The organism is Streptomyces sp. NPDC003393, assembly GCF_053589015.1.
The window spans coordinates 55,806-148,611 of sequence record NZ_JBSFRB010000017.1; the positions used below are offsets into that span (position 1 = coordinate 55,806).

90 protein-coding genes and 17 pseudogenes (1 of these 107 running past the window's edge) are annotated in these 92,806 nt (G+C 68.8%); 52 read left to right on the plus strand and 55 right to left on the minus strand.

All coding sequences use genetic code 11. The annotated features are described in order from the left end of the window. Nucleotides 1-896, plus strand: partial view of a helix-turn-helix domain-containing protein gene (locus ACWDUZ_RS18495; protein ID WP_451632859.1) — the 3' portion only. 109 nt of this gene lie to the left of the window's left edge; 896 of the gene's 1,005 nt are visible here — the last part of the coding sequence; its start codon lies off the left edge, out of view; its stop codon occupies nt 894-896. 52 nt (nt 897-948) lie between these two features. Here the strand turns inward: ACWDUZ_RS18495 and ACWDUZ_RS18500 are convergent, their stop codons facing one another. Beyond that, nucleotides 949-1,578: a TetR/AcrR family transcriptional regulator gene (locus ACWDUZ_RS18500; protein WP_451632860.1), complete on the minus strand. Its 630-nt coding sequence runs from the start codon at nt 1,576-1,578 to the stop codon at nt 949-951. A gap of 72 nt (nt 1,579-1,650) precedes the next feature. On the opposite strand from ACWDUZ_RS18500, the gene ACWDUZ_RS18505 reads away from it, so the two are divergent. Further along, nucleotides 1,651-2,346 (plus strand): alpha/beta fold hydrolase, encoded by a 696-nt coding sequence (locus ACWDUZ_RS18505; RefSeq protein ID WP_451632861.1) that lies wholly within the window; start codon nt 1,651-1,653, stop codon nt 2,344-2,346. 166 nt (nt 2,347-2,512) lie between these two features. Here the strand turns inward: ACWDUZ_RS18505 and ACWDUZ_RS18510 are convergent, their stop codons facing one another. Continuing rightward, on the minus strand, nt 2,513-2,761 hold the full coding sequence (locus ACWDUZ_RS18510; RefSeq protein ID WP_451632862.1) for a hypothetical protein: 249 nt from the start codon (nt 2,759-2,761) through the stop codon (nt 2,513-2,515). Nucleotides 2,762-3,455: 694 nt separating this feature from the next. Beyond that, on the minus strand, nt 3,456-4,313 hold the full coding sequence (locus tag ACWDUZ_RS18515) for a DUF1963 domain-containing protein (RefSeq protein WP_451632863.1): 858 nt from the start codon (nt 4,311-4,313) through the stop codon (nt 3,456-3,458). Nucleotides 4,314-4,753: 440 nt separating this feature from the next. Here ACWDUZ_RS18515 and ACWDUZ_RS18520 point away from each other — a divergent pair, with 440 nt between their 5' ends. Next, on the plus strand, nt 4,754-6,187 hold the full coding sequence (locus ACWDUZ_RS18520; protein ID WP_451632942.1) for an ATP-binding protein: 1,434 nt from the start codon (nt 4,754-4,756) through the stop codon (nt 6,185-6,187). An 11-nt stretch (nt 6,188-6,198) separates the two neighbouring features. On the opposite strand, the gene ACWDUZ_RS18525 is transcribed toward ACWDUZ_RS18520, so the two are convergent. From ACWDUZ_RS18525 to ACWDUZ_RS18550, 6 genes and pseudogenes are all read right to left on the minus strand, one after another. Beyond that, complete coding sequence (locus ACWDUZ_RS18525) at nt 6,199-6,447, minus strand: hypothetical protein (protein ID WP_451632864.1); 249 nt, start codon at nt 6,445-6,447, stop codon at nt 6,199-6,201. 138 nt (nt 6,448-6,585) lie between these two features. Beyond that, on the minus strand, nt 6,586-7,503 hold the full coding sequence (locus tag ACWDUZ_RS18530) for a helix-turn-helix transcriptional regulator (RefSeq protein ID WP_451632865.1): 918 nt from the start codon (nt 7,501-7,503) through the stop codon (nt 6,586-6,588). Then, nucleotides 7,500-8,615, minus strand: coding sequence for an ABC transporter permease (locus tag ACWDUZ_RS18535; protein WP_451632866.1), 1,116 nt, complete (start codon nt 8,613-8,615; stop codon nt 7,500-7,502). Before ACWDUZ_RS18535 ends, ACWDUZ_RS18530 begins: the two co-directional genes overlap by 4 nt. A gap of 311 nt (nt 8,616-8,926) precedes the next feature. Further along, a complete protein-coding gene (locus ACWDUZ_RS18540; RefSeq protein WP_451632867.1) occupies nt 8,927-9,367 on the minus strand; it encodes a VOC family protein in 441 nt (146 codons plus the stop codon). A gap of 363 nt (nt 9,368-9,730) precedes the next feature. Next, nucleotides 9,731-9,874: pseudogene (locus ACWDUZ_RS18545) on the minus strand (NF041680 family putative transposase); the annotation flags it as partial. 619 nt (nt 9,875-10,493) lie between these two features. Continuing rightward, nucleotides 10,494-11,036, minus strand: a complete 543-nt coding sequence (locus ACWDUZ_RS18550) for an ATP-binding protein (protein ID WP_451632868.1) — start codon at nt 11,034-11,036, stop codon at nt 10,494-10,496. A 233-nt stretch (nt 11,037-11,269) separates the two neighbouring features. On the opposite strand from ACWDUZ_RS18550, the pseudogene ACWDUZ_RS18555 reads away from it, so the two are divergent. Both ACWDUZ_RS18555 and ACWDUZ_RS18560 read left to right on the plus strand, forming a co-directional pair. Continuing rightward, a pseudogene (locus tag ACWDUZ_RS18555) lies at nt 11,270-11,464 on the plus strand (hypothetical protein); the annotation flags it as partial. A gap of 21 nt (nt 11,465-11,485) precedes the next feature. Further along, a pseudogene (locus tag ACWDUZ_RS18560) lies at nt 11,486-11,713 on the plus strand (zinc ribbon domain-containing protein); the annotation flags it as partial. 268 nt (nt 11,714-11,981) lie between these two features. Here the strand turns inward: ACWDUZ_RS18560 and ACWDUZ_RS18565 are convergent. From ACWDUZ_RS18565 to ACWDUZ_RS18575, 3 genes are all read right to left on the minus strand, one after another. After that, nucleotides 11,982-12,731 (minus strand): SDR family oxidoreductase, encoded by a 750-nt coding sequence (locus tag ACWDUZ_RS18565; protein ID WP_451632869.1) that lies wholly within the window; start codon nt 12,729-12,731, stop codon nt 11,982-11,984. Nucleotides 12,732-12,945: 214 nt separating this feature from the next. Next, nucleotides 12,946-13,827, minus strand: coding sequence for a helix-turn-helix transcriptional regulator (locus ACWDUZ_RS18570; protein ID WP_451632870.1), 882 nt, complete (start codon nt 13,825-13,827; stop codon nt 12,946-12,948). A gap of 114 nt (nt 13,828-13,941) precedes the next feature. Then, on the minus strand, nt 13,942-14,070 hold the full coding sequence (locus ACWDUZ_RS18575) for a hypothetical protein (protein WP_451632871.1): 129 nt from the start codon (nt 14,068-14,070) through the stop codon (nt 13,942-13,944). A gap of 333 nt (nt 14,071-14,403) precedes the next feature. Between ACWDUZ_RS18575 and ACWDUZ_RS18580 the strand changes: the two genes are divergently transcribed. Next, nucleotides 14,404-14,835, plus strand: a complete 432-nt coding sequence (locus ACWDUZ_RS18580; protein WP_451632872.1) for an SDR family NAD(P)-dependent oxidoreductase — start codon at nt 14,404-14,406, stop codon at nt 14,833-14,835. 11 nt (nt 14,836-14,846) lie between these two features. Here the strand turns inward: ACWDUZ_RS18580 and ACWDUZ_RS18585 are convergent. The 3 genes and pseudogenes from ACWDUZ_RS18585 to ACWDUZ_RS18595 all read right to left on the minus strand — a co-directional run. Then, nucleotides 14,847-15,145 (minus strand): annotated as a pseudogene (locus ACWDUZ_RS18585) (IS200/IS605 family accessory protein TnpB-related protein); the annotation flags it as partial. A gap of 597 nt (nt 15,146-15,742) precedes the next feature. Further along, entirely contained in the window at nt 15,743-16,483 is a 741-nt protein-coding gene (locus tag ACWDUZ_RS18590; protein WP_451632873.1) for an SDR family NAD(P)-dependent oxidoreductase, read from the minus strand. Nucleotides 16,484-17,048: 565 nt separating this feature from the next. Further along, the gene (locus ACWDUZ_RS18595) at nt 17,049-17,957 is read right to left on the minus strand and encodes an alpha/beta hydrolase family protein (protein ID WP_451632874.1); all 909 of its coding nucleotides are present in this window, start codon (nt 17,955-17,957) and stop codon (nt 17,049-17,051) included. Nucleotides 17,958-18,060: 103 nt separating this feature from the next. Here ACWDUZ_RS18595 and ACWDUZ_RS18600 point away from each other — a divergent pair, with 103 nt between their 5' ends. Beyond that, a complete protein-coding gene (locus ACWDUZ_RS18600; RefSeq protein ID WP_451632875.1) occupies nt 18,061-18,630 on the plus strand; it encodes a TetR/AcrR family transcriptional regulator in 570 nt (189 codons plus the stop codon). 177 nt (nt 18,631-18,807) lie between these two features. On the opposite strand, the gene ACWDUZ_RS18605 is transcribed toward ACWDUZ_RS18600, so the two are convergent. Continuing rightward, nucleotides 18,808-19,089, minus strand: coding sequence for a hypothetical protein (locus ACWDUZ_RS18605; protein WP_451632876.1), 282 nt, complete (start codon nt 19,087-19,089; stop codon nt 18,808-18,810). On the opposite strand from ACWDUZ_RS18605, the pseudogene ACWDUZ_RS18610 reads away from it, so the two are divergent. Beyond that, nucleotides 19,057-19,352, plus strand: a pseudogene (locus ACWDUZ_RS18610) (transposase); the annotation flags it as partial. The gene ACWDUZ_RS18605 and the pseudogene ACWDUZ_RS18610 sit on opposite strands and share 33 nt — an antisense overlap. 16 nt (nt 19,353-19,368) lie before the next feature. On the opposite strand, the gene ACWDUZ_RS18615 reads toward ACWDUZ_RS18610, so the two are convergent. From ACWDUZ_RS18615 to ACWDUZ_RS18630, 4 genes are all read right to left on the minus strand, one after another. After that, a complete protein-coding gene (locus ACWDUZ_RS18615) occupies nt 19,369-19,782 on the minus strand; it encodes a YrdB family protein (RefSeq protein ID WP_451632943.1) in 414 nt (137 codons plus the stop codon). Nucleotides 19,783-20,205: 423 nt separating this feature from the next. Beyond that, nucleotides 20,206-20,730, minus strand: a complete 525-nt coding sequence (locus ACWDUZ_RS18620) for an AAA family ATPase (RefSeq protein WP_451632877.1) — start codon at nt 20,728-20,730, stop codon at nt 20,206-20,208. A gap of 109 nt (nt 20,731-20,839) precedes the next feature. Next, a complete protein-coding gene (locus ACWDUZ_RS18625) occupies nt 20,840-21,409 on the minus strand; it encodes a carbonic anhydrase (RefSeq protein ID WP_451632878.1) in 570 nt (189 codons plus the stop codon). Between the two features lie 694 nt (nt 21,410-22,103). Continuing rightward, nucleotides 22,104-22,430 (minus strand): hypothetical protein, encoded by a 327-nt coding sequence (locus tag ACWDUZ_RS18630; RefSeq protein ID WP_451632879.1) that lies wholly within the window; start codon nt 22,428-22,430, stop codon nt 22,104-22,106. Nucleotides 22,431-22,581: 151 nt separating this feature from the next. Between ACWDUZ_RS18630 and ACWDUZ_RS18635 the strand changes: the two genes are divergently transcribed. Beyond that, nucleotides 22,582-22,929, plus strand: a complete 348-nt coding sequence (locus tag ACWDUZ_RS18635; protein WP_451632880.1) for an ArsR/SmtB family transcription factor — start codon at nt 22,582-22,584, stop codon at nt 22,927-22,929. A gap of 272 nt (nt 22,930-23,201) precedes the next feature. On the opposite strand, the gene ACWDUZ_RS18640 is transcribed toward ACWDUZ_RS18635, so the two are convergent. Then, on the minus strand, nt 23,202-23,624 hold the full coding sequence (locus ACWDUZ_RS18640; protein WP_451632881.1) for a hypothetical protein: 423 nt from the start codon (nt 23,622-23,624) through the stop codon (nt 23,202-23,204). Between the two features lie 953 nt (nt 23,625-24,577). Between ACWDUZ_RS18640 and ACWDUZ_RS18645 the strand changes: the two genes are divergently transcribed. The 6 genes and pseudogenes from ACWDUZ_RS18645 to ACWDUZ_RS18670 form a co-directional block, all read left to right on the plus strand. After that, a complete protein-coding gene (locus tag ACWDUZ_RS18645; protein ID WP_451632882.1) occupies nt 24,578-25,699 on the plus strand; it encodes an epoxide hydrolase family protein in 1,122 nt (373 codons plus the stop codon). 332 nt (nt 25,700-26,031) lie between these two features. After that, a complete protein-coding gene (locus tag ACWDUZ_RS18650) occupies nt 26,032-26,784 on the plus strand; it encodes an SDR family NAD(P)-dependent oxidoreductase (RefSeq protein WP_451632883.1) in 753 nt (250 codons plus the stop codon). Nucleotides 26,785-27,296: 512 nt separating this feature from the next. Then, nucleotides 27,297-27,809 (plus strand): hypothetical protein, encoded by a 513-nt coding sequence (locus ACWDUZ_RS18655; protein ID WP_451632884.1) that lies wholly within the window; start codon nt 27,297-27,299, stop codon nt 27,807-27,809. A 167-nt stretch (nt 27,810-27,976) separates the two neighbouring features. Beyond that, nucleotides 27,977-28,234 (plus strand): annotated as a pseudogene (locus ACWDUZ_RS18660) (alpha/beta fold hydrolase); the annotation flags it as partial. A gap of 39 nt (nt 28,235-28,273) precedes the next feature. Further along, nucleotides 28,274-28,699: a universal stress protein gene (locus ACWDUZ_RS18665; RefSeq protein ID WP_451632885.1), complete on the plus strand. Its 426-nt coding sequence runs from the start codon at nt 28,274-28,276 to the stop codon at nt 28,697-28,699. A 473-nt stretch (nt 28,700-29,172) separates the two neighbouring features. Continuing rightward, nucleotides 29,173-29,649, plus strand: a pseudogene (locus ACWDUZ_RS18670) (integrase core domain-containing protein); the annotation flags it as partial. A 375-nt stretch (nt 29,650-30,024) separates the two neighbouring features. On the opposite strand, the pseudogene ACWDUZ_RS18675 reads toward ACWDUZ_RS18670, so the two are convergent. Beyond that, nucleotides 30,025-30,226, minus strand: a pseudogene (locus tag ACWDUZ_RS18675) (MFS transporter); the annotation flags it as partial. Nucleotides 30,227-30,230: 4 nt separating this feature from the next. Further along, on the minus strand, nt 30,231-30,911 hold the full coding sequence (locus tag ACWDUZ_RS18680) for an SDR family oxidoreductase (RefSeq protein WP_451632886.1): 681 nt from the start codon (nt 30,909-30,911) through the stop codon (nt 30,231-30,233). Between the two features lie 56 nt (nt 30,912-30,967). Here ACWDUZ_RS18680 and ACWDUZ_RS18685 point away from each other — a divergent pair, with 56 nt between their 5' ends. Next, nucleotides 30,968-31,384, plus strand: a complete 417-nt coding sequence (locus ACWDUZ_RS18685; RefSeq protein ID WP_451632887.1) for a winged helix-turn-helix transcriptional regulator — start codon at nt 30,968-30,970, stop codon at nt 31,382-31,384. Nucleotides 31,385-31,776: 392 nt separating this feature from the next. On the opposite strand, the gene ACWDUZ_RS18690 is transcribed toward ACWDUZ_RS18685, so the two are convergent. Beyond that, a complete protein-coding gene (locus ACWDUZ_RS18690) occupies nt 31,777-32,334 on the minus strand; it encodes a helix-turn-helix domain-containing protein (RefSeq protein ID WP_451632888.1) in 558 nt (185 codons plus the stop codon). Between the two features lie 206 nt (nt 32,335-32,540). Between ACWDUZ_RS18690 and ACWDUZ_RS18695 the strand changes: the two genes are divergently transcribed. Continuing rightward, complete coding sequence (locus tag ACWDUZ_RS18695) at nt 32,541-32,876, plus strand: hypothetical protein (RefSeq protein WP_451632889.1); 336 nt, start codon at nt 32,541-32,543, stop codon at nt 32,874-32,876. 123 nt (nt 32,877-32,999) lie between these two features. On the opposite strand, the gene ACWDUZ_RS18700 is transcribed toward ACWDUZ_RS18695, so the two are convergent. Next, nucleotides 33,000-33,320 (minus strand): hypothetical protein, encoded by a 321-nt coding sequence (locus tag ACWDUZ_RS18700; protein ID WP_451632948.1) that lies wholly within the window; start codon nt 33,318-33,320, stop codon nt 33,000-33,002. Between ACWDUZ_RS18700 and ACWDUZ_RS18705 the strand changes: the two genes are divergently transcribed. Both ACWDUZ_RS18705 and ACWDUZ_RS18710 read left to right on the plus strand, forming a co-directional pair. After that, nucleotides 33,226-33,462 carry a DUF2071 domain-containing protein gene (locus ACWDUZ_RS18705; RefSeq protein WP_451632944.1) on the plus strand — a complete coding sequence of 79 codons (237 nt, stop codon included), beginning with the start codon at nt 33,226-33,228 and terminating at the stop codon, nt 33,460-33,462. The two genes, ACWDUZ_RS18700 and ACWDUZ_RS18705, sit on opposite strands and share 95 nt — an antisense overlap. 42 nt (nt 33,463-33,504) lie before the next feature. Next, nucleotides 33,505-34,182, plus strand: a complete 678-nt coding sequence (locus tag ACWDUZ_RS18710; protein WP_451632890.1) for a hypothetical protein — start codon at nt 33,505-33,507, stop codon at nt 34,180-34,182. Here ACWDUZ_RS18710 and ACWDUZ_RS18715 read toward each other — a convergent pair. The 3 genes and pseudogenes from ACWDUZ_RS18715 to ACWDUZ_RS18725 all read right to left on the minus strand — a co-directional run. Continuing rightward, nucleotides 34,158-34,450: pseudogene (locus tag ACWDUZ_RS18715) on the minus strand (transposase); the annotation flags it as partial. The gene ACWDUZ_RS18710 and the pseudogene ACWDUZ_RS18715 sit on opposite strands and share 25 nt — an antisense overlap. A gap of 255 nt (nt 34,451-34,705) precedes the next feature. Further along, a complete protein-coding gene (locus ACWDUZ_RS18720) occupies nt 34,706-35,719 on the minus strand; it encodes an N-acetylglucosamine kinase (protein ID WP_451632891.1) in 1,014 nt (337 codons plus the stop codon). A 113-nt stretch (nt 35,720-35,832) separates the two neighbouring features. Next, nucleotides 35,833-36,717 (minus strand): MurR/RpiR family transcriptional regulator, encoded by an 885-nt coding sequence (locus tag ACWDUZ_RS18725; protein WP_451632892.1) that lies wholly within the window; start codon nt 36,715-36,717, stop codon nt 35,833-35,835. A 163-nt stretch (nt 36,718-36,880) separates the two neighbouring features. On the opposite strand from ACWDUZ_RS18725, the gene ACWDUZ_RS18730 reads away from it, so the two are divergent. From ACWDUZ_RS18730 to ACWDUZ_RS18740, 3 genes and pseudogenes are all read left to right on the plus strand, one after another. Continuing rightward, nucleotides 36,881-37,630 carry a sugar isomerase domain-containing protein gene (locus tag ACWDUZ_RS18730; RefSeq protein ID WP_451632893.1) on the plus strand — a complete coding sequence of 250 codons (750 nt, stop codon included), beginning with the start codon at nt 36,881-36,883 and terminating at the stop codon, nt 37,628-37,630. Between the two features lie 73 nt (nt 37,631-37,703). Next, a complete protein-coding gene (locus tag ACWDUZ_RS18735) occupies nt 37,704-39,737 on the plus strand; it encodes a family 20 glycosylhydrolase (RefSeq protein WP_451632894.1) in 2,034 nt (677 codons plus the stop codon). Between the two features lie 20 nt (nt 39,738-39,757). Beyond that, nucleotides 39,758-39,883, plus strand: a pseudogene (locus ACWDUZ_RS18740) (site-specific integrase); the annotation flags it as partial. A gap of 19 nt (nt 39,884-39,902) precedes the next feature. Here ACWDUZ_RS18740 and ACWDUZ_RS18745 read toward each other — a convergent pair. From ACWDUZ_RS18745 to ACWDUZ_RS18765, 5 genes are all read right to left on the minus strand, one after another. Continuing rightward, entirely contained in the window at nt 39,903-40,907 is a 1,005-nt protein-coding gene (locus ACWDUZ_RS18745) for an aldo/keto reductase family protein (protein WP_451632895.1), read from the minus strand. Between the two features lie 151 nt (nt 40,908-41,058). Beyond that, nucleotides 41,059-42,987, minus strand: a complete 1,929-nt coding sequence (locus ACWDUZ_RS18750) for an amylo-alpha-1,6-glucosidase (RefSeq protein WP_451632896.1) — start codon at nt 42,985-42,987, stop codon at nt 41,059-41,061. Next, nucleotides 42,984-44,339 carry an MGH1-like glycoside hydrolase domain-containing protein gene (locus tag ACWDUZ_RS18755; protein WP_451632897.1) on the minus strand — a complete coding sequence of 452 codons (1,356 nt, stop codon included), beginning with the start codon at nt 44,337-44,339 and terminating at the stop codon, nt 42,984-42,986. Before ACWDUZ_RS18755 ends, ACWDUZ_RS18750 begins: the two co-directional genes overlap by 4 nt. Then, a complete protein-coding gene (locus ACWDUZ_RS18760; RefSeq protein WP_451632898.1) occupies nt 44,336-45,136 on the minus strand; it encodes a sugar phosphate isomerase/epimerase family protein in 801 nt (266 codons plus the stop codon). Before ACWDUZ_RS18760 ends, ACWDUZ_RS18755 begins: the two co-directional genes overlap by 4 nt. 11 nt (nt 45,137-45,147) lie before the next feature. Continuing rightward, on the minus strand, nt 45,148-46,194 hold the full coding sequence (locus ACWDUZ_RS18765; RefSeq protein WP_451632899.1) for a zinc-dependent alcohol dehydrogenase: 1,047 nt from the start codon (nt 46,192-46,194) through the stop codon (nt 45,148-45,150). Nucleotides 46,195-46,321: 127 nt separating this feature from the next. Between ACWDUZ_RS18765 and ACWDUZ_RS18770 the strand changes: the two genes are divergently transcribed. The 6 genes from ACWDUZ_RS18770 (at nt 46,322) to ACWDUZ_RS18795 (ending at nt 52,225) form a co-directional block, all read left to right on the plus strand. Continuing rightward, nucleotides 46,322-47,725 (plus strand): ABC transporter substrate-binding protein, encoded by a 1,404-nt coding sequence (locus ACWDUZ_RS18770; RefSeq protein ID WP_451632900.1) that lies wholly within the window; start codon nt 46,322-46,324, stop codon nt 47,723-47,725. A gap of 31 nt (nt 47,726-47,756) precedes the next feature. After that, entirely contained in the window at nt 47,757-48,776 is a 1,020-nt protein-coding gene (locus ACWDUZ_RS18775; protein WP_451632901.1) for a carbohydrate ABC transporter permease, read from the plus strand. Beyond that, nucleotides 48,773-49,657: a carbohydrate ABC transporter permease gene (locus ACWDUZ_RS18780; RefSeq protein ID WP_451632902.1), complete on the plus strand. Its 885-nt coding sequence runs from the start codon at nt 48,773-48,775 to the stop codon at nt 49,655-49,657. The genes ACWDUZ_RS18775 and ACWDUZ_RS18780 overlap by 4 nt, the downstream gene beginning before the upstream one ends. A gap of 18 nt (nt 49,658-49,675) precedes the next feature. Next, on the plus strand, nt 49,676-50,875 hold the full coding sequence (locus ACWDUZ_RS18785; protein WP_451632945.1) for an ROK family protein: 1,200 nt from the start codon (nt 49,676-49,678) through the stop codon (nt 50,873-50,875). An 81-nt stretch (nt 50,876-50,956) separates the two neighbouring features. Next, nucleotides 50,957-51,799 carry a Gfo/Idh/MocA family protein gene (locus tag ACWDUZ_RS18790; protein WP_451632903.1) on the plus strand — a complete coding sequence of 281 codons (843 nt, stop codon included), beginning with the start codon at nt 50,957-50,959 and terminating at the stop codon, nt 51,797-51,799. A gap of 126 nt (nt 51,800-51,925) precedes the next feature. Then, the gene (locus tag ACWDUZ_RS18795; RefSeq protein ID WP_451632904.1) at nt 51,926-52,225 is read left to right on the plus strand and encodes a transposase; all 300 of its coding nucleotides are present in this window, start codon (nt 51,926-51,928) and stop codon (nt 52,223-52,225) included. Nucleotides 52,226-52,534: 309 nt separating this feature from the next. Here ACWDUZ_RS18795 and ACWDUZ_RS18800 read toward each other — a convergent pair whose 3' ends face one another. Both ACWDUZ_RS18800 and ACWDUZ_RS18805 read right to left on the minus strand, forming a co-directional pair. Then, nucleotides 52,535-52,672, minus strand: a complete 138-nt coding sequence (locus ACWDUZ_RS18800) for a hypothetical protein (protein WP_451632905.1) — start codon at nt 52,670-52,672, stop codon at nt 52,535-52,537. Nucleotides 52,673-52,751: 79 nt separating this feature from the next. Further along, nucleotides 52,752-53,978: a serine/threonine-protein kinase gene (locus ACWDUZ_RS18805; protein ID WP_451632906.1), complete on the minus strand. Its 1,227-nt coding sequence runs from the start codon at nt 53,976-53,978 to the stop codon at nt 52,752-52,754. Nucleotides 53,979-54,752: 774 nt separating this feature from the next. On the opposite strand from ACWDUZ_RS18805, the gene ACWDUZ_RS18810 reads away from it, so the two are divergent. Further along, complete coding sequence (locus ACWDUZ_RS18810) at nt 54,753-55,106, plus strand: hypothetical protein (RefSeq protein WP_451632907.1); 354 nt, start codon at nt 54,753-54,755, stop codon at nt 55,104-55,106. Between the two features lie 514 nt (nt 55,107-55,620). Here ACWDUZ_RS18810 and ACWDUZ_RS18815 read toward each other — a convergent pair. The 5 genes from ACWDUZ_RS18815 to ACWDUZ_RS18835 form a co-directional block, all read right to left on the minus strand. Continuing rightward, on the minus strand, nt 55,621-56,271 hold the full coding sequence (locus ACWDUZ_RS18815; protein ID WP_451632908.1) for a nitroreductase family protein: 651 nt from the start codon (nt 56,269-56,271) through the stop codon (nt 55,621-55,623). A gap of 137 nt (nt 56,272-56,408) precedes the next feature. After that, entirely contained in the window at nt 56,409-56,942 is a 534-nt protein-coding gene (locus ACWDUZ_RS18820; protein ID WP_451632909.1) for a carboxymuconolactone decarboxylase family protein, read from the minus strand. Between the two features lie 371 nt (nt 56,943-57,313). After that, nucleotides 57,314-57,625 (minus strand): YaaC family protein, encoded by a 312-nt coding sequence (locus tag ACWDUZ_RS18825; RefSeq protein WP_451632910.1) that lies wholly within the window; start codon nt 57,623-57,625, stop codon nt 57,314-57,316. Between the two features lie 342 nt (nt 57,626-57,967). Next, nucleotides 57,968-58,138, minus strand: coding sequence for a hydrophobic protein (locus tag ACWDUZ_RS18830; RefSeq protein WP_306191676.1), 171 nt, complete (start codon nt 58,136-58,138; stop codon nt 57,968-57,970). A gap of 210 nt (nt 58,139-58,348) precedes the next feature. After that, nucleotides 58,349-58,981, minus strand: a complete 633-nt coding sequence (locus ACWDUZ_RS18835) for a hypothetical protein (protein WP_451632911.1) — start codon at nt 58,979-58,981, stop codon at nt 58,349-58,351. Between the two features lie 475 nt (nt 58,982-59,456). On the opposite strand from ACWDUZ_RS18835, the gene ACWDUZ_RS18840 reads away from it, so the two are divergent. From ACWDUZ_RS18840 to ACWDUZ_RS18875, 8 genes and pseudogenes are all read left to right on the plus strand, one after another. Continuing rightward, entirely contained in the window at nt 59,457-60,356 is a 900-nt protein-coding gene (locus tag ACWDUZ_RS18840) for an SDR family oxidoreductase (protein WP_451632912.1), read from the plus strand. A 72-nt stretch (nt 60,357-60,428) separates the two neighbouring features. After that, on the plus strand, nt 60,429-60,761 hold the full coding sequence (locus ACWDUZ_RS18845) for a nuclear transport factor 2 family protein (protein WP_451632913.1): 333 nt from the start codon (nt 60,429-60,431) through the stop codon (nt 60,759-60,761). A gap of 110 nt (nt 60,762-60,871) precedes the next feature. Continuing rightward, a pseudogene (locus tag ACWDUZ_RS18850) lies at nt 60,872-61,582 on the plus strand (Tn3 family transposase); the annotation flags it as partial. Nucleotides 61,583-62,164: 582 nt separating this feature from the next. Then, nucleotides 62,165-62,387, plus strand: a pseudogene (locus tag ACWDUZ_RS18855) (Tn3 family transposase); the annotation flags it as partial. A 231-nt stretch (nt 62,388-62,618) separates the two neighbouring features. Next, nucleotides 62,619-62,900 carry a phage integrase N-terminal SAM-like domain-containing protein gene (locus ACWDUZ_RS18860; RefSeq protein WP_451632914.1) on the plus strand — a complete coding sequence of 94 codons (282 nt, stop codon included), beginning with the start codon at nt 62,619-62,621 and terminating at the stop codon, nt 62,898-62,900. Continuing rightward, entirely contained in the window at nt 62,887-63,444 is a 558-nt protein-coding gene (locus ACWDUZ_RS18865; RefSeq protein WP_451632915.1) for a hypothetical protein, read from the plus strand. The genes ACWDUZ_RS18860 and ACWDUZ_RS18865 overlap by 14 nt, the downstream gene beginning before the upstream one ends. Next, the gene (locus ACWDUZ_RS18870) at nt 63,392-63,661 is read left to right on the plus strand and encodes a tyrosine-type recombinase/integrase (RefSeq protein WP_451632916.1); all 270 of its coding nucleotides are present in this window, start codon (nt 63,392-63,394) and stop codon (nt 63,659-63,661) included. The genes ACWDUZ_RS18865 and ACWDUZ_RS18870 overlap by 53 nt, the downstream gene beginning before the upstream one ends. Continuing rightward, nucleotides 63,658-63,981: a helix-turn-helix domain-containing protein gene (locus ACWDUZ_RS18875; RefSeq protein ID WP_451632917.1), complete on the plus strand. Its 324-nt coding sequence runs from the start codon at nt 63,658-63,660 to the stop codon at nt 63,979-63,981. The genes ACWDUZ_RS18870 and ACWDUZ_RS18875 overlap by 4 nt, the downstream gene beginning before the upstream one ends. A 1,514-nt stretch (nt 63,982-65,495) precedes the next feature. On the opposite strand, the gene ACWDUZ_RS18880 is transcribed toward ACWDUZ_RS18875, so the two are convergent. From ACWDUZ_RS18880 to ACWDUZ_RS18900, 5 genes and pseudogenes are all read right to left on the minus strand, one after another. Next, complete coding sequence (locus ACWDUZ_RS18880) at nt 65,496-65,894, minus strand: hypothetical protein (protein WP_451632918.1); 399 nt, start codon at nt 65,892-65,894, stop codon at nt 65,496-65,498. A 385-nt stretch (nt 65,895-66,279) separates the two neighbouring features. Continuing rightward, nucleotides 66,280-66,897 carry a DUF6000 family protein gene (locus ACWDUZ_RS18885; protein WP_451632919.1) on the minus strand — a complete coding sequence of 206 codons (618 nt, stop codon included), beginning with the start codon at nt 66,895-66,897 and terminating at the stop codon, nt 66,280-66,282. A gap of 117 nt (nt 66,898-67,014) precedes the next feature. Beyond that, nucleotides 67,015-67,677 carry a hypothetical protein gene (locus tag ACWDUZ_RS18890; protein ID WP_451632920.1) on the minus strand — a complete coding sequence of 221 codons (663 nt, stop codon included), beginning with the start codon at nt 67,675-67,677 and terminating at the stop codon, nt 67,015-67,017. Beyond that, on the minus strand, nt 67,677-68,141 hold the full coding sequence (locus tag ACWDUZ_RS18895) for a DUF2199 domain-containing protein (RefSeq protein ID WP_361740168.1): 465 nt from the start codon (nt 68,139-68,141) through the stop codon (nt 67,677-67,679). The genes ACWDUZ_RS18890 and ACWDUZ_RS18895 overlap by 1 nt, the downstream gene beginning before the upstream one ends. A gap of 247 nt (nt 68,142-68,388) precedes the next feature. Then, nucleotides 68,389-68,565: pseudogene (locus ACWDUZ_RS18900) on the minus strand (Tn3 family transposase); the annotation flags it as partial. Between the two features lie 330 nt (nt 68,566-68,895). Here ACWDUZ_RS18900 and ACWDUZ_RS18905 point away from each other — a divergent pair. After that, on the plus strand, nt 68,896-70,101 hold the full coding sequence (locus ACWDUZ_RS18905) for an NAD(P)/FAD-dependent oxidoreductase (RefSeq protein ID WP_451632921.1): 1,206 nt from the start codon (nt 68,896-68,898) through the stop codon (nt 70,099-70,101). Beyond that, the gene (locus ACWDUZ_RS18910; protein WP_451632922.1) at nt 70,098-71,018 is read left to right on the plus strand and encodes an RNA polymerase sigma-70 factor; all 921 of its coding nucleotides are present in this window, start codon (nt 70,098-70,100) and stop codon (nt 71,016-71,018) included. Before ACWDUZ_RS18905 ends, ACWDUZ_RS18910 begins: the two co-directional genes overlap by 4 nt. Before the next feature lie 6 nt (nt 71,019-71,024). Here ACWDUZ_RS18910 and ACWDUZ_RS18915 read toward each other — a convergent pair. Then, nucleotides 71,025-71,689, minus strand: a pseudogene (locus ACWDUZ_RS18915) (site-specific integrase); the annotation flags it as partial. A 201-nt stretch (nt 71,690-71,890) separates the two neighbouring features. Here ACWDUZ_RS18915 and ACWDUZ_RS18920 point away from each other — a divergent pair. Next, a pseudogene (locus tag ACWDUZ_RS18920) lies at nt 71,891-72,258 on the plus strand (amino acid permease); the annotation flags it as partial. Here the strand turns inward: ACWDUZ_RS18920 and ACWDUZ_RS18925 are convergent. Beyond that, nucleotides 72,155-72,469 carry a PadR family transcriptional regulator gene (locus tag ACWDUZ_RS18925; protein ID WP_451632923.1) on the minus strand — a complete coding sequence of 105 codons (315 nt, stop codon included), beginning with the start codon at nt 72,467-72,469 and terminating at the stop codon, nt 72,155-72,157. The pseudogene ACWDUZ_RS18920 and the gene ACWDUZ_RS18925 sit on opposite strands and share 104 nt — an antisense overlap. 469 nt (nt 72,470-72,938) lie before the next feature. Between ACWDUZ_RS18925 and ACWDUZ_RS18930 the strand changes: the two genes are divergently transcribed. Both ACWDUZ_RS18930 and ACWDUZ_RS18935 read left to right on the plus strand, forming a co-directional pair. After that, nucleotides 72,939-74,417 carry a multicopper oxidase family protein gene (locus ACWDUZ_RS18930; protein ID WP_451632924.1) on the plus strand — a complete coding sequence of 493 codons (1,479 nt, stop codon included), beginning with the start codon at nt 72,939-72,941 and terminating at the stop codon, nt 74,415-74,417. A 112-nt stretch (nt 74,418-74,529) separates the two neighbouring features. Further along, on the plus strand, nt 74,530-75,378 hold the full coding sequence (locus ACWDUZ_RS18935; RefSeq protein WP_451632925.1) for a tryptophan 2,3-dioxygenase: 849 nt from the start codon (nt 74,530-74,532) through the stop codon (nt 75,376-75,378). A 971-nt stretch (nt 75,379-76,349) separates the two neighbouring features. Here ACWDUZ_RS18935 and ACWDUZ_RS18940 read toward each other — a convergent pair. Both ACWDUZ_RS18940 and ACWDUZ_RS18945 read right to left on the minus strand, forming a co-directional pair. Next, complete coding sequence (locus tag ACWDUZ_RS18940) at nt 76,350-76,685, minus strand: hypothetical protein (protein ID WP_451632926.1); 336 nt, start codon at nt 76,683-76,685, stop codon at nt 76,350-76,352. A gap of 955 nt (nt 76,686-77,640) precedes the next feature. Continuing rightward, a complete protein-coding gene (locus tag ACWDUZ_RS18945; RefSeq protein ID WP_451632946.1) occupies nt 77,641-78,135 on the minus strand; it encodes an SDR family NAD(P)-dependent oxidoreductase in 495 nt (164 codons plus the stop codon). 480 nt (nt 78,136-78,615) lie between these two features. Between ACWDUZ_RS18945 and ACWDUZ_RS18950 the strand changes: the two genes are divergently transcribed. Then, nucleotides 78,616-78,960: a MerR family transcriptional regulator gene (locus tag ACWDUZ_RS18950; RefSeq protein ID WP_451632927.1), complete on the plus strand. Its 345-nt coding sequence runs from the start codon at nt 78,616-78,618 to the stop codon at nt 78,958-78,960. 190 nt (nt 78,961-79,150) lie between these two features. Here ACWDUZ_RS18950 and ACWDUZ_RS18955 read toward each other — a convergent pair. The 3 genes and pseudogenes from ACWDUZ_RS18955 to ACWDUZ_RS18965 form a co-directional block, all read right to left on the minus strand. After that, a pseudogene (locus tag ACWDUZ_RS18955) lies at nt 79,151-79,282 on the minus strand (transposase); the annotation flags it as partial. Nucleotides 79,283-79,366: 84 nt separating this feature from the next. Further along, nucleotides 79,367-79,531, minus strand: a pseudogene (locus tag ACWDUZ_RS18960) (peptidase inhibitor family I36 protein); the annotation flags it as partial. 402 nt (nt 79,532-79,933) lie between these two features. Further along, nucleotides 79,934-80,914 carry a ScbA/BarX family gamma-butyrolactone biosynthesis protein gene (locus ACWDUZ_RS18965; RefSeq protein WP_451632928.1) on the minus strand — a complete coding sequence of 327 codons (981 nt, stop codon included), beginning with the start codon at nt 80,912-80,914 and terminating at the stop codon, nt 79,934-79,936. A gap of 363 nt (nt 80,915-81,277) precedes the next feature. On the opposite strand from ACWDUZ_RS18965, the gene ACWDUZ_RS18970 reads away from it, so the two are divergent. After that, nucleotides 81,278-82,522: a cytochrome P450 family protein gene (locus ACWDUZ_RS18970; RefSeq protein WP_451632929.1), complete on the plus strand. Its 1,245-nt coding sequence runs from the start codon at nt 81,278-81,280 to the stop codon at nt 82,520-82,522. A 216-nt stretch (nt 82,523-82,738) separates the two neighbouring features. Here the strand turns inward: ACWDUZ_RS18970 and ACWDUZ_RS18975 are convergent, their stop codons facing one another. After that, on the minus strand, nt 82,739-83,569 hold the full coding sequence (locus ACWDUZ_RS18975) for an NAD(P)H-binding protein (RefSeq protein WP_451632947.1): 831 nt from the start codon (nt 83,567-83,569) through the stop codon (nt 82,739-82,741). 399 nt (nt 83,570-83,968) lie between these two features. On the opposite strand from ACWDUZ_RS18975, the gene ACWDUZ_RS18980 reads away from it, so the two are divergent. The 4 genes from ACWDUZ_RS18980 to ACWDUZ_RS18995 all read left to right on the plus strand — a co-directional run bounded on the left by ACWDUZ_RS18980 (nt 83,969) and on the right by ACWDUZ_RS18995 (nt 87,327). Then, nucleotides 83,969-84,646, plus strand: a complete 678-nt coding sequence (locus tag ACWDUZ_RS18980; RefSeq protein ID WP_451632930.1) for a ScbR family autoregulator-binding transcription factor — start codon at nt 83,969-83,971, stop codon at nt 84,644-84,646. A 368-nt stretch (nt 84,647-85,014) separates the two neighbouring features. Continuing rightward, entirely contained in the window at nt 85,015-85,650 is a 636-nt protein-coding gene (locus ACWDUZ_RS18985) for a ScbR family autoregulator-binding transcription factor (protein WP_451632931.1), read from the plus strand. Between the two features lie 205 nt (nt 85,651-85,855). After that, entirely contained in the window at nt 85,856-85,987 is a 132-nt protein-coding gene (locus ACWDUZ_RS18990) for a hypothetical protein (protein WP_451632932.1), read from the plus strand. 497 nt (nt 85,988-86,484) lie between these two features. Next, nucleotides 86,485-87,327 carry a zinc ribbon domain-containing protein gene (locus ACWDUZ_RS18995; protein ID WP_451632933.1) on the plus strand — a complete coding sequence of 281 codons (843 nt, stop codon included), beginning with the start codon at nt 86,485-86,487 and terminating at the stop codon, nt 87,325-87,327. A 98-nt stretch (nt 87,328-87,425) separates the two neighbouring features. On the opposite strand, the gene ACWDUZ_RS19000 is transcribed toward ACWDUZ_RS18995, so the two are convergent. Together ACWDUZ_RS19000 and ACWDUZ_RS19005 are read right to left on the minus strand one after the other, a co-directional pair. Next, entirely contained in the window at nt 87,426-87,836 is a 411-nt protein-coding gene (locus tag ACWDUZ_RS19000) for a metal-sulfur cluster assembly factor (protein WP_451632934.1), read from the minus strand. Next, nucleotides 87,833-88,930 (minus strand): amidohydrolase family protein, encoded by a 1,098-nt coding sequence (locus ACWDUZ_RS19005; protein WP_451632935.1) that lies wholly within the window; start codon nt 88,928-88,930, stop codon nt 87,833-87,835. The genes ACWDUZ_RS19000 and ACWDUZ_RS19005 overlap by 4 nt, the downstream gene beginning before the upstream one ends. A 298-nt stretch (nt 88,931-89,228) precedes the next feature. On the opposite strand from ACWDUZ_RS19005, the gene ACWDUZ_RS19010 reads away from it, so the two are divergent. The 4 genes from ACWDUZ_RS19010 to ACWDUZ_RS19025 all read left to right on the plus strand — a co-directional run bounded on the left by ACWDUZ_RS19010 (nt 89,229) and on the right by ACWDUZ_RS19025 (nt 92,680). Beyond that, entirely contained in the window at nt 89,229-89,864 is a 636-nt protein-coding gene (locus tag ACWDUZ_RS19010; RefSeq protein ID WP_451632936.1) for a TetR/AcrR family transcriptional regulator, read from the plus strand. A gap of 2 nt (nt 89,865-89,866) precedes the next feature. Continuing rightward, on the plus strand, nt 89,867-90,490 hold the full coding sequence (locus ACWDUZ_RS19015; RefSeq protein ID WP_451632937.1) for an SRPBCC family protein: 624 nt from the start codon (nt 89,867-89,869) through the stop codon (nt 90,488-90,490). Between the two features lie 443 nt (nt 90,491-90,933). After that, nucleotides 90,934-91,353, plus strand: coding sequence for a DUF4260 family protein (locus ACWDUZ_RS19020; protein WP_451632938.1), 420 nt, complete (start codon nt 90,934-90,936; stop codon nt 91,351-91,353). Nucleotides 91,354-91,441: 88 nt separating this feature from the next. Beyond that, nucleotides 91,442-92,680 (plus strand): cytochrome P450, encoded by a 1,239-nt coding sequence (locus ACWDUZ_RS19025; RefSeq protein WP_451632939.1) that lies wholly within the window; start codon nt 91,442-91,444, stop codon nt 92,678-92,680. Nucleotides 92,681-92,806 lie beyond the last annotated feature (126 nt).

A 92,806-nucleotide genomic window follows, 5' to 3' on the forward strand; every position in this document is an offset into this window, starting at 1 on the left:
ACCTCGACATCTGCGGACCGGACACCGTGCAATTCGGCCGGTTCCGACTGCAGCCCGACCACGGACTCGACCGGCTCCAAAACGCCGACACCGTGATCGTCCCCGGCTGGGCCGACATCGACGAGGACCCGCCCGCCGACCTCGTGGACGCGGTACGCACAGCCCACGAGGCGGGAGCCCGCGTCGCCTCCCTGTGCACGGGCGCCTTCGTGCTGGCCGCGTCAGGCCTGCTGGACGGCAAGCGCGCGACCACGCACTGGGCACACACCGACGCCCTGGCCGCCCGCTACCCCGAGGTGGAGGTCGACCCGGACGTGCTCTACGTGGACAACGGCAGCGTGCTCACGTCCGCGGGCAAGGCCGCCGCGCTGGACCTGTGCCTGCACCTCATCCGCCTCGATCACGGCTCGTCCGTCGCCAACGCCGCCGCCCGCCGACTGGTCGTGCCACCGCACCGCGCCGGCGGCCAGGCCCAGTTCGTCACCACACCCGTGCCCGCCCGGGACGACCACCCGCTCACCGCCCTGTTCCCGTGGGCCATGGAGCGCCTCGACCAGCCACTGACGGTGGAGGACCTCGCACGCCGGGCGCGGATGAGCTCGCGCAACCTGAGCCGCCACTTCCGCGCGGCCACCGGCACCACCCCGCTGCAGTGGCTGCTCACCCAACGGATCCGCCGCGCCCAGGAACTCCTCGAGAAAACCGACGACAGCGTCGACACCATCGCGGAGGCCACCGGCATGGGCACCGCCACGACACTGCGCCGCCACTTCAACCGCACGGTCGGCGTGCCCCCGGACACCTACCGACGCACCTTCCGCTCAGGGACACGCCAAGTAGATCCAGTGTCGTGTCCACCATTCAGGGGAGGCTCCGGGGGCTTGCCACGGGCTTGATCCACAGGTCGTGTCTATTGCTTGCCGTCTGGCCGCGGCTGTACGAGAGGGCCTACGTGCGCGATGTCGTGTCGGTGCTGGCCGTGCTGCTGCTGGCGCTCCTGGGAGCGGTATGCGGTTGGGCGGTGGCGCTGGACAGGTGCTCGAATGCGTCGAGGAAGTCGCGGAAGGCCCGGTCGGTGCGGGTGGTGTCGCCGGTGGCGTCGAGGTCCATGAGGAGACCGCGGATGACGGCGAGAACGAGCGTTGCGAGATCCGGCCGGCCGATGCTGCGCAGGCCGTCCTCGAGCGGGCCGAGCCAGTCGGTCGTCGCGGTGCGCCGGAAGTCGGGCCACAACTGCTGCCCCGCGTTCTCGCGCAGCCGGCCGAACATCCGCAGGTACGGCTGCCCGTCCGGGCCGGTGATGGAGGTCCAGGCGCGATACAGGGTGGCCGTGTACGGCTCGTCGGGTCGTACCCGCAGGAGGTCGCCGAATGTGTCGAGCTGACGTTGCCGGGCGCGCCCGAGGACGGCCCGCAGCAGGGCGTCGCGGGTGCCGAAGTGATAGATCAGCATCCGGGCTGAGGTGCCGGTGGCGGTGGCCAGCGGCTTGAGCCGGTCGGGGAGGCCGTGCGCGAGGGCGTGATCAGCACACGCATCGAGAAGCCTCTCCTTGATGTGCGGTTCTGGCCGTCTGCCCATGGCCCTACTTTTTCACGTAACAGTTATTACGTCTACCGTTGACCGAAAGGCAAGGCAGACGTGGAGGTAGCGATGAGGGTCGTGTTCGTGCACGGGGCGTGCGTGCGGGACGGGTCGTGGTGGTGGCACCGCACCGCCGAGCTGCTGCAGGAGCAAGGGGTGACGAGCGTGGCCCCGGGCCTGCCGAGTTGCGGCGAAGCGGGCCAGCCCGGTGGCGTCGGCGGTCCGGGGCTGTCCGAGGATGTTGCCGCGGTACGGAAGGTGCTGCAGGCCGGCGACGAGCCGACCGTCGTGGTCGCCCACAGCTACGGCGGCATTGTCACCGCGGAAGCCGCTGCGGGAATCGGGTCGGTACGCCACCTGCTGCTGGTCTCCAGCTACCTGCCCGAGGTCGGGCAGAGCCTGTCGGAGTTCGGGGACGGCGGCCCCGCCCCGTTCCTCGACGTCGACCCCGACGCCGGCACCTTCGGGGTCCGCCACGAGCTGCTCGTGGACACGTTCCTGCAGGACTGCGACCCCGAGGTCCAAGCGCAGGCGGCGGACCACCTCGCCCGGCAGAGCGTGCACGTGACCGGGCAGCCGGTCGGGGCGGCCGCATGGCAGCAGGTGCCCTCGACGTACCTCGTCTGCACCCAGGACCGGGGCACCCCGCCGCGGCTACAGCGCGAATTCGCCCGCCGTGCCGGCAGCATCGTCGAACTCGACGCCGGCCACCACCCGTTCCTCTCCCAGCCCGCCGCGGTCCGGGACCTGCTGCTGAGCCTGTGACGGCAGCCGCGGACGAGCCGGGCCGGCGATCCGTGGACCAGGCCGTGCGCCAGCAGTTGGGCCACGACGTCCGTCGTTGCTTCTTCGATCTGCTCAGTGAGAGGCCAGTTCTCCCTCGGCACTCACGACGGTCTTGGTGACGTGCAGGTTCCGCCCACGGCCGGTTTCAGGTCGGGCCGCTGACAGGCCCGGCGCCGCATTCCTCGTCGGTCGGCGCGGGGCGGATGATCTCCGGCCCGGCCGGTGCGCCGGTTGCCTCGGCTTCGGCACGGGCTCGGTACAGCGAGGCGATGGAAGGCTCGGCGTCCAAACAGCCCAGTTGGCTGATGAGCGCGACGACAAGAGGTGCCGCCTGGTGGTTGCGGCGGCTGTCACCGGCCCAGGACCACTTCCCGGTGGAAGCACCCGAAGGCAACGGCGAGGCTCCTGGTCGCCGTGACAACCGAGACGGGAGTTCTGCCTCAAAGCGCGGCGAAGGACTCAAGCATGTCCAGGCCGTCGTTGCTCCGGCCCGACGACGATGGGGTGACAGGGGTGGGCGACGGTGCGACAGCTCCTAGCCTAGGAGCCGTCCTCGGTTGCGTGCCACGCGGCCTTCTCCACGCCGGCCTCGACCTCGTTCCGCGGCCGGCCTTCATCCTTCGCGTACTGGGTGATCGCGGCCTGGATGTCGCGGGCGAGGTCACGCCAGACACGCCACGCGGTCTCGTACGTGGCGGTCTGCTGCTCGCTCCACGGCTCGCGGGCGGGCGGCCCGTACTGGTCGCGTAGCTGCTCGACCTGGGCCTGTGATGCGTCTGCCGCCCTTTATACGTGGCAGCTCTGGCACCTCAGCTGACCGTACGTGCATTCCCTCCGTTGCGACCGCTGCGGCGGGGCCAAGGCTTCCTTGGCCCAAGGCGGCCGTCAGTCTTGCTGCCCGCGGTCCGCAAGGCACCTCCCAGGGATCGCAGGATAGAAATCTCGGTGCTTCAGCCTGATCTTGCGAGGAACCCCGCCCCTTCATCAGGGGTGGGGGAATTGCATCCTGAGCCGGGCGGCGCGGAGGGCCACCACATCGCTCGGTGAAGCGTCCACGACGGCGCCGCCCGTGCTGACCGGCTCCGGTGTCAGGGATTCCAGGTCATGGTGGCGAACGCCCGGTCGAAACGCCGTGCGGCCAGATCCTCCCTTGAGATCGCCCAGTAGAAGAGTGCCATCTCCAGGCCTTGAATCCCATGCCACCACTGGGCGAGGAGCACCCAGTCCTCGGGACGTGTTTCCGCCCCGGTCTTCGGTCGTCGGCTCGCGTCCTCTTCTATGGACGCGAGCTGTCCGGCCATCATGGCAGGGTCCAACTCGCCGAGCTCGTCCACGGCGTATCCGCCGATCTGGAGACCCGGATGAGTGACGTCTCCTTGTGGCACTTCCATCCACGCCTCGATCAGTTCCCCGGCATAGGGGTGCTCTGGGAAATCCTTGACCTCGCGAGGCGGTCCCGGGTCGATGATCGACAGGTGCTCTGGCAGGGAGACAGCGGGCTTCACACGACGCAGATCGTCCTGCGGGAACTTCAGACGGGTGACGAAGTCGTCCGGTTCCAAGATGAGATCCATCTGGCGTTCCTCGACGGGCGTACCGGCAGGGACGTACCTCACCTCGCCCATGTTCAGGGTGGGAGGGGTAGTCGTCCAGTCCACCCGGGGGTATGCGAACAGCAGGAGTTGGCCGTCCGGCGGCAGGGGGAGGTCAGTCGCGTCCGCGGGCAGGGCCGCGAGGTCGATGGAGGCGGCCAGGGGACACCAGGGGTCAGGGGCGTCGGCGGGAAGCGTCACGGGTCCGCCGAGCCGGCCCACCACCGGCCCGTCCCCCGTGCAATCGAGATTCACGCAGGGGCGGGCGGTGCCGACCCACCGTTCCACATCCGCCGACGGAATGCCGCTGGCGAGTGCCTGTTCACGGAAGCGGTTCAGTGTGTCCGGGATCATGCGAGCACTATAGGGACACGGGCTGACACGCCTCGGGCTCGTGGACAAGGCGATGCCGGACGGTACCCCGTGATGTCGGCATTGTCATGGCCGGGTCTGTGGTCCTGGCGGGCGCCGCCCGCTTCGCCCCGCCGATCGCGCACGGAGAAGCGCGACGCCGCTGACGCCGTGCCCGCACACTGGCCACAGCGAGGAGGAACCCATGCCGGCCGATGCATCCGTGATCTCGGTCAGTGACGCCGAACTCCGTCTGGACGCCTTCGGGAGCCGGCCTGCGCCCGGCAGGGCATGAGCCCCATGGGCGCCGGATCGAACTGAGCCCGGGTGGGGGAGGGCGTCGCATGGTCGCCGGTCTGCTGCCGGTCGAAAAGAGGCACCCTAAGTAAGATTCAATCTACGTAAGATTGAATCTACGTTTCTTGGTTGAGGGTAGGCCGGCGATGGAGTTCAAGGGCAGAGCGGCCGACCTGAGGCTGCTCGCGCGGCAACTGAAGGCGGTGGCCGAGGGTACGGGCGCCACGCGGGGGCGGGCTGTGCTCATGACAGGTCGGCGGCGGGTGGGGAAGTCACGGCTGGTGCAGGAGTTCTGCGACCGCTCCGGGCTCCCGTACGTGGTGTTCCAGGCAACGCGGGGCCGGAACCCGATAGCCGAACGGACGGACTTCGCGGCCGCCGTCGGCCAGTCACCGCTGGCCGGTGCGGAACTGGTGGCGGGGCTGCAGGCGGCGGACTGGAACCAGGCGCTGCGGCAGCTGGCGGTGGCGCTGCCGGACGATGCCCCGAGCATCGCGGTGATCGACGAGGTGCCGTGGTTGGTGGAGCAGGACGGGGAATTCGAGGGGGCACTGCAGACCGTCTGGGACCGGTACCTGTCCGGCAAGCCGGTGCTGCTGCTATTGGTGGGCAGCGACATGTCGGTGATGGAAGCGCTGCAGTCGCACGGGCGACCGTTCTTCGGACGGGCGGCCAAGATGACCGTACAGCCGCTGCACCTGGCCGACGTGCAGGAGATGACCCGGCTGAGCGCGGCGGAAGCGGTGGATGCGCTGATGATCACCGGCGGGTTCCCGGAGATCGTCCAGTCGTGGAGGCCGGGCATGACACGTGGGGACTTCCTGCGGGAGGCGGTGGCCAATCCGCTCTCCCCGCTGCTGGTGGCCGGTGAACTCACGCTTCTGGGGGAGTTCCCCGAGGCGTCGCACTCGCGGGCGGTACTGGAAGCGGTGGGCAGCGGCGAGCGCACCTTCTCGACGATCGCGGCGCAGGCCGGCGGCGCAGGGGCGCTGCCCTCGGGGACGCTGTCCCCTCTTTTGAACACACTCCAGGCCAAGCGGGTGATCGCCACCGACCTGCCGCTGTCCGTGAAGCCTGACAGCAAGAACAAGCGCTACCGCATCGCCGATCCCTACCTGCGGTTCTGGCTCGCCTTCGTGCAGCGGGGAATTCCACTGATCGAACGCGGCCGGGGAGACCTGGCGCTGGAGCGCATCGAGCGCTCCTGGACCACTTGGCGAGGGCGGGCCGTGGAACCGCTGATCCGTGCTTCGCTGGAGCGGCTGCTGCCCGATGACCGCTGGCCTGCCACCGAAGCGGTGGGCGGCTGGTGGAACCGGCAGAACAACCCCGAGGTCGACCTGGTGGGCGCCGGCCGTGAGCCCGTGGCCGGCACAGTGCACTTCCTGGGCTCGATCAAATGGCTGGAAGACCGCCCGTTCGGACGGCACGAATACGACGTCCTGGCACGGGACATGCTCGCCGTGCCCGGGGTCGGCCCGGATACCCCGCTGGTCGCGGTCTCCCGCAGCGGCGTCACCAGCAGTCTGCCACTGGCCGCACACTGGGGCCCGGAGGACCTGGTCGAGGCCTGGAGGTAGGGAACGCCGGCTCAGCGGCCCGTGGGTGCCTCGTGACCGACGGGCCCGCCGTTCACAACAGCCAAGGCGGGCCCGCAGCGCAGAGGCACGGAGGCGTCGGTGCCGACGAGGACATCGACGCCGGTGTCGTGCAGCGCCTTCACGGTGTCCAGGACGTCGGAGAGCTTGCCCTGGGGGTAGCGGCCGAAGCTGGAGCGCAGAGTGGTCATCCAGCCGGCGTCCAGACGGGAGGAGACGCGGGGGTCATCGGCCCAGGACAACGCCCGCACCGTGGGCTCTCTCTACCCCCGCCGGCGAGAACACCGCGACCTGCACGTCCTTCTCAGTGGCCTGACACCGGCCGAGGAACCGGCCTCATCACGGCCGCCGACAGGAGAGGAGCGGTGGGTTGAGCGGCGCTATGAGCTTTCCGTCCTTGGCCGGCTCGGAGTCCGCCCACCGGCGTGTGGCGAGTTGTGCGTGGTGTCCGGTGCACCAGCGATCGAAGCGAGTTTCAGCTTGGTCTCGTCCGCGCTGGCGGGCGCCGCAGTCATGATCACGATCTTGAGGTCGGAGTCACCGTCGGTCAGCACATCACAGTCCACGGTGACCTGTCCCACCGAAGGGTGCTCGATGGTTTTGTGGTCCTCCCGGTGTGCGGCCACCGCACCGGTCGCCCACAGGTCGGCGAACCGCTGGTTGCCCGCGCGCAGGTCGCGCACCAGCTCTGCCAGACGGGTGTCCCGGGGAAAACGGCCGGTGGCGTGGCGAAGGTCGGCCACGACGGCGGCGTCCACGGCGTCCTTGTCCATTTCGGTCACGGGCCACAGTGCGAGGTGGGCCGGACCTCTCTCAAGCGGAAATCTGTCGCGGGCGAAGTTGCGCAGTCGCGGGGGAGACGAGGAGGGGTCGCCCAGGAGCGCCGCCCAGCTGCGGTTCCACCAGATCAGCTGCCAGTCCGCCGCGAACACGGCGACCGCGACGTCCTTGAGCCGGGCGAGCACTCGTTGAACACCGGGCGGGATGTGATCGGAGATCTCGCCGTCCTCCGGCGGGGCGAGTTGGGCCAGCTGGTACATGTGGTCCCGCTCGGCGTTCGACAACTGCAAGGCACGTGCCAGAGACGCCACCACGCTCGCCGAGGGCGTCTTGGCCCGTCCCTGCTCAAGGCGTACGACATAGTCGACCGAGACACCGGCGAGTTCGGCGAGTTCTTCGCGCCGAAGCCCCATCGCGCGGCGTGCCCGGCCCACCGGCAGTGCCGCGGCCGACGGAGGCAGCCGGTCCCGCCACATGCGGATCATCTCGCCGAGTCCGGTCCCGGGGATGTTTGTCATGCCGTCCATCTTCCTGCTTGCTCGGTCGTCACGGCGAGATCTACAGGGGGTGCGGCGGCTGTGGACGGGCCGTCGTGGCGGCGCGCAGCGGCCCGGTCGAGGGCCCACAGGACTGCGGCGCTCCCGAGGGCCCACAGGGTCAGCAGGACGATACCGCGTAGGTAGCCGTCGCCGCCGAAGTAGGACACCCCCTGCAGTGCGCGCACACCGAGGCCGACGGGAAGGATCTCCGAGAGCGGACGCAGCCAGTCCGGAAGGTAGGCCGGTGGGAGGGTGCCGCCGCTGGTGGCGTTGCCGAGGATGAGAAGGATCAATGAGGCGAGGAGAGTTCCGGCCGGGCCGGCCACGCGCATGATCAGCAGTGTGGCCGATCCGACGGCCATCGCCATCAGGATCGTGACCGCCATGATGGCGGCCAGGTTCCCCGGCAGAGCATTGAAGCCGGTTCCGCCGGCTGTGAGTGCGACCGTGATACCGCCGGCGGTGGAGAAGGCGGTTAGGCTCAGCAGGCGTCGGCGCAGGGGCAGCCGGGGCGCCATCTGGGAGGAGACGAGACCGAACAGATAACCTGCCAGCACGAGACCGAATCCGGAGTAGAAGATCGACAGGCCCCGGGTGTCACCGCTGGACGTGGGGGCCACATCCTGGCTCTCCAGCGTTGCCTGCGAGGACTGCGCGACGGTTCCGAAGATGCCCTGAAGTGTGTTTGTGACGGCAGGGCCGTTCGCTCCCGCGTACAGCAGCCGGGTACTCGCTCCGTCACCGGAGACGACATACGCGCCGTACACCTGGCGATGCTCGACGGCGTCCTGTGCAGCGTCGACCGATGCGTAGGGGGTGAACGCGACCTTTCCCGGTGAGTTCGTCACAAGCTTCTGCTCGACGGCCTCGACCTGTGAGGTGGAGCCGACGATCCCGACGGGCAGACCGTGCGGCTCGGGGGTGTGGAAGGCGGCGAGGAATATGGTCACGAACAGTGTGCCGATCACGAGCCCGACCATCGTCGGGACGAGGACCGCCTTCCGGGTGTTGGAGCCGCGTGTGGTGGGGGTGCCGTCCCCCACGCTGTGATGCGTGGCCCGCTCCGGCCGAATGCTACGGGGGGCTGTCAAGGTTCGGCCCTTCCTTCCCATGTGTGGTGAGTGGTCCTGGTGGTCGGCCGGGACGAGCGATCGGTGCGGGCCGATGCCCGCCCCGGGCGGCCTCACTGGTGTGCGATCGGGCCGGTGGGCCTTCGTCGATCACGGCGTTCCGACGTCATGGTTTCGCCCAGATGCCTGCCGAACCTGGGACGCGGGCCCAGGACTTGGTGCGAAGGACACGACGGTGCCGCGCAGTCCGGCGGCTTCGCGGCCGTCGGCCGCACGCACCGCGAGGCTCCTGTCCGAGGAACGTCGCGATGATGAAAGCCGGGCGGTTCCTGTCACTCGCCAGAGGGTGAGGCTCCGGGCCCACTGATCTCGATGATGGTGCCGACGTTGTCGGTGACGAACGCGATGCGCCGGCCGATCGCGGGGACGTCCATGGGGCCGCCGATCAACGGCACGTCACGGTCGCGCAGTTGAGACACCATCGCGTCGAGGTCGTCGACGGCGATGCAGAAATGGTGCAGGCGCTCCGGGTCCAGGCTCGCGAGCACGTTGTCGGGCGGCGTCGGATTGCGGTTCGCCGCGCCGGCGAGCAGCTCGATCTTGACGTCCCCGTTGACGATGAAGACGAACACCGTCCCATGGGACTCAAACCTGCGCTCGACAGTAAAGCCGAGCTTGTTCGAGTACCACTCGATCGTGGCGTCGAGATCCTCGGGAGTGACGCTGATCCCGACATGGTCGTGAGAGAGAGGACTGTTCATGGGAGTGAGCATGACTTCTGGCCCACCCTGTAACCAGGGAGGATTGAACGGTAGGAACAGCTGTACCACCATGGTGACGGTGGCCGGTGCGCGGCGGCGACTCTCGGCGTACGGGCTGAAGCCGCTCCGGCAAGATTCTCACAGGCGTAGATACGACATCCTCGTCCTCAAACGGCCTCGACAGACCTGGACTTGAGGTCCGCGGCGTTGTGCAACAGACCACGCAGCGCCAACTCGAAGAAGCTCAATGCGTCGGCGCTGTAACGGACTACGACGGGCACCATGCATCCGGCTCTCGAGCCGGCCCAATGGCATCCAGTTCGACGGCGGGGTGGTCGGAGTTGCCGTGTGCGTGTTCACCCGGGACGGCCGGCTGGCTGCCGGTGTGCCGGCCAGACGCAGGTGGGAGGCCACGAGCAGCCAGGTCCAGCGATCGGCGGCCTCGGGTGTGCGGATCGTCGGGGTGGCCCGGCCGAGCGCCTGCTTGGAAGGGCGGGAGGTGTGCTCGATGCCGACCCTCGATGACCTGGAGGGAGCCGTCGAGGGCCAGGCGGTGACGGTGGTCATGCCGTCTCCGGGCGTCGGGCGCGGAGACTGTCGTGGCGTTGGTCTGGTGTCAGCGGGATTGCGAGAGGCCGGCCACGACCGTCGCAGGCGGCGCGTTCGTCAATGGGCTGCGGTAGGTCTTCTCTCATCGGTCACTCGCCAGCCGGGACGCCATCGACAGGCGTCCCGGCTGCTCGACGCATGTCCGCACTACCACCACTGATCAGGTCAGCGATCCACGACACCGTCACCCCCGCCACCTCGCGCTCGGCGTTGTCGGCGGGCCGGCCGGGTCACCGGAAGGGGGTATGAGGGTGCCGTTCAGCATCCAGGGCGGCAGAGAATCACTGCCAGGTTGGATTGTTGCCATCTGCGCACATCGCCTTTCGTCACTTCTGCCCCAGCGGCACCTCGAGAGCGGAGCGTCCGACAAGACGCGCGGCCTCGTCGCCATAGTTCCGGGTGGCCTGCCGGTGTGTCGTCCCGCCACCTGATCCCGTACACCACACGACCAGCGACTCCGGCTGCAGTGCGCCGCCTGGGACGACGCGCCGCGGTCGGTACCGAATGCGGGAGACCGGCGTGCCGATCTTCAGACGCCTGGCCGCCCGGTTGTGATCTGGCAGTGGTGCCGTGTGGCAGAACGCGGCACTCGGCACTGTGGTGCAGTGCGGCATTGTGCTTGTGTTGCTCGATGGTCGGCTGGTTGTGCGGTCCGGTGCGGGGGTCGGGTGTCGATGTGGTGGCCGGCCGTGGAGTCGAAGCGTGCCCAGACGATCTTGCCGCGGGGCCGTTCGTTCGTCACGCCCCACTGGTCGGAGAGTTCGTCGACGATCAGCAGGCCTCGGCCGGAGGTGTCCTCGTCGGTGGGGTGCTGGACGGTGATCTGGCCATGGTGGGTGTCGTGGACCTCCAGGCGGATGCCGTGGGAGTCGGCGTGCAGTCGTACCGTGAAGCCGTCGGGGGAGACGGCGGTGTGATCGACCGCGTTGCAGGCGAGTTCGGACAGGCACAGCACCAGGTCGTCCAGGCGTTCGGTCCGGTCCCATGCCAGGAGGGTGGCCGCGAGGAAGTGCCGGGCTGCGCGCACGGATGTGGTGTCGGCGGTGAAGTGCTTGTCTGTGGATCGGTGCATGACGGGCCTCGCTTGTCGAGCGGTGGCACGGTACCGGCGTCTGTGAGGGATCTGGATCGCTGACCGATCCGTGGCCTTGTGACCAGCCTCATGTGGGGCAGGGCTGTCAGCCAGGACCTGACGCACCCAGGGACCGTCAGTCCCACCCTGGCGGGCCCGGCCCGCCAGGGTGGCTGGTGATCCTTCCCGGCACCGGCACCGCCAGTGCTCGAGGCTGTGCGAGTCCTCCGACGCAACGCCGCCTGGCGAAGAAGACCAAGGGCTCGGCGAACCGGGACAAGGCCCGGCGCAAGGTCGCCAGGATCCACGCCCGGATCGCCTTCCCCCGCCGCTACCTGCCCGAGGGAAGCATGGACCAGCTCTACCCCGCCGAGCGCCCCGAAAGCGCCCCCGCGCTACCCAACACCACCAACACGACCACTGATTGATCAGCTACACCACGAGCAGGGACACGGCTGTGCTCCGCCTGCGGCGCCTTGCAGGAGAAGATGCCGCTGCACGTCCGCACCTGGACGTGCGACTGCGGAACGACCCACGACCGGGATGTGAACGCAGCGAAGAACCTGCTGGCCGCCGGACGGGCGGTGTCGGCCTGCGGAGCTGGTGTAAGACCTCAACGGAGTTCTCCGGGCGGGCAGTCGACGATGAAACAGGAAGTCTCACGGCGCGAGCCGTAAGAATCTCCCCCCCTTCAGGGGGGAGAGCGTCAACACTTGTCTCCAACGTTCAGTAAGGGAGTGGAAACGCACTGGCGGCACACGTGGGGGCCGGCACGCCCTTCCCCCACTGCCTCCAGGGCGTGGGGGACCCCCAGCGGCGTTGTCGTCGGTTGCCGACGCTCCGCGTCGACTCCCTCCTCCGCCTTGCATCCGGACGCACCAGCCCCGCTCACCAGGGTCGATCAGCCACCGTACGTTCCCTGCGACTTGATCCGCCGGACAGGCATCAGCGCTGTCCGGTCGGGCGAATGACGAGTTCGTTGACGTCCACGGACTCCGGCTGTCCGATCGCGTAGGAGATGGCGCCGGCGATGGTGTCCGCCGGGATCGAGTTCGCTCGGTACGTCCGCATCGCCTCCCGAGCGCCCAGATCGCTGATGGAATCGGCGAGCTCGGACTCCACCACACCGGGGGACACGGTCGTGACGCGGATGCTCGGGTCGACTTCCTGGCGCAGGCCCTCGGTGATGGCCCAGGCGGCGTACTTCGTGGCGCAATAGACCGCAGCTGTCGGCGATACCTGGTGGGCGCCGATCGAGGCGACGGTGACGAAGTGACCGCCTCCCTGCCGCTCGAAGTGCGGCAGCGCGGCGGCGATCCCGTACAACAGGCCGCGCACGTTGACGTCGATCATCCGGTCCCATTCTTCGGTCAGCAGCGCATCGAGCCGGGACAACGGCATCACACCGGCGTTGTTGACGATCACGTCGATCCGGCCATGGCGTTCCGCGGCGGCATCTACGAAGGCGGCGACGTCTGCGCGGTCGGTCACATCGACAACACGCACGTCCGCCGTACCCCCGCCGGTCTCGATCTCGCGCGCGACCTCGGCGAGGCGGTCCCCGCGGCGGGCGCCCAGGACGACCTGGTGGCCTTCGCGAGCGAGCTGGAGTGCGGTGGCCCGGCCGATACCGCTGCTCGCGCCGGTGATCACGACGATCTTGGAGGAGGTGGTCTCAGGGTGAGGCGTGGTCACGGTGTTGCTCCTGGGTGGTGGAAAGTCTGCGCCGAGCGTGTGCCCGTGCCTGACTTCGGAGGCGGCACCGAGGGCGCCGCGGCAGGCCGATGGGGGCGACGGCAGTCGCAGTCAGTGCGGTAGGGGGCGCTTGCGGGGCGGCGGCATGGTCGCGCCGGCGCCTGACGTGAACGGAGACACGAATTCAACGAGTGCCGGTCAGACAGCGTTCGGGCTACACAGGCCCCCGCGTCGCAGTTGAGCGCTCTTGGACCGTTTCGGCGACGGCACGGTCGGCGGTGAAGCTGCCGAGCAGGCTCAGGGCCTCTTCGGACGGACTGCCCGGGTCGGCCTGATAGACGACGAGCTGCTGTCCGGGAGCGCTGTTCACAGTGAACGACTCGTAGTGCAGCGTCAGTTCTCCGACCACAGGGTGGCGAAGGCGTTTGGTCTCCTGCGTCTTCTGTCGGATGTCGTGGCGGGCCCACAGACGGCGGAAGGACTCACTTTTGAAGGACAGTTCGTCGACCGTCTCGATGAGGTGGGGATCGTCGTAGTCGGTCCCGACGGCAGCGCGCAGGCCTCCGACGGTGTTCGCCGCCACGCGGTCCCAGTTCGGGTAGAACTCAGGTGCGTCCAAGTCGAGGAACACCAGCCGCAACAGGTCATCGCGGTAGGTGTGGCCGTCGAACAGTGCCCTGCCGAGGGCGTTGGCCGCGAGCACCCGCAGACAGCGGTCCAGCACCACGGCAGGTGTCTGCGGCCAGGCAGCCATCATGTTCAGCAGTCGTGAGCTGACGTGCTCGTCATGAGGGGCCCGGTGCCGCTTCCCAGGGCGCGGGAGTGCGAGTCGGCGGAGGTGCTCTGCCGCGCCCTCCTCCAACTCCAGTGCCCGGGCCAGCGCGTCGACCACCTGGAGCGACGGGTGACGCTCGCGCCCTTGTTCCAGCCGTCCGTAGTAGTCGGTGCTCACGCCGGCGAGCCGTGCGACCTCCTCCCGGCGTAGGCCCGTCACACGGCGCCGGCCGTCGGTCGGCATGCCGATTTCCTCGGGCCGGAGCAGCTCGCGGCGGGCCCGCAGGAACTGCCCGAGCCGGTTCCCCGCGTCGGTGTTCATGCGTACGAGGCTATGCAGGAACCGCGCCCGATACGAGCCCCGAGGGTGGGTGGGACACTCCTACCCTGGATGCGAAGCCCTCTGCCCGCGTCGGCACGCGGCCCTCGGTGACCGTCATGGGGCGGCGGACGGCCTCTCGGCGGCAGACACTGCCTTGATCGCCCACTCGATGTGCGCCGGGGTCAGCGACGACTGCGCGGACTTCATCAGCGCGACGCGGCCCGCGATGTGCGCGGTGGTCATGCGGGGCCCTTGCATGGCTTGCCGCCGTCGGCCCGCAGGCGGGGCGCCCGAGGAAGAGTTCCGCGATGCCGGACACCGGACGCTTGCGTCGCGGGGACGAGTTCTGTCGGCGCCTGGACTGATCGCGATGCGGTCCGGCTTCCGTACGCGGCTGCGCCACGGCCTGCCCCGCCCAGGCAGCCGCCGCTGCACGGGCGAACGCGACCGCAGCGCGCGGCGGCGCCCACCAACTGGCCAAGGCGCCGGCCGTGCGGGCGGACGTACCGCCAAGGTGGTCTTCGCAGCGCCATCCGGTCGTCTCAGGCGAGGCCGCGCAGTGCTTCCTCGAGCGCGGTGCCGGCCAGAACATCGCGGTTCGGGGCGACGACGAACGCGGGCAGGTCGGTCCGGCGATCCCCCGTACTCGAGACCGGGCCACCGGACGTCGCGAACGCACTGGCCCTGAACGTCGTCGCCGCCGTCGCCGCCGTCCGCGCGGTCGTGCCGGACATGCGCCGTCGGCGACGCGGCACCCTGTTGTTCACCACCGGCGGCGCCGCCGTCGAACCCCACCGCGACCGTGCGGTCTCGGCCATCGCCTACGCCGCCGAGTCGGCCTACGTGCGTATGCTCCACGACACACTCGCCGACGACGACGTGCATGCCGCCCAGGTCACGGTCGTCGGCCCCATCGGGCCCGGCGCCAGGCACGAACCTGACGACGTGGCCCAGGAACTGTGGCAGCTGCATACCGAACGGGCCCAGCCACTGCTCATCCTTCGCTGACACCGTTCCTCATCAGTGAGCAGGAGTGGGTCTTGGACCCAAACCTGGTCAGCTGGCGCATCCCGAACGGTTATGGATGCGCTGGTCACCCGTGTTCGCGCCGCGTCCGTCGACACGGATCGTGTCCGTGGTCCGGGGATGCGGGGGCGGGTTTCCTCGCGCCCGCGGGTGCCGTGTCCGGCCTGGGCGGTCCGATGCCCCACACGATCGCTCTGGTCGTGTGTGTGTGGGCCGTCCGTCGCCGGATGCGGTACCCGAGAGCGCGTCGCCCGATCGCGACGCCGGCGGCGTCGTGGCGGGTGGTCATCTTCCTCTGGAACCTCATGTCCCAGTCCCCAGGTGTCCACGATCAAGGGGAAGCTTCACACGTCCAGCGCGCCCAATGGCGACTACACGTGGTAGATCAGCGCCCAGCCGATCAACGGCATAGGTCCTACACTGACCGCCTCCGGCACGTTCAAGGTCGTCCGAAAGCCCGCCCCGCACGACTACAACGACAAAGGCGCCCCGGACGTCCTCGCACGGATTGCCCCTGAGCAGGCTTGCCGTTCATTTCGTAGATGTGCAAAGCGAAGGGCACGATTCAGCGCTGAGTCCTTGCCAACTTGATGCGTATGTTGGCAAGGACCCAGCATCTGCTTCACCGATGTGACTGATTCTGGCCGTGCGACCGGCGGAACGCAGCTTGTGCCCTGAGCCACTCTCGGACGAAGGCCGCCGTGGGTCGAGCGGCGTCGACATCCTTGCCGACCGGACTGTCATCCGGCCGGACGAATACAGCCTTCACCGCCCCCGACCACCTGATACCCCCTTCGGCGCGGTCTCCGCGAGACTGGTAGCGCAGCAGCCTCATCGGCGGATGTCCCCCTGACACCGGTCTCACCTCGACAACAGCACGCCAACAAGCTCAGACGGCGGTTCGGCCCCCATCGACAGGAAGAATCGCACCGTGCACCCAGGAGGCGGTCGCGAGGTAGGCCACGGCCTGTGCGATCTCCTCAGGGGTTCCGGGTCGGCCGGCGGGCGCCTGTGCTGCGGCAGCATCGAGTGCGTCGCCCAGGATGGCGGTGCCCTCGGTCCGCGTCGGTCCTGGGCTGACGGCGTTGACGCGCACGCCGCGGGGCCCGTACTCGGCTGCCCAGGACTTGGTGAGCAGGACCAGGGCGGCCTTGGACGACCCGTACAGGGCCAGATGGGGGACGCCGAACTCGGCAAGCGGGGTGGTCACGTTGATGATTGCGCCGTCTCCTCGCTCGGCCATGCGTGGTGCCAGCTCGGCGACCAGGAAGAAGGGCACCTTGACATTCACGGCATAGACGCTGTCGAAGTCAGCCTCCGTCGCCGCATCGGTGGGGCCGAAGGGAAAGATGCCAGCGTTGTTCACCAAGATATCGACGTGGCCCTCGCCCAGCTCGAGCGAAGCGCGGGCGAGGCGCCGAGCTGAGCTCTCGTCACTGAGGTCTTCGGCCACGAAGGTGCCCGCTCCGCCCGCTTCAGTGATCTCGTTCACGGCCTTTTCACCGCGGGTGGTGTCGCGGCCGCTGAGGACAACCGTGGCGCCCAGGGCAGCGAGATGGAGGGCGGCGGCACGGCCGATGCCACTGTTGCCGCCGGTGACGAGCGCGGTCTTCCCTGAGAGTGATGGCATGAAAATCTCCTGCTGGTCTGTGATGAGAAGCCGGGGATCAGAAGCCTGAGGCCCCCGGTGGTGGAGGACTTCCTCATGCGACTTACGGCCTGATATGTACGTTTGTTGGTCTGTTGAGCCCCAACGATGCGGAGCGGCGGTCGTCCGGGCGGTCTGAATCTGCGCACCGTCTTCGGATCGCGCTGTACGGACCGGGCGCTCCGCTCTTGGCGGCACCGTCGACCCGGCCGCTGAAGGTGGGTGCCGGGCTGGCTGGTATGCGGTCCGGCGGCGCTCGGACACGACGGTCTCACCGAGCCCGAGGGGAGCGCGCTCCTGGGGAAGCTTCGCTCCCCGCCTCGCGAACTCTCGTACGGCGACACGCACCTCGACAGTGGTGGTGATCGCCATACTGGCTTGATGCCGGTACTCGGGAGCGCTACCTGATGGGAGGAACTCCGGCTCATCACCGGGATCGCCGGCGCCTGGGGAGCGGTTCTGAGCACCGCCGCTCCCTCACTGGTCGGACGGGGTGTTCTTCTGCTCGACCGTTCGGCGCCAGGCATCCCCGACTGCCGGATTGGGCCTACTTGCTGGTGATGCTCCACGTAAGGTCGCCGTTGTCGGCGGTGCTGCCGAGGGTGGTCCACTCGGCGTCGTCGAGGCCGAGGACCGCGCGGAGGTAGGCCGAGATGGTGTCGGCGACGAGGACGACGCGGGCGGAGTCCTCGTCGGTGGTCTCGGCGACACATTCGCCGGCGATGCCGCCCATGGAGTGCTCGGCCTCGTCGATGATGAGCAGGCTCTTGGGGGCCGGGCTGAGGAGGTAGGCGTCGGTGAACCACTCCGGCCCCCGGGTGGAGAGCTGCGACTGGTCCTTGCCGCCCGCGATGACCAGGGCCGGGGTTGCCATGGTGGAGAAGTCCGGCTTCATGAACGGGAGGTTCTCGGCGGCGAACGGGGTGAGGCTGTCGCCGGTTCCGGTCGCGGCGATCAGCGCGCCTGCCGACACCGCGGAGTGGGAGAAGTCCTCGCCGGGAACGCCGTCGGCGTCGAGTACGCGAGCACCGAGGACGGCGCCCGCGGTCTGGGCGCCCCAGGAGTGGCCGACCACGGCGATGCGTTCACGGTCGACGCGGCTCTCCAGGCCGGCCTGGACCAGGATGTCGCCAAGGTTGTCGAGAACCGCGTGGAGATCGGCTATCCGCACGCGCCAGATGGTGGCGAAGCGCGGGTCTTCCCAGCCGATGGCGTTGCGGCGGGAGTCCAGGTGGGTGGGCTGCACCACGACGAATCCGGCGGCGGCCCAACGGTCGACGAGGGGCTCGTAGCCGTCCAGGGACCACGCGTTGCCGTGGGAGAAGACGATCACAGGCAGGTTCGGGCCCGACCGGGGGGCGGTCACCTTCACCTGCAGGTCGATACCGCGGTCGGGTGCGGGAACGGGGATGGGCTTGACCGAGACGATCTGATGGCCGAGAGGGCGGGAAGACATGGGAGACCTGTGCTTTCTCTACGGAACGGCTCTGCCATACTTTGACGGAGCGCCGTTCCGCCACTTTAGCGGAACATTGTTCCGCGAACAAAGGGAGCCATCCGTGCCGGAGTCGGTCGGGGTACGCCAAGCACAGGCGCAGCGCACCCGCAGCGGCGTACTGGAGGCCGCTGCGGCGGTCTTCGTCGAGCAGGGCGTCCAGGCGCCCGTCCGTGACATCGCCGCACGCGCCGGCGTCGGTGTCGGTACGGTCTACCGGAACTTCCCGACCCGCGCGGACCTCGTCACCGCCGTCTACCGGCACCAGATCGACGCCTGTGCCGCTCTCGCGCCCCGACTCCTTGAGGAGTCCGCCTCACCGTTCACCGCGCTGACCCAGTGGACGGACGCGTTCGTGGACTTCCTCGTGACCAAGCACGGCCTCGGCGCAGCACTGGGCTCCGGGCATCAGGGGCTGGAGAACCTCCACACCCTCATGCTCGACACCCTGGTCCCGGCCTGTGCGATGCTGCTGGACGCCTCTGCCGCCGCCGCCGAACTTCGTCCCGATGTCACCGCCTACACGCTCATGCGCGCCATCGGAAACCTCTGCATCACCGGCCCCGACTACGATCAAGCCGACGCCAAGCGTATGGTCGCCGTCCTCCTTGCCGGATGTCGCAACACGGCATGACAACAGGCCCGGTGCCCGTGCTGCCTGCACCCGCCACGCCGGTCTCTGTCCACTGCGCCTAGGAGGCATGAGCGAGCACGAGCAGCAGCAGCCGGCACCGACCCGCGGCAAGGTCCTGGAAGCCCTCACGCGGGCGGAGCGGAAGGTCTCCCGGCCCGCGCCGAAATCCGCGAAAGCTCAAGGGAGATTCCTCCTCACGCGGGCGAAGGGGTCGACCAAGGCCCTGGCGGAGCGCCGGGCCTGGACCAGGTCCAGGGTCCGCTGATAGGACAGCAGGCCGGCGACGGCCTGGGTGGTGCCGCCCGTGCGATCGCAGCAGCCGAAGCACGGGCTCAGAACCCGCCAGTCCTTCAGGTGGGCGATGCCGTGCTGCGAGGGTCTGCACCGCGGGGCCGCCAGCCAGGAGATTGACCAGCCCCACTGGCGGTCGTGCTGGTGTGGGACCGGCTGAACCGTCACGTCTCCCACGCCATGTGTGAGCTGATCGCCGAGCGTGCATGGCTGACAGTGTTCCTGCTGCCCGCCTACTCGTCCGACCTCAACCCGGTCGAGTGGGTGTGGGCATACGTCAAGGGCAGCCTGGCCGACTTCGCCGTCGTCACCCTCGGCCGGTTGGGAACGTTCGTTTGCAACCGGCTCCAGCGCCTCCAGCACCGGTCGACACCCTCGACGGCTTGACAGCACAAACCGGCCTGACCCTCGACGAACCAGCGTCACCCTGACGAGCCGAAGTCGGTGTCAGTGGCGCGTCGGCCCGACCGGCGCCACGCTCGGCGGGGTGGCACGGAAGATCTCGCTCACCGCCGTGTTGACGACCGTCACAACCGCGACGGCACTTGCCGCGACGGGATGGCCCACGCCGTACAGAGCGGCGGCACCACCGCCGAGCACCAGCGCCTTCACCACCAGGACCAGAGCAAGCCGCGGCCGCAGCCGAGCCCGGGGCGCGGCGAACAACGCCCAGAGCACGATGGCCACCAGGGGCGTTCCCACGCCGAGCAGGATTTTGAGCGCATCCTGATGCCCCGCACCAAATCCCCACCAGCTCAAAAAGCACAGCGCTGCGAGCTCGAGCAAGAACGCCAGAACTTCGTTGGCGCCATACCAGGGCCGTGCACCGAGCCCGGCCACACCGCCCGTGTCCCCCGTCATCGAATCCTCCCGCTGCTCCGGCACGCCCAGCATGGCACGGCGGCGATCATGGTGTCGACGGTCAGTCGATCCGGCTCGGGCACTGAGCTTGTGACGCAGTCGGAGCCGGCGGTAGCTGTGATCATGGCGCGAGTGTTCTTCGCAGAACGTCGAGGTGTTGGCCCCTCATCCACATGGTGTCGAGGTGGAGTTGGTCGATCGGGCCGCAGCCGGAGTCACGATGCAGGCGCGGGTCCGCTCGGCGGATGCGGACTGTCCGCACTGCGGCGGTGCGTCAGGCCTTGAGTACGCCCGATACCTGCGACGGCTCGCGGGCACCGCGATCGATGGCTGGCTGGCTGGCGCAGTTCCGGCAGCGCCCGCCGGTCCCGTTCACGCGGACGCGGCCCGCCGCCAGTGCTGGTACCAAGGCCGGCCGGACGATCACGCGAGTGACGGCCACCGATCCATAGCCCACTCCAGCCAGCCCGGCCATCCAGGAGGCGGACCTTCAACCCCATGGCCCTCGAGTTCCGCGACATCGGGCTCCTCGAACAGCGTCCTCCAGCGCGCGAGGTCCGTCTCGCTCATCGCGAAGGTCTGATCAGGGGTGGTCGACTGGCGATGGGCGATTCGAGCACGTTGGGTCTCGTGGTCCACCGGCACATACACAAGCTGACAGGACGCGCCTGCAGACATCACCAACCAGCGGATCGCGGATCTCTCGTCACGAGACCAGCATCCGAAGTCCAGGACCACGTTGGTTCCCAACCTGAGCGCCTCCAGACCAAGCCAGAGCAGCCGTCCTTCCAGCACATCGCGCTTCCCCTCCGGCTGCGGATCACCGAACAGCGGGAGCATCCACTCATCCGGCGTCAGCCGCAGAGCGCCGTGCTCCTCGGCCAGCTGCCGAGCTCTCGTGGTCTTTCCGGCCCCAGGCAGACCAACCGTCAGGAACAACGTCGTCACACCCAGATCTTGTCACGAAGGCCAAGTGGGGATGACTGCTCTTGGTGCCGAGACCGCCAGGCCCCGACGCGGCCGAGCAGCGCGATCCCGCCCGTCTCGTCTGACCGGTTCAAGAGGGTGCGCCGACCAGGACGTCCACCTTGCCAGTGTCGAGGGAGTAGTAGGCGCCGACCACGGCAAGGGCGCCCTTTCCCACGAGTGGAGCGAGGTCCTGGTTGTCACGTAGATCGGTCGCGGTCAACGTGACCTGGGCGCGGGCCATGGTCTCGACCGGGTCGGCGCCGCCTTCCTTTACGGCCTGCTCGTATGCCGGCTGCAGAGCCTTGACAATCGCTTGCAGGCTGCCAGGCAGTGGTTTGCCGTCACGAAGGGACCTGTACGCCGCCTCGACGGCGCCGCAGCGCTGATGCCCGAGGACCACGATGAGCGGGGTGCCGCTCGTCATGGGCCCGTACTCGACAGAACCAGTGACCACGGGCTCGACCGCCTCCCCGCCCGTGCGCATCACGTAGAGGTCACCCAGCCCCGTATCGAAGAGGAGTTCAGGCGGCACTCGGGAGTCGATGCACGCGAGGACCGCCCCGAAAGGCTCCTGCTCCTGGGCCAGGAGCTGACGCCGGTTCGGATCCCGGTCGGGGTGTTGAAGATCTCCGCTCACCCAGCGCTCGTTGCCTTCCATCAGTCTCGTGAATGCCGCGCCGGGAGTGGTCGGCCGCGCCTTCGACGGAGCACTGGTCGCCGACGTGGCAGCGCTCGTCGATGAGCACCCCGTAAGTGCGACCGTGGCACCCGCGAGCGCGCCGGCAAGCAGAGCTCTACGATCCGGACGTCCTGCCTTGTCCATCGGTCGTTCCCCTCGGTGCCGCTCAGACACGTCCGTGCGTCTTGACCACGGCCATTGTTCAGCGCGGTGCGCGTGACCTGACGGCAGCCGCAAGCGGACGCGGGCTCCTTTGCCACCAATGGCCCACGGAACGGGTTCGTGCGGCGGCTTGAGCGTCTGATGCCGAGACCCACCCTGCCCGGCCGGACTGCCGACGGCCGGGTGCTGTCAGTGGCGTGCCGGGCTCGTACAAGCCCTACCTGGACGTACGGGGTATCGAGAAGGTGCGCCTTGCCGCTCTTGACGGTGCGGTGGGGCATCCGGAGCTGACGAGCGCCGTCGAGGACAGAGGTCCTGTTCGACGCTGCGAAGCCGGAAGACCTCTTTCGCGGCCAGTGGGGTCTCGACGTCCACCATGAGGGCTGCACCAACGCCTGGAAGCTGTGGGAGGAGATCGTTTTCTTGGGCTTTCGCGGCAGCTCGCAGTGCACCACGGCCGGGGCACTTGGTGTTCCCGCACCGGAATCGCCGGACCCGACGAGATGGGTCCTCAGCCGAACCCGAGACGCTGACCGAGATCGAACAGCTCCGGCTCGAGGCCGTCCTTGCCGACTGCCCCGGACTCGATGCCCTGACCGGTCACGTCCGGTCCTTCGCTCACATGCTCACCGAACGCCAGGGTGAACGACTCCCGCAGCGGCTCGACGCCGTCCGCCAGGACGACCTGCCCAGCCTTCACACTCTCGCGGCCGGCATCGACCGAGACCGCGACGCCGTCACCACCGGCCTGGCACTGCCTAGGACGAGCGGGGTCGAAGGGGGCGGCATCGCCTGCGTGCCGGGCGGTGCCGCCGGCGACGTCGGGGGAGCGTGGCATGCAACTGTGCAGAACGTGGCGGGAGGGGAACGTGGAACTCCAGGAGCCCGGCCGAGGCCGTGGTCGTACGATGCGCGGGTCACCGGCGGCGTCATCGTGCCCGCGGGACCGAATGTTCGGTTTCTGTCGAACGGGCGGTAGCATGGTCACCATGCCGGACCATTCGTCACCAGTCGACAGTGAGGTGGCCCTGCCGCGTCTGCTGGGAGCGCTGAGCGATCCGACGCGGCTGGGGATCGTGCGCGTGCTGTCCGATGGCGCCGAGCGGGGGTGGGGCCAGTTGTGCGCCCCCGTCGCCAAGTCCACTCTCAGCCATCACCTGAAGGTGTTGCGTGAAGCGGGTGTCACGCGGACCCGTCAGGAGGGCACCCGGTGCTATGTGACGCTGCGGCGGGAGTTCCTCGACGCCCGTTTCCCGGGCCTTCTGCCGGCGCTGCTGTCCGCGGCGGTCGCCGACGGCGTCGGGGAACATGTCACCGAGCGCGGCGAGCAGGTGTGACCGCGTCGCCGCGCTCGGTGACATATTCCCCGACGCATCCGGGATGCCCCGGTCACGGGCCGCGGTGCCGGCTGCCGCAGGGCGGAGCGTGACACCGGGGCCGCATGGTCGGGTCCGTCCTGGCGGTGCGTGCGGCCCCGGAACGGGGCTGACGGCAGCGCCGCCACTCGTGCACCCGCTCCGGCAGACGGTTGGTCCGGAACCGGTTGGCGAGAGGCGGAACCCCATCGGCCGGTGTTCGAAGCCGAGTCCGAGCCCTCTCGTCGATTGGTTTACGCGGACTGCCGGGGCGGCAGGAAGGCGCCGGCGGCTTCCGGCCTGGGCCACGGAGTGACGGTCTCTCCGGTGACGAGCCAGCCCCGGGTGCCGCCGCGGCGCAGTCGCAGTTCGTAGAGGAAGGGGGCCGCCGTGTCGCTCATGCGGCGGTAGAGGAGCGCCGTCGCTTGGTCGCCCTGGTCCTCGACATGGAGGATCCGGTACTCCGTAGACAAGGGTGCTTCGCCCTTGCTGCCCCGTGCGGCGAACTCCGCGAAGACCTCCTTGCGCGGTGCGGCGACGATCGATCCGTCCTTGCCGGGGAAGAGGATGGCCATGTCGGGGGCGTACAGCTCCTCCATGGCCTGCATCCGGTAGTTGCTCCCGTCGTGCACGACACGGGAGATGAATTCGTGGACGTCGGTGTTGACCTTGGTCATGACATTCTCTTTCTCTTTCTGCGCTGCGTCGGTGCTCGGCGGCTGCTGTCGGTAACCGCCCGAGGCGGTCATCCGTTGGTGGGGCCCTGTGGGAGCCGAGCCATTGCGCCGAGAAACCTGCGGTAAGTCACTGAGGAGCCGCGGACCGTAGCCGTACGCAGGGCTGTCGTGAGTTCTGGCGAACATGGCGACGACAGCATCGTTCGATGTATGCCGAACAAGCTAGCACGACTTGTTGCCGGAGGCCATGGAGGGGTGATCGGGTCGGGTTCAGGGGCGAGCCTGTCGGGTGATGCGGCCTTGCGGATCGATGTCAGGGGCATGGAAGAGCCGGGGGAATGGAGATCACGCGGCGGGTCGGCATGTGGGCCATGACACCTCCGTGCCGCGTTCCGGTCCTCGCGGACCCGGTGTTACGTTGAACGTGTTCGATGTTCGGCGAACATCGAAAGAGGTTGATCGGACCACCATCGAGGCGGGAGCTGCCGGCCGTGGAAGTACGGCCGGGACCGCGGACGCGGCGATGGCTGACGGCCTTCCCGCTCCATCGCGCACAACAGCGTTGTACCGCCCCGGCGCTGCTGTGTTCACCGGCGGTTGCGGATGTCGTTGAGTATCGAGGTCGCCCTCTCGACCGTCCGCCGAATCCCGCCTGTTCCCGTCTGTGGGGCGGCGCCTGCATGTCTCTGCATGCCGCGCCCCGCAAGTTCCCTCGACCGAGACCGTCCACGGAGTCCGCCGGCGGTCATCGCGCAGCACCTGAATGCCGATCGGAGTAGACGTACATGACGAGCGAAGCGCCTGTTCTCAACCGCCGCCGGTTGCTGCGGGCCATGGGTGCCCTCGCGGCAGGATCAGCAGTGTCATCCATGACGGCAGGGGTTGCCGAGGCATTCACCGGATCAGGCCCGGAGCAGACGCGGCCGCACCTGCCGTCGACCGGCGTCGTCCCCATGAGACTGCATGTCCCGGAGCGGATGCTGCAGGATCTGCGGCGGCGGTTGGACCTGACGAGATGGCCGACGCAGGAACTGGTCGACGACTGGTCGCAGGGGGCTCCGCTGTGGCGGGTACGACGCCTCGTGGAGCACTGGAAGCGCCACTACGACTGGCGCAGGGTCGAAACGCTGCTCAACGGATTCGGTCAGTACCGGACCGTTGTCGACGGTGTCAGCATCCATCTGCTCCATTCGAGATCGCCCCATCCGGACGCGATGCCCATCATGCTGACACACGGCTGGCCCGGCTCGGTGCTGGAGTTCCGCAAGGTCATAAGACGCCTGACGCACCCGACGGAGTACGGTGCGTCGGCACGGGACGCCTTCCATGTGGTCGCTCCCTCCCTGCCCGGATTCGGGTTCTCCGACCAGCCGGACGAACGGGGCTGGGGCCGTGTCAGGACAGCACAGGCCTGGGCCAGGATCATGCCGCGCCTCGGTTATGACCACTACCTCTCCCAGGGCGGGGACTGGGGCGCTGCGGTCAACGTCCAACTCGGCGTCCTGCGCCCCAAAGGGCTCCTGGGGATACACCTGAATTTCCCTCAGATCGTTCCTCCCGACCTTGACCTCTCTCGGCTGACGCCGGAGGAGCAGACCGCCGTCGACCAGTTGAACGCGCAGCAGAAGAACGAGATCGGTTATCAGATCGAGATGATGACCAGGCCTCAGACGATCTCCTATTCCCTCGCTGACTCCCCTGTGGGCCAGGCAGCGTGGATCTACGAGAAGTTCGGCGTGTGGACCGACAGTGACAAGAACCCGGAGTCCGTCCTCACCATGGACGAGATGCTGGACGACATCACCCTCTACTGGCTGACGAACTCGGCGGAATCGTCCGCGCGCTTCTACTGGGAGAACTCCGACGTCACCATGAACGCCGTGAAGATCGACATTCCGATGGGCGTCACCCTGTTTCCCAAAGAGTTCTACACCCCTCCCCGATCCTGGGCGGAAGAGGCGTTCTCCCAACTCGTGTACTGGAACAAGGCGAGCAGGGGCGGGCACTTCGCGGCGTTCGAACAACCGGAGATCTTCGCGGAAGAGGTTCGCAGATTCGGCAGGCTGTTCCGCTGACCGCCGCCCGGATCCTACGGCGATCAAAGGCGAAAGCGAGCGCGCCCTGCCTGTTCCTGGCCGCGATGGACTTCTCCCGGTCGCCGCGCCCGAGCGGCCTGCCGCCGGACCCGGAATCCGGGCGCCGGCCGTCCCGGCCTTCCTGCCGGTGCCGGGACGGGGTGAATCGGCGGATGCGTGGGGTGCGGCGGGGGATTGGCGGGGGCGTCCGAGCCCGGCCCTGCCGTTGCGGTGCCGGGCTGGGAGGCGTGCCGCATCGGGTTCCGCATGCGGTACTCCCGCACCTCTGTTATGTTCGTAGTTCATCGAATATCGAACGTTATGAGTGAGCCATGAACGACCATTTCAAGGACCGCGTCGTGATCGTGACGGGCGCCGGTTCGGGCATCGGAGCGGCGTCCGCCGTGAAGTTCGCGGAGGCCGGAGCGCATGTTCTGGCCGTGGGGCGGCGGGAGGGACCGCTGAAGGAGACCGCCGGCCGGCACCCGCGGATCGCGGCGTTCGTGGCGGACGTCTGCGCGCCGGACGGCCCCGAGAGCATCATCGGGCAGGCGCTCGACGGCTGGGGCCGGGTGGATGTGCTGGTCAACAACGCCGGTGTGTTCGCCTCCATGGACCTTCAGCAGTCGACCCGTGCGGGTATCGACCGCATCTGGGCGACCAATGTCACCGCCCCGAGTCTCCTGTCGGCCGCCGCCCTGCCTCACTTGCGGGCACATCGTGGCGCGATCATCAATCTGAGCAGCACCTTCGGCCACCGACCCCTGGCCCATGCCTCTCACTACGGGGCCTCGAAGGCGGCGATCGAGCACCTCACCCGCAGCTGGGCCCTGGAGCTGGCCTCCGACGGAGTACGGGTCAACGCGATCGCTCCCGGCCCCACCGAGAGCGAGGCGCTTGCCAGCGGGGGACTGACCCCGGAGCAGGTTGCCGAGGTCAAGGCCGCGGAGGCGGCCCGCATCCCCATGGGGCGCCGCGGCGAACCCGAGGAACTGGCCGAGTGGATCGTGCGCATGGCCGACCCGCGCAGCGCATGGATGACCGGGCAGGTACTCACCGTCGACGGCGGCCTCGAACTCACCTGAAAGACCGAGCGTTGCTCGCGGGGAAGACAGAGCGCCGGTGGCGGGGGCAGCCGTGTCGAGCCGCTCTTGCGGGTCCACCGGTCAGATCTGCCGCCGGGGCCAAGCGGTCGGCCGCGCTCGGCGGCCGACCACGCCCGTCGTCGGTGGGATCTCGTCGTGCAGGCGCGGGATCCGGGTGACGTCGGTGCGGGGTTTCCCGGTCGGCGACATCGCGCGTGGGTTCGCTCGCAGTTTCTTCAGCTCACTGTATGCGGCTTTCCACACGCCGGCCTCGTTCCAGGAGGCACGGCGCCGCCTCCGCGATGCTCACGATTCACCGGACGCGCTCGACGTGTCCCGTTGTGTGCATGCTCGGGCGGACGGGCCCTTCGGGGAAGCCGACAGCCACAAGCGGCATGGGCAATAGGGTCCGTCTTCACCGTGGATACCGGGTAGCACACACACCGTCTCCCATCCCTGCCGCGAACGGCTCGGCGGAGCCGCGTCAGTGTGGATGGCGATAAGGTCCGGGCATGTCAGACGCGATAGCGACCGCGATCACCGCGGCGGCGGGCCTCGGGGGAGCGCTTCTTGGCGCGGTACTGCCACAACGCTTCAACGCCCGGGAGCGCGCCGCCGAGGCCGAAATCGCCGACCGGAGAAGGTCCTTCGAGGAGCGGCGAGAGGCATACACGGCCATGAACCGTGCCTCCGAGCAATTCCACACGCTCCTCAAGGACGCCCTGCACCGCATCCGTGACGGCGTCTATGCCGAGGAGGACCGCGCCCGTCTTGAGGATTCCCGCAGGGAGTACCGCGACCGCTATGCGGCAGCCCAAATGATCGTCCCCTTGCGGATCATGGAGGCCTCGCGAGAACTCAACAAGGTGCTCGCCGAGGTCGACGCGGCGGCCAAGCGCATTGACCGCGGCCTCGCGCGTGACGGCGAGAGTGCTGAGCACCTACTCGTCGAGGTGAAGCAGGCGGAGCCCCGGCTGGTAGCGATGCGGACACTGATGAGGCAGGACCTGGGGATCCGGGACTAACGAGCTGGTGCACGGTAGGTGATGAGGCGTCGGGTACTCGATCGTCGATCTGGTCGTGTAGTGGGGAACGCGTCGCGTGCAGTGATCATCAGACGACGCCGCAGCCCCTCGCCCTGCATGACCGCACCCCACCTGCTGCGTGAAACCTCCCGTTTCCCGTCATGCCGGGCGGGGCCTGTGCCGCCGCGGCGGCGCCGCTGACCCGGTTCACGGACTTCCGCGAGGACATCCCCGAGATCGACGTACCGGCGCTGATCCTGCACGGCGCCGCCGACGAAACATCCTGCCGATCGACTCCACCGGCGGCTCTTCCGCAAGGCTCCCGTCCGCCGACTACGTCGAGACCGAAGGCGCCCCCCCACGGTCTGCTGTGGACCCACGCAGAGGAGGTCAACAAGGCCCTGCTTGACTTCCTTGCGAAGTAGCGCTTTCGCACCCCCGACTGAGAGAAGGTACGAAACCTGATGTTCCAGAGCATTCTCGTCGCCGTCGATCCGAGCCCCGCTCGCGACTCGGCGGTCCGCATGGCCGGTGAGCTGGCCGGCCTGACGAACGCCCGCGTCCATGTCCTGCACGTCGTCGCGTCCCAGGTCGCGTGGGACACCGTCGTACGTCTGGAGGACGACACCGAAGGCCAGGAGATACTCGACGAGTCTCTGGCCGTTCTGCGGGACATGGGCGTCAAGGCCGACGGCTCCCTCGTCCGCGGCATGACCAACGACGTCCCCGCCCTCATAGCCGCGGCCGCCGAGACCAACGCGGCCGACCTGCTGGTGCTCAGCCCGCATCACCGCGGGACGATCCCGGCCCTGTTCAACCCCCGGGTCAGTGACGCGGTCGCCCACACCAGCAAGATCGCCGTCCTGCTCGCCCCGGACAAGGCGGCCTAGAGCAGGCCAGGAGGACCGCATGCCCCGGCCCGGCACCGCGCACCGCGGCGCCGGGCCGGGCGGCATCCGGGACCGGAGCCACCGCTGCCGGGCGTCCTCCAGGTAGTGCGGTACGGCGGCGACGCGCCGGTCGAGTCGCGGCCACCGACCAGCGGCGCACCGAGATCGCCGCTCCCCGTCTGGTGGGTACGGCACCCGGTCAGGTCCGCGCGATGATGCGCCAGGAGGCGGCGGTGATCAGCGGGGCGGCACTCGGGGCGGACCTGGCGCCGTCGGCCGTTCCGCCGGCACTGCCGGGGCAGGGCTTCCTCGGCCGCCCCCGGTCGGCTGCCATCGGTATACCGAGAGGCTGTCCGAGATCGGGGCCTGGACCTCGGTCGGCTCGGTCGCGGACAGCTATGACGATGCGATGGCCGAGGCCCTGAACGTACCTTCAAGGCCGAACTGATCGAGATGAAGGGCCCGCTTGGAGGGACGTCGACCAGGTCGAGCGGGCGATCTTCCAGTGGGTCACCTGGTACAATGAAGAACGCCTCCGCTCCGCCCTCGGCTACGTACCGCCCCGCCGAGTACGAACGCGACTCCTGGCGGCGCCAAAAGCAAACCCCGCAGTCCGCCTGAAACGAGATCGCCGGACTCTGCGAAACTCGGGGGCAGCTCACGTCCGCGGCCGTGAGCCACCCTGCGCGCCGCCACCAGCCCGCTCACTCTCAACGAGGCAGAAAACCAGGCTCACCGCCCTCTCATGCCGCGCCGTGCTACTCCTGACGTGCGGCATCAGTCGCCTGAAGAATGGCTGCGAGCATCTCATCGCGGTGCGGCGGGTTGTTTCGCGACCACACCGGACTCCTCCAGCTGGCGGCAATACCGAAGTTGCGGTGTTTGCCGTCCTGTGTGGTGACACGGATCGACGAAGACCGGATGGCGGTCGCAGATGCGATGGCCGGTAGCGGCACGGTTCGCGCCTTGTTCAACCATCCCATGGCCAAGTCGATCAGTTCGCCACTGCCTGTCGGCCCGGCCACGTCGGCGAGTCGGGAGAGCAATTGGCCAAGGAGGCGGGTGTCCAACGGGCCGTGGTAGAGCCGCCGGTTGGTAAGTACGAGTATCCCGCCGATCAGAGCAAGTTCCGTACCGGGTACGAGAACGGCCCCTGTCTTCACGCACAGCACTTCTTCGCCGTTCTCCGGCGGCAACTTCACCCACAGCCCCATGGCTCCCCCCGTCATCGCTGCTGTCCCCGCGGCGATGCCGTCAAGATAGCCTTCACAGGCCACTGTGCGAAACATGCCCAGGCTGGCCGGATGCCGCCCTGCCACACGTTCAATGACGGCAAAGACGATGCCAGCCGTCATGCCGAGGCCGGTGACCGGCGCAGACAGCCTTTAGTACCGTCACCCCGTAGAGCAGAAGAACAGGTTTCAGCAGGCCGGTGCCGAGCGAGTCCACGGCCACGGCCACGGCATAGCGTGGGTCACCGGAGGCACGGACGAGCACGCGGGGTTGAACTCTGGTGGTGGTTGCCATGGGATCAGCGGTGCCGGGAGCCGCCGTCGACATGGACCGTCTCGCCCGTCACCCATCCCGTGCCCAGGAGCCACAGGGCGGCGTCGGTCACGTCCTCGAGCGTCCCGACCCTGCCTGCGAGGGAGGCCGCGGCGGCACTGTCGTACAAGGCACGGCGACGCTCGTTCGGAAGTCGGTCCCAGGTACCAGAGTCGGTGATACCGGGCGCGATGGCGTTGACGCGCAACGGTGCGAGTTCGACGGCCAGGTGGGTGACCAGCGCGGCCAGCGCAGCATTTGCAACACCTTTGACGACGGTGCCGGGCTTGGGTCGCCAGCCCACAATGCCGGAGAAGAACAGGAACGAGCCGTCGGCAGGCATCTGTGGGGCGAAGTGCTTGGCCAGCAGCAGCGGACCGACGACCTTGGCGGAGAACGCGGCCTGGATCTTGTCATGCTCAAGGTCGGGCACCGGCACGTCATGGTGAGCCGACGCGGTGGAGATCACGTGGTCGAAGGCGCCGAGCGATTCTGCGGCCCGTGCGATGGTGGTCTCGTCGGTGACGTCGATCTGGACCTCGGGGCCGGATCGTGTGCCGACGACGACGTCGGCGCCAGCTTGTCCGGCGCGCCGGACGATCTCAGCGCCGATACCACGGGCACCGCCGACGACCAGGATCCTCTTGCCTGTCAGGTTCTCGCTCATGAGCGTGACAGTATACATTCGCTACCGGTATCTTCAACGCTACTGGGAGGACCACCATGGGCAAGGCGTACAACGTCATGGCGGCGACGTGCCCGAGTCGCACCGTGCTGCACCGCATCGGGGCGCGTTGGACGGTGTTCGCCGTCAATGCTCTGGAAGACGGACCGATGCGGTTCACCGAGCTGAAAGCACACATTCGCGGAATCACCCCCAAGGCCCTCACCGAGACACTGCGCGCCATGGAAGCTGACGGTCTGCTCGCCCGTACCGACCTGGGGGGCAATCCGCCGCACGTCGAATACGCACTGACCGATCTCGGCCGTTCCCTGCTGGTCCCGTTGCGTGCCGTACGGCAGTGGGCCGAGACGCACGTTCCGGACATCCTCGCTGCTCGCGAACGAGCCGGCGTCGAAGAGGCCTCAGGCGGACGACGCCTCCCTAAGACGCCATCTCATCTGGCGAGTCGGCCGTAGCAGATGAGAGTGAGACCTTTCCAACCTGCTTCTGCAGTCGGGCAGTTGGGCTGACAATGTGGTGAAGCCCCCGGTAGATGGGTTTTCGACCAAGAGAACCGTGTCCACCAGAGGCTTCACGTGCTTGTCCACCCGTCTGGGCTGGACGTGTCTACTGGCGGGCCCTGGCCCGCCGCCTCGGCCGCCGCGAGTCTCCTCGTACCAGTCCGGGGCGTTCTTCTTGAACTTGCGGTGTGGCGGTGTCACCACCCGGCCGCCTGTCCGGGCGCCCAGTCCTGGTAGCCGGCATCGGCGAGGATCTCGGCTGTCCGCCCGTCGGCCAGGAGCCCGCCCAGTCCCGACTGGCGGGCATGGGTGATGTCCGCGCAGCTTGCGGGACGTGCTGGGCTGCATCACAGCATGCGACCTTCGCCGCCCGTGACCACCATGGTTTGACGGCGTTCTGCTGGTTCTTGCCGGATGAACTGGTCGCGGTCCTTGCGTCCGGCGGCGGGCCGCCGAACCCGGATCTCGGTGCCGTCGACGATGCCGGTCCTCCCGCTCGAGCCGAGATATTCGACGACCTCGGCCAGCGAGCGCAGCCAGACATCAGGGCTGACGGTGCAGCCGCGCTCGGCGAGCAGGGGCCGCACTGCGTTGATGGCCTGGATGATGGTGGAGCGGTTCACGCCGAACCAGCAGGCCGGCACGTCATGGGTGACCCCGTGACGAAGATGGACGAGCGTGGCCAGGAGCCGGTCGGCGAACACCAGACGGTGCTTCGCACCGGCGCCCACGGACCGCTTGCGCGGTCGCGCGGCAAGTCTCGCCTGGTGACGCTCCTGCCACAACGGGCCGATCTCACTGACCAGTTCAGCAATCACTTCTGCTGTCAGGTCCGTGATCCGCCGGTTGCTGATGATCAGCGCACGCGTTGAGTTCCCCACCGCTTCTACCTGAAGAGTCGACACGTGAAACTTCAATGATTTCTACGTCGCTCCCAGGTGTTCCGGCGTCACCGTGTCGCTCCGGCCGAGGCGGCTGCTCGGCACTCCTCGACCCCCGTCCTGGGGGCACCTCACCCTGAGGTCGTCCCCATATCGGACGTATCTGATTTTTTCTGCCTTCTTAGGGTCGATTCAGGCGGTTCTCATGATCGCGGGGCACTCTCTTTTCTGTGACCGAGAGCTTTCACGGAGGCGAGGATGTCGGCGACGCCACTCGACCCATCGAGCGTCAGCGGTGCGGGCTCGGCGTGAGGCTCCGCTTCGGCTTCCAGAGCCGGGCGGGCGCCCTGCCGGGCGAGATGCGTAAGGAGTACGACATGAGCAACCAGGTTCTGCACGTCGGCCCCGCCGGAGTCCTCCTGGTCCCGGAGGCGTACGAGAACGACGCACCGGCGAGGCGAGTCCCGGAGGTGTCGGTTCCGCACCTGATGGGCTTGCGCACCAGTGCGGCGCGCCCCCACCGCCGCAAGGTGCCGCTGTGCCGTCTCGCCCCGGCGCTGGGCTGAGCCGGGACTGCCGCCCCGGCCGCGGACGCTCTGGGTCCGGTGTGGATTGCGGACCTCTACGACCGGAGTCCAGGGGAGCCGGTCGCCGTCGACGGCGACGGAGACCTGCTCCTACTCGGGCTACTAGGTCTGCAGCCGCTCGGCGTACAGGTTCTTGACCATGTGGGGGGGCGCGGCGCCGGACAGCACCCGCAGCGGCGACTGTTCGACGTCGGCGCCCTTCAGCAGCGCCGCGGAGGCGGCCGTCGGGTCGCCCCCTTCGAGACGTGGTAGAGGCTCAGGGACGGGAAGGCGAGAACGCCGCCGCCCCGGCGACCGGATCGAGCGGTCGACGGAGCGGGACGCGTGGCTGACCTCGCGTCGGCGGGCCTGCACCCGCCGGCTCGACGTGCTCTGGGAGACGCCGGTGGAGCATGAACCGTGGCCGCTGGCCGCTGCCACCATGGAGGTGCTGGAGGAGACGCTGATTGCCTCCGCCGGGCTGCCTGCTCCTTCTGGAGGGCCTGTGGTGCACTTCTCGGAAGGAGTCAGGGATGTGCGGCTGGGAGCCTCGCGACTCTGTGCGCCCACGGCCGCTTCTGCCTGAGCCGGAGCCGCAGCGCGGGACCGTCGTAGGGGGACTTTGGTGGTGAGCCGGGTTTGCAGGTCGGCCGCACGGGGCCCGCTGCTGCGCTTCGAGGGCTGGATCGCGGGCCTGGGCACGTGCTCCGGAACGCGTGTCGTGCTCGGCCACTGGCAGCAGTCGCCGTTCGGCCCGTTCAGCGACGTGATGCTGGAGCGGGCCGAGGGTGAGCGGCTGCTGCTGGCCCCCACACGGGAGACCGCGGAGTTCATCGGCGGAACGTACGTCTTCGACACCGTTCGGGTCGTCCCCGTGCGGGTCGGGGTCATGGACGGTACCTGGACGGTCACCGCGGGCCCGCTCGAACTGCGGTTCGTCACGGGCAGACGCGGGCTCCTGGGCCTTTTGCTGCGGGTCGTGCCCGGCGCGCTCGCCCGCCGTCCGGCGTGGAGTGCGCTCATGGACTGGCCGGCCCGCATGCTGCTGCCCGGCGTGCGAACCCGGGGAAGCGCCGGTGCGGGCCGCCGCGAATGGTACGGCGCACGGGATCTGCAGCCGATCCGCGCGGTCTCGGCGTTCTTCGCCGGCGCCGACCTCGGTTCCGCGGCCCCCGTCGAACCGCCCGTCCGCTTCGGCTTCGGGTCGGTGCCCAGGAAACCCTCGCTCACCCGGGTCACGACGACGGTGGCGCTCGGACCGGAGGGAGGGATCGCAGAAGGATCGAGGAGCCGGGGCGGAATGTGACTGCCGGTCCTGAGCTCGGGGACGGCCGGCTCGACGGTGCCGGCCCGGGTGTGCCACTCGCGTGGGCGACAGCCCTTGCGATGGTTGACCTTCTCTCCTCTCTGACCTCGCTGATCTGCCCGTATCCGGCATTGCAGAGGGCGCCGGGCTTCGCGGAGATGAGCGCGTCGGCGAACGTCCTGACCATCGCGCGCAGCAGATCGGGACTCGCCGAGGCGAGGTTCTCTTCGGTGGGGGCGTGCAGGGGCTCACTGTCTGGAGCGGTCAATCGTGCTGATCTCCTTCGAGCTTCGACACCTCGAGGATCAGCCGGTGGCCGTTCCTGCGCTCCGGGCACTCAGAGGCCCGGCCCGGCACGCGGATACGGTGGGCGCCTGTACAGCACTTCTCAGGACGCGACCCGAGGCGCTGGGGACACTCGGGTGGGACCGTGAATCGTTCGGTGCCACGCCCGATCACGGATGTGGCCGAGCACTGGAGTGCGCGGCTGCCCGGCGGGGACGGGAAGGGGCGTCCGTGCCGGTCACCCCGTCCGTACGAGTGCCTTCCGGGCCAGGGCCACCGCTCCCGCGAGGCCGTCCGGCACGGGCACCGGGTGCAGACCTCGAGGGGCGAGCCGGCGTTTCAAGGGGCCGAGCAGCACTCCGCCGGGACCGAGCAGGCCCCCGGTGGTCACGAGGATGTCCTCGGGGCCGGGTGAGAGCGAGTCCAGCGTCGCGACCAGCCGCTTTGCCGCGCCCGACAGCAGTCGCTGCGCTACCCGGTCGTCGTTCTCGGCCGCCCGCGCCACCAGCGGTGCGAGGGAGGCCAGTTCGAGGACGGGCCGCTCGTGAACCGCCAGCACGAGCCGGTCGCGCACCTCCTGTGCGGCGGCCGGCGTCGCGGGCGGCTTCGCGGCGGTCTCGCCGAGGTAGTGCGCGCGGACGGCCGCGGTCAGGAGGGTCGGCCTGCCGCGCCCGTCGAGGGCGGCGAGCGCGCTTCGTACCGCTCTGCGCCCGAGCCAGAACCCGCTGCCGCTGTCGCCGAGCAGCCAGCCGTTGCCGTCGGCGGTGGCGAGGGTGATCCCGCCGGCGAGCCGGGCCGCCACGGCGCCGGTGCCCCCGATCAGGATCAGACCGTCGCTGGGGGTGCCGGGCGCACCGGCGAAAGCGATCTCGGCGTCGCTGGAGACGGTGGTGATGTCGGGCCGGATTCCCAGGTCCGTGAGGGCCGTGCGCAGCGCCGAGGTCGCGTTCGCGGCACCCGCGTCGCCGGGCAGCGCGGAACACCCTGCGAGCCCGGCGGCCACCGTCCGTACGGCGGGCCGCAGCGGGGGCGGCGCCGCGGCGGCGACCGCCTCGCGGAGGTGCGCGGTCAGGACGTCGATCGGAACGGAGAGGGCGTTGCCCGGTCCCGACACGCCGGTGTGCAGGGGCGGCCCGCCGTCCGCGGCCGCCCATGCCACCGCGGCGCGCGTGCGGGTGCCGCCCGCGTCGATGCCGATGGCGACGGGCCGCGCCGCCGTGTCCGCCGCCCGCTCGTCCCCGCTTGTCGGCACGACGTTTCCCTCCCCGGGTACTCGCCGGATGACGTCCGCACAGGAGCGCGCCTCGCCCGTCCTGGCCGATGTTCCCCGATCTTCTGCCCCCGCGCGGTGCTGTTCTGGCGGTGCTATTCGTGTTTGTAGGGGCGGACGGCCTCGCTCGTGGCGGCCATCGCCTCCGTGCTCTGGTCGTAGGTGCGCTGAGCTATGGCGATGTAGAGCAGGTCGAGGACCGCCATCTGCGCATGCCTGCTCAGCACGGTGTGGTGGCCGGGACCGTCGTCCGGCACGGTCGTCGCGAGCACGAGGTCCACGCGGCGTGCCAGCGGTGAGTCGAGGTCCCCGACGACGGCGACGGTCGTGGCGCCGCGCGATGCGGCCTCCGCCGCCAGGTCCGTCACCTCCCGCGTGCGGCCGCTGTGGGACAGCGCGAGGAGCACGTCGTCCGGCCCGAGGAGCGCGGCCCCGGTGAGTGCCACCTGCGTGTCGCTCCACGACCAGGCAGGAACTCCGATCCGGTAGACGCGCTGCTGGAACTCGGCTCCCATGCTCCCGCTGCCGCCCGCCCCGCAGATCTCCACCCGGCGGGCCCGCGCGATCGCGGAGGCCGCCTGCTCCACGGCGTCCAGGTCGATGGCGGCCAGGGTCGCGCCCACCGCGTGCCGCACCCCGGCGGAGATCGCGGAGGCGACCAGGCTGATGTCGTCCTTCTCCGAGATGTCCCGGCCGATGTTGGCCTGCCAGGTCTCCTGCTCGGACCGGCCGGTGTCGGACGCGAGCGCGAGCCGAAGCGCCGAGTAGCCGGGCAGCGCGAGCGTGCGGCAGAAGCGGGTGATGCTCCCGGTGGACACCCCGCACGCGTCCGCCAGGTCGAGGATGGTCATCCGTGCGGCAGCCGCCGGGTCGTCGAGGATCAACGCGGCCGTCGTGCGCTGCGCTTCAGGCAAGTCCGGGAGCAGTTCGCGGATCCGGCCGACGATGCCGCCGTCGACGGCCCCAGCGGTGGTGTGCATGGCTCTGCCTCTCCCAACCTCACCTCGACAGTGAAGAATTATTCTTCGCCCTGTCTAACGGGGCACCCAATTATGGCTCCGCTCCATTGACTTGTCCCTCCCTTTGCGCGCAAAGTCATGCGGCGAAGAACAAAACTTCTTCATCTGATCCCAAGGAGCGGGTGTGCCAGACAGTCAAGAGTTCCTTGCCGCGGCCAAGGACGTCGTCGACCAAGTGGTCACCACACACACGGACGCCGTGCTCGCGGCGGCCGGTCTGATCGCGACCGCGCTCAACGGCGACGGTGTGGTGCAGGCGTTCGGAACCGGGCATTCGGAGTCGCTGGCCACCGAGGTCGCCGGCCGCGCCGGCGGCCTCGTCCCCACCAACAAGATCGCGATCAGGGACCTCGTACTGTACGGCGGCGCGCCCGCAGACACGCTCAGCGACCCCCTGCTGGAGCGGGACCCCGTGATCGCGCACCGACTGTACGAGCTCGCCGCCCCGCACGCCGAAGACGTGTTCGTGATCGCCTCCAACTCCGGCATCAACGGCTGCATCGTCGAGATGGCCCAACTGGTCAAGGAACACGGCCACGCCCTGATCGCCGTCACCAGCCTCGAGCACACCTCCCGCGCCACCCCGCGCCATCCCTCGGGCAAGCGCCTCAGCGACTTCGCGGACGTCGTCCTAGACAACGGCGCGCCCTTCGGCGACGCGCTGCTGCCGCTGCCCTCCGGCGGCTCCGTGTGCGCCGTCTCCACGATCACCGCGGCCTACCTGGCCCAGATGGTCAACGCCGAGGTGGTGCGGCTGCTGATCGAGGCGGGAGTCACCCCACCGGTGTACCTCTCGGCCAACGTGCCCGGCGGCGACGAGCACAACAAGATCCTCGAAGACCGCTACGCGGGCCGGATCCGCCGCGGCGCCTGACCACGAGACGGGCACCGCCCGCCGAGACAGTTCTGTCAAGTCCGCTCATTCCGCCTGTCATGGGAGCGTGCACATGAACAGCCGAGACGTCACAGGCCGACCGCGCCCGCCGGCGCGCAGACCACGGCTGAACCGCCTCGCACGGCCCGTCACCGCGGTCCTCGCGAGCGGTGGCCTGCTCGCCCTCGCCCTCGCCCTCGCGGGCGGCGCCGCCGCACAACCCATGGCCCCGACCTCCCCCGCCACCGCGGCGGCGCCCCCCGCGCTGATCCCCTCCCTGCACAACTGGACACCGGGCGGGGGAACCCTGCGCCTCGACGCGCGGACGAGGATCGACACCGACGCCGCAGGCGAGCCCACCGCGCGGCAATTGGCCGACGAACTGCGCGACACCCTCGGCCGCCCGGTCCCCGTCGTCCACGGCGCGCCCCGACCCGGCGACATCGTGCTGCGCACCGACGGCACGCGCGGCGACCTCGGCTCCGAGGGCTACACCCTCCGGATCGGCGACCAGGTGCGCATCACCGGCCGCACCGGCGCCGGCGTCTTCTACGGCACGCGCACCCTGCTGCAGATGCTCGCCGAGAACCCGGCCCTGCCCGAGGGCGCGACGACCGACGTGCCGTCCTCGGGCGAGCGCGCTGTCGGTGTGTGCGCCTGCTACACGTACAACACCGATGCCTGGCTGACGCGCCTGATCAAGGACATGGCGTACCTCAAGCTCAACACGCTCCACCTCGAACTCAAGGTGAAGAGCAGCGAGTTCCCCGAGATCAACACGTTCTCGTACTACACGCCGCAGGAGGTGCGGCGTATCGTCGCCACCGCGGCCCGCTACCACATCACGGTCGTCCCGGAGATCAACTCGCCCGGGCACATGGACCCCTACCTCACGCCGTACCCGGACCTCCAGCTCAAGGACACGAGCGGGAAGCCGGACCCGTCGCGGCTCGACATCACCGACCCCGACGCGTTCACCTTCTTCACACACCTCGTGGACACGGACCTGAAACTGTTCCCCGGGCCGTACTTCCACATGGGCGCGGACGAGTACATGATCCGCTCGGCCTACTCGAACTACCCGCAGTTGCAGGCGTACGCGCGCAGCAAGTTCGGCCCCGGCGCGACCCCGCAGGACGCCTACGTCGACTTCGTGAACCGCGTCGACGCCTACGTCCGGTCCAAGGGCCGCACCCTGCGCATCTGGAACGACGGCCTGACCGGTGAGAACACCATCCCGCTCGACAAGGACATCGTCGTCGAGCACTGGCTGCCGGAGAACGAGACCTCGCAGCAACTCCTTGACGCCGGCTACCGGGTGATGAACGCCACCGACGCCATGTACTACGTGCGCGGCAGCTACAAGCCGGACGCGAAGAAGCTGTACGACACCGACTGGTCGCCCGTCGACTTCGCCGACGGCACCGTCACCGGCCACCTGGAGAACCTCAGCGGAGCCGAGTACAACATCTGGCCCGACAACTACGGCAAGGAGACCGAGAACCAGACGCAGCAGGGCGTGTTCCCCTCACTGAGGGTCTTCGCGCAGGCCGTCTGGGGAGGCCCCAGGCCCGCCCCGGACTATGCGTCCTTCAGCGGGCTCGCCGACACGCTCGGACACGCCCCCGGTTACGGCCCCGCATGGGTGCAGCCTCTGAAGGCCGGAACGTACCGGCTGCGCGCCAATGGCGGCGCGCTGGGGGAGGGCCCCTCACCGGCCGGACCCGGCACGCCCCTCATGGCCAAGGACGAAACGGCGGCCACCACGTGGGAGCTGCGGCCCACCGACGACGGCTACTACCAACTCGTCGCCCAGGACAGCGGACTGTGCGCCGACGTCTCGCGCGGCACCGCCAACAACATGAAGGTGGTCGAGCAGGCGGGCGCGGCGGCGACCGGGGAGACCTGCACCACCGCCACTTCCCAGAAGTGGCAGCTCGAACCCGTTCCCGGCGGCTACCGCGTGGTGGACGCCATCACCCAGCAGACCCTGGTCGCCGGCACGGACGGCTCCGTCGTCCAACAGCCGCGCGACGTGGCACGGCACGACGTATGGAGCATCACCCCGATCACCCAGGCCCCCGCGCACTCCGCAAGTGACTCGTGATCAACCGCAGGAGACTGCTACTCCTCGGCCTCCGGTGGGAGGACCTCGACCTCAACACAGGCACCACCTCCATCCGCCACTCGCTCCAGCGCACCCGCACCGGTGGCCTCACGCATCTGCCCACCAAGACCCGGGCGCGGACACGTCCTCCAGCGCGTTGTCGGCTCAGGGGCGGCGGTCCGGCACATTGTCGTGGACCCGCTTGGGATCGGTGACCGCAACGGGCTCCAGAATCTCCTCGATGCGGGCCATGAGGGCGCGCTCCAGTACGACACCTGAGGCCTTGGCGTTTTCCTCGACCTGTGCCGGCCGCGATGCGCCGATGATGGCCGCCGAGACGTTGGTGTTCTGCAGCACCCACGCGACGGCCAGTTGCGCGAGGGACAGTCCGGCCTCGGCGGCCAGCGGCTTGAGGTGCTGAACGGCCTCCAGCACCTCGTTGCGCATCCACCGCGCGATCATGTCGGCTCCGCCCTTGTCATCGGTGGCTCGCGAGCCCTGCGGAGGCCGGCGACCGGGTTCGTACTTGCCGGTCAACACACCCTGCGCGATCGGCGAATAGACCACCTGGCCCATGCCCAGCTCCTCGCACGTGGGCACGACCTCGCCCTCGATGATCCGCCACAGCGCGTTGTACTGCGGCTGGTTGGACACCAGAGGGATGCGCAGTTCCCGTGCCAGGGCGTGAGCGCGCCGGATCTGCTCAGCTGGCCACTCGGAGACGCCGATGTAGTGGGCCTTGCCGGAGTGGACGATGTCGGCGAATGCCTCCATCGTCTCCTCCAGCGGCGTGGCCACGTCGTAGCGGTGTGCCTGGTATAGGTCCACGTAGTCGGTCTGCAGGCGTCGCAGCGATCCCTCGATCGACTCCATGAGGTGCTTGCGGGACAGGCCCCGATCGTTGCGGCCCGGTCCGGTCGGCCAGTACACCTTGGTGAGGATCTCCAGGCCCTCGCGGCGCTCGCCCTTCAGCGCGTCGCCCAGGACCGATTCGGCGCGTGTTGCTGCGTAGGCGTCGGCTGTGTCGAAGGTGGTGATGCCCACCTCCAGTGCCGCTCGCACGCACGCGGTGGCCGCTTCCGCTTCCACTTGCGAGCCGTGGGTCAGCCAGTTGCCGTAGGCGATCTCGCTGATGACCAGGCCACTGCGGCCGAGGTGACGGTACTCCATGCAAGCAGTCCTTTCGTGATTGTCCGGCACCGTCGGCACGGTCCGGTGCGATATCCCTCAGTGACAGCACGTGCCTGCTACGGCTGAATCTGCCCGGCCCACGGCCGGTGCCCCGTGAGCGCGTGGCCCTCACAGCCAGGAGGGCCGACGCTCAGGTGCGTGGCTCGTTTTGAACCTGTGCTCGGGCCGTGCGCAAGGCCAGTGGTGCTGCGGCTGCCCACGCCTGGGGTGAACAGGAATGGGGATAGGGAGTAGGTCCTGTGCCGGCGGAGCGGTCGTAGCCGGCGATGACCTCGGGCAGGCGGTAACCGTGGTGGGCTGCTGCCGCGATGAGGCCGTCGGTGACGATGTCGACCTCGTGGGCGAGCCCGTAGCGGGCCAGGCCCAAGGCGATGATGGCGTTGTCGTGCGGCCAGGCACTGCCGCGGTGGTAGGAAAGAGGATGGTACGGCTTCTGTCCGGCGGCCAGGGTACGGATCGCCCAGCCGGAGAAGAAGTCGGGTTCCAGCAGGCGCCGGCCGACCCGGCGGGCGGCCTCCGTGTCGAGGATTCCGGACCACAGCAGGTGGCCGGCGTCCGAGGCCAGGGCGTCGACCTGGCGTCCGTCGCCGTCCAGGGCGAGGGCAGGGAAGTCGGCTTCTGGCATCCAAAAGTCCGCTGTGAAGCGGCTGCGCAGTCGGGCAGCGGCGTCACGCAGCTGGTGCGCGTACGGCTCGTCCTGCCAGACCTTGCGGGCCAGTTCCGCTGTGCGCCGGAGCGCGTCGTAGGCATAGCCCTGGGCCTCTGAGACTGCGATGGGACCTTTTGCCTGTGTGCCGTCGGTGAAGCAGATGGCTCCTTCGGAGTCCTTCCAGTTCTGGTTGACCAGCCCGCCGGGGTCCGGGGTGTAGACCAGGTAGCCGTGTGTTTCCAAGCCGCCGTCGGTCAGTATCCAGTCCACGGCCTTGCGGGCGTGCCGCTCCAGGCGAAGGGCGAGGGAGTGGTCGTCGGTTGTTTCGTAGTGGGCGTGGAGCAGGATGAGGAAGAGGGGTGTGGCGTCGACGGCGCCGTAGTACCGGCCGTAGGGGACCTGCCGGAAGTGGGCGAGTTCGCCGTGGCGGGTCTCGTGGACGATGCGCCCGGGCTGTTCGCCGCTGAAGGGGTCGTAACGCTGTCCCTGGGTGGCGGCGAGGGCGCTCAGTGTGGCGGCGGCCGTGTCCGGTCGGTAGGGCAGGAGGAAGTAGGAGGTGAGCAGGGAGTCGCGTCCGAACAGGGTGAGGAACCATGGGATGCCGGCGGCGGGGACGTGTACCGCGTCACCGTCGACTCCGGTGACCGGGATGGTCAGCAGGTCCACGTCGGCGAGGCCTCGCTCGCAGGAGCGACTCAGGTCGTCCGTCGGCGTCGATGCCGGCCGATGGGGGTGCGGCACGGCAGGCGCGTCGAGCGGAAGGCCGTGCGGCTGGGCACGGACGGTCAGGTTCAGTTCGGTCTCGCCGTGCCCTTCGAGCCGAAGGTGCCAGCTGAGGGTCCGCGCGGTGGACCGTTCCGCACCCTGGGCGGTGGTGACGGTGTCCGGGACGGGATGGCAGGTGAGGGCGGTTCGGGCGTGCCAGTCGGCTCGGTGGTAGTCGAAGTGCATGCCGTCGGGAGTGGTGTGCGCTGTGTACCGGCTGCCGGGCTTGGCGTAGTGGCGGTCGTCGGCACGCAGTTCGAACAGGTCGGCGAAGTCCACGTCGACGGTGAGGTCGACGCGGGCGGTCACCGGGTCGGGAAGGTTGCTGACCAGGCGCAGATGGTCGGTGAGCGTTCCGGCGGTGACGATCTGCCGGCGGAAGACGGCGTAGGCGGGGGGGTTGTCCCGCGTGCCCTGGGGGGTGAGGACGCAGGTCGCCGCGTCGTCCGTCGTCGCTTCGGCGGGCACCAGGGCAATGGGGCTGGTGCCGTCGACGGTGAGCTGCCAGCGGCTGAGATGACGCGTGTCCCGCAGGAACAGTCCGTCGGGGTTGGTGCCGTGGCTGCCGCTGATGCCCGCGTCGGTGTCGAGGCGGACGAAGGTGGCGTCGCGCACCAGCTGGACGCGGTTGTCGGCCGCGGTCACGGCATGGGCTCCTTCGGGTCGGCGCACAGTAGGTCGAGCGCGAGGGCAGCGGTCCAGGAGAAGTGCCGGGCGCCTCGGCCGGCCCCGGTGGTGGGGTCGACGTATTCGGCGAACTGGGACCGTGCCGCTTCCGCGATGTAGCTTTGCCTGAGGTGTTCGGCGTCCGTCTCGAGACGGTGGGTGCGCAGTCCGCGGTGGATCAGCCAGGCCGTGTTGAACCAGGCCGGGCCGCGCCAGTAGCGCTGGGAGTCGAAGGCATGACCGGTCAGGTCGTAGCTGGGAACCAGTCCGGTGGCCGCTGCCTTGAAGTGCGGGCCGTCGAGGGACTCCTGCAGTCGCCGCACGATGTCGTACGGCAGGTCCGGCACGATGAGGGGGATGAGTCCGCTGACGCTGCGCTCGCCGACCAGGCGGTGGGTGTTCAGGTCGAGAACGCCGAAGACGCCGGCGTCGTCGTCCCACAGTCGTGCCACCAGTTGCCGGGTGAGTTCGTCGGCGCGTCTCAGGTGCGCGGCGCCGTCCAGGCCCAGCTCGTGCGCCATGGCGGCCAGGGCCCGCTCGCTGACGATGAGCAGGGCGTTGAAGCAGGGGTCTTCCATGGCGAAGCCGTGCCGCAGCGCACGGTCGTCGTAGTCGGCCTCGCGGTAGTCCGTCGCGAGCCGGACGTAGCGGCCGTAGTCCAGGTCGGTGGGCCGGTCGGAGGGGTGGCCGTGGTTGAGGTCGGCGCGCTGGAAGGCCTCGGGCGCGTCGGGCACGATGCGTTGCAGGGCCTGGTCCCAGCAGGGGCTGTTGTCCATGCCCGGCTCCCAGGGGTGGATGACGGCCGCCAGTCCTTGGCCGCCGAGGTGGCGGCGGGTGAGGAGGTAGTCGTGCCAGGCGGCGAGCCGTGGGTGGGCACGGGCGAGGAAGCCTCGGCGCCAGGATTCCTGAGGGTCTGCCTGATGCACGAGCCAGGCGGCCAGGGCGTGTACGGGGGGTTGGACGATGCCCGAGGTCTCGGGTGCCGTGGGCGCGCCCGCCGCTCGGCCGGCGCGGGAGGACTGCCAGAAGTCGGGGCTGGGGAAGTAGGCGTCGTGGGGGACCGCGGGGTTGAACACGATGTGCGGTATGCGTCCGTCGGCCCACTGTCCGGCCAGCAGGGACTCGAGTTCCTGCTGAGCCCGGCGCACGGAGAGGTGGCGCAGCCCGATGGCGATGAAGGCGGAGTCCCAGCTCCATTGATGGGGGTAGAGGGTGCGGGAGGGGACGGTGGAGGTACCGCTCCAGTTGTCGATGAGGACCCGCGCCGCACCGCGCCGCAGTGTCAGGGCTGTGGTCGCGGTGGGCGCGGGCCGATCCAGGAGGGAGCTCACGCGCCGGACCTCTGCAGGAAGGCGGGAATGGAGCGGACGGCTTCGACGGGATCGCCGGTGAGCCGGCATTCCGCGGCGAGGTATCCGTCGTAGCCGATCGTGTGCAGTGCGCCGAGCCAGGCAGGCCAGTCGAGGTGTCCGGCCCCGGGCTGGAAGCGGTTCGAGTCGGAGACCTGGGCATGGCCGATGACGTCGGCGTGAGCGAGGATCGCGGCGGCGGGGTCGCTCTCCTCGATGTTCATGTGGTAACTGTCGATACCGATCTTGATCGAGTCGAGTCCGGTCTGCCGGATGAGCTCGGCAGCCTGCCCCAGCCGGTTGACCATGTGGTCCTCGTACCGGTTGAGCGGCTCCAGGAAGAGAGTGACGCCCTCTGTGCGTGCGTGCTCGCCCAGTTCCACCAGGCCGGTGAGCAGAACCTCGCGGTCCTCCTCCTCGGTGCGGGGCGGTTCGAAGGGCGGAAGGCGGCGCGAGAACATGCCGTAGGAGGCCGGGGTCTGCGCGCCCAGGCCGCCGATCTCGGCGATGACGGTGAGCTGCGACTTCATCTGGGCGATGGCATCGCGGCGCAGGTCCGCGTCGAAGGCGCCGAAGAAGTGCAGCATGTCGACGCAGACTGTCGGCATGACCACACCGTCCTTGCCGGCCTGCTTCAACTCGTCGAGGCGGGAGGCGAAGTGGAAGTCGCCCTTGCCGCGCAGCTCGATCGCGTCGTAGCCGGCCTGCTGGGCGAAGTCCCACTTGGCCTGCAGGGTGTCTCCGGGCAGGAGTTGCTCCTGGACGGCGGTCTTGAGCATGAGGGGACCTTTCAGAATTCCAGGACGACCTGCAGCGCCTCTGCGGGGCGCTCGTCGAGCAGGACGTAGGCGTCGGCGGCGTCGGCGGCCGGGATGACATGGCTGACCAGGGCGGTGACGTCGACCTGCCCTTCCGCGACCAGCCGCAGGAACGTCTGCTGGAGGCGTTCGACGCTCCAGCGGCCCGACAGCTGCTGCGGGACGCCACCGATCTGGGAGCAGATGAGCTGCACGCGGTTGTGGTGAAACTCGTCTCCCAGGCGCAAGCCGATGCCGTCACCCTGGTAGAAGCCGGAAGCCACCACGCGGCCGCCGACGGCGACCGAGCGCAGGGCCTCGTGCAGGGCCGGGTAGGCACCGCTGATCTCGATGGCGAGGTCGGCACCGAGTCCCGCAGTGGATTCGCGGATACGTTCGGCCACCGCGTCCGTACGGGCGTTGAGTGTGTGATGTGCGCCGTACCGCTTGGCGGTCTCCAGACGGCCGTCCAGCGCGTCGACGGCCGTCACACGAGCGCCGTTGAGCTGCGCGAGCCGAGTGGTGAGCAGTCCGATGACCCCCTGGCCGAATACGGCGACGTCCTCACCGAGGTGGATGTCGCCGGCCAGGACGGCGTTGTAGGCGATGGCGCCGACCCGGGCGAAGGCGCCGGCCAGGGGCTCGAGCCCGGCCGGCAGCGTGTGGCCGACCATGCGCTCGGCCGGAACGATGCCCTCGCTGCGGTGTCCCCAGATGCCCCACACCAGGTCGCCGGGGTGTGGCAGCCCCGGGGTGTCGGCCACCTCGGGGGACACCTCGACCACCTCGCCGACCTCGGAGTAGCCCCAGCCCGCCACGGGGTACTGGATGCCGGCTGTGCCGTCCCGGAAGAGCCGGGCGTCAGGGTCCCAGGTGCGCGTCAGGTAGGGGTTGGTTCCCCGGTAGGCGGTGAGTTCCGTGCCCGCCGAGATGCCCGAGTAGCGGGTGCGCACTCTCAGGTGGCCTGGCGGCAGTTCGGCTCGGACGTGCTCGGCGAGTTCCACCTGGCGGGGGCCGGTGAATTGAACGACGCGTTCCACGGGTGACTCCGGAAGAGGGCAGGCGGGTGTGTTGTGTCGACAATAGCCTCAACTTATGTCTTGTCAACAATCAAAAGTGATGGTGAGATGCGTTCCCAGTAGTCGTAAGCCGGAACAAGGACACGCAATGCGCATCATGACCCGGCGGTCGAGGATGACCGCGGTCGGCGTCACAGCAGCCCTGGGACTCGGGCTGCTCACGGGCTGTTCCAGCAGCACCGGACCCGGCAAACCGGACCGCGAGATAACAGTCTGGTCACAGGAGAACCTCCCTGATCGCATCGCGGCGACACAGAAGGCGATCGACGGATTCGAGAAGAAGACCGGCATCAAGGTCCATCTCGTCGGAGTCGACGAGGGGCAGATGCCCCAACTGATCATGTCGGCCGCGGCAGCCGGAAAGCTCCCCGACGTCATCGGCGCGGCACCGATGGGCCAGGTCTGGCAGATGTACACCAACGGTCTGCTCGACACGGACGTCCCGAAGAAGATCGTCGACGAGCTCGGGCGCGGCACCTTCAACGCCAACGCGCTCGACCTGACCTCCGACGGGAAGACCACTCTGGGTGTGCCCTCCGACGCCTGGCTCCAGTTGCTGGTCTACCGCAAGGACCAGTTCGACCGGAAGCAGCTGGCGGCCCCCGACACCTACGCGCGGGCCCTGACCGCCGCCAAGGCGCTCACCGCCAAGGGCCACGACGGCATCTCGGTGGCCACCGACCCCGGCGACGCCTTCACCTCGCAGAGCTTCGAGAGCCTGGCCCTGGCCAACGACTGTCAGCTCGTGGACGACCACCACGACGTCGCCCTCGCATCCCCGCAGTGCGAGACGGCGTTCAAGACCTACGACCAGCTCGCCCGCGCCTACGGCGCACCGGGCATTCAGACCGTGGACACCACTCGGGCGAACTACTTCGCCGGCCAGTCCTCCATGATCGTCTGGTCGTCGTTCCTGCTGGACGAGCTCGCCGGTCTGCGCAAGGACGCCCTGCCCAGCTGCCCCGAGTGCAAGAAGGACCCGCAGTACCTCTCCCGCAACAGCGGCATCGTCACCGCACTGCAGGGCCCTGACAGCACCAAGTCGGCCCAGTTCGGCGAGATCACCTCATGGGTCACCACGAAGACGGCCGAGACGGCGGCCTCCCGCCAGTTCATCGAGTACATGATGGGCCCTGGCTACGAGCCCTGGTTCGGCATGGCACCCGAAGGCAAGATCCCCGTGCGTCACGGCACGACCGCCCGGCCCGACCTCTACCTCGATGCCTGGCGTCACAGCGACATCGGTGTCGACACCCGCAAACCGTTCGACCAGGTGTACCCGGCGAGCCTGCTCAACCAACTCGCCGACGGCGTGAGCAACATGCGGCGCTGGGGCATCACCCAGGGCGAAGGAGCCCTCGTCGGCGCCACCAACGGCGAACTCCCCGTGCCGAAGGCCATCGGCGCCATGACCAGCGGGCAGATCTCTCCCTCCCGGGCCGCACACGAAGCCGCCGACGACGTCGCCGCCCTCAAGAAGTCCCTGCAGTAGCCGCCCGCATGCACGTCACAAAGGTCTCCTCATGACAACAGCACCCGTTGGCGCACCACAGCGCCAGGACACCAACCCCCGGTCGGCAGACCGGCCCGCCCAGCGCCGGCGGCGCCCGCTGACCGCCAGCCGCCGAGCCAACCGCGCCGGCCTCGCCTTCGTCACTCCCACCTTCGTCGTGGTCCTCGTGGTGGTGATCCTGCCCATCCTGTGGACCGTCCTCCTGGCGTTCCAGCACGCCAAGCTGGTCGACATCCAGGGGATGGGCGTCTTCGGGAACTGGTCCCTGGCCAACTTCACCCAGGTCTTCGACTCCGCCGGATTCTGGTCCAGCCTGGCCACCACTTTGATGTACACCGCGGGCGGTACCTTCGGATCCGTCGCCCTCGGACTCGTCGCCGCCCTCGCCCTGCGCAAGCCCTTCCGCGGACGCGGACTGCTGCGCGCGGCAATGCTGCTGCCTTACGTCGCCCCCGTCGTCGCCGTGACCTTCGTCTGGGAAGTCGCCCTGAGCCCCCAGTACGGCGTGGTCAACAACTGGGGCCGCCGCCTGTTCGGATGGGACAACCCCATCGCCTTCCTCTCCACCCGTCAGTACGAAGTCCACCTGCTCGGTGCCCACTTCGACATACCCCTGGCCCTGCTGACCGTCATCGCCTTCGAGTGCTGGCGCTACTTCCCCTTCGCGTTCCTGTTCATCCTCGCCCGGTTGCAGGCGGTCCCACACGGCCTGGAGGAGGCCGCCATGGTCGATGGCGCCACCATCACCCAGCGCTTCCGGCACATCCTGCTGCCCCAGCTGATGCCCGTCATCGCCCTGCTGTGCGTCCTGCGGTTCATCCTGACCTTCAACAAGTTCGACGACGTCTACCTGCTGACCGGGGGAGGCGCGGGAACCGACACCGCCGCCGTCCGGGTCTACGACTTCCTCACCGCCCGCTACGACGTGGGAGCCGCGGCGGCCCAGGCCCTCGTCCTGGCAGCGTCCCTGATGATCCTGCTGGGCCTGTACTTCAAGTTCTTCGGCAACAAGGTCCAGGAGGAATCGTGATCCGCAAGGCTGCCCTGACCAGGGCCCAGTTCGAGGACAGACTCTTCGGCCTCCTGCGCTGGTTCGTCATCGCGTTCCTCGCCCTGATCACCGTACTGCCCTTCTACTACATGCTGCTGCTGTCGGTGAAACCCATCGACGCGCTGCTGCTCGACCCGGGATCGCTGTGGGTCTCGGCCAAGGACTTCACCCTGGCCACCTACCGCGACGTGCTCAAGCCCACCGACGACGGCGGCCAGGGCTTCCTGAAGTTCCTGCTCAACTCCGCGCTGGTCTCGCTCGGCACGGTCGCCCTCACCCTGCTGGCCGCCGTGCCCGGCGCCTACGCCGTCAGCCGGCTGAAGTTCTTCGGCCACCGCCAGGTCAGTGCGCTCTTCCTGGCCGTCTACCTGTTCCCGTCGACCCTGCTGGCCGTTCCGTTGTTCGTCATCTTCGCCAAGATGGGGCTGTCCTCCAGCCTGGTCGGCCTCGCCATCGTCTACGTCGCCCAGACCGTGCCGGTGGCGATCTACATGCTGAAGAACTACCTCGTCACCATCCCCCGATCCATCGAGGAAGCGGCAGCGATCGACGGAGCCACCCGATTGCAGACCGTCCGCAAGGTGATCCTGCCCCTTGCCCTGCCCTCCCTCATGGCGACCGGCCTGTACGTCTTCATGATCGCCTGGAACGAGTTCCTCTTCGCGCTGCTCTTCCTGGCGGCCGACCCCGGAAAGTGGACCGTGTCCCTGGGCCTGGCCCAGCTCTCCAACGGCGTCGAGGTGCCCAAGACCGTCCTCATGGCCGGATCGGTCGTACTCACAATTCCCGTGATACTTCTGTTCTTCGCCGCCGAGCGCATGCTGACAGAGGGCCTGACCAGCGGTGCCGACAAGAGCTGAGCCATGGGGGACGTCATGATGACACCGAGTCAGGTCAGCGCGGGCGGACTGTTGCAACTGATCCGCACCGGTCGCGCCAACACCCGCGCCGACCTGCAACGCGTCACCGGGTTGTCACGCTCCACCGTCGGACAGCGGCTGGACCTGCTGAACCGCGCCGGCTGGCTTCGCCACACCGCCGGCGCATCCACCGGCGGCCGTCCGTCCGACAGGATCGTCTTCGATCCCACGCACGCCTCGGTGATCGCTGTCGACGTCGAGACCAGGCACGCCCGTGCGGCCGTACTCGATCTGGCCGGCACCATCCTCGCCGAAAACACCGCCCCGCTGAACATCAGCGACGGTCCAGACGACGTGCTTAACCAGTTGGCCTGCTGGTTTCCCGAGCTGATCGCCGCCGCCGGCGTGGACACCACCGATGTCTGCGGCATCGGACTGTCCGTGCCCGGCCCCGTCGACTGGGAGACAGGACAGGTCATCGAACCACCCATCATGCCCGGCTGGGACCGCTACCCCGTACGGGAACGCCTGCAAGAGGCCTACGCTCAGCAGGTTGGATCGAGCATGGGGGAGGGGCCCGTCCCTGTGTTCGTCGACAACGACGCCAACCTCATGGCACTGGCCGAGCAGCAGGCCAACCACCGCGACTGCTCAGCCTTCGTCCTCGTCAAGGTCTCCACCGGCATCGGCGCAGGCGTCGTCGTCGACGGCAGCATCTACCGCGGCATCGACGGCGGCGCCGGCGACATCGGCCACATCCGCCTGCACGACCAGCCCGACGCGCTGTGCATGTGCGGCTTCCACGGCTGCCTGGCCGCCGTCGCCAGCGGCCGGGCCCTCGCACGGGAACTGACCGCTCTCGGCCTGGACAGCGCCTCCGGGTCCGACGTCAAACGCCTGCTTGCCGAAGGCCACCCCGACGCAATCCGCCTGGCCAGGGAGGCCGGGCGCCGCGTCGGCGAAGTCCTCGTGACCGTCGTCACCCTGCTCAACCCGGGCGTCCTGATGCTCGCAGGAGACCTTTCCGGAGTTCCGTTCATGACCGGAGTGCGTGAACTGCTCTACCAGCGAGCCATTCCGCGTGCGACCGCGAATCTCCAGGTCGTCACCTCACGGCTCGGTGACCATGCGGGTGTTGTCGGAGCCGCCTCCATGGTCGTGGAGTCGCTCTACTCACCCGACCGCGCCGACGCCCGCCTCAACCGCCTGGCACCCTGACGCCGGGGCGCCACACACCACAGGAACACCGTGACCAGACACCCCGCCCCCTGGAGACACCGACCGGTCGAGGTTGGCCTCGTGGGCGCCGGCCCCTGGGCCCGCGCCATGCACGCCCGCATCCTTGCCGCAGGACCCGAGACACGGCTGGCCGCAGTCTGGGCCCGCCGGACAGAAGCCGCCCAGCAAATCGCCGCCCCCTACGCGGCCCACGCCGCCGCCGACTTCGACGAGCTCCTCGACCACTGCGAAGCCGTGGCCTTCGCCGTCCCACCCGCCGTCCAGGGCGAGCTGGCACCCCTGGCGGCCAAGCGAGGCAAAGCACTGCTGTTGGAGAAGCCTCTCGGCCCAGACCTGCCCACGGCCCAGCGCGTGGCGGACGCCATCGCTGAAACCGGCGTGATCTCGCAGCTCGTCCTCACCAAGCGCTACCACCCCACCACCCGCGCCTTCCTCGACACAGCGCGCACCCTCGACATCGCCGGTGCCCGCTCCTGCTATCTCCACGGCGCCTTCCTCGGCGGAGACTTCGCCACCGGCTGGCGTCTGGAGCACGGCGCGCTCCTCGACCTGGGACCCCACCTCCTCGACCTCCTGGACACCGCGATCGGCCCCATCACGACCATCCGCAGCACGGGAGATCCCCGCCGTTGGATCGAGCTCACCTGCGAACACGCCAACGGCGCCGTCAGCCAGGCCTCCCTGTCCGGTGCCGTCAACCTACCCAATGCCGTGACCCGCATCGAACTCTTCGGTCCGGGCCCCACCGTGACCTACGACACCGCCGAAATCGACCACGAGGAGGCCTGGCCCATCCTCCGCCAGGAATTCGCCACGGCCGTACGCACGCACACACCAACCGCACTCGACGCTCAGCGCGGTCTGTACTTGCAATCCCTCATTGAGGGGGCCACGCAGCAGTGAGGTGACGTGGCGAAGGGTTCCGTCCACGCCTGGGGCATCGCCGTCGCCCTGGACCCCACCGCAGTCATTCCCGCTGACGAGGTCGGCTTTCTCCGGAGGCGGATCGACCTAGGGTGCGTTTCAGAAGTGTCAAGATCCACTTCATGGGGGAGGCACGATCTGACGAACACGCAGTGGGCGAAGCTGGAGCCGCTGCTCCCGGTCGGGAAGAAGCCTGGACGGCCTCCGGTGCACACCAAGCGGCAGTTGATGGACGGCATCCGCCGGTGCACTCGCGCCGGTGCTCCCTGGCGGGACGTGCCCGAGCGGTACGGTCGTCGGGAGACGGTCTACGGCCTGTTCTGGTGTTGGCAGCGGGACGGCACTTGGCACCGCATCTTCGGGCAGTTGCAGGCCCGGGCCGATGCTGAAGGGCTGATCACCTAGGACGTCTCGGTGGACTCCACCATCGCCCGCGCGCACCAGCATGCGGCGGGTGCCCGCATACGTCACAGCGCTCGCCCACCAAGGTTGCTGCCCGGGCGCGTCGTTGGAGGCGTCGGGGCCGTTGCCGTCGCGGCGACGGATGACGGAGCGATATGGCCAAGGGCGGTCCCGGTGATCTCCGCCGGGACCGCCCTCTTGGTAGCCGCTCGCCTTGGGCCGGAGGCAGCTGCGCGGCATGCAGTGGGGTATCCGGTACGTCTGGTGACGGTCGTCATTGACGCCCGGGCTCTTCGGGCCGCGGGTAGGTGCTCAGGGTGTGTTCAGGTCGAAGTCCTGTGTGGTGGTGTTGGTAGCGCCGGGGCTCTTGACGTTGTTGTTGATGCTGATGTTGTTGTACGTCGGGAGGATGCCGCTGAGGTTGATGGGCAGGAACCCTATTACCCTCAAGACATCACCGCAGTTCTCACAGGCGAACATGGGTTCCTCTGTCTGCGCTCACGGCTGTGCGGGGCATCTCCTCAGCGGCTCAGTCGTCGGAGTGCCGGTGCCGTCCTTTTTCTCCTTTCCCGTCGTCGTGCTTGCCTGACCGCTCGCCGCCCTTGTCGTCACCGTGCTCCGGCCTGGATGACGTCCTGGCGGTCGGAGGGACAGGCGATGGCGTTACGGCCGGGGTCCGACCGGTGGGTGTTGGTGCTGTGCGGGTGGGTGGGGGAGAGACCGGAGACGTAGGCGCGTCGGCGCCTGAATTCAGCGAGGCGCCGAGGGCCGTGGCCCCGGCGAACAGCGCGAGGCCAACGCCGGCGAGAACTGTCTTGGAGACCAGTTTGCGGCGGCCACTGGGGCGAGAGTGCGTGCCGGCGCGGGATTCACCGGCGTGCAGCGCCGAAGGCGATGGTATGGCCGGGGCGGGCATGAGGGCGGTGCCGTCCGGCTCGGCCGGCCGCGACGTTCCGCTCTGCGCGGCCAGCCAGGCGGCTGCCTGGTCGGCGGTGGGCCGGTGGGCCGGGTCCTTCGCGAGCATGCGCAGCACGTAGCCGGAGAGCGGCTGCGGGATATCGGGGCGCAGGCGGTCGGGCGGTACCGGTGGGGCACTGACGTGCTGCTGGACCACGGCCAGCGACGTGGCTCCGCTGAACGGAGGCCGCCCGGTGAGCAGTTCGTACAGGACGCAGCCGAGGGAGTAGACGTCGGACGCGGGCTGCGCGGGACGGCCCAGCGCGCGTTCCGGAGCGAGGTAGTCGGCAGTGCCGATGATCTTGCCCGTGGCAGTCAGGCCGCTGGCGGCCTCCTCGGCGAAGCGTGCGATACCGAAATCGGTGATCTTCACCGTCCGGTCAATGGTCAGCATCACATTGGCGGGTTTGACGTCCCGGTGCACCACCCCTTGCTGGTGTGCCGCATGGAGGCCGGCGGCCGCCTGTGCCGTGATGGCTGCCGCCTCGGCCGGGCGCAGTGCGCCGCGCAGGGAGCGTTCCTGAGCCAGGTTCCAGCCGTCGACGAGTTCCATGACCAGGTGGAGCTGGTCATGCTGCGCGCCCAAGTCGTACATGCCGACCACATTGGGGTGGTTGACCCGGGCCGCGATCTGCGCTTCCAGACGGAATCGCTCGGCGTCTTCCGCCTCTGCGGCATGCAGCAGTTTGACGGCCACGGACCGCCCGAGGAGTTGGTCGCAGGCTCGCCACACCTCGCCCATCGCGCCGCGTCCCAGCACCTCCTGCAACTCATAGCGGTCCGCCAGCAGACTCTGCACAGCCACCCCGATCATCTCGTTGCTCGTGGTTCCCCCAGGCCCCGTGGCTCGGTTGGCGGGCGTTCGGGTTCCGGTTGCCAGGCCGACGCACACTCCCTCTCGGACCGGGGGCCGGGGTGCGCATGGGGCAGGCAGACGACGCGGGACTCACCTGCCTGCCCCCATTGCGCGACTACCCGCTCGGAATTGGGGGCGAGCGGATGCCATGAGGCCCCTGGGTCCCTGGGCCCACTCCTACAGCGCATCGGAGTGCCGGGCCGTCACACCCCTGGGGCCCAGCCCCACACAGCCCCCGAGCTGGATGAGCGGGGCAGACCCGGCACGGGGGGAACCGGACCTGCCCCAGCACATCGGCGCCCGCGAACCCTCCCCCCGGAGGATGGGCGCCATGACCCCGCCCGGGGTCACTTCCAACAGCGCGCCACGGGTCAGGAGTGTCACGGGGAAACGGGAATGGTTGCGAGATCGACAACTGCATGGAGGAATGCCCTTGACTTCTTCAGAACCTGGTCACGAATTAGGCGAACGCCGGCGACCGGGGCTGCGGCGGCACCCTAATCCCACTCCTCCATTCGGTCCGGAAAACTGCCCAGGCATACGCACATGCAGGTAAGTGCCCACCTAGGCAGCCATATGTAGGGCATCCCAGATGTCGGTGTAACGCTGCAGTGCATGCGGAACGCAGAACTAGGAGAACCGGGGTATCGGCCGACTGAAACTGGGTGCCCTGGCGCGAGCGCACAGACCCGCCACTACGTCAGATCGGAAATCCCTGTGAGAAACATCGACCCGGTCCCCGGGTACCAGGCATACAATGAGCCGCCGGCCCCGGACCGCCCTCTGCACCGCCAGGCCACCACACGGCGTACGGCCGTCACCATCTGCACGATCGCCGACATTGCGGCCGGCCTGCTGGGCCTGTGGATCCTGCTGCGCCTGCTCGACGCGAACCGCGGGAACGTGTTCGTCGAATTCATGCAGAGCGCAGCGGGCTGGCTGTCCTGGTGGTCACAGGACATTTTCACGATGGACACCGAGTGGCTACGCGTTGTCCTCAACTACGGCCTCCCGGCCGCCATCTATTTGCTGATCGGCCACGGGATCGCTGCTCGGCTCAATCGAGCCTGACAGCGGACCGGCCTCTTTATCGATCGCCATGAAAGTAGGCCGACCATGACACACAGCTCAACGGAGAGCCACCCGCCGATCTATGAGGACCTGATACGCGAGCGAGGCGACGTCGTCACCGAAGCTCAACGCGCCGCAGAACACACGCACCGCCAGGCAGCGCAATTGCTGCCTGGACTGGACGTGGGGCAGCAGGCCCGTCATTGGGACGGCAACAGTGGAGCCGCTGCGGCAGGTCAGCCGGACTGGCATGGGTCGCCGCCGTTGCGGTGAGCCTCGGCGTGGACTTTCCACACCTCCCAGTCGCCGGTGAACTGGTGCGTGTGCCTGAACCCGGGAGCTCTGCGGCGCGCGCGGCCGCGCGGTTCTGAACTGTCCTGTCCGCGTGCATCGTGGTCTCCTCGAGGTCGGCAGAGGTCGACTGCCCCGTGTCCCTCGAGGAGAGGTGCGGGCGCAGGACAGTCGAGTCGGGCAGAACCGAGCAGGCGCGCCGATCGCGCACCCGCTCAGTTCTTCACAGGTGGGTGAAGATCTTCTCGGCGTCGAAGCGCGAGACCGGCTGGCGAGAGACGCGCGCCTCGTCCGGGTACCCGAGCGCCATGATCAGCGTCGTGGTGAAGTCGGTGTCGGTGAGGCCGAACGCTTCGTCGATCGCCGCGCGGTCGAACCCTTCCATCGGGGTGGCGTCGACTCCGAGGGAAGCTGCGGCCATCATGGTCGCGCCGACCACGAGGTAGGTGTTCTTCTCCAGCCAGTGGAGCACGTCGCCGCCGTAGTTCTCCGACTGGATCTTCACGAAGCCGGACGCTCCAGCCTCCCATCCCGCCTGGGTCTGCGGGTCCGCGAAGCGACCGTCCGCGCGCTCCTTCGCGAAGATCTCCTGCAAGTGCTCGTCGGGAATCGTCTTGCGGGTCGTGAACACGATCGCGTGCGACGCGTTGCGCACCTTCTCCTGGTTGTCCTCGAAGCGGCCGACGAGAGCGTCCGCGAGCTTGTCCTTGCCGGCCTGCGTCTCCAGCACATGGAAGTGGTTCGGCTGGATGTTGATCGTCGTCGGCGAGGTGCGCAGGTAGCGCAGCAGGAGCTGGAAGGTCTCCTCCGGGATCTTCTTGTTCGGGTCGAAGTAGCGGGTGAGGTGCTTGGTGATCAGATTGTTGAGATCCATGCCTGGTTTTCGTTTCGTTGTCGCAGAGATCGGGTCGGGAGGTGGTTTCCGGGCGGGGGAGTCACGTCAGTGCGTGGTGGACGTCGCTCTCATGGGGGCGGCCTCCGTGCCGGTCGACGCGGTTTCGACGTCGCTGGTTATGCGCCCGCACCGGGGATGTCGACGACGGTGTCGTTGACGTTGTTGAGGTAGTTCGTGAGCAGCGTGACGACCACGACGGTGACGATCGCCTGGATCTCGGGGTCCGTGTAACCGGCCTCGCGGACCGCGGCGATGTCCTCGTCGCCCACCTGACCGCGGGTCTCGATCACCTGCTGGGAGAAGCGGGCGACGGCGGCACGCCTGGGATCCGTGGAGCCGCCGGTGCGGGCCAGCTCGATCTCCTCGGTGGACATGCCTGCGAGGTTCGCGGAGATGTATCCGTGCAGCGCCGAGCAGTAGTCGCAGTCGTTGGAGTGGGACGTGGCCAGCGCGATCGTGTGGCGGGTCTTCGCGTCGAGGAGCTTCGCGATGCTGCCCTGCAGGCCCATCACGATCTCGAGGACGGTCGGGTTGGCGGCGAGCGTGGTGAACATGCCCGGAGCGAAGCCGAACTGCTTGGCGATGGCGTCGAGCGTGCCCTGCGTCTTGGCGTCGATGTCGGTGAGCTCGGGCGTGCTGAGACGAGACATGGTGGTGGTCCTCCGGGTCGGCATCAGTTTGGGCTGCTTGGCCCAATGCAGTGAACACGACGCAGAGTGGGCTGTCAAGCCCAATCCAACTCCGCTGGGTCGCTGAGCCCAATCTGTGGCAGCGGCCGGTGGGTGTGCGTGACCCGCAGCGGGGGCTGATCCACGACCTGCGCGGCTACAACCGCAACGACCAGACCCGCTCCCTGAAGAACAACCGCAACGACTGCGGATGACGCCACCCTCACGCGTACACGACGAGCAGGGGGTGGGTGACGGCAGATCCGCCATCACCCACCCCGCTCTGCGCACAGTCGCCTGGACTCCCCGCCTCGGGGGCGCCGGCACGCCGCCCGCCGACACAGCGAGCGGCGTCAGGTGCTCACCTCGGTGATGGTGTCCGCGATCAGCACGGGCAGGTGGTTGATGGCGCGTTCCAGGAGCCGTTCGATCGGGACGGCGTGCTGGCTAGCGTCGATGCTGATGAGCTTGACCCAGGTCGAGGGCTCGTAGCGGGCGAGCACGGACAGGGTGTACAGGACGGCCCACCAGGCCATCAGCGGGTGCAGTTCCCGCTTCATGAGGGGGAGGGCGGGCAGGAAGTACCGGCCTCCGGCGTAGCCGCGTGGGATCGCCGCCGCCCGGCAGTTCCACAGCCGCGAGGGGCACCTCGTGGTGCCGCGCAAGCACGTTGAGGACGTCGACGGCGATTCGGTGGGCCTGGACCAATTCGTCAACAACGCCGGCCGACGCCCGCCGCACTCAGCCCGCAACGACACAACGACCTCGACGTCTTGGGCATGCGCCGGTAGCGGCTGGGGTCACTGGGTGGGGCCGGGGGCGGGACGTGACCGGAGGTTGCGCGGGTTCCTGGCGCGCGTGGTCCTTCCCACCCCCGACTGCGGCGCGCCTACCCCGGATGCCGTTGGGGACGCGTTCGTCCGGTGTGTTTCCTCGCAGGCTCCTGGATGTGCCTGTGGGCCCAGCCGTGTGCACGGCCGGGCCCACAGGGTGGGTGTGGTGTCAGGTCACCATCGGTACCAGCGGCCGCGGCCGCCGCCGGCGTTCGTGGACCGCACCAAAAATCCGAGCAACCAGATCACCAGCACGACGAGGGCCACCCACCAGAGAATCTTGAGGGCGAAACCGGCGCCGAAAAGGATGAGCGCGAGAAGCAGTACCAGCAAAAGGGGAACCATGGATATCAACCTCCTGGCCCGCCGTGTGCCCTCCATCCTAGTGTTTATTCCTCGCATGTCCCTTTGTTTACGAGGGGTCGACCGGGGCACGAGCCGGTTACCGCAACGGCGTTGAGGAGGCTGCTGTCGGTCGACTCCGTGCGCATGATGACCACCGACCATACGAATCGCGATCGTGTTGCAGCGTGACGTACTGATCGTTCCGCCCGGTCAGCCGTTGAGCGCGGCGGAAGGCGCGTCCCCGTTCTGAGCCTGTCGGGCCCGCTTGGCGAGCGCCGTGGCCAGGTCCCGGACATTGTCCTCGTTGACGCCGTCCTTGTCCTTGTCCGTGGAATACGCCAGCGTCCACAGCAGCGTCGTGCCGACCCGGGTCTGGGTCACGGTGCCGGGCTCGCCGTCGTAGCCGACGGAACCGAACCGAGCGTCGCGGTCGTCGCCGATCGAGCCGAGGCTGAACGTCTTGGCCCGCTGTCCCACCCGCTTGCCGTAATAGCCGTCCCAGAGCACGTCGTACGCCTCCTGCGCGGCCTGCTCCCTGTCATAGGCGATGATCAGAAAGGTGACGGTGGCGGCGTTGTCGTCACGCTGGAAGGTCGAGGCGCCAAAGAAGCGGGAGCTTTCGCAGCCCGCGTTGCCCTTGATGGGACAGGCCTGCGAACGGTAGAGCTTGTCCATCGGAACGGTCGTGGGCCGAGCGGTCTCCTTCCAGCCCGGCATGGCCTCGCCATCCGGCAACGTCTCTCGTACTTGTTCCTTCGTGAGCGCCACCGCTTTGCCGTTCCAGCTGAAGCTCTCCGCGCCACCTCCACAGCCGGCCAGCAGCAGTGCCGCCGCGGTCGCCACGCACCACCGGAAGTTCCTCATGGCCATGCCACCACCCCTCAAGCCGTGATCTTACGCGGCCCTTCTTCGTGCAGAAGGCGTCCCCCGCGAACCGAGACCTTGAGCCACCGTCGCCAGTGACCGGTCGGCCGATACCGGTAGAAAGCCACATGATCAACCAAAAGGCGGTGCGGCCGTGTTCCAGGTGTAGGACGAGGGTGGCCGGGAGCGCGCATGCTGGCACCTATTGCCAAGGCGGGAGGGGTGCAGGGTCGCCCGGCGCCCCCCAGGGGTCGTGTCGCGCGTTGGGAAAAATCTCGCCCAAGATATGGACGTAGCGTTCATTACCTGCTTATGTGTACGCGTCGTTCATTTACTGGGTCGTGGGGAGAGCAGCCATGAGTACGCCCATCACCAACCGTGCCGCGGCCTCGCCTGACCCCCGCCGCTCCCGCACCCATCCCGTCTTGCTGACCAACTGAAAGGAACCACGTCCATGTCCACCACCGGCAACGTCGTCGTCATCACCGGCGCCTCCAGCGGTTTCGGGGCCCTGACCGCCCGCGCGCTGGCCGACGCCGGCCACACGGTCTACGCCGGCATGCGCCGGACCACCGGCCGTAACGCGCCCCAGGTCCAGGCCGCCGCCGACTACGCCCGCGAGCACAAGGTCGACCTGCGTTCCATCGAGCTCGACGTGAATTCCCAGGACTCGGTCGACACCGCCATCGCACGGATCGAGGCAGAGCACGGCCACATCGACGTGCTGATCCACAACGCCGGGCACATGGTGACCGGACCGGCCGAGGCGTTCACCCCCGACCAGCTCGCCGAGCTGTACAACGTGAACGTGCTGTCCACCCAGCGCGTCAACCGCGCCGCGCTGCCGGGCATGCGCAGGCGTGGACAAGGACTGGTGGTCTGGGTGTCCAGCACCAGCGTCAAAGGCGGCACCCCGCCCTACCTCGCCCCCTACTTCGCTGCCAAGGCCGGCATGGACTCCCTGGCGGTGTCCTACGCCGGCGAACTCGCCCGCTGGGGCGTGGAGACCTCGATCGTCGTTCCCGGCTCGTTCACCAGCGGCACCAACCACTTCGCGCACTCCGGCCGTCCCGACGACACCGCCGTCGAGGCCGAGTACGAGACCAGGTACGCCGGCCTGATGGACCAGGTGGCGGCCAAGCTCGCCGCCCTCGCCCCCCAGGACACGTCCGCGTCGCTGGTCTCCCAGGAGATCGCCCGCATCGTCGCCCTGCCCGCCGGGCAGCGCCCCTACCGCGTGCACATCGACCCCGCCGACGACGGATCCGAGGAGGTCTCCGAGGTCGCCGACCGCATCCGCCGTGAATTCCTCACCCGCATCGACCTCGCCGACCTGCTCACCGTCCAGCGCTGAACCCCGGGCCCGGGACGGGGGATCAACGCCAGCCCTCCCGCCCGTGCCCCCTACACCACCGAGGCCATCACCATGACCACCATCGAAACCCCGGCAGCCATCCAGACGTTCATCGAGGCGACCAACCGCGGCGACGCCGACGCCTTCGCCGCCGCGTTCACCCACGACGCCGACCTCGACGACTGGGGCCGCGTCTACCACGGCCGCGACGGTGTGCGCGCCTGGGACCGCACCGACAACATCGGCGTCCAGGCACACTTCGAGCTGGAGGCGATCGAGCCCGGCCTGTCCCCTGACACCTACGTCGCGACCCTGACCGTGACCGGCAACGGCCACAATGGCACCGGCCCCATGACCTTTCGCCTGCGCGACGGGCTGATCGCGAGCCTGCGGATCGCCCCCTGACACCGGCCGCGACGGAAGACTGACATGACCCCCGGCAACCGAGGACGTTGACTCTGCGACGGGCGAGGGCGTTCACGGCCTGCGTGTGGCGTTTGCCCTCGGCGCGCTTCCTGACCGCGTTGAAGTCGCTGCCGGACCTGATGGTACGTAAGAAGCTCGGCCCGGCCGAGATCGACACCGGCCTGCTGGCCGGGCCGTGGCGGCGGCTGGTGCTGTCCGCGCCGCACCTGGAGCCGGGCACGGTGGACTGGAAGGCGTACGCGTTCTGCGTGCTGGAGCAGCTGCACCGGCTGCTGCGTCGGCGGGAGGTGTTTGCGAAGAACTCCTCCAAGTGGGGCGACCCGCGGGCAAAGCTCCTCGCGGGCGAGGCGGGGGAGCAGACCAAGCCCACCGTGCTCGCCTCTCTCAACCTGCCTGCCAAGGCCGGGAAGCACCTGGCTGCGCGGGCCGCGTTGCTGGACGGCACCTACCCGCGAGGTGGCCGGGCGGGTGCCGGCGAACTCCCAGATCGTGTTCGATGACGACGGGCGGCTGCACTTCGCCGTCCTGGAGCCGGAGCCCGAATCCGCCTCCCTGTGTCAACTGCGGGAGGCGGTGGAGGCGATGCTGCCCCGGGTCGAACCTGCCGGAGGCGCTGCTGGAGGTGTTCTCGTGGACCGGCGCCGACCAGGCGTTCACCTCGGTCACCGCGGCGAGGCCCGGTTGAAAGACCTGCACGTGATGATCGCCGCGCTCTGGTCGCGCACAGCTGCAACGTCGGCTACACCCCGGTCGTCGGCGCCGCGGACGCGCTGAAGCACGGTCGCCTCTCCCACGTCGACTAGTTGGCGGTGTGCGGGCCCGTCTTGCCCGTGAACGGGAAGAGCGGATAGCCCTCCACGCATTGACCCTCGGGTGGGTGATAAGGCCAGCCTATCCCAAACCGGTACAGGAGGGTCAGCATGATGGCCACTCCGAGCAGGGCGAGCCACCTGGTGGCCTGCCCGCCGGGAAGAGGCCACCTTCGCAGTGCGAGTTGGGTCAGAAGCAGCAACAGGGCCACGCAAAGCCACACGACGGGCGTCATCATCTGCAGCCCTATGTTGTTGCTGAAGTTGTTCCCGAGCGGGCAGTCCGCCCACGATCGAACAGTCCACACTGTGCCGCCATACACGCCGACGGCAGAAAGAGCGGGAGCCAGCAAATACCAGCCACAACCCGGCGCAGAGGTGATCGCCCCGTCCTGCCCCCGCAAAACGTGCATCCCATCGCCTCCACTGAACGACTGCGGCGCCGACTACCAAGCAAGCTGACCGGCCGACTCCCAACACGGCGACCGAGCTACTTCACTCACGCTGACCAAAGAAACGATCAGTCGGTTCCCGCTTGAGCCACCGTTTCATGATCGCCCGGACAAGTCCTAGACGTACCTGCGGCTGGCCACCTACCGGGCTGCGAACGCCACGCTATCGACTACCAGGCGTCCATCCCGCTCGCGCAAGTCTGGGGTGGCGGTCTGGTCGCCGTCCGTGGGACGGCATGCGGTTCGTCGTCCCCGTCCCCAGCGTGTACGCCCGCCCGAACCCCAAGTACTTCGGGCGCCGGGGCGGCGCCACCCGGCTCAACATGATCCAGGCTGCCGTATTGCATCCAATGCAACATACGGTTCGCACCGTCAAGGCCGGTTATGGCAGGTGGCGAAGAGGCTAGCTTCAGTTCGTCGATGCCGCTGACGCTCTGGCCAGGCCCGCGTAACCAACCCAACGTTGTTGCGTTAAATGCAACGTGAGTCGAGTCGTTGATTTGCCAGGGGCCGCGCACTTGGTCCTCGCCGACGGGGTCGTGCACTTGGACCCCGAGCCCGCCGTCTTCGACGCAATGTTGGATGGATGGGCTCGCCAGCAGCGCACGCGGTTCCTCGACTGGGAGTCGACCATTCGCCCCAGGGTCTCCCTGGTCAAGCGGCTCGCTCGGTTCACGAACCAGTACCCCTGGCAGTGGGAGCCCGCGGAACTGGAGGCCTTCTTCGACTACCTTCGAACTCGGCGTCCAGGAAAGCCGCTCGCTGTGTCGACGGCTCGGAACTACCAGAACGATCTTCGACTGTTTCTCGACTACGTCACCGATGCCCCGCTACGGCTGGCCGGTGACATGCAGTGAGCGCTTCGATCGGGCTCCGGTTCAGTTGCTGCACGAGTGGAACACCGTCACTCACAGCAGTGAGTACGAGGGTGCCGCCGAACGGCGCCCACTCACCTACGACGAGGTGCAGGCGCTCTTCGACGCTGCTGACGGCCGTGTGGAGGCCATTCGCAAGCTGCGGCGCAAGGGTTCCCTCGCCGCCCTGCGTGACGCCATGGTCCTCAAGGCTGTCTACGCGTACGGGCTACGACGGCAGGAAGCATGCGGCTTGGACATCAGCGACCTGCGCCGGAACCCGAAGGTCGCCTCTTACCGCAACTTCGGAGCGGTCTTCGTGCGCTACGGCAAGGCCTCGAAGGGAGGCCCTCCCAAGCGCCGAAGTGTCCTTACCGTGCCGGAGATGGACTGGATCGTCGAAGTCCTCGACCAGTACCTCACCGAGGTCAGACCCGGTTTCAACCCGGGCAAGCACCCGGCGTTCTGGGTCACCGAGCGGCGGGGCCGTATGTATGTCTCTGCGGCGACTGAACGCTGCCTTCGAGTCGGCACGCCAAGAAGCTGACCTGCCAGCGGAGCTGGATCTTCACTCGCTACGGCACAGCTACGTGACTCATCTCATCGAGTTCGGTTATCCGGAGAGGTTCGTCCAAGACCAGGTCGGCCACGCGTACGCCAGCACCACGGCCATCTACAGCCACGTCTCGGACGAGTACCGCAACCGACTCCTGCTGCGTTCGCTGCAGGCCCGGCACGGCGATCTATGGGGGCTGGAAGCATGATCCGGAAGATGGGTATCGCCTGGCACTTGCGGATCCGGATGGCGGAGAAGGGCATGTTCCAGACCACGGACCTGGTCACGCACTTGGCCGAACGTGGCGTGCACCTGTCGCGCGAGCAGGTCTTCCGCCTGGTCACCCAGACGCCGCAGAGACTGTCCACGGACGCACTTGCAGCCTTGTGCGACATCCTGGACTGCCAGCCCAACGACCTGATCGAGGTGCAGGTCGTCAACGCCGAATTGCGCAAGGCCGGCGGAGATACTGCTGGACCCCCGCCGGCGGCCCGACGTACCACGATCCGTCGACCGGACCTGACGTGAACGTGCATCGCAAGGCCGAGGCAGCCCGAGAAGCCGTCCTCGACCACGTCATATCGGTCCTGGAGCACCCCTCCGCTGAGCAGGTGGCTCAAGCCGTGGACCGTAGCTCGATCCGCGGCCGCGCCTGGATCACCCTCGCTGAGCACTTCGAGCGGCACCCTGATGCTCTGCAGCACCCGGGCACTCACATGCCCCCGTCGGCGGTGCGTCTCGCCTACGCTCTCGCTCAAGCCGGCCTGCGCCCCGTCACGCTGCCGGCATGCGCAGGATGCGGACGGGTCACCCCCTACCTCGACCGGTGGACAGAAGCCGGACGCAGTTGCACCACCTGTGTCGCCCGGACGTATCCGCCGGAGCCATGCTGCCGCTGCCACCGCCGCATGAGAATCTCCGCCCGGGGCCCTGACGGCCCCCTGTGCGGGACCTGTTACGGCAAGGCCAAAGCGACGGAATGCGGAGGATGCGGGCACGTACGGCGCCCCTCGGCCCGCCTGCCCGACGGCAGCGTACGTTGCCAGAGCTGTGCACCCCGTCCACAGCACCAGTGCTCCGTCTGCGGTGAACAAGCTCCCGCCCAGGCCATCACTGAGTCGGGTCCCGTCTGCCGAAAGTGCTACCGGCCGCCCGTCCGTCGGTGCGGCACATGCGGAGAGCTCAGCCGCATTGTTCGGCGCGGCTCCGCTACCCGAGCGGAGAAGTGCCAGAGCTGTTACCGGCCGCCCGCCGAGCCGTGTTCCAACTGCGGCAAGGTCGCTCCCTGCGCACGCCGTCTCAACGGAAGGCCCCTGTGCCAGTCCTGCCATCAGCGTCCTGAAAGGCCCTGCGCACGGTGCTCCAAGATGGCACGGGTACAAGCGGAGTGGCCTATGGGGCCCGTATGCAAAGCCTGCTACGGCAGCGTCCGGCGAAAGCCAGCAGCGTGTCCGCTTTGTCAGCAGCGACGCCCACTGGTCGCGCGAGATGCCGACGGAACGGACGTGTGCGGCCCCTGCGTCGGATCGGACCTCACCTACCCATGTGCGGGGTGCGGTTCCAGCAGCGACGGCATCTACCGCGTCCGGTTGTGCTCACGGTGTTTCCTCAAGGCCCAACTGGCCGAACGACTCGGAGGCGATGAGGACGTGCTGCCCTCTCCTCTGGCAGCCACATACCTAGCCCTGACCGGCGCCGGACGGCCACACAGCGTGATCTATTGGCTGTCCCGCGACGGGGTCAGCGATCTACTTGACCAGCTCAAGAGCACTGGCACGAAGCCGACCCACCAACGGTTCGACGAGCTGGCGAGTACACCGGCGACTCGATACGTCCGCGACCTGCTCGTCGCGGCTGCAGTCCTGCCTCCGCGCGACGAGTACCTCGAAGCCCTTCCTCGATCGGCGGATGACCTGCTGGCGCATGCGCCCGACCATCATCGGCGGATCGTCACCCCCTTCGCCCATTGGGACCTCCTGCATCGAGTCCGCCGCGCTAACCGCGGCAGAGCCACTCGAATCTCTACGCAGAACAGAACGAGGTCAACACTGAGGCGAGTACTCGAACTGCTGACCTGGCTCGATGACGAGGGAACAAGCCTTGATCAGCTCACTCAGCTCGAACTCGACCGGTGGCTCGACGAAGGCAGCATCACGAGAAGGGACGTCAGACCCTTCATCACCTGGGCCGAGCGCCGCGGCCTCGCCTCGAACCTGCACGTGCCGCCCCCACGCATTGCCGCACCCAAGACGTTCATCAAAGAGGAAGAACGGGTTCAGCAACTGCGCCGCTGCCTCTCGGCAGAGGATCTCCCTGGCATCGTCCGCACCGTCGGGGCCCTGGTACTGCTCTTCGGATTTCCCTACACGCGGCTCCTCGGCCTCACCACCCACGACGTGATCATCGGCGGCGACGTTGTGGAACTCGGTATCGATGGGCACAGCCTGCGTTTGCCGCCCAGAGTCGATCAACTGCTGCTCGAGCAGCGGAAAGTAAGCGCGGAGCGCTGGACTATCAACCAGACAGCCAGCACAACACCGTGGCCAGGAACCCGCGCGACCCATCCGGTCCGAATACCTCGGCCTACTGCTACGACGTCACGGCTTCGAAGGCCTCGCCAGCCGCAACAGCGCCCGTCTTGCCCTGGCCTCCGGCCTGCCGGCATCCGTCCTCGCGGACCTCACGGGCACGAGCATCAGCAACGCCACACGGTGGACCGGATACGCCAGACGCGACTGGCTCGACTACATCGCGTCCCGCACGCAGATCTGACTGCTCCCCGGTCGACGGCCATGGATCAGAGAGACCATCACGAGATGGGGGCGGTCATAGCACCTCTGCGCATTCGTCGACGAATGCGCAGAGCCGACGAATGAGGCTCAAGAAGAAGGGGGTGGGGTCCGAGTCGCCCTTCATGTGAGGTGCATCCTGGAGCCACTGCTGCCACAGGCCCCCCGGTTCTCGGAAGCGGTCGGCTTGGCCACCTCCAATGTTCAGGTCGATGAACTGGAGAGCGCCCATGACGACGGTCTGGTCGTACGCGAGGTCAGGGCGGCAGAGGTAGCGATCCAGGTAGGCGGCGAGCAAATCAGCGTCGCGCGCCGTTCCGAAACTGGCCAGGGCCACGCAGTAGGCCAGCCCAACGCAGCAGACCTCGCTGGCCAGCAGGAGTGCCCCGAGGTGCTCACGGAACTCGGTCCGGCGGGAGACGGCTACGAGCCAAGCCGCAGTTCTTCGTTCCCGCCAGCCGCCCTCAAGAAGCTTGGCGACCTCATCTGCGGTGATGAGTCCCGCGTCCTCACGAAGGTCTCGCATAAATCGGTAGCACTCAGGACTTTGCATGCGCAGCAAGCCGCCGCCGAGCTTCAGGTAGCGTCGCTCGGGCGTGACGTAACGACGAACCAATGCCAGCAACTCAGCATCGTCGTGAGGATGGCGTATCACACTGGCGATCTTGCCGTGCCGCCTCGGAACAGAGCCAGTCCTCCCTTGCCCCGATGTGAGTGAGTACGGTAGTTGGCACCTGTGCTGAAGTATGCGCTCAGCCCCAAGGCCCGTAGGTCAGCCGCCGTAGAGGCCCCACTCGTCGAGGCCCCCGTAGATGTGCGCTTCGAGGCATTGCGGGGCATCAAGGCCCATGGCCTCACCCCGGTACACGGCGATGAGGGAGTCCTTGCCTCGCCACCACGAGTCGGTCACACCCTGTACTTCGGGGACCGGCTCGAATGCGCCGAGATCCAGTGTGTCGACGGCCTTGCGCTTAACCCTTGTGACGGTCGTGGCCCAGCGGCGGGCATGAGCGGCGAGCGCCAGGGATTCCACCCATCCGTCAGTGCTGGCATGCAGGGGCGTCCACTGGTAGGCGTCGATGCCGAATGTACCGTCGGGGCCGATCATGAAGCTGTAGGCCATGGACACCCGGCAGTCCCCTGCCGGGAACGACCAGCCTTCCGCGGGCACTTCCTCGGGGCAGTCGGCGTCCAGGATGCGCGGACCGCCCTCGTAGAACGGGGCCGGCGGCAGGGCAAGGCCGCCCCAGCGGTCCTGGAAGGCAGCGGCCCGCTCGATCTCCGCAGCGGGGATCCCGTGCTTGATCCACGCGTCGCGGTGACGACGGATGTCCTGCCGGCGAACACGTATGCCCTCCGTCTCGATGAACCGCTGGGCCCTGCGGCTCAGGCCGGCAGGCGCGACCGGGACGGACGATACGGGCTGGTCAGCCATTACCGCTGCTCGCCGTCCCCGGAGTGGAGCACGGCCGACGCGATCTCCCGTACGCGCTCCGGGCTGATTCCTGTGCGCTGCTCGATGGCGAGGGGGTGGTCGGTGGGCTCCAGTTCGACGAAGGGGCGCTCGCCGACCGGACGGGTATGGACGCGCGTCTTCAGGTTGAGCGTCGTCGCCGGGTATACCGGAAGATCGGTGGTGAGCCAGCCGAAGTACGGCTTCTCAGCCTCGCGGCCGGGCCTGTCCCACAGATCCGAGGCTCGGGAGAAGCTCTCTCGGCTGAGCGAGACCCAGACGCCCCAGGAGAACACCTCGGCACTGCCGATGACCGGTATCTCGATCAGGCCCTTCACGAAGTAGTGCTGCCCGCGAACCACGCACTGGTCCGCAGAGAGCAAGCAGTCCTCGGCGTCGGCGAAGGCCGGCTGCCACACGGCGGGGGCCTCTGCCGTGTAGTTCATCGGCAGCTCAGGGTGGTGGGCCCCGCAGCACGCGCAGGTGAACCCCAAATCACTGGTCATGGGCCCGGAGCCTAGCGACGGACTCCAGCCGGACCCGAAGGGGGCTTACTCGGCCACCGCCCTGCGCGGCCAACTACCACGCTCAGTCACAGCTGGCTCCCCCGACGACAGGCGATGGCACGTGGCTTCCTTGGCGCCGGAATACAGCAGCTACGGAACAAGTGCACTCCGCCAACAAACGACCAGGCAGCGGGCCTGGGCGGGAAGGCAGTGGCCTGGACCCCGCGCGACTCCCCGGCATGTTGATGTGGTGTCGCACGAACGGGGAGAGGCGGACGACGTCCTCGTCGCTGACGTCGAAGCCGTCCGCGCGTAGATGGTTCACGGCGGCGTCCAAGTAGCGGGTGTTGAAGAGTACGAGGCTGGGCCGCTACTCCTTCCAACTGCCCGACTTGACCGGTGGACTGCGTCCCCTGCGTGACAAGGACGTTGCCGACGACACATGAGTGACGTCCCGAACCTGTCCTGACCGTCGTCTGCTTGACCGGAGACTTCCTGCTTGCGGGCCCTTGCCCCGAGGGGGACTGGCAGTCGTCACGCCCGCCAGGTCATGACGGCTTCGCGGACCCCTTCGCCCACCTTCCGGCGGGCCCCGATTCAGCCTGTGTCATGCATCACATCCGGCCCATGTCACATCCAGGCCGCCTGCTCCCATCTGGTGGGCGTCAGCAAGCGAGCCGAGGAGGACGGAACGATGAGCGCACGGCAGGAGACCGGGACGGCGAGCATGCACCGCGTGGTGATCCTGGGGGCGGGATATGCGGGCATGGCCGCGGCCGTCCAGCTCGCGGCCAGGGCGCGGCGAAGCGGGGGAGTGCGGGTGACCGTGGTGAACGCGCAGGAGCGGTTCACCGAGCGCATGCGGCTGCACATGACGGCGACCGGGCAGCAGCTCGCCGAGCTGAGCATCCCTCAGCTGCTGGAGGGCACGGGCGCGCAGTTCGTGCGCGGCTGGGTGACGGCGGTGGACCCGGACGCGAAGACCGTGCGGATCGACGATGACCGGGTGCTGCCCTACGACACGCTGGTGTACGGGCTGGGCGGCGTCGCCGACACCTCGGCGGTGCCGGGGGCCGAGGACCACGCCTACACCCTGAGCAGCGGCCAGGACGCCGAGCTGCTGGCCGACCGGCTGGCGCGGCTCGGCAGCGGCACGGTGGTGGTCGCGGGCAGCGGGCTGACCGGCATCGAGGCGGCTGCGGAGATCGCGGAGCGGCACCCGCAGTTGCGCGTCGTGCTGCTGGGCAGGCAGGAGCCCGGTGCGACCATGGCCCCGAAGGCCAAGGCGTATGTGCACGCCGCGCTCCACCGGCTGGGCGTCCAGGTGCGCGCCGGCGTCGAGGTCGTGAAGGTGCTGCCCGACGCGGTCGAGCTGGCGGGCGGGGAGAGCATTGCGGCCGACGCGGTCCTGTGGACGAGCGGCACGCGGACCTCGCCGCTGGCGGCCGCCGCCGGGCTGGCCGTCGACGGGCACGGACGTATCGTCACCGACGCCGCGCTGCGGTCGGTGTCCCACCCCGAGGTGTACGCGATCGGCGATGCGGCCGCGATCCGCCAGGGCTACGGCGTCATGCACGGCACCTGCCAGGGCGGCATGCCGACCGGGGTGCACGCCGCGCTGACGATCGACCGGGTGCTCAGAGGCAGGCACCCCAAGCCGTTCCGCTTCGGTTACTACCACACGCCGGTGAGCCTGGGACGCGGTGACGCCGTGGTGCAGTTCACACGGCCTGATGACAGCCCGCGCCGGATCTGCCTGACCGGCCGCATGGCCGTCCGGTACAAGGAGACGGTGACCGCCTCGCCCTGGCCGACCTACGGCCGTATGAAGAAGATGCCCGCCTCGGGAGCGTTCTGGCCCCGCGGGGGCCGCTTCACCCGGCTCCGGGAGGCCAAGTGACCGACCTGTCCGCCCACCCCGGCCAGCAGGTCTTCCACGAGCACCGGCGGCTGCTGTTCTTCGTGGCCTACCGCCTGCTGGGCAGCGCGGCCGACGCCGAGGACGCGGTCCAGGACGCCTGGATCAAATGGTCCGCCTCCGACCGCTCGCAGGTGGCCGACCCCAAGGCGTACCTGACGCGCATCGTCTCGAACCTGGCGCTGGAACGGTTGCGCTCCACCCGGCACAGGCGGGAGACCTATGTGGGGCCGTGGCTGCCGGAGCCCATCCTCACCGGCAGGGATGCCTCCGAGGTCGTCACGGACGCCGAGTCGGTCTCGATGGCCATGCTGGTGGTGCTGGAGACGCTCAGCCCGCTGGAGCGCGCGGTGTTCGTGCTGAAGGAGGTCTTCGACTTCAGCCACGCCGAGATCGCCGAGGCGGTGGAGCGTTCCGAAGCCGCGGTGCGGCAGGCCTCGCACCGAGCCCGCGAGCACGTGCGGGCCCGGCGGCCGCGCTTCGCCGCCGACCGGTCGCGGCAGCGCGAGGCCACCGAGCGGTTCTTCACCGCCGCGACCGGCGGGGACGTCAACGCCCTGATGGACCTGCTCTCCCCGGACGTCACCCTGTGGACCGACGGCGGCGGCAAGGTCCGCCAGGCCCTGCGCCCGGTTGTGGGCGCGGCCACGGTGGCCGCCTGGTTCGCGGCCATCGGCACCGTCACCTACCAGGGCGTCGAGCCTGCCGACATGAAAGCCGAACTCGTCGAGATCAACGGTGGGCCGGGCATCGTGTTCAGCGGGCCGGGACGCGTGATCGCCACCGTCACCTTCGACTTCGACGCCGACGGTTGTATCACCGCCATCCACAACGTGGCCAACCCGGACAAACTCCAGGCCGTCGCCGACGGCACCGCTTACGACCTCGGAACGCAGTGAGCGTCGTCACCGCATGCTGCCGCCGGGCGCGAGCAGGCTGGTGAGCTCGGCGATTGCCTCGGGGGGCGGCTTGAAGCGGCGGCGGACGTTCTCCGGCTTCTGTGCCGGGACCTCGCCATGAGCATCAGCGGCGAGGCGCCCTGCTCGCCGAGGCGGGTCAGGGCGGAGTGGCGGTACTCGTGCAGATCCCAGCCGGTACCGGGCCCGCGCACCGCGGTGTGCTCGTCCAGCAGGGCGCGGGCCTGACCGTAGGACAGGCGGGCGAACCCGGTATCCGGGCAGACGTCTCGCGCGGAGACCACCTTGCCCGGCTCCGGGCGGCGGTGGGTGACGAGCACGTAGACCGTCTCCAGCACGAAGTCCTCCCGGGTCTGCCCGCGGCGCCGGGTCTTGGCGCGGGCGCCCTTCGCCTTCACCGGTGCACGGCGACCGGCCAAGTCCAGGTCCTCGATGTTCAGCCCGAGGATCTCCTCCGCCCGGGCGGTTGTCTCGTAGAGCATCCGGTAGAAGGTTTTCTCCCGCAGGTGGACCTCGCGGCGGGCGATCAGCCGGTCGATCGCCATCTTCGATCGTGCCGGGGTCTCCGAGTCCGGCACGGCCAGCCGCTTCGACCAGGCCGGCACGGCGGGCGCGTCGTGGCCGCGCTTGCGGCACCAGCTTGAAAGAGCCAGCGATCTTGAACATGGGGGAGCGCCGCCCGGCCTGTGCCGCCCGGGCGGTGCTCACTGCGCTGTCAGCCCCCGGGGGGTCCCTGCACGGATACCTGAAGAGCCTGCAGCAGTAGCCGACCCGCCAACCGCCGCCACCGCGACGGCCGGGCCGGTCGGCCCCGGAGGACAGCCGACGCCGCCTCGGAGCGGAGGCCAACCGCAGCCCGCGACCGGCACCTGCCGCATGCCCTGTCCGCCGTGCACCCCCGCTTCAAGGTGCCCCACCGCGCGGGGCTCGTTGTCGGCCTGGTCGTCGCGGTGCTGGCGGCGACGGTGGACGTGCGCGGCGCGATCGGCTTCTCGTCCTTCGCGGTGCTGGTCTACTACGCGTCGCCAATGCCTCGGCCTGGACGCTGATGCCGTCGGAGAACCGGCCACCCCGCATCGTCCCTGCCGTCGGCCTGGCCGGCTGCCTGCTGCTGGCCTTCACCCTGCCCGTGACGTCCGTGGCGTGGGGTGCGGCAGTGCTGGTGCTGGGGGCTGCGGCGTACGGAGTGCGGTATGCGGTGAACGCACGCCGCACCTCGTAGGGCCTATGGAGCGTCTTTGCCCAGGGACTTCACGGGCCAGTTCGGCCAGTGCCTTGGGGCCGGCCTCTGTGGCCGTGTAGACGCGCCGGACACGGCCGTCGACGACTTGCTGTTCGGAGACCAGGAGCCCGTCGGCCTCCAGCCGGTGCAGCGTCGGATACAGCGTTCCAGGACTGATGTCGTAGCCGTGGTACGCCAGTTCCTCCGCCATCCACGCGCCGTGGATCTCCCCTTCGGCGGCATGGTGAGGATGTGCAACCGCACTGCGCCGCGCTGGAATTCACGCACCGTCCACCTCCACGCCGCCCCACTCGATAGCGACGAAACCGATATCGGCCTTCGAGTCCACGCGCCGCAGAAAGGCGGGGGAGTGGTCGGCCGACCGCTCCCGTCGACCGATGGACGGGCCAGGTCGCACCCACGCAAGTGAGAGCGAGCGGCCAAGATGCGGCACGGCAGACTCGCGCACGAACCATCCTGCCGAGCCTGCGTACAGGTGAAGTGCTCGCCCCTACAACGCTCGAACGAACGTGCAACATGACGCCCTCGCGCAGGCGCGGCATCCGGCGTCGGGGCGAGCTAGATTGTCCTACCGCAGTCGATCAGTAGCACACAGTGACCGAGCGGGCCTCCCGTGTCTGCGGAGGTCGCCCCTGAGAATCAGGGAAGGGAGCAGAACTGTGCCGATCTCTCGTCGCGATGCCCTCAAGCTGGGTGGCGGGTCCCTGATGGTCGGCGGTGGGGCCAGCTTGGTCGCCGCTTGCAGCCCGACGGCGGCGTCCGACACGTCGGCTTCCGTCAAGGCGGACTACACGGTGCGGATCGCGACCGGGCGCGTCGAGCTCGCGCCGGGCACGGTCGTGACGACCACGACGTACAACGGTCAGTTCCCCGGTCCGCTGTTGCGGTTCACCGAGGGCCGCCCGGTCGTGGTCGACGTTCACAACGACACCGGCACGCCCGAGCTGCTGCATTGGCACGGGCAGCGGGTTCCCGCCTCAGTGGACGGGGCGTCGGAGGAGGGCACGCCGTTCATTCCCGCGCATGGGATGCGGCGCCTGGCGTTCACGCCGGGACCGGCCGGTTTCCGCTTCTTCCACACGCATGTGGCAGCCTTCGGCGATCTGAACCGTGGCACGTACACCGGTCAGGCAGGGCCGGTCTACATCGAGCCGAAGACCAACCTCGGGGCCTACGACCAGGAGGTCTTCCTGACGCTGAAGGAGTTTGAGCCCTCCCTCAGTCACGGCGGGGACATGGCCCAGGACTTCCTGGCCGGGACCGAGGTGCCGGAGTTGAGGCAGCGGGGTGAGAAGGCGATGGCCGATTCGTTGGCCCGGGGCATGCCGCACGGCAACGAGGTCGGCTACCGCGTTTTCAGCATCAACGGCCGCAAACTCGGCCACGGGCAGCCGGTCAAGGTCAAGGTCGGGCAGCGCGTGCTGTTCCACGTCCTCAACGCCAGTGCCACCGAGATCCGCAGCCTGGCCCTGCCCGGCCATACCTTCAAAGTGGTCGCCCTCGACGGCAACCCCGTACCCCGCCCGGCCGACGTGCCGGTGCTGTGGATCGGCACCGCCGAACGCGTCTCGGCCCTGGTGGAGATGAACCACCCGGGCGTGTGGATCCTGGGAGATCTGGCCGACGACGACCGCAACGCCGGCATGGGCGCCGTGGTGGAATATGCCGGCCGCAGCGGCAGCCCTCAATGGGCTGCACCGCCAAAATCCAAGTGGGACTACCGCACCTTCGCCCATCCCGGCACCGCCACTCAGCGGCCCGACCACACGTTCGACCTGCTGGTGGAGAAACGCAACGCCGCCGACAAGGGCTTCAACATCTGGACCCTCAACGGCGTGCCCTTCTCCATGGACACCAACAAACCGGTCCTCGATGTCGAACGCGGCAAGCGGTACCGGATGCGGTTCCGCAACGCCACCGACGACATCCACCCCCTCCACCTGCACCGCCACACCTTCGAGGTCACCCACATCGCCGGCACCCCCACCCACGGCCTGCACAAGGACGTCGTCATGCTCGGCGGCTACCAGCGCCTCGACTTCGACTTCACCGCCGACCAGCCAGGACTGTCCCTGTTCCACTGCCACCAGCAGCTCCACATGGACTATGGATTCATGATCCTGCTGCGCTGCCGCTGAAACCGTGCCGCCCGCCGCTGAGACCGGATGATCGTGCTCGGGGTTCCTGCCTAGGTCTGCGATGCCCCGAACCGTCTGGAGCAGCGCCATCAACCCCCGGGAGAGAGTCCTCATGGCCAACAAATCCTGGCGCGATCTGCGTCCACCGTCTGCTACATCGGGCGACGACGACGGCACCACCGGATACATCGAGTACTTCCAGGTACGGCAGTTGCACACGCTTCAACGGCCGGCAACGGAATCCGCCTACGACATGGGCTTTGTGGTGAGCTCACAGGTGATGGAGCTCTACTTCGGGCTGCTGTGTCATGAGCTCGCCCGAGCGCGACGCGAAGTCCATGACGACGACGTCTGCGCCGCCTCCCTCACCCTGCGCCGGAGCGTCAGCCATCTGCGTGCTCTGGAGGGCACCTGGGAAAGCTACGCGGACATGACGCCCGCGGACTGGAACCCCATCAAGGCTCGGCTGGGAAAGGGCGAGTCCTCCTCGGTCCACTCGTACATGTACCGGCACATGGCGTTCCTGCTGGGCCTGAAGTCCTCCAAGATGCTGGAGCCGCACCGGTCCACCCCGCTGATCCACAAGGGGCTTCAAGAGGCGCTCAGCGCGCCCAGTCTGTACGACGAGGTTCTGGCGCTGTTGGGGCGCAGAGGGCTGCCGTTGCCCGAGGAGGTCGTTCACCGCGACTTTGCCGAACCGTACGTCCCTCGGCCAGAGGTCGAGGCAGCATGGGTGCGGGTCTACCGCGAGAAATCATTCGCAGCGCTACAGGCGCTGGGCGAATTGCTGACCCAGGTCAGCGAGCACTTCACCCGGTGGCTGCAAAGACACCTCACCGTGACGGTACGCACTTTCGGCGCCAAGCCGGGCTACTACGGTACGGACGCCGTCGCATGGCTGCGCCGCGGCCTCGACCAGCCCGTCTTTCCCGAATTGTGGAGCTCGCGTACCTCCATGTGATCACCGATGTACCGAAGCGCCCTTCATGGCATCCGACCGACCTGATGCAACCGATCGTGCCCGGTGTCGGAGCGGGGCGCCTGAAAGACGACGCCCTGGCCCAGCTGTCCGATCTGAAGACCGGCTCTCGAACGAGCAGCACGTGCTGGAGGGTGCACGAGAAGGGCGCCGGTGGGGGCCGGGTGCGGCGTGGCCAGGGCCTCGTCGCCAAACTGGGCCAGTTGAACAGGGACGCACGACGGCGCGCCGCAACACGGAGCCCGCAACGGCGAGCCGGCCTCAGCGCCCTCGACAGCCCTCAACCGCGGTGTCAGTGGTGAACATGTTCGGTGCCTTGCTGATCACCAAGCTGCCGGACCGTAGGCCGATACGGCTTCAGCTCACATTGACGTGCTCCCTGGCCTGAAGTCCAGGGATCCGGCCTGGATCGTCTGACCCTTCCGGGGGCTTCCTGCTTCACCACGCTGTGCGGGGGTTCACCACGGTGACCTTGGTTCCAGGGGCGACCCGAAGTTTCGCCGGGCTGATGGCGAAGCCCCTGATCACGATCCGCGCCGACGCGGGCCCCCCGCCGGTGTTTGTAGGCGAAGGGTTGGCGGTGCCGTCACGCGTTCACGCCGACCAGAGTGAGCAGGACGAGGGCGCAGGCTCCCCCGAAGGCAAGCAGGGCGCGGCCCACACGCGGAGATATCAGTGCCATACCGGACAGACCTTTCCGGGCCGGTGATCAGGGCGGGCGGACGTCGGCCGTGCCACTCAGGGTCGCCCTCCTGGACGCCGCTCGCTCTGCCCATACGGCCGGCCGCCTCGCCCGCTCACCCGAAGGGGGCGCAAAGCGTCATCTTCCCGGAAACCGGCGGCGCGCACTGCCGACGGACACCCACGATCAAAGCCGCTGGGCAGGACCCGCCACGACTGGCTGTCGATGGGCCGCGCGGATCAGCGCCCGCAGTCGGGCCAGCGGCTCCGACTCAGCCCAGCGCCGGGGTGAGGCGGCTCAGCGGCACCTTGCGGCGGTGGGGGCGCGCCGCGCTGGTGCGTAGGCCCATCAGGTGCGGAACCGACACCTCTGGGACCCGCCTCGCCGGCGCGTCGTTCTCGTACGCCTCCGGGACCAGGAAGGCTCCGGCGGGGCCGACGTGCAGAGCCTGGTTGCTCATGTCGTACTCCTTACGCATCTCGCCCGGTAGGGCGGCCGCCCGGCTCTGGAAGCCGAAGCGGAGCCTCACGCCGAGCCCACACCGCCGACGCTCGATGGGTTGAGTGGTGTCGCCGACGTCCTCGCCGCTGTGAAAGCTCTCGGTCACGGAAGAGAGAATGACCCGTGATCATGAAAATCGTCTGAATCGACCCTAAGAAGACCGATAAGACCATGTATGGGTGATATGGAAATGCTCAGTGTGAAGTCATCGCCGGGCTCGGACAACGCCCCGGTCCGAGCGGCACGGCAGCGTCGGCACGCCCCACGTTTCGACTGTCCCGCTGATCAGGGTCGGATCGGCCAGTCACTGCAGCGGGACCCGACCACGACGAGGAGGAACCCGTCGTACTGCGGGTGCTGCACCCGCGCGCACGGGCCGGTGCCGGCCAGTCCGTCGTGCTGGGCGGCCTCGTGCTTGACCTATCAGGCGGCCGCAATCAGCCAGAACCCTGCGCGACGGCAACGTAGCAGGCCAGGCGGAACGGGCAGATGCGGATCGCCCGACCGGCCGGTCGTGTCGTTCCACAGGTGGGCGCCGACAGTCGGCCTCCAGGGCAGGGCGGTAGCCGGTAGCGAGTAGCTGGGTGAGACGGGCGACCTCGGCGGCCAGCAGGGCGCAGGACTGGTTGCGGTCGCGTAACCGTTCAGGTCGCGCGGGAAATGTTCGTCTGCGGCGAGCACGTGGGCCCGGGCACGCCGACGCATCGGTGAAAGGCTGCTGCGGTGGCTGTCTCCCCGCGGCGGCGGGGGAGGACCCGGTTCGCTGGGCCGCGCTCGGCGTGCACGTCATCCTGTACGGCGGGCTGTTGGCCGGCGGGTTCGCGGCCGGTGAGACGCTGCTCGTCAACGGGGCGACCGGCAACCTCGGCAGCAGCGCGGTCGCGGTCGCGCTCGCCAGGGGGGCCGTGTGGTCGCGCCGGGTTGCGACTCCCGCCGAGCGCACCCAGTGCGGCAGCGCGCGCGGCAGCCATCACCAGCGGGAAGTGCCGCGGGGCCGCCGCGCCGACGACACCGAGCGGTTCTCGCTTTCCGAGGGAACCGGGCGTACCACCGGCCGTCGTTCAGGCCCGGGTGCAGCCGCCGTCGGCGAAGAGTTCGGCGCCGGTGACGAACGACGAGGCGTCCGAAGCCAGGAAGAGGGCGGCCTCGGTGATTTCCTCGGCGTCGGCCAGCCGCCCCAGTGGCACGGTGGCCTCGGCGAACTGGTCGGCGCCCGGTCCCGCGGCGTCCAGCAGGCCAGGGGTCCGCGTGGGTCCCGGGCTGAGCACGTTGACCCGGAATCGGCGCTCCCGTGACTGTCGGGCCCAGTTGTGCACGAGGTTGCTCACCGCCGTCTTGGAGGCGCTGTAGACCTCGAGCTGCTCATTGGGTCGCACACTGTTGCTCGAGCCGACGACCAGGATGGAGACGTTCTCCGCCAGCGGCGGAAGCGCCTTCTGAACGGTGAAGAGTGTGCCCTTGACGTTGACGGCGAGCGTCCGGGCGACGTTCGCCTCGGTGTGGGCGCCGAGCGCGGCGTCCGCGGCGATGCCCGCAATCTGGTCGCCGATACGCAGCGTGGCCTCGGCGGCCTACCGCCTGACCCGCAGAAGTCCACAGACCGATCCTGAAGAAAACCTGTCGTGGTCACAGTAGACATCGGCTCATCGCAGGGTTACGGTTTCTGTTGTACTCAGGAAGTCGATGAGGGCACGGCAGAGACGAACTGCCGTGCATGCACGTCAGGCAAAACCCGGCCCGAGGGCCGTGAGCAGTACCCGCGTTATCCAGCAGTACAACCGAGTAACCGAGGTAAGGAGCAGAACGCCATCAGGATCGCCCGGGCGAGGACGACGTCAGCCCGGGTACCGCAGACCTCGGATTGGAAGGTGGTCCCCGGTCACGCATTCACGATCCCCGCAGCCCCGCCCTCCCAGGCGGAACCTGCGGACACACAAGGCCGGCGCTCTGAGCCGGTAGATGGTGTTGAAAGCTCGGGGCCCGGGTGCCAGTTCGGTACCCGGGCCCCCCGACGCGTCCCCTGGAAGAAGAGGTCTATGCCCCCTCGCAGTACCCGCCCCGTCGCCCCTCTTGACGACGACGACTACCCCGCCTACACCATGGGCCGGGCCGCCGAGATGCTAGGCACCACTCCCGCCTTCCTCCGAGCCCTCGGCGAACACCGCCTGATCACCCCCCTGCGCTCCGAAGGCGGTCACCGCCGCTACTCCCGTTATCAACTGCGCATCGCCGCCCGCGCCCGCCAACTCGTCGACCAGGGCACCCCCATAGAGGCCGCCTGCCGCATCGTCATCCTCGAAGACCAACTCGAAGAAGCCCAGCGCATCAACGAGCAACTACGCACTCAGGGCGGCGAGTCACAGCCGAAGACCAAGGCCTGATCAGAACGCCAGGCCACGGGCGGACACCGACCGTCCGCGAGCGAAGCCGTCTTCACCAGACTTTCCTGCCTCTGACCTTGCGAGAGTGCCCCGTCCTTCAGGGCGGGGGTGAATCGCATCTCTAGCCCGCTCTGACCTCGGCCGTTGGCATGGATCTGCACTGTTGAGCCGCGCCTGTGGCATCCCGTGCTCAGTCCGGCCGCTTCTGCTGCGCGATGTAGTCCTTGACCACCCGGAGCGGCGCGCCACCGCACGAACCCGCGAAGTACGACGGCGACCAGAACCGGCCCTGCATGATCGCCCGGTTCACCCGGCCTGTGAACCCTGGACACCGCGTACCGGAACTTCTTCGACGGCCTGAAGGGTGGATCGCGGAGGGCAGGTCCTTCACCCCGCCGTCCGCGGCACGCCGCACCCACGGCTGACCCCCGAAGTCGATGTCCGGGTAGATGCACACGTACCCGGACGGGCAGTCAGTCGATCCCGGCACGCGCCGGGCCGGCGCCGCCGGTGGCCGATGCGGGTTCGCCGGGGCCGGTGAGGGCGCCGGGGTGAGGAAACGGTCATGCACTTTCGATGGCCGTCACTCCCGCACGAGCGGAAGACGCGGCGTCGACGACGGCGCGGGTCGGGATGTTGGTGCGGCGGCGGATTCGATACACCGGCGCCCTGGGGCAGGGCATGTCTCGGTCTGCGTGAAATAGAGGTGAGAGAAGGAATTCCGGTTTCGTGATGGCGAAAGAAGCGCATCGCGCGACAAGCGGCTGCGTGTGCCGCTTGAAACTCTGGTCGAGCCCGAGAGGAGCGAAGCTGAAACGATTGCCTCGTTCCGGCCGAACGTCAATGGGCTCTTCAGGGTGGTGGCGCGAAAGACCCGGGCTGAAGAGTGACGGCGCATCAGGGGTGCGGGAGAAGGGCTCGGGAATCACCTGAGAGCGCCTGTGCCGCGGTGCCGGACGCCGCCGGGCGGCGGTCAGCTCAGCGTTCCGGTGATCTCGGCCGTGAAGACGTCCGCGTCCCCCTGCCGGCCGGTGACCAGGACCCGGGCGGCGCTCTCGCCGGTGCTGGGGGCCGGGGCGGCCTCGAGCCGGCACGGCGCGTCGAACTCGGCGTAGCGCAGGAACGCGGCGTGCAGGTTTGACGGCGAGAACGCGTGCGGCCGTGCGAGGCTGCAGGCGGCCTGGCGCGCGGCCTCCAGCAGCACCATGCCGGGGATGTGGTCGGCGTTGTGGTCGAACAGGATCGGGTGCCGCGGGTCGGGGTCGACCAGCCAGTGACCGGGGCGGCCGGTGGGGGAGAGCACCACGTCGAAGGGCAGGATCCGCCCGTAGACCGAGGGCGCCTCGGGGCTCGGGGGGGTCATCCGGCCGATGCGCTGGGCGCCTGCGGCCGCCCCGCGCAGTCGCCGGTACGTCGCCGGGGCGATGCAGGAGAAGCGGCCCCCGCCGGAAGCGCACAGCAGGCCGTTACGCTCGACGTCGATGTGCATGGTGAACTCCGACAGGCGTCTGCCCTTCCACGCCATGTCGGTGCAGGACGCCTTGAGGGTCAGGTCGCTGGGGACCGCGCCGATGAGCAGGCGCTCCGCATGCGTGGTGACCTTTATGTCCCACATCAGGAACTGATGGCCGAGGGGGACGCCTAACTCCGCATGGGCGAGGTAGAGCCCGACCTGGCGGATGGTCTCCACCGCCTGCATCGGGTCGTGGCGGGTGCCGTCGGCGCTGGTGAAGAAGGTGTGGGCCCGCGGCCACTGACCGGTGAGCGAGTAGTGCGTGTCGTCCAGCTTCTCGCAGCCGGTCAGGAAGACCTCCGCGAGGCTCGAACGGTGCACGTACTCACGCGGGACCGTCGTGGTCAGCCGGGGCATGGTGGTGGTGTCGGGCGATTGGGGTCTCTTGGTCTGCTGCGCGGGTATCGCGCGGTCGTCCTCTTGAAGCGTCAGGAGGGTCACCTTGTCTCCGTCTCTCCGTCGGAATGGGGCGGGCAAGACGTGCAGGATCCATAAGATACGGACCTACCGGTTTTCTTTTCAAGTGTGCTTGGCCAACGGAGTGTTGGTGAAATTTTCCGCTGTGGCGCATGGAACGTATTCGTCGTTTCCGTGGCGCACGGCGAGAAGATCCACAGCAGAAGCGGAGGGCTGTCCGGTTGGCGCGGCTGCGGAGCGTCACGGTTGCGGCATCTCGCGGCCGGGCTCGTCCGAGGCTATAGTAAAACCGGATCTGCGGTTTATTTCCTGGATCCTCGACGGTGAACAGTGCCTCCGCGTTGCCTGAGCAAGATCGTTTCTGCCCTTGCCACCTGGGAGACAGTGATGTCAAAGCCGCAGTGTCCGTACGCCATCGACCCGTCGGGGACGGATGTCCAGGGGGAGGCCGATCTGCTGCGGCAGCGAGGGCCGGTCACCCCTGTGGAGCTGCCCGGCGGCGTGCGGGCCTGGGCGGCCACCGACCCTGAGGTGATCCGGGGGCTGCTGACCGACCCGCGCGTCTCCAAGGACGCCTACCGCCACTGGCCCGCCTGGATCGACGGGGAGATAGCACAGACCTGGCCACTGGCCATCTGGGTCTCGGTGCAGAACATGTTCACCGCGTACGGCCAGGACCACCGGCGGCTGCGCAGGCTGATGGCCCCGGCGTTCACCGCGCGGCGGATCTCCCTGCTGCGGCCGCGGATCGAGGAGATCGCGGCCGTCGTCCTGGACGAGCTGGCCGCGAAGGAGGTGCCGGATGTGCCACTGGACCTGCGTGCCAGGTTCGTGGACCACCTGCCGCGCGAGGTGATGGTCGAACTGTTCGGCGTGCCCGACAGGTTCCGTGAGCCGCTGCAGCGGATCATCAACGGCTTCTTCGACACGGGGATGTCGCTGGAGGCCGCGCAGCGCAACCACCAGGATCTGTACCGGACCATGGGCGAGCTCGTCGCCTTCAGGCGGCGTACCCCCGGCGACGATCTGACCAGCCATCTGCTGTCGGCGGGCGACGAGGAGAGCGGTGGGCCGCTGAGCGACAAGGAGCTCATCGACAACCTGATCCTGATGCTCAGCGCGGGCAACGAGACCATGGTCAATGTCCTCGGCAACACGGCGGCCCTGCTGATGGCCCACCCCGACCAGCTCGCGCTGATCCGTAGAGGGAAGGCGAGCTGGGGCGACGCGGTCGAGGAGTCGGTGCGGATGAAGGCGCCGGGTGCGACCGGGATCCTGCGCTACGCCGTCGAGGACGTCCCGGCGGGGAACACCGTGATCCCGAAGGGCGAACCGCTGGTCATCTCGTTCGCGGCGGCAGGCCGCGACCCCGCCGTGCACGGAGCCACGGCGGACCGGTTCGACATCACCCGCGAGGCGCGCCGCGAGCACCTCTCCTTCGGCCACGGCACGCACTACTGCATCGGGGCCTCGCTCGCCCGGCTGCAGGCGGAGGTGGTCCTCGAAGCCCTGTTCACGCGCTTCCCCGACATCTGCCTCGCGGTGCCGTTCGAGGAACTGCGCCCGGTGGAGTCGTTCATCTCCAACGGGCACCGCGAAGTGCCGGTGCTACTCGGCCGGCCGGCCGGCTAGTGTCCGTCACGGGCAGCGTCTGCCCGTGACGGAGCGGCGTTTTGGTGCGTGCTCTCGGTGTGCCGGGGCGGAAGCCCTCGTACAGGGGCGTACGTGGGCTTCGGGCCGGTGCGGCGAGAGGGCGTGCAAGGCGTCGCGACGGGGCGGACGTCGCCTGCTGGGGACTGGAGCCGCGCAACTGCCTCTGCCGGGCCAGGAGTGCGGGCACGCTCAGCCTCAAAGGAAGAGGTCTGCGTGGTCCTGTGCCCAGGTGCGGTAGGCCGTCGGGGGCCGGCCGAGCAGGTCGGCCATCGCGTCGCCGTGCAGCGCCTTGCCCCCGGACGCCTGCAGGGCCGCCCGCTCGAGCAGCGCCTCGACCGCCGCGGGCGGAAAGCGCCGGGACAGCTGGTCGCGTGCCTCCTGGAGCGTCCACTGCCTGAAACGCAGGGGGCGGCCCAGCACGTCGGACAGGATGTGCGTCTGGTCCCGCGCGGTGAGGTGCTCGGGCCCGGCCAGCGTATAAATCCTTCCCCCGTGGCCCGGCTCGGTGAGGGCGCGTACGGCGACGCGGGCCACGTCGCGGGGATCGACGGGTGCATTGGGGGCATCGCCGTACGCCGCGTACACCGTGCCGTTCGCGCGGATCCCGGAGCTCCAGGCCAGCGTGTTCGACATGAACGCCCGTGGCCTGAGCAGAGTCCAGGTCGTTCCGGCGGATCGCACGGCCGCCTCGATCGCCCGCTGCCGGCGCGTGATCATGTCGTCGATGTCGTCGTCGACCACCGCGGCCGACAGCTTGACCACGTGGACGACGCCCGTGGCGGCGGCCGCCTCCAGGAACCGCTCGTCGTGCGGCTCGGTGGGGTGGTTCGTCACCAGGAACGCGGCACGTACGCCGCGCAGGGCCCGGCGCAGCGCCGCCGGATCGCCGTAATCCGCCGCCGCCGTCTCCACGAGGGGGCCGGTCAGGGCAATGTGCTCGGGCCGCCGCGCCAGCAGCCGGAGCGGGTGCTTCGCCGCGAGCTGCCGGGCCACCTCGCTCCCCAACGTGCCCGTAGCGCCCGTCACCAGGATCAACGGATTCCTCCGATCTTTCGCCGGCCGTGTGCCGCGGTCGACCGTACCGGCAGGCAGACGGCCCTGTCCGGCGTACCAGGTGCGGAGGAGGCGTGGACGGCGCGCGGAAGAGGGTTCGGAATCAGCCGAATCGGAACTTCCGATTTCGCATGGCGGCGCAGGTGGCGCCGGGCCGGGGGCGCCGGGCCGGGGACGCCGGTGTCCCGGTGAGGGGCGAGCGACGCGCCTGCCGGGCCCTGAGCGGCGACGCGGCGAGGGCCTGTGAATCGAGCCAGTGACCTCTGGAAGACCGCCGAGCCAGGCTTGTGAATATACGGACTACCTGGTTTGGTTCTATAAGCTGCTGCAGAACATTTTGCGGCACAGCAACGATCTGGAGGATTCATAGTGGTGCGACAGGAGCGGGCGAGGCGCACCCGGGAAGCGATCTTGGAAGCGGCGGCGCAGGTCTTCGACGAGCGGGGCTACCAGGCCGCCACGATCGGCGAGGTGCTGAACCGGTCCGGCGTGACCAAGGGAGCGCTGTACTTTCATTTCCCGTCCAAGCAGGCCTTGGCGCAGGGCGTCCTCCAGGAACAGTTCCGGGGCGCGAGGCTGGTGCCCAGAGCGAGCAAGCTGCAGGAACTGGTGGACATGGGGCTCGCCCTGGCCCATCGCATGCGGCACGACTCGCTGGTCAGTGCCTCGGCCCGGCTCAGCCTCGAAGCGCAGATGACCGAGGTACTCGGCAACTCGTACACCACGACCTGGCTCGACATCACCGAGCAGCTGTTCCGTGAGGCCCGCGAGCAGGGGGAGTTGCTTCCTCATGTCGACCCGGCCGAGTCCGCTTGGACCTTCTCCGCGGCCTGGACCGGTGTCCAGATCTACTCCTTCAACCTGTCGGGCAGGGACGACCTGGAGGCCCGTGTGTCCTCGCTCTTCGCGCATCTGCTGCCGAGCGTCGCGGTGCCCGCGGTCCTGAGCAGACTGGAGTACAGCCCCGAACGGGCCGCCCTCGTGGCGGACGAAAGCAGACGGCTGGCCGCGCAGGAGGAAGCGGAGCCGAAGGCCGGGGCCTCCGTCTGATCCCGTTCCCCGATCGGAACATCAGCCTCCCTCCAGTGCCGACGCCGATCGTGCCGGCAGGATGACGGCGCACCCCGTTCACCGGGTCGTACGGTGCCCACTCCCCGACGACCTCGACCTGCCGCACGGCCCCGGTGCCGCCCGCGCCCTGCGCCGGGCCTGCACCGTTCCTCTGAACGTATCGTGCACTAACAAACCATCCGTGCGGTTTAATAGATCTCCTGAGTGAGGCACACTTCTCGGAGGACCCCTGGCTGCCTTAGTGAACTCAGGGGGTCCTCGAAAGCCGTGCCCTGTCAGTCGCAGTCCCCGAGCCCAGAATGCGAAGAAATACTACCGCTCAGGCGGTTTGTTTGGAGGCGGTCGTGATGGTCAAGCAGGTCCGGGCTGCACGCACGCGTGAGGCTCTGATCCGTGCGGCGGCGGAGGCGTTCGCCGACGACGGGTACGTCCTGGCATCATTGCCCGCGATCAGCAAGCGTGCGGGCGTGAGTACGGGGGCCCTGCATTTCCACTTCGCCAGCAAGGACATCCTGGCCGCCGAGGTGGAGAATGCGGCGGCCGAGCGCATCGCCAGGCTGGCCGAGCGCTGCCGGGCGGCGACCGACACGACCCTGCAGTCCCTCGTGGACACCTGCGCCGGGCTGTTGCGCGCGCTGTCCGACGACCCCGTGGTGCGCGCCGGATTCCGGCTGAGCGGGGACCCGTCCCGCAAGAACGACTCGGAGTTGCTGCACTGGTGGCACGGTCGGGTGCGCGATCTCGTGGCGGAGGCGCAGGGGGCGGGCGAGCTCGAGCGGACCGTCTCGGCGGACACCGCGACGACGGTGATCGTCTCCGCCACGGTCGGCTTCGGTGTGCTCGGCGCCGCGGACCGCAGCTGGCTCTCGGCCGGACGCGTCGCGCCGTTCTGGTCGTTCCTCGTGCCGCGCCTGGCGACGGCACCGCACCGCGTGCTGATGCCGGCTGTCGTGGCCCGCCCGGAGGCGCGTCAGGCCGACTAGACAGCGCACATGGTCTGTTATTGCCCCGGGCGGGTGGGGTGCGGACGCCCCCCTGTGCGGCCGCGTACGCGGGTGGCGCAGGCTCGCAGGGGCGGTCGATCGTGGCGCCCCTCGCCAGGAGTTGACAAACCGTTCGTGCTGTTTCTTTGCCGGGGGTCGCTGGAAGAACACTCCAGAATGCAGCGGCAGTCGAGGGGGAGACAGCGTGGACATCGACGTACTCGGCGCACTCGCGGTGCGGGAGCAGGGTGTCTCGCCTCGCACCGACCGCCCCCGGGGGAAATCGAGCAGTGCCGGGCGCGAGGAGTTCAAGCGGCTGCGGCGGCCAGGACCGTGAACGGCAGCGGACGATCAAGATCCTGAAAAGCGACCGCCTTCTTCGTGAAGGAGAACGACCGGTGAGCGAGTCGTACGGTTGATCCGCGCGGAGATGGCGAACTACTCCGATCGTCCTGCTGTGCCGGGTCCTGCGCGTGGCCCGCTCCTCCTGCTGCGCCTGGTGCGAGGGCGAGGCGGCCCGCCAGGAGCGCCGGGCGGCCAACGGCGCGCTCGCCCACGAGATCACCCGGTCTCTTGCGAGGCAGTCTCGGCGTTCGTGCCGGGGAGGAATGGCATCCCGATCCCGTGTCGGCGGCGCGGAGCGTTGCCGCATCAGGCTCCCGGGGCGCGGAGCGCCCCGACAGCCGGCCCGGCGGGGCCGGGCGGGGGTGAACGCGTGTACTCCTGTTCGCTGGTCGGGGTGAGGGTGGGGGAAAGGGGTGCGGGTGTGCGGGTCTCGTCCGTACGGTCTGGCGGTGGCGGTCGGCTGATCGGAACAGGGCAGGGGGTGGGGCGGTGGTGCGGGAGGCCGGGGAGGCGGCGGGGGCACGCGCGCGTTACGCCTGCCGGTTGCGGGTGTCGGCGACCGCTCGTGCGGGGCTGGAGGCGGAATGGGCGCGCTGCCGCTGGGTGTGGAACGAGTGCGTGGCCCGCTCCACGAAGGCCCACGCCCAGAAGGAGGCGTGCGGGGCCGGCCTGCTGGACCGGATGCTGACTCGGGCCCGTGCGGTGACTCCGTGGCTGGCCGCCGGTTCGTCGGTGCCGCAGCAGCAGACCGTCCGCGACTTCGCCGCCTCCCGCGCCAAGGCGCTGAAGGACATCAAGGGCCGGCTGCCGGTGAACCGGCGGGCGGGCATGCCCCGGCACAGGAGGAGGCACCGGGCGCGGCCGACGCTGAACTGCGCCCGGCGCGGCTTCCGCCTCAAGGACGGGAGCCTGCGTCTGGCGGGCGGGATCGTCCTGGGGGTGGTGTGGGCGAAGAAGGTGGTTTGCGGCCATGACGTGATCGCGGTGGAGGACTTCCGGCCCAGATTCCTGGCGAGGTCGTCGATGGCACGCAGGGCGGCGGACGCCGCGATCGACGCCACCCAGCGGGCTCTGATCGAGATGGGCCGCAAACACGGCCGGGACATCCGGCTGGTGCATCCCGCGCACACCACGATGGACTGCGGCCGGTGCGGAGCGGGAACCAAGCACGCACTGCCGCTGTCCGAACGCACCTACACCCGCACCGCGTGCGGGGCCGTCTCTCCCCGGGACAAGAACTCCGCGCGGGTGATGCTCCTCCGGGCAGGTCTGGACCCGGCTGGTGTCGAGGGCGCAAGACCGCCCGGAGCGCTGCTCCGGGAGGCGGCCTGAGCCAGGAATCCCCTCCCCCTTCAGGGAAGGGAGCAGTCAAGACGCCCTTCTTGCGTCCTCAACGCGTTGCGTGCGCAGGGGCGGGGGCAGGGCCCGGGTCAGGAGCAGCCGGACCCCGGCGCCGACACCGGTGTCAGGGGCAGGGTGCGCCGGTCCTCGGCGCGGGCGGCGGAGAGCAGTTCGCGGCCCTTGTCCGTCATGAGTTCCGGGCGCCAGAGGGTGCCGCCGTCGAGTTCGACCGTGACGCCGCTGACCCCCTCGACGACGCCCACCTTCTGCTCGATCGATTGCATGATGGTCGGCACCGCCATGCAGAACGGCGCCGTCAGGCTGATGCGCACCGTCGCGTGCCCGCCGGGGGCGACGGTGACCTGGCGGATCAGGCCGAGGTCGACGAGGCTCATCGGGCGTTGCCAGGACTGGCTGCAGGGGTCGTACACGTCCTGGAGCGCGGTGTGCACCCGCTCGGTCGTGTCGGTCGTCTCGATCGTCTCGGCGGGCGCGGTCACGACGCGTCCGCCCACTGCTCGGGGCGCATGGCGCGCCAGTTCGACCACATGGCGCGGTTCCCGCCGTGCTCCGCGCGGGCCTTCGCGAACTCGTCGTCCTTGATCCGCTCGGCCGCCTGCGGCAGGTCGATGCCCGCGATCCGCGCGTAGTTGCCGGCCAGGAACGCGGCTCGCTGCTCGTGCGTGATCTGTTCCAGGCCGTAGCGCTCCAGGATCTGGTCCGAGAAGGTCAGGCGCGCCATCTTTTCCAGGACGGGCTGCGGGTGGAAGTGCAGGGCGCCGGAGGCGTAGATGATCTTCTCGGCGCCGCCGAGGGAGATCATCTGGGCCAGGGCCTCCTCCACGTACCCCATGCCGTGGGCCAGGATCGCCGAGGTGATCTCGAGGTTCGCGTAGACGTTGGGCAGCCGCATCAGCGCCATGGCGACCTCCTCCACGAACGGCGGCAGGCCGGCGTGGACGATCTCGAAGGAGAGGTCGATGTGGCGGATGGCGACCGTCTCCAGGTCGTCGATGCCGAAGGGGCCCAGCGGCACGAGACCGTTGGGTACGATCTTGTGCAAGGCGATGATTTTGATGCCGAGCTCCTTGGCGAGCTCGAACAGTGGCGCGAACTCAGGGTCGTCCAGGCGCCAACTCAGGTCCGGGGAACCGGCGTTGGGGTACATCTTGATGCCGATCGTGCCGGGCACCTGGGCCACCTGCTCGCGCAGATCGCGCAGACACGCCTCGATGCCCAGGGCCGGATTGATCCCGGCGTAGGGCACGATCCGGTGCGGCCACCGCTCGGCCAGCACCCGGTTCTTCTCGCCGTTGCACAGACCGTCCTCGAAAACGGCGTCGATGCGCAGCCGGTGGTTGACCGCCATGTCGACGTCGGACTCGGTGAACAGCGTGTGTGCGAGCAGCTCCGGCGGCCAGTCGGTGCAGAAGGCCTCGCGGGGGATGGCGGAGCCCTTCGTCGCGAAGCGCTCGTGCATGCCCCAGAGCATCTCGCGCAGGGCGAAGGCGTGCAGGTTGGGGAACTCCCCGTCCTTGCGCAGGTTGTCGTCCGCCACGTTGTACGGGTGCACGGTGGCGTCAATCACGAACATGTTGTCGATCAACTGGGTCTCCCGTAGCGGCGGTCGGCGACCGGTCCGGTCGGCCAAAGAAGGCGTGAGGGGAGTGTGCGACCGCGGCCTTCAGCGGGGCTAAAGCGCCCGCCGGGGCACTCCGCGCGGCGGCGTGCGGGCCTGTGCCGACCGGGCCCGGCGTCCCGCGGGGGCGCCGCACGCGCCAATTACGCTACACCTGTTGCGTAATTGGCGGGCCCTGCCTATCCTGGATAACGAAACAGCCGTATCGAAATGCGGGTGCGGCAGACCGCCCGCGACCACAAGGAGCAGCCCCGTGTCCACCACTCCCGCTCGCCGAGGCCGTCCCCGCAGCGAGGACGCCGACGGACGGATCCTGCGGGCCGCCCATGGCCTGCTGGCCGAGCGGGGGTACGAAAAGTTCGCCATCGACGAGGTGGCCGCCCGCGCCACCGTGGCCAAGACGACGCTCTACCGCAGATGGCCCACCAAGGACCACCTGCTCGTCGCGCTCGTGGCCCGGATCCAGGACGAGGTGGAGGTCGCCGACACCGGCGACATCCGGCGCGACCTGACCGTCTACCTCACCGCCGTCGCGACCGGCCTGGACCGGATGCGCCGCGTCGGCCGGGATGCCGTGGGGGAGGCCGACCGGTCGGCCGGGGTCGTCGCCGAACTGGTGGCGGCCGCCGCCCGGCACCCGGACGTGGGCGACGCCGTACGCGGGCTGTTCGCCCGGCGCAACGCCCTGCCGCTCCGCCTGCTCGACCACGCCCGCGAGCGCGGCGCGCTGCCCCCCGGCACCTCGTCCGAGGTGCTCTTCGATCAGCTGGCCGGAGCCCTCTACTACCGACTCCTGATCACCGGGGCGCCGATCGGCGCCGGCTACGTCGCCGAACTCGTCGACCAGGTACTGAACGGTGCCCTTACCCCCCACCCAGAGAGGGCCTGACCATGTCCGCCACCTCTTCCGCCTCCGTCCCCACACCCGCCGCGTCCGTTGCATCCGGACCGCACGCCACGCAGCGGGACACCCCGCCCAGGCGCCGCCGCCGCTGGATCCTGTCGGCGCTGGCCGGATGCGTGGCCGCGCTGGGGGGCTACGCGGTGTGGACCCATACCCATCCGGTCCGGCTGACCGCGTCCATCGAGATCGAGGCCGACCCCGAGCAGGTCTGGGCGGTACTCACCGACTTCGACTCCTACCCGCGGTGGAACCCCTTCCTCACCGAGGCCGTCGTCACCTCCGACGACGGCCTGCGGCCGGGCGCGACGATGCGCAACCGCCTGGAACAGAAGGGCGAGGCCGGCACGTTCACCCCGACCGTCCTCACGGTGAGCACCGGCCGCGAACTGCGATGGCTGGGCAAGGTCGGGCCGGGCTGGATCGGCGACGGCGAGCACCGCTTCGTCATCGAGCGCACCGGGCGCGGCACCGTCCGCTTCACGCAGAGCGAGAAGTTCTCCGGCGTGGCGGTGCCCTTCGCCGCCGACAGCCTCAGGAACGACACCCTGCCCCAGTTCCGGGCGATGAACAGCGCGTTGAAGGAGCGGGTCGAGCAACTCGCCGCACGCTGATCTCCCCGGGCCCAGCCGGTTCACCAGCATGTCCGAGAAGCTCACAACCCGCCTGCCAGCTGAGGTAGTTCAGGCATCGATGGGCTCGGTCGGCGACTGGTACGACAGCGCCCTCGCAAAGGGCCTGTGGACGCTCATCCACACCGGATGCATCGGACTCGGCTCCGTCGGGTTTCGAAGAGCAGCACTGCGCCCACCGGGCAACGACCGGACGAAACGAATCCGAATCCCCGTCAACCCGCCCTGACCAGCTGATCAACGCCTCCCGCACGCCGGAGGAACCTCACAGACGCACACATCCGACCGGGAGGACGTCGTCCGCTGTGACGATGCGGATCCCGGCCGACACGGCGAGAAGCCGCAGGGCTCGTCGCTTTGCCCGCCGTTTAGCACCCCGCACCAAGCTGGATCTCGGCCACCGTCTCCTTGCAAGGAGTAAACGCATGACATCCCCGACGCACCATAAGACCACCCGGAGTTCAGCCTCGGGGCCGGTCCGTGGAGCCTGGGCCCTGCTCGCCGTGTTTCTGCTGGCCTGGACCGTGCTCGAGATGGTCAACCACAGCGGCGCGACGATTCCGCTGGGCATTGCGGGCTTCATCGCTCCTGACCTGACGCTGTTCGTCGGGCCGGGGGGGCCGCACGAACCCGGGCAGCTCCCACGCGGCAGGGTGGCCGCCTACAACCTCGTCCACCGGCCGGTCGTCCCGGTTCTGGGGCTCGTCGTCGTCCCCTTCCTGCCGGGCGACGGACCAGGTGCCAACGTGGGGCTGTTCACCTTCGCACTCGGCTGGCTGCTGCACATCGCTTCTGATCGGGCGCTCGGCTACGGACTGCGCACTGCCGACGGCTGGCAGCGCTGAGCGCCGACCGAGCGGCTTTTGCGGCCCCGGACGCAGCGACCGAAGCTCCGCACGGCCTCGACCAAGACTCATCTCTGGAGGCTTCTTCATGGACACCCATCAGCGGCCGGCCGAGGAGGCCGACGCGGCCGGCGGTCCCGCGCTCAGCTACCCCTTCCACCGGCCGTCGGCGGTCGAGATACCCCGCGTCTACGCCGAGCTGCGGGAGCAGTGCCCCGTCGCGCACGTGCGGCTGCCCAGCGGTGACACGGGATACGTCGTCACGCGCTACGACGACGTGCGCACCGTCCTTGCCGACGGCGTGTTCAGCCGGGCGGCCACCGTGGCGCCGGGCGCGCCGCAGCTGTCGAAGACGCCGCCGCTGGCCGGCGGCCTGTTCACCATGGACCCGCCCGAGCACACCCAGCTGCGCAAGCTGGTGCTCCGGGAGTTCACCAACCGTCGTGTGCAGCAGCTGCGCCCGCGCATCCAGGAGCTGACCGACGGTCTGCTCGACTCGATGGAGAAGCTGTCCCCGCCGGTCGACCTCAACACCGAGCTGGCCTTCCCCCTGCCGGTCATGGTGATCTGCGAGCTGCTCGGGGTGCCCTTCGAGGACCGCGGCCGCTTCCGCGCGTGGTCGGACGCATTCGTGTCCCTGACCTCGCACACCGCGGAGGAGTCCGCGGCCCAGCGGGCGTCGATGATCGGCTATCTCAAGGAGCTCATCGACCGCAAGCGCGAGGAGCCCGCCGACGACCTCATCGGCGCGCTTGTCGCCGCGCACGACGAGGACGGCAAGCTCACCGAGCACGAGCTGATCACCATGTGCATCACGCTGCTCGTCGCCGGCCACGAGACGACCGTCTCCATGATCGGTACGTGTGTGCTGACCCTGCTGCGTCACCCCGAGCACCTTGCCGCGCTGCGCGAGCGCCCCGAGATGATCGAGCACGCGGTGGAGGAGCTGCTGCGGATCAACCCGATCGGCGACGGCGGCCCGCTGCGCGTCACGCTGGACGACGTGGAGGTGGGCGGCACCCTGATCCCGAAGGGCAGCGCGGTGCTCGCCGCGATCTGCTCGGCCAACCAGGACGCCGAGCGCTTCCCGGAGGGCAGCCCCGCCGACTTCGACCCGACCCGGCCCACAGCGGGCGAGCACCTGGCCTTCGGGCACGGGCCGCACCACTGCCTCGGTGCCCCGCTCGCGCGGGCCGAGCTGCAGATCGTGATCGGCACGCTGCTGCGCCGCTTCCCCGGGCTCAAGCTCGCCGAGGAGGTCGAGTCGCTGAGCATGACGACCGGCATGATGGTGCACGGCCTGACCCGGCTGCCCGTGACCTGGTGACGGGGGCCCGGGCCCGTTCGGGCCGGGTCCGCACAGCATTTGTCCCGCCGCCCCGGAAGGGGCGCCGGAGAGATCGCCCACCAGCTGCCGAAGAGGTCGGCGTTCGGGCCCATGCGCATGGTCCGG

Excerpts from the sequence above, each read along its gene's own strand:
- ACWDUZ_RS18500 (WP_451632860.1), bottom strand. The coding sequence starts at position 1,578 with ATGGGCAGACGGCCAGAACCGCACATCAAGGAGAGGCTTCTCGATGCG.
- ACWDUZ_RS18505 (WP_451632861.1), top strand. The coding sequence starts at position 1,651 with ATGAGGGTCGTGTTCGTGCACGGGGCGTGCGTGCGGGACGGGTCGTGG.
- ACWDUZ_RS18515 (WP_451632863.1), bottom strand. The coding sequence starts at position 4,313 with ATGATCCCGGACACACTGAACCGCTTCCGTGAACAGGCACTCGCCAGC.
- ACWDUZ_RS18520 (WP_451632942.1), top strand. The coding sequence starts at position 4,754 with ATGGAGTTCAAGGGCAGAGCGGCCGACCTGAGGCTGCTCGCGCGGCAA.
- ACWDUZ_RS18530 (WP_451632865.1), bottom strand. The coding sequence starts at position 7,503 with ATGACAAACATCCCCGGGACCGGACTCGGCGAGATGATCCGCATGTGG.
- ACWDUZ_RS18540 (WP_451632867.1), bottom strand. The coding sequence starts at position 9,367 with ATGCTCACTCCCATGAACAGTCCTCTCTCTCACGACCATGTCGGGATC.
- ACWDUZ_RS18550 (WP_451632868.1), bottom strand. The coding sequence starts at position 11,036 with ATGCACCGATCCACAGACAAGCACTTCACCGCCGACACCACATCCGTG.
- ACWDUZ_RS18570 (WP_451632870.1), bottom strand. The coding sequence starts at position 13,827 with ATGAACACCGACGCGGGGAACCGGCTCGGGCAGTTCCTGCGGGCCCGC.
- ACWDUZ_RS18575 (WP_451632871.1), bottom strand. The coding sequence starts at position 14,070 with ATGACCACCGCGCACATCGCGGGCCGCGTCGCGCTGATGAAGTCCGCG.
- ACWDUZ_RS18590 (WP_451632873.1), bottom strand. The coding sequence starts at position 16,483 with ATGCCATCACTCTCAGGGAAGACCGCGCTCGTCACCGGCGGCAACAGT.
- ACWDUZ_RS18595 (WP_451632874.1), bottom strand. The coding sequence starts at position 17,957 with ATGTCTTCCCGCCCTCTCGGCCATCAGATCGTCTCGGTCAAGCCCATC.
- ACWDUZ_RS18615 (WP_451632943.1), bottom strand. The coding sequence starts at position 19,782 with ATGACGGGGGACACGGGCGGTGTGGCCGGGCTCGGTGCACGGCCCTGG.
- ACWDUZ_RS18625 (WP_451632878.1), bottom strand. The coding sequence starts at position 21,409 with ATGGAAGGCAACGAGCGCTGGGTGAGCGGAGATCTTCAACACCCCGAC.
- ACWDUZ_RS18630 (WP_451632879.1), bottom strand. The coding sequence starts at position 22,430 with ATGCCACGCTCCCCCGACGTCGCCGGCGGCACCGCCCGGCACGCAGGC.
- ACWDUZ_RS18635 (WP_451632880.1), top strand. The coding sequence starts at position 22,582 with ATGCCGGACCATTCGTCACCAGTCGACAGTGAGGTGGCCCTGCCGCGT.
- ACWDUZ_RS18640 (WP_451632881.1), bottom strand. The coding sequence starts at position 23,624 with ATGACCAAGGTCAACACCGACGTCCACGAATTCATCTCCCGTGTCGTG.
- ACWDUZ_RS18645 (WP_451632882.1), top strand. The coding sequence starts at position 24,578 with ATGAGACTGCATGTCCCGGAGCGGATGCTGCAGGATCTGCGGCGGCGG.
- ACWDUZ_RS18650 (WP_451632883.1), top strand. The coding sequence starts at position 26,032 with ATGAACGACCATTTCAAGGACCGCGTCGTGATCGTGACGGGCGCCGGT.
- ACWDUZ_RS18655 (WP_451632884.1), top strand. The coding sequence starts at position 27,297 with ATGTCAGACGCGATAGCGACCGCGATCACCGCGGCGGCGGGCCTCGGG.
- ACWDUZ_RS18665 (WP_451632885.1), top strand. The coding sequence starts at position 28,274 with ATGTTCCAGAGCATTCTCGTCGCCGTCGATCCGAGCCCCGCTCGCGAC.
- ACWDUZ_RS18680 (WP_451632886.1), bottom strand. The coding sequence starts at position 30,911 with ATGAGCGAGAACCTGACAGGCAAGAGGATCCTGGTCGTCGGCGGTGCC.
- ACWDUZ_RS18685 (WP_451632887.1), top strand. The coding sequence starts at position 30,968 with ATGGGCAAGGCGTACAACGTCATGGCGGCGACGTGCCCGAGTCGCACC.
- ACWDUZ_RS18700 (WP_451632948.1), bottom strand. The coding sequence starts at position 33,320 with ATGGTGGCAGCGGCCAGCGGCCACGGTTCATGCTCCACCGGCGTCTCC.
- ACWDUZ_RS18725 (WP_451632892.1), bottom strand. The coding sequence starts at position 36,717 with ATGCACACCACCGCTGGGGCCGTCGACGGCGGCATCGTCGGCCGGATC.
- ACWDUZ_RS18735 (WP_451632894.1), top strand. The coding sequence starts at position 37,704 with ATGAACAGCCGAGACGTCACAGGCCGACCGCGCCCGCCGGCGCGCAGA.
- ACWDUZ_RS18745 (WP_451632895.1), bottom strand. The coding sequence starts at position 40,907 with ATGGAGTACCGTCACCTCGGCCGCAGTGGCCTGGTCATCAGCGAGATC.
- ACWDUZ_RS18760 (WP_451632898.1), bottom strand. The coding sequence starts at position 45,136 with ATGCTCAAGACCGCCGTCCAGGAGCAACTCCTGCCCGGAGACACCCTG.
- ACWDUZ_RS18770 (WP_451632900.1), top strand. The coding sequence starts at position 46,322 with ATGCGCATCATGACCCGGCGGTCGAGGATGACCGCGGTCGGCGTCACA.
- ACWDUZ_RS18775 (WP_451632901.1), top strand. The coding sequence starts at position 47,757 with ATGACAACAGCACCCGTTGGCGCACCACAGCGCCAGGACACCAACCCC.
- ACWDUZ_RS18785 (WP_451632945.1), top strand. The coding sequence starts at position 49,676 with ATGACACCGAGTCAGGTCAGCGCGGGCGGACTGTTGCAACTGATCCGC.
- ACWDUZ_RS18815 (WP_451632908.1), bottom strand. The coding sequence starts at position 56,271 with ATGGATCTCAACAATCTGATCACCAAGCACCTCACCCGCTACTTCGAC.
- ACWDUZ_RS18820 (WP_451632909.1), bottom strand. The coding sequence starts at position 56,942 with ATGTCTCGTCTCAGCACGCCCGAGCTCACCGACATCGACGCCAAGACG.
- ACWDUZ_RS18830 (WP_306191676.1), bottom strand. The coding sequence starts at position 58,138 with ATGGTTCCCCTTTTGCTGGTACTGCTTCTCGCGCTCATCCTTTTCGGC.
- ACWDUZ_RS18840 (WP_451632912.1), top strand. The coding sequence starts at position 59,457 with ATGTCCACCACCGGCAACGTCGTCGTCATCACCGGCGCCTCCAGCGGT.
- ACWDUZ_RS18845 (WP_451632913.1), top strand. The coding sequence starts at position 60,429 with ATGACCACCATCGAAACCCCGGCAGCCATCCAGACGTTCATCGAGGCG.
- ACWDUZ_RS18860 (WP_451632914.1), top strand. The coding sequence starts at position 62,619 with ATGTTGGATGGATGGGCTCGCCAGCAGCGCACGCGGTTCCTCGACTGG.
- ACWDUZ_RS18870 (WP_451632916.1), top strand. The coding sequence starts at position 63,392 with ATGTCTCTGCGGCGACTGAACGCTGCCTTCGAGTCGGCACGCCAAGAA.
- ACWDUZ_RS18875 (WP_451632917.1), top strand. The coding sequence starts at position 63,658 with ATGATCCGGAAGATGGGTATCGCCTGGCACTTGCGGATCCGGATGGCG.
- ACWDUZ_RS18890 (WP_451632920.1), bottom strand. The coding sequence starts at position 67,677 with ATGGCTGACCAGCCCGTATCGTCCGTCCCGGTCGCGCCTGCCGGCCTG.
- ACWDUZ_RS18895 (WP_361740168.1), bottom strand. The coding sequence starts at position 68,141 with ATGAACTACACGGCAGAGGCCCCCGCCGTGTGGCAGCCGGCCTTCGCC.
- ACWDUZ_RS18905 (WP_451632921.1), top strand. The coding sequence starts at position 68,896 with ATGAGCGCACGGCAGGAGACCGGGACGGCGAGCATGCACCGCGTGGTG.
- ACWDUZ_RS18925 (WP_451632923.1), bottom strand. The coding sequence starts at position 72,469 with ATGGCGGAGGAACTGGCGTACCACGGCTACGACATCAGTCCTGGAACG.
- ACWDUZ_RS18935 (WP_451632925.1), top strand. The coding sequence starts at position 74,530 with ATGGCCAACAAATCCTGGCGCGATCTGCGTCCACCGTCTGCTACATCG.
- ACWDUZ_RS18950 (WP_451632927.1), top strand. The coding sequence starts at position 78,616 with ATGCCCCCTCGCAGTACCCGCCCCGTCGCCCCTCTTGACGACGACGAC.
- ACWDUZ_RS18970 (WP_451632929.1), top strand. The coding sequence starts at position 81,278 with ATGTCAAAGCCGCAGTGTCCGTACGCCATCGACCCGTCGGGGACGGAT.
- ACWDUZ_RS18985 (WP_451632931.1), top strand. The coding sequence starts at position 85,015 with ATGGTCAAGCAGGTCCGGGCTGCACGCACGCGTGAGGCTCTGATCCGT.
- ACWDUZ_RS19005 (WP_451632935.1), bottom strand. The coding sequence starts at position 88,930 with ATGTTCGTGATTGACGCCACCGTGCACCCGTACAACGTGGCGGACGAC.
- ACWDUZ_RS19015 (WP_451632937.1), top strand. The coding sequence starts at position 89,867 with ATGTCCGCCACCTCTTCCGCCTCCGTCCCCACACCCGCCGCGTCCGTT.
- ACWDUZ_RS19020 (WP_451632938.1), top strand. The coding sequence starts at position 90,934 with ATGACATCCCCGACGCACCATAAGACCACCCGGAGTTCAGCCTCGGGG.
- ACWDUZ_RS19025 (WP_451632939.1), top strand. The coding sequence starts at position 91,442 with ATGGACACCCATCAGCGGCCGGCCGAGGAGGCCGACGCGGCCGGCGGT.